This window comes from Synechococcus sp. MW101C3 (assembly GCF_002252635.1).
Lineage (GTDB): Bacteria > Cyanobacteriota > Cyanobacteriia > PCC-6307 > Cyanobiaceae > MW101C3.
On the sequence record NZ_NQKX01000006.1, the window covers coordinates 1 to 110,051 of the forward strand.

Consider the following 110,051-nt stretch of genomic DNA (forward strand, 5'->3'; position numbering starts at 1 on the left):
TGATGATGAATCGAGAGAAGCAAAACACTGAAAGCCACCCGAAAGGGTGGCTTTTTTGTTGGTTGCGTGTTGGCTGGAGGATGGATTGCTGGTGGGGGAGATTCAAGACACATGCTGGGCATCATTTGTTCATGGGTTTCGCCTCTTCGCTCCCAGCAAGTGCTGCTGCAACAGGACTCTGTGAGGCGTGATCCAGCTGCCCATGCCAAGAACTGCGCTGTGCAGCCGCTGGTGTGTGCTTAAAGTATGCAGGCTGGCCGTGTTGATACTGTGCCGATCAGGCTTCCGCTGGCAGCAAAGAGGCTCGCTCTGACTGGTTGGAGGGCCTATCGCCTCTGGGATCATTGCGACTGTATTGACCTCAGTGCGGCCTTTGCGTATCACACACTTCAATCCATATTCCCAGTGTTGCTGATCGTGCTCTCTACTGCGAGTGGCATTCTCGGCAGAGAGGATGGGCTTACTGAACAGATTATCAGTTGGTCTGCCCAGTTTTTCCCCGAGGCTTCTTTGCCACTGATTCGCACCACTCTGCTCAAGTTGCAATCTGCCAGGGCCAGTGCTGGTTGGTTTGGGTTGGGGATGTTGTTGCTCACCTCCAGCAACGCCTATCTCACACTGCAGCGTGGGGCTGATCGTCTCTGGGGCGATGACTCGGCCATCCCTTCCGTTGCCTCTCCCATTCAGCAACAGCAGCCCTGGTTCGCTGTGCGCCGCTTTGTATTGCAACGCCTCAAGGCGTTTGGGTTCGTGGGTTCAGTCGGTCTCCTGTTGGTGATTGATCAGCTCACCACTAACCTCCGATCAATGGGCACGCAGACGTGGCGTTCCATGTTTGATTCACACTTTTCCTGGTTGATCCAGGTCTTCCTTCCTGACCCGACCGTGTTGAATCTGGTGGGGTCGCTGCTCATCTCCGTGTTGGTGGCACTTCTTCTTTTGCGCGTGTTGCCTTCAGGGGTGACGCCTTGGCGTCCCCTGCTGCCTGCTGCGTTGTTGATCGGGGTGGTGCAGTTGGTGTTGAACCTAGCGGTGGGCCGCAGTCTCGTTTCCCTAGGGACCCGCTTTCAGGCCTATGGCGTGATCAGTGGTGTGCTCGTGCTGACTCTTTGGGTCTGGTTGCAGGGTCTGATTTTTTATTACGGCATCGCATGGAGCGTCGTTCTGGGCCGGCGGCGCAGTGGGGGCGATCCACACCTCGATTCGGCCGATCGTCTTGCGCCATTCGCGCGAGGATAATGGGAGCTAGGAGTAAACGCGTGGCCCGACCAGGTCTCTCCCTCCGACCACTCCCCGCCAGCCTTTTGCTGCTTGCTGCCGGTGTGGGCTCCATCGTTCTGATTGGCCTTCTCAGCCTTGCCTTGGTGCCTGTGCTGCTGGGGGCTGGCCTCCTGCTTTGCTTTCTGGTGGGCGTTGTGCTTTTCAGTTGGGCTGGTATTGAGGGGCTTGCGGCTCTGGAGAGGTGGATCGAAAGCGACCCTCGCTTTCAACGCTGATGGAGCGGCGGATTCCCTGGGTCTGGATTCTGTTGGGTGCTCTGCTGCTGCTGGCACCGGGACCTGCTGGACGGCTCATCCTTGATCTGTTGGGTGGACTCACCCTCATCATTGTGCTGCTGCCATTTTTGCTGGCCGGCGGTGGATGGGTGGCGTGGAGAATCATTAGCAGCCGCGTGCGCACTTGTCCCACCTGCGGACTCACCACCCTGTCGGCGGTGAACTGCCCGGCCTGTGGATCCCGACTTGATCTAGATGGACCACAGGCTCGTGGCGTCGATCAGCAAACACAGGCACCAATGGACGCCGGATTACGGCGAAATCCGCTTTCTGCCTCGTTGTTCAACCGCTCTCTTTTCATTCAGGTCGATGACGACCCTGGGAGGGACCAAGCGAGCCGCACGACTGGTTCAGAACGCGAGGCAACCGATGTGACCATTGACGTTGCTGCCAGGCCGATCAGTGACAACGAACCGCCGGAATGATCCAGCACCGATGACACTGTTTGTGTTGATCGTATCCAGAAGAGAATGAGGAGACCCCCGGGTGAGTACGGTCTCCCATCGCTAACGGCCGACACCACATGAGGGTTAGTGAGTCAGCGGGACCCCTGGCCGTAAACATACAGACTCTGCTTCGGGCATCTACACTTGATACCGTTCGCGCCGCCAAAGCATCCAACACTGTCGACATCGCCGATGTCCCCACTGATTGTCTCCGTGAACACCATTGAAGCTTGAACCCTGTTGTCAGCGGTTTTTTCAACCGCCGGCATCACTGTTCACCGACGCTCAAGCGGCTGAACTGGTGACTCGCCTCTATGCGGCTGCTGAAAGATCAACCGAGCTGCGGGAGATTGGCCCAACGGAACCGAGCAGAGGCGCGGCCAGCAGGAACGGACCGGTCCTCTCTTCTCCTACGTCCCCAACCAAGGACCGAATCCCCAAGCGCCACGCCATGCGGCAGGCACAGGAGTTGGACCACTAGGTGCTCGACCGGCTGACTCCAAGCTTTTTCAGGCTGTACCCCGAGGGTGCCTGGCCCCCAATCCCTCCTGAGCAGTTGCTGATGGCCCTGTTGCTGCAGGGGATCTACGGCAATCGCACGGAGCGGATGCTCACAGATGCGCACAGGAATCGCCCGATTGGCCGATCGACCTCCCCACATGGCGCCGACAAACGCCGCCGGTGGTGGTGCAAGCGCTACAGCAATCGGTTGAGCGGCAATTTCAGCGGGCTCCTATCCGCTGGCTGCGTTGGTATGGTCCAGCTCCTGCAACCGCCGTTCGCGAAGGAACAGGAACAAAGGAGCACCGCAGGCGAAGGCCAGCGTCACACAGCAGAGGAGGCAGATCGCGATGCCCTTCACCTGCAGCCTACGGGCTTCTACCACCATCCAGATGGTTATGGCTGTAGCGCCAATGAAAAGATCACGCGAAAGAGACTGCGCCGCTGGATTGGCATTCGCCAGGCGGAGGAACAGACCCAGATCAAAGGCGCTGTTGCTGAGCTGGATGAACTCCAGATTGGCCAGCCAAGGCAGGACGGCTCCCGCCACCGCCAACGCCAGATAGATCCACTGAAGTCGATGCGAACTGGCGGGCGCCCCTGTGATCGGAAGGAAAGTGGGCCGTTCTGACCGTTCCGGGATTGTCATGGCTGCGTCTCGATGAATGGGGCGGCAGTGGCTTGATCACTTGCGTTGACCTCAAGCTGCAAGACCTCTTGCTCCACCTGCTGCAGTACGGCTTCGCAACGGTGGCCGTAGGCCAGTGCCCGCTGATAGAGCTCCGCCATTCTTTCCACCTCAAGATCCTCCGACTGGAGCTGGGCCAGGGCCAGCTCCAGTGCCGTGAGGGCTTGGCTGTATGTGAGTTCGCCGATCTCCGCAGCCCAGTCGGGCGGAACGCCGGCAAGGGGGCCTGCTGCGCGGGCTTTGGGCTGTGGCTTGCTTTTGCGTAGGGTCATGAAGGGGGCAAGCTGACGAAAGACTCCACCATGGCTTCGCCGATGGGGCTGGTGTCGGTGACCTGAACGTCCGCTAGCCCATCAGTCCATTCCAGCTGAAGGTGCTGGCCGATGCCCACCTGTCTGAGTGAACGCACCAGCTGACCGTTCTCGCCACGGGCCAGACAGAAGCCCCGACGCAGCAGGCGTTGAGGCGAAAGGGCTTCGCGCAGATTCTCCAATTGCTGAAGCCGCTGGCGACGGTCCTGCAGGACCCGGGCGGGATGGCAGCGGTCGCGCTGGGCCGCTAGGGCGAGCAGGTTCTGGCGGTGGCTCTGCAGGCGCCAGCGCAATTCGCCGCCCAGCTGGGACCTGAGCGAGCGCAGGCGCTGGAGGGCACTGGCGCGGTCCGGCAACAGGGCCACCAGCGCAGCGGTGGGTGTGGCGGCCCGATAGTCCGCCACCAGGTCAGCGATGGTGGTGTCGCTTTCATGGCCGAGCCCGGTGATGACGGGGAGCGGGCACGTTGCCAGAGCCTGGGCCAGTCGTTCACCATCGAAGACGGAGAGATCTTCACGGCTCCCCCCACCACGGGCCAGCACCAGCGCCTCAAGGCCGAGGGCGCCGGCGTGCCGGCCCGCAGCGGCAATGGCACGACAGATCTCGTCCTCCACGCCCCCCTGCACAGGGATCGGCAGGATCACGATCCGGGTGGCCGGCCATCGTTCCCGCGCGGTGCGAAGCATGTCCGCGAGCGCTGCGCTCGGCACGCTGGTGAGTAAGGCAATCGCCTCGGGGAGAGCGGGGAGGGGACGTTTGCGGGCGGCACTGAAGATCCCGGACGGTTCCAGCAGGTCGCGGACCCGCTCAAAACGACGCAGCACACTGCTGAGGCTTGGCCGAACGTCGAGAACCTGTACACAGAGAGTGGCCCGCGCCGGCCAGAAATTCAGCTTCCCCACCACCGTGACGCCGTCCCCATCGCCGGGGCGAAAGCTGAGACGCGGCAACTGGGAAGCCCACACCACACCGGCAATGGAGGCCTCTTCGTCCATCAGCGTGAGCCAGAGGTGACCCTTCTTGAGCTGAGGCCGGGACACCGTGGCTTCGATCAGGAAGCGTGGCGCGAAGCCCCGCTCGATCAAAGTGCCGATCGCCACGTTGAGTTCGGCGACGCTGAAGCGGGGGAGAACACCGGTGGCGGAGTCAGCGTTCAAGACGGCCGTAGCAGAAACCCCAGTAGAGACTCACGGCGGCGGCCACCAGGAAAATGGATCGGCCGCTGGGGTGATCAAAACGGACCAATCCCGCGGCGCACACCACGAGGGCTGTGCTCAACAGGCGAGATCCATCGCGTCGGTTCTTGACGTAGAACGGAGCCAAGCGAGCAACGTCGGCACGGAAGGCCCAGTCTTGCCGATCAGCAGTCGTCGTGGTGGACCAGTGGACAGGCCCACTGTGAAACGTCAAAGGAATAGGCCCCACCACTCCTGAAGAAGCGGCGAGGCCAATGGGACGCTGCAGGCAGGAAATCAGCCCAGGCCGATCTGGGAGAGAATTCCCTGGCCGGTCAGCACTTCGGTGGTCAGGCCGATCACGAAGCCCAGCATGGCCAGGCGGCCATTCCAGGTTTCCGCGAAGTTGACGAAGCCGAAGCGGGGGGAGGTGGAGTCAGCCATGACGCAAGCTCAATGACAGATCAAATCGTAACGAAAGATGGGGATGGCTTGACAGTTGCTGGTCTGTCGTTGGGAGGTTCGGGAATCCGTTCTGGTGATGCTTGCTCCACCGTGTTTCCGAGGGTTCTACCAACTGCCAACGACCAACCGGCAAACAGCCAGCAGTTATTGAGCCAGCAGACAGCCACAGACAACTGCGGCAGAGGCCGCCGACCAGCACTTCGCGAGCCAACCCGCCGCAGTTCAGCCCTCCGCAACCCAGCGCTCGGCAATCCACCCCTTTGCGATCGTTCACTCCGCACGCTTCAGCGATCAACGCTCCACCCGTCAACGCCCCACCGATCAACATCCCATCGTTTACCCCGCCATCGATAACCACCCCTTCAAACAGCACGCCGGCGGCCAACACTTCGGTGAACATCTCACCAACGACCACCGCGCCATTGGCCATCCCGCCGCTGATGTCCGCGCCATCAGTCGCTGCGCGACCGACCATCCGGCCACGGCCCAGCTGGTGGCTCGACTGCCGCGGGAGCCGCAGCTCGTGCTCGTCACCGATCTCGACGGCACGCTGCTGGAGGGCAGTCCGGCGGCCAAAGGCGCCTTCTACGCCTGGCTGGAGCAGCGCCGCGACCGGGTGCTGCACGTCTTCAGCACCGGCAGGGATCTGGCCTCCGTGGGTCGCTTGCTGCTCCAGGAGACCATCCAGCGGCCACCAGCTCCCCATCTGGTGATCAGTGACGTGGGCGCCACCGTGGCTTGTGGCACCAGCCTGGCGCTACTGCCGGGTCTGGTGGATCCGATCGATCGCCGCTGGCAGGGCTGCGCGGAACGGCTGGCCCCTCTGCTGCGGAACCAGCCCGGGCTCAGCCCCCAGCCGGTGAGCGCCCACCGCCGCCTCGCCTACGACGTGGATCTTGGCAAGCTCGACCCGGGCCTGCCGTCCCGCCTGAGCGACTTGGGGGTGGATTGCCTCATCTCCGCCGACCGCTACCTGGATGTGCTGCCGGCGGGAGTCAACAAGGGCTCGACACTGCAGGCACTGGTGGAGTGGCTGGAGCTGGATCCGAACACAGTGATCACCGCCGGCGACAGCCTCAACGATCTGGCCATGTTCGAGACCGGCCTCAAGGGCGTGATGGTGGGCAATGCAGAACCCGCCCTGCGCCAGGAGCTGCCCCGGCTGCAGCGCACCTATGCGGCGCGCGCTCCTGGCTGTGAGGGTATAGCGGAGGGGTTGAGGCATTTCGGCTTTGCCCACCTGTTCGACTGACACTTCGGGCCAGCCCTTCGACGTCGGCTCGTCGCTGCCACATCTTCGCCGCCGTCATGTTGCGGTCATTTCCGGGCAGCGGGCTTGGCGCGGCTCGTGGGCAGGGCCTGGCGGGGATCCTCCGGCCAGGGATGGCGCGGATAGCGGCCCCGAAGCTCGGCGCGCACCTGCCGGTAGCTGCTGCCCCAGAAGCCGTCGAGGTCCTGGGTGATCTGGACCGGGCGGCCCGCGGGGGAGAGCAGGTGCAGGGTTACGTTCAGGCGCCCCTGGAGCAGCGCCGGCGTGCGGCTGCAACCGAACATCTCCTGCAGCCGCACGGCCAGCACGGGGGGAGAGTGGCCGTAGTCGATCGGTACCAGCCGTCCGGATGGCACCAGCAGCTTGGCAGGCAGGAGCTGGTCCAGGTCGCGGCGGCAATCCCAGGGGATCCCCGACCAGAGCGCTTCCTGTAGATCGAGCGCCTGCAACTCCTGCAGGGAACGCCGGCCGGCGAGTTGATCGCCGAGCCAGGCGCCGAAATCACCCCCCAGGGCCGCCTCGCTCCGGTCGGGCCAGGGTGGCCCCAGCTCCCGATGGGCCAGGCAGAGGCGTTGCTGCAACTGCCGGCTCCCGGCGCTCCAGGGCAGGGCGATGAGGCCGTGCTCCCGCAGGCCCGCCATCAGGGCGTCCTGCACCTGATCGAGCGGGGCGTCCTGCCAGGGCCGCCGGCTCAGCACCAGGGTCCCCAGTCGGTGCTCCCGCACGGCCACCACCCGTTGCTCCTGGCCATCCCAGCGAACCGTTGCCACGCTGCTGCCTTCAAGCTGGGCCAACTGCTCCAGGCTGGCCCTCGCCAGGGGGAGGGCCAGCAGAATCCGCGCCTCGCTGCCTCCGGCGTCGGCCCGGGCGATGGCCAGGACCTCGGCGCCCGCCAACGGATCGCCGGGATGGAGCCGGGCGCCGCGACCGTTACGCATCAGAAAGCGGCCCCCGGCTTCCTGACGGGCCAGGGCCACCTGCTCCGGGTAGGCCAAGCCGATCAGCACGGCCGCCTGCTGGGCTTCAGAGCCACCCGTGCTGGCTCTGAAGCCGCTGGTCGCCAACGGTTGGGCCACGCGCCACCCGCCCGCCTGCCGCTGCAGCTGTGCCAGCTGTTGGAGCAGGAGCTGACGGCGAGGGTCAGCGCCTCCTTGCCTCAACCAGTCGAGCCGCCGCAGCAGATCCGAGCCGGCTTCCTGTAGCCCGAGCGGATCGCGGGCCTCCAGCAGCACCGCCAGCTCGCAGGCCAACGGCAGCAGGTTGCGCTGCTTGGCGATCAGCAGCATGTGGGCGAGCCGGGGATGCAGGCCTAGCTGGGCCATGGCACGGCCATGGGCCGTGATGCGGCCGTGGACGTCCGTGGCTCCGAGCTGGCCCAGCAGGTCGATCGCCGCCAGCAATGGCTGCTGTGGGGGGGGATCCAGCCAGGGCAACGACCCCCCGGCTCCAGCGCCCCACTGCGCCAGTTGCAGGGCCACCGGCAGGGGATCCCGCTCCAGCAGCTCCGGCAGATCGAACGGAGGACGCCGCTGCTGCTCTGCCGGCGACCAGAGCCGCAGACAGCGGCCCGGGCCCAGTCGTCCGGCCCTGCCCTGACGCTGGGTGGCTGAGGCCTGGCTCGCCGGCTGCGTGACCAGCCCATCCATGCCGGTGCCGTGATCGAAGCGGCTGCGACGGCTGAGGCCGCTGTCGATCACCAGACGCACACCCGCGATCGTGAGCGAGCTCTCGGCGATGGCGCTGGCGAGCACTACCTTGCCCGCCTCGCTGCGTGCCTCCCGCATGGCCGCCGACTGCGCTCCCAGCGGCAAGCCACCGTGCAGGGGGGCAAGTTCCAGCTCCGCCCCCCAGCCAGTGGCCTGGATCGCCCGTTGGCATTGGAGGATTTCCCGCTGTCCGGGCAGAAACACCAGCACGGTTTCGCCTGTGCCGCGGGCTTCCAGCCAATGCTGCTCAAGCCCGCGCACCACCTGCTGCTCCAGGGTCTCCTGCGGCCTCGGGGGCTGGTACGCCAGTTGCACCGGGAAGCTTTTCCCTTCACTGCGGATCACTGCGGCCTCCGGCAGCTGGCGGGCCAGCGGGGTGAGATCCAGCGTGGCCGACATCACCAGCAGGCGCAGCTCCGGCGCCAGCAGTGGCCGGGATTCCAGTAGTAACGCCAGGGCGAGATCCGTGTCCGCTCGGCGCTCGTGAAACTCGTCGAAGATCACACACGACACGCCCGTGAGTGCGGGATCTCCTTGCAGCCGCCGCAGGAACAGCCCATCGGTCAGCACTTCAAGCCGGGTGGCTGCCGAACAGCGCTGCTCAAGCCGCACCCGATAGCCCACCGTGCCGCCCACCGCTTCATCGAGGCTGGCGGCGAGCCGCTGTGCGGCGGCCTTGGCCGCCAGACGCCGGGGCTCCAGCATCAGAACGGTGTGGGGTTCAGCCTGGGGCAGTTGCTCCTGCAGGCGGCGCAGTAGCGCCAGCGGGACACGTGTGGTCTTGCCTGCTCCGGGGGGGGCGTGCAGCAGCACTGTGGATCCGGCCGGCTCAAGCCGCTCCAGGATGTCCGGCAGAACCGCCTCAATCGGCAGGGGGGCCTTGGACGGGCCAGAGGCCGGAGGGAAGCTACGCCCGAGCGGTTGCATGCCGGATCTCAGCGGCAGTCCGACGATGGTCCCCGGCAACGCAGGCGGGGGTCAGCCGGAGGTCGCTGCGGGATCAGCCGAGCAGCTTCAGGATCAAAGCCAGCAGGGCGGTGCTGAGCAGCCCGAGGGATGCCAGCAGTCTCACCAGGGGTCCGATGGACAGGGCCAGCGAGGACATAAAGAAAAACGGAAGAAACCGATGCGTCCGTTTTAGCGCCCCTCTGGACCACAGGTGGTGGTCTTAGCCACGTTTCTTTGCCTGTTGATCAGGGGTAGCGCCGCTGCCACGCCGATCGTCAGCAGCTTGCGCACGGCACCGCCGGCCGCCTTTCAACGCACGTGACGGGCGCCATCCACCGGGTGATACGCCTCGCCGGTGGTTTCTTCGTAGACGACTGCCGGCAAGCCGGTTTCAAACATCGTCTGCAGGGCTTCCTTCAGGTAGGGGTTCCAGCCCCCGGTGGTGACCTTGCCGTGCCGCACGGTCCAGTCCCAGGTGCCCTGCAGGTCGCGGGGGATCCTGCCCTCCCGATCGCGGCGTGCCACGAGATCCTGGGATTCCACCAGGCCCACCAGGATTGGATCCTTGCCGTAGGAGGGCGTGAGGCTCAGCTCCAGGCGGATCGGATCTTCCTTTGTGAGCTGGAGGCGAAACCGGGGAGGAAGTTTGAGGCTGCGCAGAACGGCCGCCACGATTCGAGTTCTCTGATCCAACTGTCGGCCTCCGCCGTGATTCGGTTCTACGTTCTGGTTGTACCAGCCCATGGGACCGCAGCAGGCTGATCCGGTGCGCATGTGCGCAAGCCAAGGCTCCGCTCAGAGCGGGTAGCAGTTCATGGCGCCTTGGCTGGGCTAAGGGGTTTCCGGAGGAAGAACCGTTTCCTCCGCACCATCACTGAAGCGCACTGTCAACAGATCCTCCTGGGTAAGGCTGCCGTCGGCGTCGAGTAACTCCGGGTGGATGGTGAGACGGCCGGTGCGGTCAGTGCTCTCCGGCTGAGCACTGACCGGGGCGAAGGGGCTGGGAAACGGGAGATCGGCGGGTCGGGAGACCGCTGTGAATCCCTTGGCCATCACCCGGAACGCCTGCCACAGCAGGCCAAGCAGGCAGGCGCCGTAGAGGAGGGGAAATAGGCGGGCGAGAAAGGGGTCCATCGGTGATGGGCAAGCTGCCGTGGCCGTGGAAGGCCATGGCCCATCATCGCCTGCTTGAAGACCCGGGTGCCATGCTCCAGGCCCAGAGGGTGCTGCAGGCGGCGCCAAAGGCGAGAAACACCAGCAGAACGCTGCTTGTGTCCATATTCATTCATAAAAGTTCTTCAACCCTAGGGGCGGAGCGTCTTGCGTGCAGAGATCCTTTGAGCCTGCGCTTTGCCGCACTTCGTCACACCTTCACTGCCGCAGGCGTTCCTCAACGCCAGGCAACACCGTTACGGTCGGAATCACGTCCCGTTCCTGTTCTGATCGCCATGTCCATGAGGCGTTTGTCTCTCCGCCAGCTGCCTTATCTGCTCCCCCTTGCCGTTCTGCTGGCCTCCCCGGTGCTCACCCGGCCCGCTCCTGCGCCGGCCCAGGCTCAGCCAGGCGGTGCGCCTGGGCTCTCCCGGCAGTCGTTCGTCGCGGACGCTGTCCGCAGCGCCGGGCCGGCGGTGGTGACGATCGACACGGAGCGAACGGTGGTGAGCGGTGGCGGCTCAGGGCTGCCGCGCGGCCTGATGGCTGATCCCTTTTTCCGCCAGTTCTTCAACCTGCCCCAGGCTCAGCAGCCGTCCCAGCGCACCGAGCGGGGTCAGGGCAGCGGTGTGATCTTCCAGGCCGATGGCCTGCTTCTGACCAACGCTCACGTGGTGGAGAACAGCGACCGGGTGTATGTGGGCCTCAAGGATGGGCGCCGGGTGGAAGGGAAAGTGGTGGGGCTTGACCGGCTCACCGATCTCGCCTTGGTGCGTTTGCTGAGCCCAGGGCCGTGGCCGGTGGCCAGGCTCGGGAACTCTGATGCGCTGCAGGTGGGCGACTGGGCGATTGCAGTGGGCAATCCCTTCGGTCTCGATAACACCGTGACCATGGGGATCATCAGTAACCTCAACCGCAACGTGAGCAAGCTGGGCATCACCGACAAGCGGCTGGATCTGATCCAGACCGATGCCGCCATCAATCCCGGCAATTCCGGCGGGCCCTTGCTCAATGCCGATGGTGAAGTGGTGGGGATCAACACCCTGGTGCGCTCCGGCCCCGGCGCCGGCCTTGGTTTTGCGATTCCGATCAACCGCGCCCGCAGCATCGCGAATCAGCTGCTGGCCACCGGCCGAGTGGACCACCCGATGATCGGCGTCGGCCTCGACAACGTGCCCGGCACAAATCCAGGCAGCGCCCCGCGCGGTGCCCTCGTGCGCTCGGTGCTGCCGGGCAGCCCTGCCGCATCAGCGGGTCTGCGGCCCGGCGATGTGATCGTGGCGGTCGAGGGGCGTCCGCTGCCCGGCCCCGCCCAGATGATCGCCGCCGTGGAAAGCAATGGTGTGGGCCGGCCGATGGCGTTGCGCATCATCCGGAACGGCGCTGACATCGACCTTCAGGTCACCCCGACCGCCATGGTGGGCCAGGGCCAGCGGCGCTGATCGATCTCCGGTGCCCAGCGATCCGGGCCACTGAGCAGCTCGCAGAAACGGACGGTGATCAGCAGGGCGACAAAAACGAGCACTGCTGCAGACCCTGGCGAGAGGAATCACGAAGCGAAAGGTCAGAGAAAAGCCATTGGGTCGTCAGACCCAATGGCTTGCTCGTTGGCGTTCAGGCTTGAGTCAAACGGGCTTGGGTCCGTCCTCCTTGGGACAATCGGCCGTGCGCCAATCGGCATTGCGATTGGATCTTGTGAACCATGCAGCCGCTGGTTGAGCGCTGCCGGCCGGAGGGGCTGGCAGCGCTGGGGCGACAGTTCAGAGGCCACCGTCAGAGCACATCCGGGCCAGCCACGGAAAACTCCTGATTCACTTTGAGAGCCGTGGGCTGGCTCTGCCCCGGAGGGTCGCTGAGGCGGCTCGGCGGACTGCCGAGCTGCTGGCGCATCATCCACTCGGTAGCGGCCCGCTGGGTTTGCCAGGCCTGGAGCAGCTGTTTGGCCAGACCGCGCAGCGACTGGGCGTCTCCGGTGGAGTCGATGACGCGGGTCATGCGCTCCAACTCAAATTGCTGGCCAAGGGTGAGGGCGAGCGGTTCGGACATTCCTGGCATCGCGGCGGATCAATGAGCCGCCCCAATGCTACGAAGTGTTTCGAGGTCGCTCGTATCGATCGCCACAGAGTTAGGGGGATCGTGTCAGGGTCCCACCATGGCGGGTCTCGCGCCCAGGGATCAGTGGTGCATCCGCAATTGCTCTACACACTCGGTGATGCAGGCACCATCATCCAGTGAGCAAGTGGTGATGCATTCGAAGTAAGACTCGACAGAGTCTCCTGCGGCATCTCGCCCGAGGGCAGCATCCATGGCGATCATGCCGCCGTCAAGGGCGTCGGCGCCAAAGGAGGAGGAGGAGGTCAGACGGGGATCGCTCATTGGTCCTGCGGCGTGGGATACGGTCAGGATATGCAGATCAATAGGAGGGGTCCAGGAAAATGAGTTTTCCTGCCTAAGCCTTCATGAAGTTTTCTGTGGTATTCGCTGCATAGAGCGGGCTCTCAGGCGCTTCTCCTGCCTCAGGTCCAGGTGATGCATCCGGCCGTAAGCGGGTGTGGAGTGGCGGGAAGCGGGCCTGGCCATGGTTGGCGCCCCGCGCAAAAGGCCTGGACACCACTGACCCCGCACAGCTGAAGCCCGGCTCCGACAGCGGGTGATCAGGCGTTGAGGGGCCGGTGGGATGCACCGATTGGTCCGGTTGCTTTCGGTTGGTACCCCTGCTTCCTGGTGGTCAACCGTCTGGGGTTGGCGCTGTGGCTTGCCCTGGCTGCGGGCGGCCGCGCTCAGTCCTGGCGGGTCTTGCGCGAGGCCGCTTTGGCCTGCTGCTTTTCCTTGTTGGCGGCCGTTCTGGCGCGACGGGCCTGGACCTCCTGCTCCAGCCGATCGGCTTCGGCCTCTTCGCGCTTTTTCTCCAGGTAGTAGGCGTAATCCCCCCGGTAGAGCACCAGCTCGCCATCGCGCAGCTCCACGATGCGGTTGGCCACCTGGGCGATGAAATAGCGGTCGTGGGAGACGATCAGCGCCGCCCCGTCGTACTCCTGCAGTGCCTGCTCGAGCATCTGCTTGGCGGGGATGTCGAGGTGGTTGGTGGGCTCGTCAAGGATCAGCAGGTTGCAGGGAGTGAGCAGCATCAACGCCAGAGCCAGCCGCGCCTTTTCGCCGCCGCTGAGCTGCCCCACCTGTTTGAACACCGCATCGTTGCTGAAGCAGAAGCTGCCCAGCAGGGAGCGCACCTGGGTCTGGGTCCAGTCGGGCACCGCCTCGAACAGGGTGTCGATCACGGTTTTCTCCAGATCGAGTGCCTCGGCCTGGTTCTGCTCGAAGTAACCCGGCACCACGTTGTGATCGCCAAGGCGGGCGATGCCCTCGTCGACCGGCTCCAGACCCATCACCAGGCGCAGCAGCGTCGATTTTCCGGCGCCGTTGGGGCCGACAAAGGCGATCCGATCGCCCCGCTCCACTTCGAGCCCTGCGCCGAGAAACAGGATCCGGTCGCCGTAGCTGTGGCTTATGTCTTCGATCAGCGCCACCTGCCGGCCGGAGCGGGGCGCCGGCGGGAACTGGAAGCTGGGGCCGGACACCCCTTCCAGCGGAGCTTCGATCCGCTCCACCTTCTCCAGCAGCTTTTCGCGGCTCTTGGCCTGGGTGCTGCGGGTGGCGCTGGCGCGGAAGCGGTCGATGTAGGCCTGCTGGCCCGCCAGTTCCTTCTGCTGCCGTTCGAAGGCGGCCTGGGTGGCTTCCCTCTCCAGTGCCTTCTGCTCAAGGTGCTGGCTGTAGTTGCCCAGGTAGGTGCGGGAGATGCCGCGCTCGGTTTCCACGATCTGGTTGCAGATCCTGTCGAGGAAGGTGCGGTCGTGACTGACCACAACGATCGGCACGGGCTGGGCCACTAGGTAACCCTCCAGCCACTGGATCGTTTCCACATCCAGGTGGTTGGTGGGTTCGTCGAGCAGCAGCAGATCGGGATCCTGCAGCAGGACCTTGCCGAGCGCGATCCGCATCTGCCAGCCGCCGGAGTAGTCGCCCACCGGCAGGTCGGCGGATTCGGGGGTGAAGCCGATCGTGGGCAGGAGCTTGTCGATGCGGGCGTCGAGTTCGTAGCCGTGCAGGGCTTCGAAGCGGCTGTGCAGCCGCCCCAGTTCGTGGATCAGATCGTCGAGATGATCGGGGTCGGTGCTGGCCTGCTCGCTCGCCATTTCATGCTCCACCCGGTGCTGCCGGATCAGCACCTCGGCGGCCTCCCCGAACGCCTGGAAGAGCTCCTCCCGCACGGTACGGCTGGGATCCACATCGAATTCCTGCTTGAGGTACACGATGCGGGGATTCCCCTGGCGCACCACCTGGCCGCTGCTGGGTTCCTCAAGCCCGGCGATCAGCCGCAGCTGGGTGGATTTGCCGGCACCGTTCACCCCCACCAGACCGATACGGTCGCCTGGCTTCACTTCCCAGGTGACGTCGCGCAGCACTTCGCCGGTGGGGTAAAGCTTTGAGACGCGTTCCAGACGAAGCACAGCGTGGGGGGTATTGGGAGTTGTGTCCCATCATCACGCCTGTGCCCGCCTGGAACCGTATCGGCACACTGGAGGGAGGAGAAAGGCGCCGCGATGATGACCCACCGGCTGGAGCCATGGTGAAACGACTGGAGCAAGTGGCGGCGCTGGTGGTGGCCGCCGGTCTGGCACTGGTGAGCTACTGGCTGTTCTTCAGCTGGTCGCAGGGTGGCCGCTCCGATCGCCTGGCTCCGCGCAGCCTGACGCCCATGCCGGAAGGAACGGGAACCGAGCTGGCGCGCCCCCAAGGAACAGCCGCGCCGTTAGCAGGGGGCAACCTGCCGCTGCCAGCGGACCGCACACACCCCTGAGCTGGCGCACCTCCCTCTTCATCAGACGTGCGCCAAGGGGCTTGCGCAGAGCCACGCCGGCCGGGTTACGTAGAGCTCGCTGGCCTGGCCTGAGCAGATAGCTGCGCACCTCGATCAGAGCCCGCCGCGCGCCTTGACCAGCCACTGCCGCGTGCCTTCATCGTGGCTGGCCAGATGCTCCTTCACCTGCTCAGCGGTGACGGGCAGATTCCATTGCGCGCCCAGTTCCACGATCCGCTGCAAGGTGCCCTTCGGGTCTTGCAGCGCCTGGCGGAACAGCAACTGGGTGAGCTCGTGGTCTTGCTGGATGCGGGCGTACAGCTCGGCAACGGGGGTTGGAGCAGCGCTGGAATCTGTCATGGAAACGGATGGGAGCCGTTGATCTGGTTCGACGTTATGGGTGGCTGGTGAGTGGGGCGAGAGATTGTGTGGTGTTGATGGACTTCGGCACCAGGCTGCGGCGGAAGGGGCGTGCCTCCCGCGGTGCCCGCAGCAGCTGGGAGAACAGCACCGCCAGCGCCTTCCACTCCGGCGGAGCCTGACGCTGCGGCCAGCTGCCCGGGGTGCAGTACAGAAACTGAATGAGCGCGTTGTGGCTGTCCCAGCTGAGCGCCTCCCAGGCCAGTGCCACGTTCCGTTCGCGTTTGGCCAGGCAGCTGGCCGGCAGGGGCGCCGGCAGGCCAGGCAGCTGCAGGGTGGCCTCGCTGAACGGCGGCAGGTCGGCGGTGAGGCGGCCTTCCAACCCCCGCTCGCTGATGGCTTCGAGCTGGAGCGTGCAGGTGATCCCCTCCGCCCGCAGCTGGACCGGCAGGTGGAGCGCCAGCCAGGGGGTGGGATCGAGACAGGGGGGATCGATGCAGCAGCGCAACGCCACCAGCAGGGCAAAGGTGTTGAGGCCGCCCCAGAACAGCCCCACCCAGTGGGTGGTGGGAGCCAGCGGGCCCGCCTGCAGCTGCAGCAGCACGGCGCCGAGGTTGGCGAGGTTGACCACCAGCAGCACGAGCAGCGGCAACATCAACGACCAGGCGCCTCCGCCGTGCTGGCGCAGGCGGTGCTTGGGCGTGATCGTGAAGCCTCCGCCCGGCATCACCAGGCTGCGCAGCACGGTGATCGCCAGTGGCACCGCCAACAGCCAGCTCATCAGCTCCGGCAGCAGGGCATGGCGGGAGCCGCGGGTGAGCCAGCCCACCAGGGCCAGTTGGCTGCAGAGCACGGGCAGGGCGTAAACGAGAAACTGCTCGAGCGTCATGCGGATCGGCAGGATGCCGAGCAGCCCCACACACAACGGCATCAGCAGCAGGATCAGCCGGGGCAGGTTGTTGAACCAGTGCAGCAGCCCCTCGCTGTAGGAGAAGCGCTGCTGGGCCGAGAGCCCCCGCAGCCGCAGCGGATTGGCGTTCAGGCGCAGGGTCTGCAGGGTGCCGGTGCACCAGCGCAAGCGCTGCTGGACGAAATCGGCCATCGTTTCCGCCGCCAGACCAGCGCTGAGCTTCTCCGGCAGGTACACGAGGCGATGGCCGCGGGCGGTGAGCTCCAGGCCGGCCACGAAATCCTCGGAGAGCGCCCCCGGGTTGAACCCACCGATGGCCGCCAGCGCCGAACGCCGCACCACGAAGGAGGTGCCGGCACAGACGACGGCGGCATTGCCATCCCGCACCGGCTGGATCCAGCGGTAGAAGCTCTCCTCATCGGGCAGCAGCCAGCGCTCCATCGCCAGGTTGCGCATCAACGGATCGGCGTTGATGAAGGTCTGGGGGGTTTGCACCAGCGCCACATCCGCCTCCAGAAAGAAGCCGAGCGTGCGCTCGAGAAAGTGGGTCTGCGGGATGAAGTCGGCATCGAACACCGCCACCAGTTCCGCATGGCTGTGGCTGAGACCGAAATTCAGATTGCCCGCCTTGGCGCCGCGGCGATCGAGGCGGCTGAGGTAAGTGCAACCGAGGCGGTTGGCGAGCTCTTCCACCTCAGCGCGGCCGCTGTCGTCGAGCACGAACACGCGCTTGTGGGGATAACGCATCGCCGTCACGCCCACCAGACAGCGCCGCAACACCGCCAGCGGCTCGCCGCAGGTGGGAATCAGCACATCCACCGGCGGCTGCCAGGTTCCGGTGCGGAAACAGGCTTCGAGTCGATCGGCCTGCCGCTCCCGTGGCGGAATCGCGCGCCAGCTGAGCAGGATCTGCATCATGCCGGTGCCCAGCAGGAAGGCTTCGCAGCCCAGCAGCACCAGGGAGAGGGTGAGCGCCAGCGCTGATGAGGTGTTGAGGCTGAAGCCCACCCGCCACACCAGGTAACGCAGCACCAGAAACAGCAGCAGCGCCACCGCCAATCGGCGCGCCGCCAGCGGACGCAGGGCTTCAGGCCGGTGGGTGAGCCAGCGGGCCGCCGCCAGCACCAACAGCACCGGCAGCAGGGCGGGGGCCAGCGAGGCCGAAGGAATCAGAGGGAAGGCGTCCAAGGTGGGGTCGGCGTTCCCTGAATACCGTCCCAACACCTTGCCGGATGCATTCCTGCGCCGTGGAAATCGCCGGCCGGGCCTGTGACAGGGTGCGTCTGAGCGTTGCTTGGCCAGCGGGACAGGGGCGCTCGCCTCTGGCGCGTTGGTGTTCTGGGTTGCGCTCAGGCGAGTGGCGCTCAGCCGGGTTCAGGCTGGCACAAGGGGTGGGTAGGCCACGCCGCGCAGCCGCTCGCTTCAGGCCGCGCAGGGCGAGTCGAGCTCCTCCTGTTCGGATGCGGAGGCATCTTCCATGGTGCGGGCGTCGAGGCAGAGCACCTTGCGCAGTTGGGCGTAGTTGGAGGCCTGGGATTTGTGGCCCTCCTGGGCTGCGGCGAACTCCGCGCGCTGAAGAACGTGGTGCAGATGGGTGAGCAGATACGTGCTGATCACGGCGGACACGAGCACGTCACTTTTCTCGGCGCCACGGCCCGATCGATCGCTGCGGCCGGCGGCGCGGGCTGCAGTGCTGGCGGCAGCCTGGGCTGGCAGTTTGCTGGCGGCGCGCCTGGCGGGCTTCGAGGCTGCCACCTGGCTTGCCTTGGTGTCGCCGGGGGTGGTGGGTCCGTCCGTGGCCCGGGTCACAGCTTTCGTCATGGCTTTGGTCATGGCTTGGGGGCGGCGCATGCGCAGAGCTCCACAAGCATACGGCTGGATACTATCCCTGTGCACCTCTGTACACTCGTGTGTAGAGCAAGCGCACCCTGGGGCCGTGGCCACCCGTCAGACCTCCGCCAGCGGCCGCCCCAAGTCACCTCGCATTCAGGTGGTGCTGCCTGAAGAACTCTGTGAACGGCTCGCCGCGGTGGCGGAGGCGGAGTCGCGCACGGTCAGCAACATGGCCAAGGTGCTCATCCAGCAGGGCCTGGATCGTCTCGATCAGCCGCCGCCCGAGCTGCCGCCGGAACGGCCGCGCGATGCCCGCAGTCAGCGCCAGTTGCGCACCGATCAGTTCCGCCAAGCCCTGGAGCGGCAGCAACGCAATGGACCAGGTCGTCTGCGGGGGGCGCCGCGGCGCCTACGGCTCTACCGGCCGGCGAGCTGAACGGCTTTCTGGTCCGCCGGTTGACCGCGGCTTGGGCTGGCCGGTGCCTGCGGCGGCGGCAGTGGCGGGCGCTCAGGTGGTGGGAGTTGCGCGTACGCCCAGCACTGCGCTGCGGGAGGCCCCGGTGACGGAAGGCAGGGAACCGGGATGGCGGTGGTGGTGCCACCAGGCCAGCAGCGCGAAACCCAGCGCTTCCCGCTGGGCCGGCTCCACCCCCAGCTCCGACAGGGGCCTCACCATCACGCCGCGGCAGCGCTGGCGGAGCTCACGCACCAGCGTGCCGTTGTGGGCGCCGCCGCCGGCCAGTACCAGCTCCACTGGCCGGGTGCCCCGCTCCAGGTCCTGAGCGACAACCGCCGCACTGAAGGCGGTGAGGGTGGCAAGTGCATCTGCCTGCTGGGTGGCAAGTCCTGAGTTCCCGGGTTCGGCTGCCAGGGCGAGTTCCTGCAGGCGGCGGCGCAGATCCTCCTGGCCGAACAGTTCGCGGCCGGTGGACTTCGGCGGTGGCAAGTGGAAATAGTCGTCCTGCAGCCAACGGGCGATCAAGGCGTTCTGCACCTTGCCGCGGGCAGCCCAGGCGCCATCGCGGTCGTAGCCGAGGCGGCCATCACTGAACTGCGCCACCGCAAGGTCGATCAGAGTGTTGGCCGGGCCGCAGTCCCAGCCCGTCACCGGGGCCTGCCGCTCCGGGCCACTGGCCGGCGGCAGCAAGGTGAGATTGGCGATGCCACCGAGGTTGAGCACCGCCCGCCAGCCGCCGATGCGTGGCAGCAACGCGGCATCGGCGGCTGGCACCAGTGGCGCGCCATGCCCGCCGAGTGCCAGGTCATGGGCGCGCAGATCAAACACCACCGGCGTGTGCAACAGCTGGGCCAGCAGGGGGCCCTGCAGGAGTTGCCAGCTGGCACCGCGACCTTCGGGTGTGGGCGGGCGATGCCAGAGGGTCTGGCCATGGCAGCCCACCAGCTCCGCCTCGCCGGCAGGATCGCAGCTGCGGGCGGCGCGCGCCTGTTCGACGGTGACCGCCTCCGCCAGATCCAATAGCGCGGCGGCGGTGTGTGGCTCCCCCTGACCCACCGCCACCAACTGGGAGCGCAGCGGCTCGAGGTAGGGGGTCGAGGTGCTGTGCAAGACACGCCAACGGGGATGGTCGCGAGGACCTTCAAAGCTGGCCAGCACGGCGTCGATGCCATCGGCGCTTGTGCCGCTCATCAGGCCCAGAACCTTCATCGGCTCAATGGGAGGGAAGGGCCTCGAGCGCCTCGCTGCTGCCCATCACCACCAGCAGTTCGTCCTCGTTGAGCACGTGGGAGGCCGGCGGGTTCACGGTGAGGTGGTTCTGGGGACCGGCCGCCAGCACGCTGACGTCGTGGTTCTTGCGCAGGTTCAGATCGCGCAACGAGCGACCCACGAACGCCGACGGCACCTTGATCTCCTCGATGCTGTTGCGGTCGTCGAGACGCAGCCGCTCCAGCAAGTTGGGCCGCACCAACTCCATGCCGAGCCGGGTGCCCTGCATCTTCGAAGGGAACACCACCCGATCGGCGCCGACCCGCCGGAGCATCTTTTCGTGCAGATCGCTGGTGGCCCGCGCGATCACCTGGCGCACGCGGCTGCCGGGAGCATCCTTGACGATCAAGGTGGCGGTGATGCTCGCCTCGATCGGCTCACTGATCGCCACCACCACCGTGCCCACATCAAGGGCGCCAGCTGCGCGCAGCGCTTCCTCATCGGTGCAGTCCACGACCCGCGCCTCGATGGCCGGGTCCACCTGGCGCATTTCATCGATCGCCCGCTGGGAGTTGTCGATGGCCAGCACCTCCGCATCGAAGCGGAGCAACTCCTTGCAGACGGCACTGCCGAAGCGGCCCACGCCGATCACGGCGAAGCTTCTCGATACCGTGTCGCTGCCACCTTGCCACTGCCACCACTGGGTCATGAGCGGTGCAATGGCAGGGGATACAGGGAAAGGCGCATGACGATCAGAGGGAGAGCTCTTCGCGGGGATAGCCCACACGATTGTGGGTCCTGTTGGGGTAGAGGGAGGAGAGCAGCAGCAGAATCCCCACCCGGCCCACAAGCATGCCCACCATCAGCACCAACTGCCCCCAGCGGTTGAACTGGGCGGTGACGCCCACATCGAGCCTCACGGCGTCGAAGGCCAAGCACCGGGGCCATGGCCACCACGCACAGCACGAAGCAGGGCGAATGTGGTGGTTGTGGTGCCGACACCGATGATCGACAGCTGCATGACCGTGATCACCGAGGTGACGGTGAACAACCCTTCCCACCAGCACACGTCGTCGTTGGAGCAGAACGGGCTGGCCATCACCACGGCGCCCACGGTCACCACCAGCATCCCTGTCACCAGGGTGAACTGCGGAACGATGAGACGGTGCTGCCAGCCCGATCGTGTGATCACGTGTTGGGCTGGGGGGTCATGCGCAGGTAGGGCTTGACCTCAGTGACGCCTTTGGGGAACTTGGCCCGGGCGTCTTCGGTGGAGATCGAGGGAACCACGACGCAGTCGTCGCCCTGCTGCCAGTTCACCGGTGTGGCCACCTGGTGGTGATCGGTGAGCTGCAGGGAATCGATCACCCGGAGGATTTCATGGAAGTTCCGGCCCGTGCTGGCGGGATAGGTGATCTGCAGACGCAGTTTCTTGCTGGGATCGATGATGAACACCGAACGCACGGTGAGGTTGTTCAGCGCCTTCGGGTGGATCATCCCGTACAGATCGCTCACTGATTTGTCCGCATCCGCCAGGATCGGATAATCAACGATCGTGCACTGGGTTTCATTGATGTCGCCGATCCAGCCTTTGTGGCTCTCGGCGGAATCAACGCTCAGGGCAATCGTCTTGACATTGCGCTTCTCCCACTCCGGGCGCAGGCGGGCCACTTCACCCAGCTCCGTGGTGCACACGGGGGTGTAGTCAGCCGGGTGGGAAAACAGCACGACCCAGCTGTCGCCGGCGAAGTCGTAGAGGTTGATCGGACCCAGCTGGGAGTCCTGGGTGAAATCGGGGACGGTGTCACCGAGTTGAAGAGGCATGGCAGGGGGGATGAGACATGGTTGATCGTGCCATAGCCCTGCGGTCAGCTGACCCGGGTGATCATCCAGTTACGCAGTCCCTCCAGGCCGAAGTTTGCGGTCGCTGACACAAACAGCATGGTGGGGTGCAAGGTGCGGGCCAGCTCCAGCGCCTGCGCGTCGCAGCGGTCGATCTGGTTGCCCACCATCTGACGCGGCGCGGTGCTGCCGAGGGTGTCGAGCAGGGCGTTCACCGCTTCGAGCTGCTGCGGCCAGGCCGGGTCCGAAAGATCGACCACCACCAGCAGCTGATCAGCGTCGAGGGTTTCCTCCAGCGTCGAGCGGAACGCCTCCACCAGGGGCGGCGGGAGGGCGCGGATGAAGCCGACCGTGTCAGTGATCAACAGCCGCACCAGCCCCCCTTGCCCATCCGGCAGGTCAAGCCGCCGCGTGGTGGGATCGAGGGTGGCGAACAGCTTGTTCTCGGCCAGCACCTCCTCCCCCGCCACCGGGCGGGTGAGGGCATTGAGCAGGGAGCTCTTGCCGGCATTGGTGTAGCCCACCAGGGCCAGCCGCCTGACGCCCTGGCGTCCCTCGCGCAGGCGCGCCCGGTGCTCCCCCAGCCGCTGAACCTCCCGCTGCAGGCGGTCGAGGCGTCGGGCAATGGCCCGCCGGTCTTTTTCCAGCTGGGTTTCCCCCGGGCCCCGGGTGCCGATGCCACCCCCCTGACGCGAGAGGCTCTGGCCGCGGCCGCTGAGCCGCGGCAGCCGGTAGCGCAGCTGGGCCAGTTCCACCTGCAGACGCCCGGCGCCGCTGGCGGCCCGCTGGGCAAAGATGTCGAGAATCAGTTCGGTGCGGTCGCTGATCGGCAGGTCCAGCAGCCGCTCCAGGTTGCGGGCCTGCACCGGCGTCAGGTCCCGATCGGTCACCACCAGGGTGGCTCCCAGTCGGCGGGCCTCCAGGGCCGCCTCGCGCAGTTTCCCTTCCCCCCACAGCGTCTGGGGCGCCGCTTGCTGGCGCTTCTGCTGGATCAAGCCCACCGGCAGCGCGCCGGCGCTGCGCACCAGCCCTTCGAGCTCGGCGATGTCGCGCTGGCTGGCGGCACCGTCCTCACCGATCAGGGCCAGCAACAGCACCCGCTCGGGCCCAGCCTGGGGCGCCGGCCCCGGGGCGTCGTTGGCGGCCTCCGCGGGCAATGGCGAGTCAGCGGCCTCGCAGAGCTCGGCCAGGTCGGCCTCTCGGTACAGGGCCCAGGGGCGCCCCTCCTCCTGGCTGATGGTGTAGGACGCTGCCGCCCAGCGCCCCCCCGCGGCGGCCTTGTCGGGGTAGCGCAGCCACACCAGCGGCTCCAGATCGAGCCCCACCAGCGCTTCGCTGGCCAGCGGCTCCAGGCCGGGCTTGCGGCCCACGCAGGTGATCAGGCGCAGGTCGCTCCCCTGGCGCCGCTCGCTGCCGGGCAGTCGCTCGATCAGCCGGCCCGATTGCTCCAGTGGCCCCACCCACAGCAGGCGGGTGAGGCCGCGGCCGTCCACCACCAGGCTCAGCGGCAGCTCCAGCTCACGGGCCTCGGCGGCCAGCCGTTGCAGGCAGAGCAGTTCCGCGCCTCCCCCTTCCGGGTGCCGGCGGTGAGACAGCCGCTCCAGGCGGCGTTTCTGGGCGGGGCGCAGACCGCTGACACGCCCCATCAGCACAGCTTGTTTCAACGGCGCGGGTGCATCGGGTCAGGGGCGTTGGATCCGCAGGCAACGCACACCGGTGGCAGCCGCCCCTTCAGCATCCTCGGGGCTGTCCCCCACATGCCACACCTCAGCGGCCTCAAGGCCGAGGGCCGTCAGCGCCAGCCGGAAGGGCAGGGGATCGGGTTTGGCGGCCCCGGCCGCGCTGGACACGATCACCGCCTGAAGATGTTCCGCCAGGCCCAGCCCGCTGAGCAGCCCGTTCAGACGCCCGTCGAAATTGCTCACCACCGCCAGCCGGAGGCCCACGGCCGCCCAGTGTTCAAGCGCGGGAGCCACCCCGGGGAGCACCCGCCACAAAGCAGGATCAGCAAAGCGGAGATACAGCTCCTCCTGCAGGGCGCCAGGGGCGGGCGCGCCGCTGCCAGCGCCCTGCAGGGCAGCATCGATGCGTGCGCCCCACCACTGTCGCTCGGCCCGTTCCAGTTCCTGCTGTTGCAGACCCGGAAAGGCCAGGGGCGGGGCCTGGCGCAGCACGGCCGGAAAGACCTGGTCGATCGCGGCAGCGCTCAGCGTGATTCCATGCCCGGCGGCGGCGGCGGCATAGGTGGTGCCCACCGATTCCCGCAGGCCGATCAGGGTGCCCATCGCATCGAGCAGCAGCCCCTTCGGGGCCGGCCAGGCGTCCGTGGCAGCGGCGGCGATCAGGGTCGGGGCGGCGGCGTGCGGGCGGGTTCGCCGGCGCCGAACAGGGGGCGGCCCAGGTCGGAAAGCCAGCCGGCGGCCACGCGCAGCTGATGGGGGAGCCCCGGCAGACGGCCCAGGTAGGTGAGCTGGCGGAGGCGGTAGGCGGCGGATCCGGCCAGGGTGAGGCCCAGCCCGGTGAGGCTGGCCTCGCCGATGCCAAGGCTGATCATCTCGCCGAGATCGTTCCAACGGAATGGGCTGGTGGGTTCGCCGGCCAGGCTGCGAATCAGGTTGTCGGCCAGCACGTCGGCCTGCTGGAAGGCCACCTGGGCCGTGCCGGCCAGGGGCTCACCATCGGCATCGGCCGCATGGGCCACATCGCCGAGGGCAAACAGGTGGGGATGGTGCACCAACGACAGATCGGGGTGGCAAAGCAGACGGCCGCGGCGGTCGGTGGCCGCGGTGGGCGTGATCGCCGGCGCCGCCGCTGTCACCCCGGCGGTCCAGACCACGCCATCGACGCTGAGATGCTCCGTGTTGGCGGCGCCCCCGCCCGCCGGTTCGTGTCGCAGCGTGACCCCGCCCGCCTCCACGGCTTCCACCCGGGTGTGGGTGCGCAGGCGCACATCGCGGCGCAGCAGGGCGGCGCGGGCCTGCTCCCGGTTGAAGGCTCGCGCCTCAGGCAACAGCTCGGCGCCCTGCTCCACCAGTTCCAGCACGGCGTGGCCGTGCAGCAGGTCGGCAAGCTTGCAGGCCAGCTCCACTCCGCTGGCCCCGGCCCCCACGATCGCCAGACGCTGCAGGGGGCGCTGCTGCGCCTGGAGTTGTTGTACCAGCGCCTGAAGGCGCTCCACATCCGCCAGGCAGCGGAACTGCAGGGCGTGGTCGTGCACGCCGGGGATGCCGAAATCATTGCTGCGGCTACCGGTGGCCACCACCAGCCGGGAGTAGGGAAGGCAGCGGCCCTGCGCGGTGGTGACGGTGCCGCTGGCGGCGTCGATGCTCACCACCCGGTCGCGCAGCCAGGCGATGCCGCGGCTGGCCAGCAGGCTGGCGTAGGGCGGCGCCACCTCCCAGGCACGCAGCTCATCGGAGAGCAGCTCGTAGAGGAGCGGCAGAAAAACGAACCGCTCGTTCGGCTCCACCAGCACCACAGGCGGAGGGTCACGCCGGGCAGCCAGGGCGAGCGCCGTGTAGAGGCCACCGAAGCCGCCCCCGACGATCACCACCGGATGGGGGGGCTCCCACGAGGACGTGGTGCCCGCACCGGCTTCGGCTGGATTGGGGAAGGGGGTGCGGTCCCCGCTGGTCTCCGCCATGGGTACGGCGTCTCGGTTGTGGCGTTGGCTACCCGAACCCTAACCAGAGCGTTTCATCACAGGAGATGATGGCGTTCATGGCCGCCACCATCTCCCCCACCCTTCCCACCGACCGCCAGGGCCTGCCACTCGACGCCGAGGCCGCAGGGGCGGTACTGGAAAGCCTCACTCCCCCGCATCAGCTGCGCTGGGGAACGGACACCTTCGGGGATCGCTTCGCCGTGATCACCAGCTTTGGCATTCAGTCTGCGGTGCTGTTGCACATGGCCGCCGCCCACGATCCCGCTCTGCCGGTGATCTGGGTCGACACGGGCTATCTCCCCCCCGAGACCTACCGCTATGCAGAGCAGCTCACGGATCTGCTGTCGCTCAATCTGCACGTGGCCCAAGCCGAGCTCAGCCCGGCCCGTATGGAGGCGCTGCATGGCCGGCTGTGGGCCACAGGCGATGCCGATGATCTGGATCTGTACCACCGCCTCCGCAAGGTGGAACCACTCGATCGCGCGTTCGACACGATCGGCGTGGCCTGCTGGGCCAGCGGGGTGCGTGGCGTACAGACTGACCACCGCGCCTCAATGCTGCCGCTCCAACCGGTGCGGGGCCGCTGGTCGCTTCGACCGCTGCTGAACTGGACCAACCGGGACGTCTACTACTACCTGCAGAACAACGGCCTCCCCCAGCACCCGCTCTTCGAACAGGGGTACTCCACTGTGGGCGACTGGCACTCCAGCGGCCCCGACGACGGTAGTGGCCGCGCCACCCGCTTCGGTGGCCTGCATCAGGAATGCGGCATCCATCTCTCCGGTGTGATGGGCGAGGGCATCTAGGTGGTGGGGCTCGCCGGCGGCACTCCGGGCCGCGCGGCGAGCCTGGTGCTGCTGATCGGCAACACTCACTGGCACTGGGGGCGGCGCGAACCGGCCTCGGAGCCTGATGAACTGGCAGGCCTCCGCTGCTGGAGCACGCGGCCGCCCCAGCGCCTGGAGCCAGCAGACCGCGACCTGCTGGTGGCCTGGGCCGCCGTGGGCCCCTTGCCGCCGGAGCTGGCCTTGCCGCTGCGGCACAGGTGCACGCTTGATGCCGTGCCCCTGCTGGGCATGCCGGCCTGGCTTGGCATCGATCGGGCTCTGGCGGGCTGGGGAGCCTGGCAGCGTCAGCAGGCGCGTCTGGCGCCTCAAGGGCGCCTGGGGGGTGAGGGCCAAAGCGATGGCCGTGATGGCGCGGTGCTGGTGGCCGATGCCGGCACGGCGCTGAGCCTCACCCGGGTGGCCGGAAGCGGCGCCTTTGCGGGCGGACGGCTGCTGGCTGGCGCCGGTCTGCAGCTGGCGGCGCTGGCCGGGGCTACGGCTCTGTTGCCGCAACAGGGTCTCCCGGATCCGGCCACGCCCCTCGACCTCTGGCCCAGCGTCACTGGAGCTGCCATGGCCAGCGGTTGCCTGTGGGGGCTGGCCCATGCGATCGCCGGGGCCTGCCGGCAACACGATCCGGAGCCGCCGCCGGGCCTGTGGCTCACCGGCGGCGATGGCCCCCGGCTGGCCCCGCTGCTGCAGGAGCTGGGTCAGCCGTTCGAGCTCGTGCCCGACCTGGCGCTGGAGGCGCTGGACGCGCTGAGCGCTGCCCGGCTCAGGCGGCTGGGGCGCTCAGGCCCAGATCGATGAGCACCTGCTCCGCCATTTCCTCGGCTTTCACCTTGCGGTAGATCTTCTCGAGGGTGCCATCGGGGGCCACCACGAAGCTGTGGCGCATCATCCCCATGTATTCCTTGCCCATGAACTTCTTCAGTCCATAGCTCTCGTAGGCGGTGGCCACCGGACAGGGTTCCGCATCCGTGAGCAGGGTGAAGGGGAGCTCGTATTTGCTGATGAACTTGCCGTGGCTGGCGGCCCCGTCCTTGCTGATGCCCAGCACCTTGATGCCATGGGCTTCGAACTGGCTCCACAGATCGCGGAAGCCGCAGGCTTCCTTGGTGCAGCCCGGGGTGTCATCCTTCGGATAGAAGTAGATCACCACGCGCTGGCCCTTCAGAGCGGAGAGCTGCACCGGATGGCCTTCCTGATCCGGCAGGGTGAACTCAGGCGCGGGATCACCGATCTCAAGGGTCATGAAGCTGTCCAAAGCTGGGCTGTCTGGAGCCTAGGGGCGGCTAGGGTCCGCCCACTTCCTGGCCGCTCATGGCCCCCGTCGTGCGCCTCGGTCTGATCGGATTCCTGGCGGTGCTCGGCCTGGCCGGCCTCACCCAGATGCGCCTGCACCCCCCCCTGGCCAGCCGTACCGATGCGGACACGGCGGGTCTGCTGGCGCGGCTGGAGACCCAGGAAGCCCTGCTCGGGCAGCGCCAACAGGTGTCGCTCTTGCTGAACCGTTTCGTGGGCGCGGAGATCACCCGCTACTTCTGGGGCGGCTTCACCCCTTACCTCGATGTGCTCGGCATCGAGATTCCCGCCACCATGACGGCCGATGTGGTCTTCAACCAGGACCGGGTTCAGCTGGTGCTCACCCCGACCGGTGGCGATGAGATCTACCTTGCCCGGGTGGAGGCCGTCGAGAATGCCCCCCGCGGTGCCGTCTGCCGTGGATCCCGGCCGGCGCCTGATCCCGAGGCCTTCCCCAGCCAGGACAACCGGCTCCTGTGTCCCGCCGGCTGGGTGGCCCTACCGGCCGTTCGCCCCGCCACCGCAGGGGCGGTGCGGTCTTGAACCCCTGGTGAGCGGCCTGCCGGTCATGCCCCACGCTGATGAGGTTCCGCTGCAGAGGCGCCGCATCCCTAGCACCTGACGCGCTTGGGTCTTCATGTTCGACCGATGACGAGTTGTTGGCAGATGCAACCGGGCTGATTAGGTTCGGATTGTTGTTCCAGAACTGATCCGTGCTGAAGCGTCTTGCCGCTGGCCTCCTGATGGGGTCGGCTCTCGTGGCCTCCACCCTGCCGGCCTCCGCCGCTGTTGATAACGACCTCCCCGTGCGCTGGAACACCGGCGGTGCCGTTTGGTCCACCCCCATGGGCGCTTTCGGCACCTTCCTAGAAACCGGCGAAATCACCGACCGTGGCTTGGCTGGTGGCCTCAATCTTTCCGGCTGGACGGCCGCCGAAGTGCGCGACGGTCTCTCCAAGTCGTACAGCGTCGACCTGGTCGGCGTCACCCGTTTCCTCTATTCCGATGAGGGCGTGAAGTTCCTCAAGAATCAGAGCCGCAGCTATTTCCCTTACTGGACGATGAGCACCTACGCCGTGCAGGGTCTGCGCAGCGCGATCATCGCCGATGCCAAGGACGGCCAGATTTCCTCGGCCGGAATCATGGCGGCGCTGCCGGTGGATTACCGCCTGGCTGATACCTGCGGCACCTACGACGGCAAGCAGAACATCTGCGCCGAAGGCAAGTGCAAGGAAGGTTCCGCCCAGTGCACCTCCCTGCTGTCCTGGTACGTCTTCCTGCCGGCCTGCATCCAGGCCAACCAGATGGGCGATCCCGTGGCCAAGGTTCAAAACTTCCAGGCTCCTGTGGTTGCCCCTGCCGCCGCCGACCCCATGCCCATCCGCGGCCTCTGGTGAACCCTCGCGGTTCAGCCTTACCGCCCCGGGATTCCCGGGGCTTTTTTCATGGCCACCAGCAGGGTGTGCTGCAAGGCCTGTGCCAGCTCTGCCCCTTCCAGATCGGCGCTGAGCTGCTCCAGCCGCCCGGTGGAGCTGCTGCCGAGGGCGGCGCTCAGCTGGCGCCCATAGCTCGCCCCCTCGCCGAACCAGCGCTGACGCAAACCGGCGGAGAGCGTCACGCTGAGCGGTTCGCGCCACTGCTCCGCTGCCACGCGCCAGCCCCGCGCCTCAAGGCCCTGTTGCAGGGCGTCCGCGCCGGGGCCGTTGGCCAGTTCGCCGCTCTCCCAGGCAGCCGCCTGCTGCAGGAGGGTGGCCAGCTCCCGGGGCATGGATCGCTGCCGTTGCCGCACCAGCTCAGTGAGGGCTCCTGCTGGACCGATCAGCGGCAGGCTCTGCAGCAACCGGATCTGGGCCTGGGGCGCCGCCAGCTCGTCGATGCGATCCAGCCAGGCCGCCAGGCCTGACGGCCCCAGCTCCTGAAAAGGAGAGCGGCCCACGATCCACTCGAAGCGCTCCCCCGGCTCCAGAGTCGCGATCAGCGCCTCGGGCTGATCACTGGGAACGCACAGCAGCCGCGGGCGTCGCAGCTGATCCAGCACCTGCAGCTGGGCCTCCAGCCGGCCCCGTTCCGCCTCTGCCGCCACCGTGATCACCACGCCTCCTTCCGGCGTGGCGTCGAGCGGATCCAGGCTCCACAGCAGCGAGCGCGCATTCAACACCAGGCAGCGGTCCTGCCGCTGCCACCGCACCCCCTGCCAGAAGCGCTGCCGCAGCCGCTCGAGGCGCTGGCCCTCACTGCCGATCTGGCGCCGTAGCCAACGTTGCAGAGCCGGATCCTCCGGGCCAGTGGTGAGCAGGATCCCCTGCTCGAGATCGGCTTCGGCCGCGGCCGCCAGCTGGGCAGCCCGACGCCGCTGCAGGCCCGCTCCGAGCCCTCCCTCCCAGCCCAGGGCACCCGGCTTCCAGAACACCTCCCCCTGCAGGGCACCGGGCAGATATTGCTGGGCCACCCAGTGCTCCGCGTAGGCGTGGGGGTAGCGGTAGCCCACCCCGTCGCCGAAGGCCTTGCCATCGCGGTTGGCATCCCGCAGGTGGGAGGGCACCTCCTGGCGGCTGGTGGCACGCACGCTCTTGAGCGCATCGAAGAACCCCAGCACGCTGTTGCTCTTTTCGGTGGAGGCCAGGTAGAGCGCCGCCTGGGCCAGGGGGTAGAGCCCTTCGGGCAGGCCCACCCGCTCGTAGGCGGCGGCGCAGGCCTCCACCACCACCACGGCCTGCGGGTCCGCCAGCCCCACGTCCTCACCGGCGGCGATCAGCATGCGGCGGAAGATGAAGCGGGGGTTTTCGCCTGCCTCCACCATGCGGGCCAGCCAGAACAGGGCGGCATCGGGATCGGAGCCCCGCAGTGACTTGATGAAGGCACTGATCGTGTCGAAGTGGGCATCGCCCTGCTTGTCGTAGAGCACGGCCCGCTGCTGAATCGACTCTTCGGCGATCGCCAGATCGATGCGGATCACCCCATCGGCGCCGGGGTCTGTGGTTTCCACCGCCAGTTCCAGGGCATTGAGCAGGCTGCGGGCATCGCCGCCGGCCACATCCAGCAGGTGGGCGCTGGCGTCGGCATCGATCTGGATCGGCCGCCCGCCATAGCCGTGCTCCACATCCGCCAGCGCCCTCTCCAGTAAGCGGCGCAGATCCCCAGGTTCGAGCGGTTGCAGGCGGAACAGGCGGGAGCGGCTCACCAGTGCCTTGTTCACCTCGAAGAACGGGTTTTCCGTGGTGGCGCCGATCAGGGTGATCGTGCCGTTCTCGACCCAGGGCAACAGGGCGTCCTGCTGGGCAGCGTTGAAGCGGTGCACCTCATCGATGAACAGGAAGCTGCGCAGACCGTGCCGACCCAGCCGTTCACGCGCGGCCTCCACCTCGGCCCGCAGCTCCTTCACCCCCGCCAGCACCGCGTTCAGGCTGGCGAAGTGGGAGCGGGTGGTCCCGGCGATGATGCGGGCGAGTGTGGTCTTCCCCACACCAGGTGGCCCGTGCAGGATCAGGTTGCCCACCCGGTCGGCGGCGATGGCGCGGCGCAGCAGGCGCCCCGGGCCGAGGATCGCCTCCTGGCCGACGAAGTCATCAAGCCCGCGCGGCCGCATGCGGTCGGCCAGCGGGGCGATCTGCTGGCGCTGGCGCGCAGCTTCGAAGTCGAACAGATCGGTCACACCCTTCTGGTTCGCCGCAATCCTCGGCATGCTGACCCGGTGGGTGACAATCCTGCGACCCACCCCGGCGCAGTGCATTGACGCGTGGGTCCTTCAGAATCCCCCCAACCAGAGCCTGCTGCGTGATTCTTCCTCTCCGCTCCATGTCAGTTGGAACGGGTGTGTCTCTGGCGGCCGCCCTGCTGGCACTCTCGGGTTGTGGAAGCGGCCCGCCAGCGCCGCAGCAGCGCCAGGTGCAGGTGTCCACCCAGCCGGTGGCGCTGGGTCGCTTCAGCAACGATGTCGACACGATCAGCACCCTGGAGGCGATTGAGGAAGTGCAGCTGGCCGCCCAGACCGCCGGCCGCATCGAGCGCCTGTTCGTGCGTCAGGGCGATGTGGTGCGCCAGGGCCAGCTTCTGCTCGTGCTCGACCAGGCCCAGGTGCGCGCCGATGTGGCCAGCCTGATCGCGCAGCGCGACAAGGACCGGCTCAATTACGAGCGCTTTGAGTTCCTGGTGCGCCAGGGTGCCGCCAGCGCACTGCAGCGTGATCAGCTGCGCGCCGAATACATCCAGTCGCGCGAGGCGGTGGTGGCCCGACAGGCCGACCTCGCCTTCAACAACCTCACCGCGCCGATCGGGGGGGTGATCAGTGACCTGCAGGTGAAGCAGGGCGATGTGATCGCCGCCGGCGCGCCCTTCACCAAGGTGGTGCGCAACGACCGGCTGATGGCCCGCATCGATGTGCCGGGCGCCTTCAGCGACCGGGTGCGGCCCGGCCTGCCGGTGGTGCTGCAGGAGCCGCTGGGCGATCGGGTGCTGGCCAGGGGCGTGGTGGGATCGGTGGACCCGGCCGTCACCCCCGGCACCCAGGCGTTGCTGCTGAAGGCGGAGTTCCCCAATCCCAATGGTGCGTTGCGCACCGGTCTGCGGCTGCGCACCCGCGTACAGCTGGCGGCCGGCGATGTGCCCTCCGTGCCGTTCGTGGCGGTCACCCAATCGTCGGGTCAGAGCTTTGTGTTCGCGGTGGGAACCCTGCAGGATCTGGAGCGCAACCCCGGCAGGGCCGACCTGGAGGCGCTGCGCAAGTTGCCACCGGGCACCAGCTTCGCCTTGCAGGTGCCGGTGCAGCTCGGTGAGCTGCAGAACAACCGCTATCCGGTGCTCAAGGGCGTGGATCTCAACGATCGGGTGATCACAACCAACCTGCTCACCCTGCGTCACGGCACACCCGTGACGGTGAAGTAGGGAGCCGCCGATGTCTGCTTCCGACAATTTCATCACGCGGCCGGTTCTGACCACCGTCTGCAGCCTTCTGATCGTGATCGGCGGATTAATTGCGATTCCGCTGCTGCCGATCGAGAACCTCCCTGATATTGCTCCGCCCACCGTCACGGTTAATTCCAGTTACAACGGCGCCGATGCGGTGTCGGTGGAGGAGGGGGTCACCAATGTGCTGGAGCAGCAGATCAACGGGGTGGAGAACATGGAGTTCATCACCTCCTCCAGCTCCGCTTCGGGGGCCAGTTCCATCACCGTGTCGTTTGCCAGTGGCACCGACGGTGACATCAACCAGGTGAATGTGCAGAACCGGGTGTCTCAAGCCCAGCCCCAGTTGCCCGAAGAAGTGAGGCAGTCGGGGGTCTTGGTGAACAAAGCCTCCAACTCCATTCTGCTCGTTTATAACTTCGGCAGCGAGGATGCCGCCAATGCCTACAGCACGGAATTCATCAGTGGTCTGCTTGACCAGAACCTGATCGATGAGCTCAAACGGGTGCGTGGGGTGGGCAACATTGCCTACGCCGGTAACCGCAAGCTCGCCTTCCGTCTCTGGCTCGACCCCGACCGGCTGGCGGCCAACAAGCTGAGCTCGGCCGATGTGGTGAACGCGTTGCGCAGCCAGAGCCGTCTGGTGCCGGCCGGCCAGGTGGGCGGCGAGCCTTCACCGGAGGGCCAGCTGTTCACCTTCACCGTGCAACTGCAGGGCCGCCTGCGCAGCACCCAGGAATTCAGCAACCTGATTCTGCGCACCACCGATCAGGGCGGCCTGGTGCGTCTGCGAGATGTGGGCCGGGTGGAGCTGGGGGCGGAAAGCTACGACGCCAATGCCACTGACCTCAGGGCGACACCTTCTGTGGGCCTGCTGGTTTATCAGCTGGGCGGCAGCAATGCTCTGGAGGTGTCAGAGGCGGTGGAGAACGTGATCGAGAACTTCCGGCTCACGATTCCGCCGGGAATGAAGATCGAGAAGATCTACGACACCACCGATTTCATTAACGCGTCCATCAGAGGCGTCACCAACTCGCTGCGGGATGCGGTGGTGCTTGTGGTGCTGATCCTGTTCCTGTTTCTCCAGAACTGGAAAGCCACGCTCGTGCCCGGCATTGCCATTCCGGTGGCGCTGGTGGGTACCTTCCTGTTTGTGAAGGTGGCGGGCTTCTCGCTCAATCAGCTCACCCTGTTCGGCCTGGTGCTGGCCACAGGCCTGGTGGTGGATGACGCGATCACCGTGATCGAAGACACCTCCACCAAAAAGGGGCAGGGCATGACTGCCCTGGAGGCCGCCAAGAGCACGATGAACGAGCTGTTCGGCGCCGTGATTGCCACGTCGCTCGTGCTGTTTGCGGTGTTCCTCCCGGTGCTCTTCTTCCCGGGGGCCACCGGCACGATCTACCAGCAATTCGCCGCCACGATCATCTTTTCGGTGGCGATCTCCACCTTCAATGCGCTCACCTTTTCCCCCATGCTCTCGGCCCTGCTGCTGGCCAGGGAGGGGGATCCGCCAGGCCGCCGCGCTTACACGATCGCCGGCGGATCCATCGGCTTCATCTACGGCCTGCTGGTGAGTGGCCGCGGCGCTCTGCTGGTGATCGGTGTGGTAGTCGCGGGCCTGCTGCTGGGCTATCTGCTGAGTCTGATCACCCGGCTGCCACTCCGTCTGCCCATCACGATCGGCGCTGCCGTGGTGGGGCTGCTGATGGCCCGGGTGGAAGCGCCGATCACGGTGCTGGTGTTCACCGCGATCGGCGTGCTGGTGGGTTTCTTCCTCGGCCCGATCTTCAAGGGCTTCAACCGGGTCTACGCCTCCGGAGAAGCGTGGTACCAGCGGGCCCTGGGCTGGGTGCTCAGCCGCCGCGCTCTGATCATGGGAGTGCTGGTGGGGGGCGTGGTGCTTACGGGAGTGGCCTTCACCTCAATCCCCTCCGGCTTCGTGCCGATCGAAGACCAGGGCTATGCGATCGGTTTTGTGCAGGCCCCCGATGGCAGCTCCTCTCAGACCACCAGCAAGATCAATGATCAGGTGGCGGAGATCCTTCGCACCGAAAAAGACATCAGTACCGCCTTGCTCATCAGTGGCTTCAGCCTGGATGGCAATGCCCCCAACAAGGGCCTGTTCTTCTTCGGTACAAAGAACTGGGACGTACGTCCCAACCCCGATCAGGCCATGGAGGCGATCGTGGAGAGGCTGAACCGCAAGCTTTCGGTGATCAGTGGCGCTCGGATTTTCGTGGTGGAGCCCCCCGCGATCCCCGGCTACGGCACCTCCGGTGGTTTCGAGTTCCAGATGCTCGACCAGAGCGCCGGCGCCCTCACCCTGCCCGATTTCTTCGCCAGAGCCCAACAGCTGATCGCCAAGGCCACCGCCACCGGTGATTTTGGCCGGGTGTTCACCCAGTTCAGCCCTGAATCTCCGCAGCTGGAGGTGAGTGTCAACCGCGATCAGCTGGCGGCTCTCCAGGTGGATTACGGCCAGGCGATGCAGGCCTTCAGCTTCTATTTCGGTGGTGCCTACATCAACGACACCTTCCAGGAGGGCAAGATCCGGCGTGTCTATGTGCAGTCGGATGAGGCTTTCCGGGCCACGCCGCAGCAGCTCACCTCGCTGTTCGTCAACAATCTCAAGGGTGAACCCGTTCCGTTGGCAGAGGTGTTCACGGTGGAACCTGCCACCGGCCCTTCGGTGATCCCTCACTTCAACCTGTTCCGCTCGATCAAGGTGGAAGGCAGCCCGGCGCCGGGGCGCAGCTCCGGCCAGGCGATCACGGGCATTCAGGACCTGTTCAAGCAGATGGAGGTCAACGGGCTCGGCTTCGACTGGACCGGCCTCTCGCGCGAGGAGATCAAGGCCGGAGCGCTGGCTGTGGTGATCTTCGCTCTCGGCATCCTGGTGGTGTACCTGGTGTTGGCCGCCCAATATGAGAGCTACACCGATCCGATCATCATCCTGATGACCGTGCCCACCGCCATGCTCGGCGCTCTGGCGTTTCTGGCGGCCCGCGGCGAGGTGCTCAACATCTATGCCCAGGTAGGCCTGGTGATGCTGATCGGCCTGGCGGCCAAGAACGGCATCCTGATCGTGGATCTGGCCAACCAGCGCATGGCTGAGGGGGCCACGGCGATGGCGGCGGCGCGGGACGCGGCGGAATCCCGCCTGCGGCCGATCCTGATGACGGCCATCTCGTCTCTGTTTGGCTTTCTCCCCCTGGTGCTGGCCAATGGTGCCGGCGCCCGCAGCCAGGCCTCACTCGGCACCGTGGTGTTCGGTGGCCTCACGGTGGCCACGGTGTTGTCTCTGTTCGTGGTGCCTGTGTTTTACGTGGTGCTGAAGGGATTCGGCTCCGCTGAGGCTTCCAAGCCTGACCAGTTGCCCTCCGCTGCTCCCTGATGGCCTGTCCTCCCGAGCCCCTGCAAGGCCGCCGCATCGTTCTCGCCGGACTTGTGGGGGCCGTGCTCGGTCTTTCCGTCAGCCTCTTTCTTCAGGCCATCGTTGCCCATACACCGGTCACGGTGAGCTCCAGTGCTTTGGTGTGGTTCCGCATCCTGTTGGCCTCCTTCGGCAGCCTGGGTGGCATGGCGATTGAAACCGTGCGACAGCTGCAGGTCACTAACCCGGATCCCGCCTACCACAGGAAGGTTTACCGAACGGGCCGAAGCCGCGAACGGATCTGATCCTTCCGATCGGCACAGTGGGCATCGGTGCCACAAGGTTTACGCGGGTCTGTGATAGGCAATCGCTTTCGCTATCGCATTCCCACGCAACCCATCAACACGCAACGGAGTGGCGATGGGTGTAGACACCACAGCCGTTGTGCGCCAGCCTGGGGCGAACGCATGACCAGGCAGTTGCGGCCACCCACCACCGTTCTGGCGGCATCCTCTCTTCTCTCGCTGGTTGCTCTCATTGGCTGTGCTCCGGCCAAGCTTCCCGAGCAGCCCCCGGCGGCCGTCAGGCTGGTGAATCCACGCACTTCCGTCTTCACCGACTCTGCCGATTACCAGAGCACGCTGGAGGCTATCCGCGAGGTCAAGCTCGCTCCAGAGATCGATGGCCGCATCGTGGCGATGCCGATGCAGGAGGGCCAGGCGGTGCGAAAGGGAGAGTTGCTCTTCCGGCTCGACCAGGTGCAGCAGGAGGCCACCACCAATTCGGATCGGGCGGAAGCCCGGAAGGACCTGGTGAACGCCGAGCGTTATATTTTTCTCAACGAGCAGGGTGCCGTAACCACCAAGGAACGTGATTTTTATGTCACCCAGGCTCTGGTGAGCCGTGATCGGCTGCTGTCCTCGAAAGCCACCCTGGGTTACAAGAACGTCACGGCTCCGATCACCGGTCAGGTGGGCAGCATCAACGCCAAGCTTGGTGATGTCGTTCGTGCCGGCGGTGTCGTCACCAGCGTGGTCGACAACTCCCGCCTGTGGGTGCGCCTCGATGTGCCGGGCACCGATGCCGCCCGCGTGAAGGTGGGGATGCCCGTGGTGCTGAGCGCGCCCGATCGCCCCGAGCTCACGGCCCGCGGCGCCGTGAGTTTTGTGGCCCCGTCCCTCGACAAGGAGCGCCAGACCCTGCTGGTGAAGGCCACCTTCGCCAACGACGACGGCGTCCTGCGCAACAGCCAGCGGGTGAACGCCAGGTTGATCTTCTCGCAGGGCAACGCGTTGTCGATTCCCGAGCAGGCGGTGCTGCTCCAGGCCGGCAAGACCTTTGTGTTCCTGGCTGTGAGCCCCGAGGAGGCACGGCAGCGGCTGGGCCGGCCGATTGAGCCACCGCCACCCGCCGGTGCCCTGGTGGCGGTGCAGGTGCCCGTCACCCTGGGCACGCTGCAAGGCGGGATGTTCCCGGTGGCTTCGGGCCTGCAGAGCACCGATTCGGTGATCCTGGGCAACCTGGCCCAGTTGCGCAGTGGCCTGGCTGTGCGCGCCGCTGCTGCAGCGGCGCCTGCTTCCGCCTCCCCGGCGGCCCGTCAATGAGCCTTTCGGACACCTTCATCCGCCGCCCCGTGCTCAGCACGGTGTGCAGTGTGCTCATCCTGCTGGCAGGCGTGATCGCCCTGCCCCTGCTGCCGATCGAGAACCTGCCGGACATCGCTCCGCCCACGATTCAGGTGAACGCCAACCTCCCCGGGGCCGATGCGCTCACGGTGGAAAGCGCCGTGACCGGGCCGCTTGAGGAGCAGATCAACGGGGCGCCGGGGATGGATTACATCACCTCCACCAGCACCGGGGAGGGCAGCAGCCAGATCAACGTCTACTTCAAGCCAGGCACGAACGCGGACATCGATCAGGTGAACGTGCTGAACCGCGTTCAGACCGCCACCCCGCAATTACCGCCCCAGGTGAATGCTCAAGGGGTCACGGTTCAGCAGACCTCCGGCAGCTACCTCCTCGTTTACAACCTCACGTCCACAGCAGGCCAGTTCGACGGCACCTTCTTGAACGGGCTCCTGCAACTGAATCTTGTGTATCCGCTCACGCGCGCGGATGGTGTCGGCCAGGTGAACATCTTCGGGGCCAGTGATCCAGCCTTCCGCCTCTGGGTGGATCCACTACGACTGGCCCGTTTCAACCTTTCCATCACCGATGTGGTGAATGCGCTGAAATCTCAGAACGTGGTGGTGATCGCTGGCAGCGTGGGCGGCCCGCCCTCACTGCCTACAAACCGCTCCACCTTCCCGATTCTGGTGAACGGCAATCTGGAGACAGTTGGTGACTTCGAAAAACTCATTCTCTCCAAGGGCCCCGACGGTGGATTGATTCGTCTGGGGGATGTGGGCCGCGCAGAATACGCCTTTCAGAACTTCAATCAGGCCGCCATCAACGCCATCAGCGGCTACCCATCGGTGGGCTTCGGGGTGATCCAGTTGCCTGGCAGCAATGCGATTACTACAGCGGATGCGGTGGATGAGGTGCTCACCCAGTTCCGCAACTCCCTGCCGCCAGGTGTGGTGCTGGAGAAGGTGTTTGACCAGACCGACTTCATCAATGCCTCGATCGAAGGGGCCCTCGATGCCCTGCGCGATGCGGTGGTACTGGTGCTGCTGATCATCTTCCTGTTTCTGCAGGATTGGAAGGCCACGGCCGTGCCGGCCCTCGCCCTGCCCATCGCCCTGCTGGGGGCGATGGTGTTCGTGAAGGCGTTCGGCTTTTCGATCAACGAACTCACGCTCCTGGGCATCATCCTGGCCACCGGCCTGGTGGTGGATGACGCGATCGTGGTGGTGGAGGCCGTGTCGGCGCGCATCGAAGCCGGTGACCCACCGTTTGTGGCGGCCTCCAATGCCATGAAGGAACTCACTGGCGCCATCCTGGCCACCGCCCTGGTGCTGCTGGCCGTGTTCGTGCCTGTGGCCTTCTTCCCGGGCGCCACCGGCGTGATTTACCGGCAGTTCGCGCTCACGATCGTCTTCTCGATCATCGTGTCCACCTTCAATGCGATCACCGGCAAGCCTCTGCAATCGGCGTTGCTGCTCGGTGGCGGCAAAACCGAACCCAGGGGCTGGCGTTGGACGGCGATCGGCGGGGCCTTCGGGGCGTTGTACGGCACCCTGGCCGGCGGCTGGCTGCTGGCTGTGGTGCTGGGCCTGGTGGGGGCCGTGGTGGGCACCTTCCTGATGCCCATCTTCACGGCCTTCAACAAGGTGTTCGATCAGGTGGCCCGTGGCTATGCCGCCCTGCTTCAACAGGTGATCCGGCTTAGGCGGCTGGTGCTGGCGGCGTTGCTGGGCGGGGTGCTGCTCACCGGCGCCGCCTTCGTGCTGATTCCCACCGGTTTCGTTCCCACCGAAGACCAGGGCTATGGCCTTGGCATCATCCAGTTGCCGGCCCAGTCGTCGATCGAGGCCACCATGGCGGTGGCGGATGAGGCCCGCAGGATCATCGCCAAGGAGCCTGATGTGGTGTCCGGAGAACTGGTGGGTGGGGCCGGATTCAACGGCGGCTCGTTGAACCAGGGCATCTTCTTCTTCGGCTTCAAGCCGATCGAGGAACGCACCAGCCCGGAGCAATCGGCGAATGCCATCATCGGGCGGATGAACCAGGCCTTCGCCAAGATTCCCGGGGCGATTGTGCTCGCTCAGGCGCCCGCGGCCGTGCCTGGCTTCGGCGCCCAGGGGGGGCTCTCCTTCCAGTTCAACGACCTCAGCAATGGCGGCTACAGCCCCACCGAACTGGCCGGCCTCGCCAAGCAACTGATCGCCAAGGCCAGGGGCACCGGCACCTTCGGCAACCTCTACACCCAGTTCGTCAGTGATGCGCCGGTGTGGCGCCTCGACGTGGACCGCGACCGCATGGCCTCGCTCGACATCGACTTCAGTGCCGCCATGGAGGCCCTGGGTACCCTCACGGGCGGCAGCTTCGTGAACCAGACCTACGAGCAGCAGCAATACCGGCAGGTGTATGTCCAGGCCGATGCGAGCCACCGCACCATGATCCAGGACCTCAACAATCTCTATGTGAGCAACCGCTCCGGTGGGCTGGTGCCTCTTTCCAACGTGGTGAAGGCCCGCCTCGACAGCGCCCCGCCGATCATCAGCCACTTCGATCTCTATCGCACCGTGCTGATTCAGGGGGTGGAGGCCGCCGGCAAGAGCAGTGGCCAGGCGATCGACACGATCGCGGCGGTGTTCCGCCGGCTCAATTTCGCCAACATCGGCTCAGCCTGGTCGGCGTTGACCCGATCGGAGGTGCAGGCCGGCGCCCTGGCCATCCTGGTGTTCGCGCTGGGGATCGTGGTGGTGTACCTGGTGCTCTCCGCTCAGTACGGCAGCTACATCGATCCGCTGATCATCCTGATGACGGTGCCCCTGGCCATGCTCGGGGCGCTGATGTTCCTGGTGTTGCGCGGCCAGGTGAACAACGTGTACGCCCAGGTGGGCCTGGTGACATTGATCGGCCTGGCGGCCAAGAACGGCATCCTGATCGTGGATCTGGCCAACCAGCGCATGGAGCAGGGCATGAGCTCCGCCGAAGCGGCCATGGCGGCCGCCTGCTCTCGCCTGCGCCCGATCCTGATGACGGCCATGGCGGCATTGGCCGGTTTCTTCCCCCTGCTGGTGGCCAGCGGTGCCGGCGCCCTCAGCCAGCAGTCGCTGGGGGCCGTGATCTTCGGTGGCTTGCTGGTGGCCACGGTGCTCAGCCTGTTTGTGGTGCCCTCCTTCTATGTGCTGATGAAGCAGCTGGAAGCCTCCTGGTTCCCCGCCAGCCAGGCCACCGAACCGGTGCTCCCGTCAGGCCCGGCCGCCTGAGATGCCCCTGCCCCGCCCTGCCGGCTACCGTCCGCGCCGCCAGTTGCGGGTGGATCGCCGCCGCATCGCCCTGGCCGGATGTCTTTATGCCCTCGCCGTGCTGGTGCTGCTGGTGTTGGCCCACCACGCCTCGCGCACCCCTGGTGAACTTCTGCCGACCATCCACCCCCGCTTCTGGGCTCTGGTGATCGGCATGGCGGGCTTCTGCGGCGCCTGGGGAGAAACGCTGCGGCAGATCAGCCTCACCCGCCGCGGCCAGCCTGGCGCGCCGCTGGACGAACGCGGAGACGACTTCTGAGGGCCGGCCGCGAGCCCCACAACCGGCCCGCCCCGCACACGGACGGTCCGCACGTGCTGGGTGTGGCGCTGCTGAGGGGCGTGCTGCCGGTCCGCCGCTCCGGCCTCGCCGACGACCTGCTCGCCGGGCTCACCCTGGCGGCTCTGGCCATTCCCGAGGTGATGGGCTACACCCGCATCTCGCACACCCCTGTGGTGACCGGGCTTTACACCCTGCTGATCCCGGTGCTGGCCTTTGCCGTGTTCGGCGCCTCCCGCCAGCTGGTGGTGGCGGCCGATTCCGCCACCGCCGCGATCCTGGCGGCCACGCTCAGCGCGGTGGCGGCGCCAGGTTCCAGCGCCTATGTGCAGCTCACCTCGGCGGTAGCCCTGCTGGTGGGGGCCATGCTTGTGCTCGCCACCTGGCTGCGGCTGGGCTTTCTTGCAGACTTCCTCTCCCGCAGTGCTCTGATCGGCCTGCTCACTGGGATCGGCCTGCAGGTGGCCGCCGGCGAGCTCAGCGGCCTGCTGGGTCTGGAGAAGCAAGGGGACGGATCGTTCGCGCAGATCCTCTCGGTGCTGCAGCGGCTGGGGCAGGCCAGCGGCGTGTCCCTGCTGCTGGCGGTGCTGGTGCTGGTGGTGATCGCTGGCTGCAAGCGCTGGTCGCCGCGGCTGCCCGGGGCTCTGATCGCGGTGGTGGCCACGATCGTGGCCAGTGCCGCGCTCGATTTCCAGCACCACGGCCTGGAGGTGGTGGGCGCGGTTCCCCATGGTCTGCCGCAGCTGGCCTGGCCCACGCTGCAGGCCGCCCAGCTCAATCAGGCCCTCACCACCGCCGCTTCCTGCTTTGTGGTGATTCTTGCCCAGAGTGCTGCCACGGCCCGGGCCTATGCCCAGCGGCATCACGAACGTGTGGATCAGAATGGCGATCTGATCGGCCTGGCCATCGCCAACCTGGGCGCGGCGCTCTCCGGGACGTTCGTGGTCAACGGCAGCCCCACCAAGACGGAAATGCTGGATGCCGCCGGCGGCCGCAGCCAGGTGGCGCACCTCACCATGGCCACGGTGGTGCTGGCGGTGCTGGCTTTTTTCACCGATCCGCTCGGCTTTCTCCCGGCTGTGGTGTTGTCGACGATCGTGTTTGTGATCGGCCTGAAGTTGATCGATCTTCGCGGCCTGCGTGAGCTCTACCGGTTGCAGCGCAGCGAGTTCGTGATTGCCATCCTCACCGCCCTCTGTGTGGCGCTGCTGGGGGTGATGCAGGGGATTCTGCTGGCAGTGGGCCTGTCGTTGATCGATCAGGTGCGGCACACCTACAGGCCCCGAACGCGCCTGTGGGCCCATGACGCCGACCGGGGCTGGCACACAGTGCCGGTGGCGGCGGGGGTGTTTGCGGCGCCGGGCATCGTGGCCTATCGCTTCGAGGCCAATCTGTTTTATGCCAACGCCAGCGCCTTCATGGAGGAGGTGCTGAACCTGATCACACTGAATGGCCCGGACCTCAAGGGGCTGGTGATCGATGCCTCCGGCATCGATGCGGTGGATTATTCAGCCGCCAAGACATTGATGGATCTCCAGGCCGAGTTCCAGCGCCGTCAGTTGTTTCCGGTGTTCGTGGTGAGCGCTGACGAGCTGTTGGCCAAACTGTCGCGCTATGGCTTCACCCCCCACGGCAAGCCCTATCGCACCGTCAAGAAGGCGATCCGGGCGCTGTCGGCGCAGCTTGCCCAGCAGGATGCCACCAGCTCGGCGGCGACCAGACCGACGACGGCAGCGCTTGACCCCGCGGACGATGCTGCCGCCCCGGCGGATTGAGTTGGGGACGATGCCAAGCCGGAAGAAGGCCCAGTCCCAGTTTTAGGTCCAGGCACTGAACCAGATACAGGCGTAATCCCTGCCCTAGGCACAGAACTAGGTCCAGGTCCAGTTCCCGGCCAAGGCCCAGAACCAGGTCAAGACCCATGCCCGCGCCGGATCGAACCGCCGATCAGGTGATCACCGTGGGCCGATCCATGCCGGTGCGGCTGCGGATCTCGGCCAGGCCATCGGCGGCGTTGATCAGATCGGCGAGGGCCGCCTGGGGATCCTGGGCCAGGTTGCCGCCGGAGGGCACGAAGCTCTCGAGGTAAAGCCGCAGAGTGGCGCCCTGGGTGCCGGTGCCGGAGAGGCGGAAGACCACCCGGCTGCCGTCGTCGAGCAGCAGGCGCAGACCCTGCCCCCGCGTTGTCGATTGATCCACCGGATCGTCGTAGCTGAAGTCGTCGGCGGTGGCGATCGAGCGACCGGCAAAGCCGGTGCCCTTCAAGGAGGGCAGCAGGGCATGAAGGCGGTCGTAGAGGCCGTGGGCGCGGTCGCTGGCGATGGCTTCGTAATCGTGGCGGGAGTAGTAGTGGCGGCCGAAGCGGGCCCAGTGACTGGCCATCACCTCGGCCACTGAGCAGCGGCGCCGGGCCAGGATCTGCAGCCAGAACAGCACCGCCCACAGCCCGTCTTTTTCGCGGATGTGGTTGCTGCCGGTGCCGAAGCTTTCCTCGCCGCAGAGGGTGATCCGGCCGGCATCCAGCAGGTTGCCGAAGAACTTCCAGCCCGTGGGCGTTTCGTAGCAGGGGAGCCCCAGCTCGGCAGCCACCACATCCACCGCAGCGCTCGTGGGCATCGAGCGGGCCACGCCCGCCAGGCCGCCGGCATATCCCGGTGCCAACGTCGCGTTGGCGGTGAGCACCGCCAGGCTGTCGCTGGGGTTCACGAAACAGCGGCGGCCCAGGATCATGTTGCGATCGCCATCGCCATCGCAGGCGGCGCCGAAGCTGTAGGCATCGCCCTTCAGCAGCAGATCCGCCAGCTCATGGGCATAGGTGAGGTTGGGGTCGGGGTGCCCGCCGCCGAAATCCTCGATGGGGATGCCGTTGCGCACCGTGCCTGCGGGTGCCCCCAGCAGCCCTTCGAACAAGCGGCGGGCGTAGGGGCCGGTGACGGCGTGCATGGCATCGAAGGCCACCGGGAAGTCACCCGCCAGCAGGTCGGCGATCGCGTCGAAGTCGAACAGGCTCTCCAGCAGCGTCAGATAGTCGTCCACGCCGTCGATCACCTCCACCTGCAACCCGCCGATGTGGTGGGTGCCGGGCGCCTCCAATGGCAAGGGGCTGCCCTCCACGATCCGGTAGCCGTCGAGGGTCTGGGTGACGGCGTAGATGGCGTCGGTGATCGATTCCGGCGCCGGACCACCGTTCGCCCCGTTCACCTTCACACCGAAGTCGCCGTCGGGACCGCCGGAGTTGTGGCTGGCCGAGAGGATGATGCCGCCGATCGCCGCGTGCCTGCGGATCAGGTGGGAGGCGGCGGGGGTCGAGAGGATGCCGTCGGTGGTGGTGATCAGCCGGGCCAGGCCGTGGGCGGCGCCCATGCGGCAGATCACATCGATGGCCTGGCGGTTGCCGTAACGGCCATCGCCCCCGAGGATCAAGGTGCCGCCCTCCACACCAGGAAGCACCCGGAACACAGCTTCCACGAAGCTTTCCAGGTAGTGGGCCTGCTGGAACTGGCTGGTGCTTTTACGCAGCCCGGAGGTGCCCGGTTTCTGGTCGGTGAACGGGCTGGCCAGCGTCACGCGGCAGGAGGCAACAGAGCCTGCGGAAGCGCTGCTCGTCATCGGGCCAACTGTGTGGGGGTCCAACGTAACCCTGCCTCCTGTGAGGCAGATCCGGGCGACCTCGGTAGCGTGCGCAAGGACACCCCCCTTCGCTTTTCAGGCCCGTGACCCTGTTCACTCCCGTCCTGCGTCGTCCGCGGGGCCGATACGCCCTGGTGACGTCCCTGCTGGCCGCCGTCGCCCTGGTGGGAGCGCCTTCCCTCCCGGCCCGTGGCGGTGTTCCTGCGGCTGCTCCATCGCCTGCCCTCGCCCAGGCGATCAACCGCACCCGGGAGGCCGCCCAAGCGGTGCTCGATCAATCGGGCACGGAGCATTGCCTGCGCGGCAAGCTCACCAACGCACTCCTGGGGCTCTCCGCCAGCTGCGCCGGTGCCGCCTCGCCGCTCTGTGAGCTGGCTGATCGCGTGGTGGTCACCACCGGCTGGTCGGTGACATTCATGGAAACGACAGCGCGCCAGCTGCTGGCGCTGGCAGCCCCGCCTGCAGGCCCTCACACCCAACCCTGACCGCCGATGGACATCGAACGCACCGGCGGCAAGCCCCTGACCGCGGAGCAGCAGGCCCTGCTGGATCTCTTCCGCGCCAAGGTGGACGAGGTGATCAAGTACCGCGGTCTCTCCGAATCCGACGTGAAGCGTCTGGTCAAGGAGGTGCGGGCCCATCCTGATTGCGGTCCTGAAATCCTCGCCACCGTGTTCGCCGAGCTGAGCGAACGGATGCCCGGTTCCCGCCTCAGCTACGACTGGGACTGACCCGCGTCAGGAGCCACCGGCGCCGGCGGGCCGCCCGCTGCCGGCTCCAGGCCCACCTGCGGCGGGCGGACGGCGGGGGCCATCGTCCTGCTTCCTGGTGCTGGCGGCGCTGGGTTGCTGGCAGCGCTTGAGCAGTTGTTCACCCGCCCGATCGAGGTCGTCGCGGCGCTGGAAGCTGTTGGTGGCGGCCGGCTCGGCCTGCTGCACGATGCTCCACACCGTGTCCTTGCAGAAAGAGGGCAGCAGGGGGTTGTCCATAAGCGGATCCGCGAGGCTGCGGGCGCGGCTGCAGGGTTCGGCACCGTTCTCGCGGGAGCAGGCGAAGGTGGCCAACTGAATCGTGCGCAACTCCGCCGTGGTGGGAAACGCCGGCGGCTTGGGCCTGGCCGCGGCGACGGGGCTGGCCCCCGTCAGGGCTCCAGCCGCCAGCCAACCACCCAGCAGCCAGCCGGCGCCCACAGGTCGAGTCCATGCCGGGAGCCTTCGGGAGATGGCGGAGCGCCAGATGGGGAGGCGGTGCCGGGACATGGGGCGCGGAGGGGTAGCCCGCTCATCATGACCGCAGCGGCCGTGATGCTGGGGTAACGCCGTGGTCACACGCGCAGTTGCACCGGCAGGAAGCCGTCGCGGAGCGGTGCCTGGCGCCGCACCCAGAGCGCCTTCACCAGGGGGCCGGCCAGGGGCGCCAGTGGCGCGAGCAGAAAGCGCAGCTCCGGCCGCCGCCGCAACAGATCGCCCTGGGCCGCCTCGGCCTGCTGGGCCCGCTGCGCCAGCTGGATCTCCGCCTGCCGCTCCTGCTGAATCCGGGGCAGCACCGCATCGATGGCCTGCGTGCCGGCGCCCTGCTGCAGCGGCGGCACCAGCCAGTTGGCCGCCACGATCGCGTCGCGGAGCGCCATGTTGATGCCCTGCGCCCGCACCGGGCTCATCGGGTGGGCGGCATCTCCGAGCAGCAGCAGGCCGGGCTCCTGCCAGCGCGGGCAGCAGCCCACCTGCACCGACAGCGCCTCCGGACCCCGGATCGCAGCAGCATGGCCCCGAACGTGGGCGGCCAGCCAGTCGGGCGCCAGGGCGGCGAAGGCCTCTGCCCACTCCAGCGACGTGCGCGTGATCCGCTCGCCAGGGCCCACCAGCCAGCCCAGCTGCAGCTCGCCGCCTTCTGCGGCGGGAAAGACGCTGCAGCCGCCGCCGGGGCCGAGCAGCACCATGAAGCGGTTGTCGGCGCTGCAGCGCGGCTGGGCGGGCAGCCGGAACCAGAGCACGTCGATCGGGCTGGGAGCGCTGACGATCGGCAGGCCGGCCGCGCGCCGCAGGCCCGAGCTGCGGCCATCGCAGGCGATCACCAGATCGGCGGCCAGCACCCGATCGCCGGAGAGCCGCACCCCATCGACGCGCCCCTGTCGGCGCACGAGGCCCTGCACGGTTTCCCCCGGCCTCCAGCTGAAGCTCTCGTTCCGGCAGGCCCGCTGCACCAGCGCCTCCAGCAGGGCAGGCTGGGGCACGAGCGTGCACGGTCTTGTGCTGCCCAGTGGCTCAGCGGCGTCGAACAGCTCGCGCCCGTTGATCCAGAACGACCACCCCGCCAGCGCCCGTTGGGGCAGACCGGCCAGTAGGGGCTCCAGACCCATCTGGGCGAGCGCCTCCAGCCCGCAGGGCATCAGCCCTTGGCCGCGGAACTGGCGATCGAAGCGGCGGGTCGCCTCCACCAGCGTGACCCTCAGGCCCCGCTCCGCCAGCAGCAGGCCAAGGGAGGCACCGGCAGGGCCGGCGCCCACGATCACAACATCGCTGCGGGAAGGGGCGGCAGCGGCGGAGGAGGCGACGGGCAAGGGGTGGAGCGGCCGGGTGGCGGTCGGTGGGGCGCAGGGCTGCCCAGACCCATGGTGGGACCCACGTGGATGAATTGCGTGGGTGGGGTGCACGGCATTGGTGCGCACCCTGTTCGTATAGAGAGACGCTGGATCCGCTTTCCGTGATGCAGATGGTGGGCCTTTCTGCCGTCACAGCCGCTTATCTCCACGACCTTTCGGAGCGCCTGGCCTGGAAGCTTTCCGGTTGAGAACGGCGCGATCAGCCCGGCGCTACTCGTTGTGTCAGTGGCCTGTTGCCATTGGCATTAGAACTTTCCCGCCGCCATCAGCATTGACAGGCGTCTGTTGCAGTGCGCGCTAACTACTCGTTCACAACCCGCCAACAGCTTGAAGACTCCAGCGTCGGCATGGCTGTAGCGCTGCTACGGATCCGGCGCTGGGATGGCTTCATGCCGCGTCAACTGCGCTGCTCACCGATGCCGCAGCGTTGCCTGCTTTGTTGAAGTTTGCGCTGCAGTCGTGGCGTCAGCCCCAGCTCGGCCCCTTGCCACAGTTGATCCATTTCGCGGTTGAAGTGGGCGGCCAGCTGCGGTGAGCGGATGATCATCAGGGTTTCGTCATTGCCATGGGCCGCTGATGGACTCCAGTTGAAAGAGCCGGTGATCACGCTGCGGTCATCGATCACTGCCACCTTGTGGTGCAGCTTGTCGCCCCGGGCCAGCCGCGGCGTGCCTACCCCAGCGAGGGGATGGGCCAGGGGCGCGTTGCCCGCTTCCCGTTTGCAGCGGTGATCGGCCATGGCCAGGCCCAGCAGGTCGAGCACCTCCGAGAAGGAGCGGGTGGCGAAGCCTGGATCTGCCAGCACCCGGATCCGTACCCCCTGCTGGTGCAGTTGGGCGATGCGATTGGCCAGATTCTGGGCAGAGAACACGAACAGATTGAGATCGAGGCGCTGCTGCGCCTGGCCCAGTTCCGTCTCGATCAGGGCGAGGCCGTTGCGGGGATCGCGACGCCGGTGTGGTGCGAACAGCACTTCCACCTTGGTGGGGCCCACCATCACCTGCTGGAGGTCCCCGTTGTCCTTGCCGATGCCGAAGCGGCTGTTCGGCAAGCCGCCAGGGCCATCGCCCCAGAGACGGGAAAACTCGTGGTTGAACACAGTCGCCAGGGGGCGGCTGTCGATCCGCAGCAGGTGGTTGGCATTGCCCCGGGTGCGCCCATCATTGAGGTCGCCGTGAATGCAGGAGGGGGTGAAATTCGCCGAGCCGGTCACCACCCAGCGGCCATCCACCACGAGAAACTTGTGGTGCATCAGACCGCTGCCGGCGCTGCCATCGGCGGTGTCATCGAGCAGGGGCACACCGCCGCGCCGCAGCAGCGCCACCGCATCCCCCTGTTGCCGTTCCTCCAGGCTGAGCACCCCGTCACGGTTGCTGTCCGCCAGTGCCTTCAACTGGTGGTGCCGGCTGCGCTGGCGGCTGTCGAGATCCACCGGGTGCTCTTCGCTCCACGGCCGGCTGTAGGTGTTCTCCAGCACCACCTTCACACTGACCCCGGCATGCTGTTTGGCCACCAGCGCCCGCGACACCTCCGGCAGGCTGAGCTCCTGCACCGCCACGAGGATCTCCCGTTGGGCGCGAGCGATCGTATCGAGCAGCATCTGCTCGAGGTTGTCGCCATTGCGCTTCAGGCCACTGACCGGGCTGCGGTAGTGACGGTCAACCCTGTGGTTGAACGCCACCTCCATGCCCGGCGGCAAAGACAGATCGGAGGGAGGCTGCCCGGTGATGCGCGCGGCGCCGCTGCAACCGGCCAGGCTGAGCATCAACCCGCCCAGGGCGAGCACGGTGACTCCGGACCTCCGCCGCGTCCTTGCGACGTTCGGCAACTCCCCAGCAGCGGGTGGTCGCCGGCACGGCGAAGGGATGCGAAGGAGCACGTGCGCTGGCACTGGCTTGGGCACGGGCGGACGGCGTGAACTCAGCTGAGCGTTCCCAGCCTGCCGCCATTCGGTACGGACAAAAGCGCTCTGCTGCAACCGCCGGCCGAAGGCCTCGGGAATGCAAGAGAGCGCTGGATAGAGACAATGAGAGCAACAAACCCTCGGCACAGCTCATGATCAGCGCCGTGCAGACAGAAGCAATGCGATCAGGAGATGGCGGACAGTGGTCTGGGTTTGGCCGCTTGCACGTGGCAGTTGGAAGCTGACAGCCTGTAATCACAGGCTCGAGATGCAACTCCTCCGGTGTTCAAGAGCAACACGTGAGGAAGTGGATCGCCTGGTCAAGGGGGGATGAGATCCTCGTCAGGCTGTGATTACCGCCAGCAGATGATCAACTGAAGCAGGATTCTGGGATCCTGATGAGTTCATGGTCGACTTCAGCGCCTCAACACAGGGCGCAACGGGCAAGCTCAGTGGTGGCCAGGCATCTCGGCAGTGCGCAGCATGGCCACAAACCACACGCAGCTGGCGGCCACTGCTACGCCCACACCGGTGCTCACCCCGAAACGCACCATCAGCACGGGCACCACGAGGGGCAGTACCACCGCTCCCACCAGCGGGGTGAAGGCCACGAAAGCCTTCAGAGCCGCGCGTGAGTCAGAGTGAGCCGCAGTAGCGGCCGAATCCTCGCTGGGCGGTGGGGTCAGAACCATTCGGCCACGGCCTGGCTGGCCGGGTTGCTGTTGTCTTCGGGGGTGAAGCGCTCAAACTGCAGGGTGATGTTGCGCTTTTGCTCGCCATCGGCGGCAACCGCCTGGATGGGATAGAGCTGCTGGCCGTCGCGGAACGGAACCTGCACCCGGAAGGTGCCTTCGGCGGAGAGCGGCACCACCTCAGAGCCGATCGTGAGCTGGGCGGAAGGATCTGTGGCGCCGTAGACAATCAACTCAGCATCAGCCACGAGCCAGAAGGAGCGCTGGCGGGGAGCCACTCCACCCACGCCGGATTCATTACGGCCACTGGCCCAGGCACCGACGCCGGAGTCGCTGAGCGCGCGCCGCTGATGATCCGCCCCTGAATCCTCCACTTCGTGGAAGGCTTCAGAGCCGCGACCGAAGTGTTTCCAGCGCACGGTGGCCGTTTGATAGAGCCGTTCGTGCAGGCCGTTGTCGGCATAGTCGGCAGGAGCGGGCAGGCTGCCCGGTGCAGGTGCCACATCAAGGGAAAAGGGCACGAACTGATCAAGGATCTGCTCGCTCGGATGAAGGGCGGGAACGCGTGCCACCGAGGAGAAGGCCAGGGAGATCCAGCCGCCGCCGATCTTGCGATAGCCCAGCTCAAGCCTGTAGTCGCGGTCGCTCAGGGGCACCGGCAGGTACCACTCCGAGGCATGGCTGTCGACGGGAACTTCCTGCAGCGTGTGGGGATGGGCGGCGCCCTCGCTCAGACCGGTGACGTCGGCGACCCGCAGGCAGAGCTGGCTGGCACCCACATTGAGGGCCTGGCGCCGATCAGCTTCGGCGATTTCCCAGAACACGTAGGCCCATTGGGGATCGCGCGGCAGGAACACCACCCGGGTCTGGGCGGTGGGACGGGGGGCCGGCTCGAAGCTGGCTTCCAGATCCGCCAGGGTGGCGGGTGAGGCGGGTTCACCGCTGGCCCCACCGGAGGCAGCGGCTTCACTGAAGCCAGTGCTCGCGGCCTGGGCCGACGGCTGGCGGGTGGTGATTTCCGTGACCAGCTCGTCTTTGGATTTACGGCTGTACAGGCTCACACCCAGATCACTGGCGATCTGGCGGAGTTGCCTGAGCGTCATACGAGCGAGGGCATTGAGGGCCTGGGTCACCTGATCTCCAGCTTTTGTTTGGGATCAGTCTGGGGGTAGATCCCCGGTTTTGACGTGGTTCCCCTCCGCTGCGTCAGCAAGCTCTGACGGCCCCTGTGTCCTCCCGGCGGCGTTGGACACAAAAAAACGGCGGGGGACCGCCGTTTGCTGCTCTGGGAGCCAGGAGACGGGGCACAGGGCCCCGCCGGTTTGTCAGCGTCCGACGCTGCGATAAGGAACCTTGGAGAGGTAATCCATGCCGGCGTTGCCGGAGGACGCAGCCCCCACACGCAGGGCGGGCAGCGTGCGCACCCAGGGGAGGTAATCCTCGGGATAGCCACCACGGCGCTGACGCGCGCGCTCGGGCAGGGAGCGCTTGGTGCCGGTGTAGATGATCTGGGGGAAGCCCAGGATGCCCCGGTGGTAGGCGTCGTAACGGGGGGTGGTGATGTTGAAGGGGGTTTCACCCACCTCGCGGGAGCCGACCACCCGGTTGCGATGGTATGGAACCGTGTCGTAGCCGAAGTTCTCGAGGTATTCATCGCTGTCGAGAATCTTGTCGACAGCACCGGCCACGCCCTTGGTCATGATGACGGCGGACCAGGCGATTTCCTCAGCTTTGCCATACACCTGGCGGCCCAGCAGCTTCTCCACAAGGTGGCGGGCCACCCGGTAGTTGTTATTGAGGTTGTAGAAGCTGCGCGTGAAGGTGTCAGACAGGCAGAGTGCGCGGATGAAATCACGCACGGTGATCTGACCGTCGCGCAGTTGCGACTCGAGAATCGTGTCGCGGTCAACCTTGAACGCGTGGAAGAAAATCTGGCGGTAAGCCGACTCGATCACGAAGTTCTGGTCTTCACGGTCGATCGCCTTGTCGAGCGCGACAGCCTTCGGGTCCTCGTCGGAACCCACGCGGAAGGCCTTCACCCGGGAGTTCTGGGTGGTGGGCGCGTACTTCAGAAGCGGAATTGCCACACGAGCATCGTCATCCGTCGCTGTGGATCGTAGAAGTGAGGCCCCGCGGACCCCGTCAGCGAAGGGGCAGGGCTCACAGTCCGTAACGTTTGCGACATCGGCGGCTCACCAGCCGAAAGCGGACAGCCTCTCGTTGCCATCGCCGGTTACGGCCCCCACCGACGCTGCTTCCCCCCCGGCGGCCTCGCTGCCTGGGGCGTTGTCGTCGCGGCAGCGGGTTTCCATGCAGAAGGATGCGGTGTTCGAAAGCCCCTCCACCGTGCTGGTGCGCAGGCGCAGATCCGGGTTGGGGAACCAGAAGCGCTCCAGGGAGCTCATCGTTTCGTAGGCGGTGGTGAGCAGCAGGCCGTCGCGCTCATCCATGCAGAACCGCCCGGCCACCGGTGCTGTTTCGGCGTAGCCGCGGTCGCGCAGCAGCAGGCCCTCGCGCCCGTGGGCATCGGTGGGGATCAGGCCGAACACCGACTCCCCCTGGTGCTCCTCTCCGGCCTTATCCCAATCCATCGAACCGCTCCAGCGCACCTGGCAGCCCCCCACCAGCGCGCCGGGATCCTGGCCATGCAGCTCGGCGATCGCCACCAGGCGGGGATCGTCGGCGCTCACGTCCACCACCTGGATCAGCGAGCCGCCCCCCTCGGCGCGTCGATGCAACAGGTGGTGGCTGGTGCGCTGGGAACGCCAGCGGCCGCAACTCAGCCGGAAAAAGCTGATGGCATCGGCGATCGGAACGGTCACGGCGGGTGGACGGCTACAGCGATGATCGCAATCCGTCCACCTCGACTGTTGCCGGTGGCCATCACGGGAGTTCTGGCCGCCCTCGCCGCCGCTTTCTGCTGGACAGCCTCCAGCAGCCTCTGGCGGCAGCTGCCCACCTCGCTGAGCGCTGCCCAGCTCAACCTGGTGAAGAACCTGCTGGCGGTGGCGACGCTGCTGCCGCTCGTGCTGCTGAGTCCCTGGCGCGTCGCGCCCCTGCCGCTGGCGTTGCTGGTGCTGAGCGGTGTGGTGGGGATTGCCCTGGGCGACAGCCTGTATCTGGCGGCCCTGCGCCGGCTCGGCACCCGCCGCACCCTCACCCTCGATGCCGGCGGCCCGGCTGTGGCAATGCTTGGCGGGGTGGTGTTCCTGGCAGAGGTGCCCACGTTGGTGCAGTGGCTGGGGGTGGGGCTGATCTGTCTGTCGGTCCTGCTGGTGGCGCGACAGGCCCCTGCCACCCCACTGGTGCCGCAGCGGGATCGGCTTGGCCTGGCCCTGGCGCTGGCGGCGCTGCTGTGCGGCAGCACGGGCGCCCTGCTGGCCCGCGCCGCGCTGCGGGCCTCGGCCCTGACTCCCCTGGAATCGGCCACCCTGCGTCTGGCGGCCGCAGCCGTGGTGATGCTGCCGCTGCTGTGGCGGTTGCCGCTCCCTGGCCAGCGGCCCCGGCTGGGCTGGCGGCGCTGGCCGCTGGTGCTGCTGGCCACGCTGCTGGGCACCAGCGCGGGCATCGTGCTGCAGCAGACCGCCCTGCAGCACCTGCCGGGCGGTCTGGCCGTGGCGCTGCTGGCCACGGCGCCTGTGATGGCGCTGCCATTGGCGGGGCTGGAAGGCGACACGCCTGGCTGGCGGGGCCTGGTGGCCGCCGTGCTGGCTTTGGCCGGGGTCAGCCTGGTGACGGGGGCGCTGGGGAACCTGGCTGCGGCGATGACGCGGTGACGCGGGCGCGGGCCAGACCATCGACCCAGGTGATCAGGTCGTCGAGCTGCAGCGAAAGCGGCGCGCGGCCCAGGGCCCCGGCGAGGGCGTCGAGCTGGCAGGCGGCGCGATCGAGTTCCGTCAGGAAAGCCTGACGAAAGCCGGGATCACCTGCCACTACTGGATGGTTGTTGACCCAGCGCTCCCGCTCCGGCTGGCTGGGCAGGGCGCCGTCGCGGCGGCCTGCGATCTCCTGAAGGCTGCGCAGGCTGTGGGCCAGCAGCCGCAGGTGGTGGCGTTCGAGCGCGGGGAGCAGGTTGGCTTCGAGCAGGGCCAGGTCGTCGTGGCTGAGTGGGCCTGCCTCAGCCATCACCGGGGGTGTCGCTGGAGCTGGTGGGGGCGGCCGGGGGGCGTGGGGTGAGCCGGAAGCCGCAGGAGTGGCCGCCCTCCAACCGCCAGTGGACGCGCTCCACGGTGCAATCGGGGAAGGTGTGGCGGATCTGCTGGAGCTCCTGGTCGCAGATCAGCGGGAACTGGTCGGCGATGCGGGAGACGGAGCAGTGGAATTCGCTCATGCACCAGGAAAGCCCGTCGCCGTCGCGGCGGCATTCGGTCATGTAGCCCTCGCGGCGACGCAGCTCCACCAGCCGCTGCACCCGCTCGGTGAGGCTGCCTTCGCCGATCAGGCGTCGATCGGCGCTGGCCTTGGCGACCGCCTGCTGCTTCAGCAAAGTCTGGATGGCATCGCGGGGCATGCTCGCCGCCATCGACTGCAGCAGGCCGATGGCGAAGTTCTCGCCACTGTCGGGAAAGCTATCGTGGCCCTGGCGGGTGAGGCGCCAGTGATTGCTGGGACGGCCTGGACCTTCGGGCGTGGGGCTGGCTTCAAGCACGCCTTCTTCTTCGAGGCTGCGCAGATGGCGACGCATCGCCTGAACCGACACCGAGAGTGCTTCTGCGAGCTGGGCCGCTGTGGCCTCACCGAGACGCATCAGCAGCGTGAGCACCGCCTCGCGGGTGGGGGCCTGGGTGGTGGAAGGCATGGAAAAGCAGGCCGGTCTGGCGAGACGCAACCTTCCTCACACCTTGCCACGCTCCGCTGGCGACTGGGGGAGAGTGACCGGTGATGTGCGCGGATCACCGGCCGGCGGTCTCGCTGTCCTAGGCTCAGGTGATTAACGAAACTTCCTGGTTTCGTAATTCGCGTAGCTCTTTCCCGCCACTAGATCGCCTCTGGTTGATCGCTTCCGGCGAGCGGGTCTCTTCTTCTTCTCGAAGGGGGCCGGCCACGCGAAACCCTTGCCGCGATCCCCGCTTCAGGCCAGCCACCAGCCTTTCGCCCGCTTTCCCGCCGAGCCCATGCCCGAATCCGTTTCCGCCCCCTCCGCCCCCACCAGCGAAAGCCTGGAGGTGATCCGGAAGTTTGCCGAAACCTACGCCCAGCGCACCGGCACCTACTTCTGCAGCGATCCCGGCGTCACCGCCGTGGTCCTGGAAGGCCTCGCCCGCCACAAAGACCAGCTGGGCGGCGCCCTCTGCCCCTGCCGCCACTACGAAGACAAGCAGGCGGAAGTGTCCCAGGCGTTCTGGAACTGCCCTTGCGTGCCGATGCGGGAACGCAAGGAGTGCCACTGCATGCTCTTCCTCACCGAAGACAATCCCTTCCGCGGCGACCAGCAGACGATCAGCACCGAAGAGATTCTTTCCCATACAGCCGGCTGAGGAGGCCTCCGTCATGTCCACAGCGCCCACCGTTGGTGATCTGGTCAGCCAGCCGTACAAGTACGGCTTCGTCACCGACATCGAAACCGAGAAGATCGCCAAGGGCCTCAGCGAGGACGTGGTGCGGCTGATCTCGGCCAAGAAGAACGAGCCCGCCTTCCTGCTGGATTTCCGCCTGCGGGCCTACCGGCAGTGGCTGCGCATGACTGAGCCCGATTGGGCAGCCCTTGGCCATGCCCCGATCGATTATCAGGAGCTGATCTACTACGCGGCGCCCAAGCAGCAGGAAAAGAAGGCCAGTCTTGATGAGGTGGATCCCAAGCTGCTGGAAACCTTCGACAAGCTCGGCATTCCGCTGAGCGAGCAGAAGCGGCTCAGCAATGTGGCTGTGGATGCGGTGTTCGACAGCGTGTCGATCGCCACCACCTACCGGGAGAAGCTGGCCGAGCACGGCGTGATCTTCTGCTCGATCAGTGAGGCGGTGAAAGACCATCCCGAACTGATCGCCCGTTATCTCGGCACGGTGGTTCCCAGCAACGACAACTTCTTCGCTGCTCTCAATTCGGCGGTGTTCAGCGACGGCTCCTTCGTGTTCATCCCGAAGGGGGTGGAGTGCCCGATGGAGCTCTCCACCTATTTCCGGATCAACTCCGGTGACACCGGCCAGTTCGAGCGCACCCTGATCGTGGCGGAGGAAGGCGCATCGGTCAGCTATCTGGAGGGCTGCACCGCCCCGATGTTCGACACCAACCAACTGCACGCCGCCGTTGTGGAGCTGGTGGCCCTCGATGATGCCTCGATCAAGTATTCCACCGTTCAGAACTGGTATGCCGGCGATGAGCACGGCAAGGGTGGCATCTACAACTTCGTTACCAAGCGGGGACAGTGCCGCGGCGATCGCAGCCACATCAGCTGGACCCAGGTGGAAACCGGCTCAGCGATCACCTGGAAGTATCCCAGCTGTGTTCTGCAGGGGGCTGATTCGGTGGGCGAGTTCTACTCCGTAGCCCTCACCAACAACCGCCAGCAGGCCGACACCGGCACCAAGATGATCCATCTGGGTCCGCGCAGCCGCTCCACGATCGTGAGCAAGGGCATCAGCGCCGGTCAGTCGTCGAACAGCTACCGGGGGCTGGTGCAGATCGGCCCCAAGGCCGTGGGCGCCAAGAACTACAGCCAGTGCGATTCGATGCTGATCGGCGACCAGGCCGCCGCCAACACCTACCCCTACATCCGCTCCCAGCAGCCGGATGCCGCGATCGAGCATGAGGCGAGCACCTGTCGCATCTCTGCCGATCAGCTGTTCTATCTGCAGAGCCGCGGCATCGGTTTCGAAGCGGCGGTGTCGATGATGGTGAGTGGCTTCTGCCGCGATGTGTTCAACCAGCTGCCGATGGAGTTCGCCGCCGAAGCCGACAAACTGCTGGCCCTGAAGCTCGAAGGCTCCGTGGGCTGATCGCCGCCACTCAGCTCCGCCGCCTCTCTGGCGGCCCCGCTCCCTCTCCCCACCCCGTTCTCCCCTGCCCCCCTGCCCGTGATTCGCCCCGACGCTGATCTTCTGCTTGAAATCGTGGATCTCCATGCGCGCGTGGAGGACCAGCCGATCCTCAAGGGTGTGAACCTCACCGTGCGTGCCGGCGAGATCCATGCGGTGATGGGCCGGAACGGCAGCGGCAAGAGCACGCTGTCCAAGGTGCTGGCCGGCCACCCTGCCTACACCGTCACCGGTGGCAGCGTGCGGTACCGGGGTGCTGATCTTCTTGATCTGGAGCCGGAGCAGCGCTCCCGCATCGGTCTGTTCCTCGGTTTTCAATACCCCGTAGAGATCCCCGGGGTCAGCAATCTCGAGTTCCTGCGGGTGTCCACCAACGCCCGTCGCAGTGAGCTGGGCAAAGAAGAACTGGACACCTTCGCCTTTGAAGATGTGGTGCGCGAGCGGCTGGAGGTGGTGAAGATGGACCCCGCCTTCCTGGAGCGCAGTGTGAACGAAGGCTTCTCCGGTGGCGAGAAGAAGCGCAATGAAATCCTGCAGATGGCGCTGCTGGAGCCGTCGGTGGCGATCCTCGATGAAACCGATTCCGGCCTCGACATCGACGCCCTGCGCATCGTTGCCGCCGGCGTCAATCAGCTCTCCACCCCGGAGAACGCCACGCTGCTGATCACCCACTACCAGCGCCTGCTGGATGTGATCATCCCCGACTACGTGCATGTGATGGCGGCCGGGCGGATCCTGCGTACCGGCGGTAAGGAACTGGCGTTCGAACTGGAAGAGCGCGGTTACGACTGGGTCGACGCCGAACTGGCATCCGAGCAGCGCAGCGTTGCCGAGGTGGCCGGATGATGGCGTCCCTTTCCGACACTGACGCCGCCGCCCTCGCCCAGGGCGTGGCCACCGCCCCCTGGACCCAGCGCTTCCTCGACGCGCTCGATGCGCCGGCCGGCGAGCTGGAAACCGTGCAGTGGCGCGGCCGCGAAGCCCTGGCCCGTCAGCCGCTGCCCTCCCGCCGCGACGAAGATTGGCGCTTCACCGACCTGGCTCCCCTCCTGGCGGTGTTCGACGGCACCGCCCCCACAGCCGGCAGCTTCGGCGGCACTGACAGCCCTGCCGCTGCCAGCGCCCTGCCCCCCCCGGCGCCGGACACGGTGCGGCTGCTGCTGGATGGCCGCAGTGATCCCCTGGCCGGCCAGAGCCTGCCTGCCGGCCTGTCGCTGCTGGGCGAAGGCGAATGGCCGCTGGCCCTGGGCCACACCCTGGCGGCCACCGGCTGCCAGGCCCACTGGCCGGTGGAACTGAACCAGGCCACCGCCAGCCGCTGCCTGGCGTTGCGCGTCAGCGGCACGGTGGCTTCCACGTTGGAGCTGGTGAGTGTGGCGGGCGCGAATCGTCCCGATGCAGCTGAACCCGGCACTCACCCCATCGGGCAGCGCCTCACCCCGGTGCGGGTGCTGCTGCTGCTCGAGGAGAAGGCGAGCCTGAATGTGCTCCAGGTGCAGCTGGGCGATGGCCCATGCCTGAGCAGCCTGGTGTGTGAGGCCCGGCTGGGACGTGGCTCCACTTTGCGCCACGGTCTGCTGGCGTTCGGTACGGGCGAGGCCTGTTTCCTGGGCCATCTGGCGGTGGAGCAGGAGATCGAAAGCCATCTGGAATCGGTGTGGGCAAGCCGCGGCTGGGCGCTGGCGCGCTTCGAGCCGCGGGTGAGCCAGGCCGAGGGCGGTGCCTTCACCAGCCTCAAGGCCCTGCAGCTGGCTGAAGAGCACCAGCGCGTGGACACCCACAGCCGGGTGGTGTTCGAAGGGCCCGACGGGCAGTTGGAGCAACTCCACAAGGCGATCGCCGACGGCCACGGCCGCAGCGTGTTCAACGGTGCGGTGAAGGTGCCGCGCCTGGCCCAGCGCACCAATGCCGCCCAGTTGAGCCGCAACCTGCTGCTCTCCAACCAGGCCCGCATCGACACCAAGCCCGAGCTCGAGATCGTTGCCGACGACGTGCGCTGCGCCCATGGCGCCACGGTGAGCCGTCTGCAGCAGAACGAACTCTTCTATCTGCAGAGCCGGGGCATCAGTGCCGCCGTGGCCGCGGGGCTGCTCAAGCGGGGCTTCTGCCAGGAGGTGCTACGCGATCTGCCGCCGGCGGCGGCAGGGTGGGAGCCCCTCAAGCGTCTGCTCGCGGAGGCCTGACCCCGATGCCCGTCACCGTTCCCTCGCTGACCACAGCCACCACGGAGCCCAACGGTGCTCCGGGCACCGAGCCGAATGGTGCTTCAGGCGCGATGGCCTCTGGGGTTGCCGCTGCGGCGGCTGGGACCGCCCCGGGCGAGAACCTGGCGGCGCTCACCCGGCCCGATTTTCCGCTGCTCGCCCAGCAGGCCTGCCTGGGGCAACCGCTGATTTATCTCGATCACGCTGCCACCAGCCAGAAGCCGCGGCAGGTGCTGGAGGCGCTGCAGGGCTACTACTCCCACGACAATGCCAACGTGCACCGCGGCGCCCACCAGCTGAGCGCCCGGGCCACCGATGCGTTTGAAGGCGCTCGCGACAAGACCGCCCGCTTCATCGCTGCGGCCACCCCCAGGGAGATCGTGTTCACCCGCAATGCCAGCGAGGCGATCAATCTGGTGGCCCGCAGCTGGGGGGATGCATTCCTGCGGCCCGGCGACGAAATCCTGCTCACGGTGATGGAGCACCACAGCAATCTGGTGCCCTGGCAGCTGCTGGCAGCCCGCACCGGCGCCGTGCTGCGCCACGCCGGCCTCACCGACACCGGCGAGCTCGACATGGAGGATTTCAGCCGTCTGCTCAATGAACGCACGCGGCTGGTGAGCGTGGTGCAGATCAGCAACACGCTCGGTTGCCTCAATCCGATCGCGGCGATCGCCCAGCTCACGCACCAGGCCGGTGCTCTGCTGCTGGTGGATGCCTGCCAGAGCCTGCCGCACCTGCCGGTGAACGTGGCCGCGCTGGGCGCTGATTTCCTGGTGGGCTCTTCGCACAAGCTCTGCGGCCCCACCGGCATGGGCTTCCTCTGGGCCCGCGAGGCGCTGCTGGAGGCGATGCCGCCATTTCTGGGCGGCGGCGAGATGATCCAGGATGTGGGCCTTGACGTCAGCACCTGGGCGGAGCTGCCCCATAAGTTTGAAGCCGGCACCCCGGCGATCGGTGAAGCGGTGGGGATGGGCGCCGCGCTCGATTACCTCAATGCCATTGGTCTGGAGCGTATCCACGCCTGGGAGCAGGGGCTCACCCGCCACCTCTTCCAGCGGCTGCAGGCGATCGAAGGGCTCACGGTCCTCGGCCCCACGCCGGAGCAGCAACCCGATCGCGGCGCCCTGGCCGCCTTCACGGTGGAGGGCCTGCATGCCAACGACCTCTCGGCCCTGCTGGATGCCGGTGGCATCTGCATCCGCAGCGGCCACCACTGCACCCAGCCGTTGCATCGCCACTACGGCCTGTCGGCCACGGCGCGCGCCAGCCTGGCCTTCACCACCACCTTCGAAGAAATCGACCGCTTCGCCGACGAACTGCAGAGCAGCGTGGAGTTTCTGAAGGAGCACGGCTGACCACCGGCCGCCGGTCAGCAGGGGGTGAGCAGGGCCAGGGCTTCGGCGCGGTGGCTTCCACGCCAGAGCCACTGCCATCGCCAGCCGCACGCTTCTGCCGTGTGCTGGATCGCGGTCGCGTCGGCCGGGTGATCAAAGCGGCTGAGGTGATCCATCACCCGCTGCCGTTCTTCGGCTGCGAGCGCCTGCCAGCCGTCCGAGATGCGCTGCACGTAACGGGCCACATAGGCCTCGCGGCTTTCGCCCGGTTCACGGAACACATCGGCCCAGAGGAGGAGGCCGGTGGGTGCGAGCCGTGCGCGGCAGGCCGCCAGAAACCGGGCCTTCTCCGGCGTGGTGAGGTGATGCACCGCGAAGGAGGTGTGGATCAGATCCACCGGTGCGGCGGCGCTGGCGCCGGGGTCGTCGCCGGCCGGCTCCAGCGCCCAGGAGAGCAGATCCTGCTCACGCCAGGCGCAGGGATAGGGCACCCCCTGCAGCTGGGCGGCGGCCAGGGGCAGCACTGGAGCGGCAAGATCAATCCCGAGGTACGACCCCAGCGGCAGCCGCCGCAGCAGCGGCGCCAGCAGGGCCAGATCGCCACAGCCCAGATCCACCATCCGGGGCAACGGCGACCCTGATGGGCGCTGGGCCAGCCAGCCTTCGATCGCCGCTGTGGTGGCTGCCGAGAGCGCCTTGTGCTCCATCAGGTCGTGGTCGACCACGCGGCGGTAGGTGCTCCACTGGCGCTCGAAAAGGTCCATGGCTCAGGACTGGGCTGCCGGTGAGGCCTCCCGCAGCTTGTGGAGGGAGCGTAGGTGGCTGGTGTGGAACGCCGTGCGGATGGCTCGAAGGATCTGGTGACTGGAAGGATCTGGTGGCTTGAAAGATCTGAGGACGTGAACGTTGCTGGTTCGGCGCAGATCATCAGGGCCGCTTTCCATTGAGGCTCATCAGGGCGTGGACACGTGTGTTCTGGCCTCCAACACCCGTGGCAGATTCACTTCAATCCAGTTGGCCAAGGTGGCGACATGCTCGGCCACTTCTTCTCCCAAGGGCGTGAGGCTGTACTCCACGAATGGAGGCACCACCGGATAGGACACGCGCAGAACAAAGCCATCGTCTGCGAGAGCTTGGAGGCTCTGGGCCAGCATTTTCTCGCTGACGCCACCGATTTTGCGTCTGAGCTCACTGAACCGATGCGTGCCCTGGCGCAGGGATAGCAGGCAGAGCACTCCCCACCGGCTGCATACGTGCTTGAGGATGTCGCGCGAGGGGCAGGGTTGGGCGAAGAGATCGCCCTTGTCGAGGCGCTGGCTCAGCGTGTCGGGCTGGGCAGGGAAGACGCTCATGCACTTACCTTTTGGTTGGTACTTGCGATTCGTTAGTGTCTCACATTACGGTGACCTTGCCGACCAAAAGGAACGAGCTGACTTCATGATTGTTGTGACGGGCGCCTCGGGGCAACTTGGGCAGTTGGTTGTGCGTGAGCTGTTGCAATCGGTTCCGGCCAGTGCGTTGGTGGCCGCGGTTCGTAACCCTCAGAGCGTTGCTGGCTTCGCCAGCCTTGGTGTACAGGTTCGGCAGATGGATTACGCCCAACCCTCCACTCTGGACGCCGCATTTTCCGGTGCCGACAAAGTGTTGTTGATCTCCGGCAGTGAGGTTGGAAGCCGCGTGCCGCAGCATGCCAACGTGATCCATGCCTGCAAAGCTGTGGGTGTAAAGCTGCTGGCGTATACCAGCCTTCTGCACGCTGATGTGAGCCCGCTTCCGCTGGCGGCAGAACATCACCAGACGGAAATCCTCCTGCAAGACTCTGGAGTTCCCCACGTTGTCTTGCGGCATGGCTGGTACACCGAGAACTATCTCGCGAGCATTCCGGCCGCCCTTGGCTACGGTGTCGTGATGGGCTGCGCGGGTGAAGGCCGAATTGCTTCGGCAACGCGCGCTGATTACGCAGCTGCCGATGCTGCTGTGTTGCTGGCCGATGATCAGGCTGGCAAGGTGTATGAATTGGCAGGTGATGAGGCTTACACGTTGACGGAGTTTGCGGACGAGCTCAGCCGGCAGGCTCACAAGCCGGTCTGCTATCAGAACATGTCTCAGGCTGACTACAGCCAAGCGCTGGAAGGTGCCGGCTTCCCGCCGCCCTTTGCCATGATGCTGGCGGAGTCAGACACTGGCGCTGCTCAGGGTGGATTGTATGACGACAGCAGAACCTTGAGCAGACTGATCGGCCGTCCGACGACTCCACTCAGCACATCGATTCAAGCAACACTTCTCGCCTGACCAGCGACTCAAGTGTAGACATCAGGCCTCTGCTCCTGGCGGCTAGCCTTCGGTTGTTCAGTGATTAACGAACAGTGCCGTCAGTGGAGGCATGGGCTTTACGCTGCGCTCTTGACCCGTGCAGCCGTGATCTCTGTGTGCTGCTTCACGCTTGCATGGCATTCAGGCACGCGCCGTCGACCCCGACGGGAGTGAATCGCGTAGCTAGCATCCAGAGACTGTGTCAACCCTCTTTCCCGTGCCCGCACTGGAACCCGTTTCTGAAGACGAGGCCCGTTCAATCATCCTGGAGTGGGGACGTCTGCACGATCTGCAGGTGGGGTTGTCTGCGTTCCTCCCTGTCATTGCCACGGATGGCTTCTACATGCGTTTTGGTGATAAGCAATGGGTTGGTTACGCGGATTTTGAAGCCCACCAGATCGCGAAGAGAAGATTCTTCGATGAGATTCACGATTACACCTCCATCCATGTGGCGGTTCAGGAGCCTTTCACCATGGCCAGGACGGTGATGCTGTGGACCTATCGCCATCGCCCTGAGAACAGTCCAGCCAGCCAGCTCCTGAAGGCCCGCATTGAGCACACCTGGGAGTTTCGCCGTTGCCCCACGTCTGGACGTGCCTTCATGCAAGGGCATGTTGTTGATCGTTTCGAATACATCGATGGATTCAGGCCCGTCTCCGCTGAACAAGCGGCTCAGGGCGAAGACCCGCATCTTGATCCCCGTTGGACAACCCGCTGATGGGCTGCCACGCACGAGCTGGCGATGTGAGTGGTGTGGACTTGCCGGCTGATGGCTCTGGCCGGCGCTGCTTCAGGCTTCTTTTGAGCCACTCGTTTCGCCATTACCTTCAATTCGGTGAACCCTGGGTGTCATTGGTGAGGTCATTTCAGGGGCTTTTCGGACGACGTCAGGCGGAAGGCTTGAGGCCATTGTTTGGATCTCGCTTCGGGGCAGACGAGGAGCCATGGTTCAAGTCATTTCTGGATTCAGGCTTGGAGTTTTTTGGCGTTGTCTCGGTGCGATGCCTGACTGCCGGCTCTAGGTGGTGACCTGCCGATGACCCGCTTCATCCACATCACATCTGCGAAGTTCTCCATTCTTCCAGGAGAAGCTGATCAGATCATCAACGAAGGCACCTATGGGAAGGCCCTGGCGGAGTATCTCACTGACAGACTGCGGGAACTTGGATACCTTGCTCCATTCTTCTGTTGTGAAGACTGGGGGTGGTGGGTGGAGTTGGCCGGCTACCCCTTCACCTTTGGCGTGTGTATTTATGGGCGTGCCTGTGCTGATGGCAGCCTGGAGCTCTACCTCGGCGATGGGGCTACTCCCACAAGACGGTGGAGTTGGCGTCGCTTTCGCTTCGTTAACACCGGTGCCGATGAAGCTGCCGGAACATTGCACAACGACCTGGTGGCTATCCTCTGCGCCGATCCCGATGTGCACGTGCATGCCACCGATCTGGATTCACCATTTTCCGACGAGGTTCTGATGCCACCTTGTTGACGGATCCGTGTGGCTTCTCGCTTCCACCGGTTCTTGTCTTTTTGGCATTCCGCAATGACCCTGAGCCTGGCCATCTCTGTTCCAGGTCCTGAGCCTCAGCAATGCTGTCGTGATCGCCATGCTTCAGCATGGAGACTGCCATGGATGAGGGGTTGCCGAAGGGTTCGCGCAGATGGCGATCGCGTTGATTGGGTACCACTTCCCTGACAGCAGAGAGGAGGATATTGGCTTGCTTGTTGCAGGCTGGTTGCTCGCTGTCTTTCTTGCAAGCGTTGGGGCCAGCCTCTATAACAAGACTGTTGATAAGTCCTAGATGGGAATGCAGGCACACGTCTCGGTCGGCGACATTGACGATGATGAAGAGGAGCGTCCTTTGTCGTCCAGGCCGGAGCGCTTGCCGCCGGCTGGCTTCACGAGGGGCGTCCGTGTGGGTATGCCCTTGCTCCCAGCTTCAGGCCCAGACCTTCACCTGCAGGTTTCTCCATGGAAATCGGCCTTCTTGTGTTTCCTCAGGTTGAAGAGCTCGATGTGATCGGCCCATGGGAGATGTTCTCGCTCTGGAAGCAGCATGACGGTGGCCCCAGCAGTTGCCTCACCGTGGCGGAGCGGCTGGAGCCGGTGGTCTGCGCCAATGGCCTGTCGATCAATCCGCATGTGTCCTTCGAGGCGTGCCCAGCACTCGATGTCTTGCTGGTACCGGGCGGCCAGGGAACCCGCGTAGAAGTGTTCAACACTTGCCTGCTGGAGTTCGTGGCGGAGCAGGCCCGCTCTTGTCAGGCGGTGTTGTCCGTATGCACCGGTGCTTTTCTGCTGCAGGCGGCGGGGCTGCTCGCCGGCAAGCGAGCCACCACTCACTGGGCCTCGCTGGATCGTTTGCGTGCCTTTGGCGATGTGGAGGTGGTGGAGGAGCGATTCACCCGGGATGGAATGATCTGGTGTTCTGCGGGTGTTTCTGCTGGTATTGATCTCACGCTGCGCTTCATTGCTGAGGTGGCGGGTGAGGAGGTGGCCGGCAAGGTGCAGTTCGATGCCGAGTACTTCCCATCGGGTGTTGTTTATGGCCATGCCCACAGTGATGATCAAGCTCCGGATTATCTCCGGAAAACTGACTGACTGGCTGCTTCTCGTCAAACCAGCTCTGTTCCCTGGAACCATTCCCGTCGTGCGAGGTGCAGGTGGCCATGCCATTCCTATTGAGCTTCATCCTTCGCAGATGGGAGGTTCGTAACATCTTGAGTAGCCTCCTTGCGGTTGGCCACGGGGTCGCCCCCGGTTGGCTGCGGCTCGGTCAAAGGTTGGTCACCTGTTGGCTGGAGGATGGCCACGGGGAGGCCAGGGGGTATCGCCCCTGGGCACACTCAGGACGTCCTGACACAGGATTGGCTCCTGGTTTTGACCTCAGATGAGGTTTCTGGCTTTGGTCTCCTGATGCGCTTTCATGAGCTCCCTTCAGGGTGATCGCCAGAGCTGGCTCACCTCCTGCGGCCTCTTGTCTGGATCGCTACAGCACCCCAGGCCCGCGCCTCAGGTCCGGCTTCTACGTGAGCCCGGTGAGGGCTGGGATTAGGGTCTAGGCCGGCAGACTTCTTTCCTCTCTTGACCAGCAGCGGCTGATGCAGAGCACCATCTTCACGGCGGTTCTGCTGCCGCTTGCGTTGGCGATCGTGATGCTGGGCATGGGGCTCAGTCTGGTAGCTGAGGATTTTCAGCGCATCACACGTGATCCCAAGGCTGTGGCCATCGGTACGTTGTGCCAGCTCCTGGTGTTGCCGCTGATCGGCGTTCTTGTGGCCCTGGTGGTGCCCATGCAGCCGACGATTGCGGTGGGTCTGATTGTGTTGACGCTCTGTCCTGGTGGCCCCTCCTCCAACCTGCTCACCTATCTGGCGCGGGGTGATGTGGCGTTGTCGGTCACTCTCACGGCCGTGAGCAGCATCCTCACTGTGTTCACGATTCCGCTGTTCACCAACCTGGCACTGCAGCATTTTCTCAACGCGCAGGCGGCGATTTCCCTGCCAATTGGATCCACCATGCTGCAGATCTTCCTGATCACCCTCTTGCCTACAGCGATCGGCATGATCATTCGCCGGCGCTTCCCCAGAACGGCGCGACGTCTCGAGCCGCACATGAGCCGCCTGGCGGCGGGGCTGCTGGCGCTCATCATTGTGCTGTTGCTCGCGCGGGAGGGCACCAGGCTGCCGGGCTTCCTGGCGCAGGTGGGCCTCGCTGTGCTGATGCTCAACCTGCTGGCGATGCTGGCGGGTTTCTTCACTGGCCGTCTGTTTCGTCTGCCCCCAGCTCAGCGGATCTGCCTGGCGATCGAGGTGGGCCTCCAGAACGGCACGCTGGCGATCGCCATCACCGCCGGCCTGCTCAACAGCCCGGAGATGGCGATACCAGCCGCCGTCTACAGCCTGTTGATGTATGTCACCGGTTTCGGCGCCATTGTCTATGGCCGTCGCAGCAGCGCAGCACGCGCTGCCCGCTGAATGAATGGCTTGCTGCAGGAAGGTTTCGTGCACGAATGGCATGCTGAAACAATGGTCCGCTCAGTGACTATCCCGCGAGGGGGATGGACTTGGAAAGGCTCCCCGCTCCTTCCCGCCACCAGATGCTCTTGCCTCTACGCCTTCATCAGTGCTGTATCCGCAACGCATGAGCAGGTCATCCGCTCTGCATCAACTGAATACCTCCCAGCTGACCACGCGATGAACATCGGCGGCACCTGTAGTTCCCCTGGCCGGGCGGATTGACGAGCCTGGCCGCTTAGCTGTGCAGTGCCACTTGGAACACCACGAGCACATCAACGGAAGTAGATGCCCTGACGCCCTGCCAGGCAATCAATTGTTGATGGAAGACAGGATCCTGGCTGTGGCCGACGTGGTCGAGACGATGTGTTTCCACCGGTCCTACCGTGCAGGCTTGGGCCCCACTGCCGCTGTCGAGGAGATCACCCACCACCGCGGTGTTCTCTACGACCCGGAGGTGACGGATGCCTCCCTGGTGTTGTTCAATGACAAGGGATACCGCTGCCCGAGCTGAAGGCTGCGTTCCAACGCCGACAACCGCCAGAACAGGACGCCTTCTTTCCGCCGCCTGACCCTGGTGGCTTCGGCTAACGCAGCGAATGCAGCCCGATTGGGTTGCCCTCCGTGTCGATGACCACAGAGATGAAGCCGAAGTTGCCGATCGCCATCTTCGGCCGGCACACCGTGCCGCCAGCGGGCACCACGCGGCTTTCCTCCACCGCGCAATCGTCGCAATTGAAATACACCATCGTGCCGCCTTTCCCCGGTTCGCACCCCGCCATCTTCATCAGTGCCCCACCGGCGCCCACCTGCCCGTCATCCATCGGGAAGCACCAGTAGGCCATCTCTGGGTTGGAGAAGTCCTGGAATTCCACCTGGAACACGGCCGTATAGAACGCTTTGGCACGCTCGATGTCGTGGACGTTCAGCTCAAACCAGGTGACCGGATTCGACGCCATGGCCTGGAGGGATGGGTTTCGCCGATTTTAGGTTGGTTTTCTGATCATTTCCTGCCGTGGTGTTCTGGCTCACGTCCCCGCCCGGCGCCGCTGGGCAGCAGGGCGAAACAATGGGGCCGATGCCTGCACCCCCCGCACCTCCATGAACATCGACGGCAGGCCCTGGCGCACCATCTGGCTGGAGGATGGCGGCCGCTCGGTCGGTGTGATCGACCAGACCCTGCTGCCGCACCGCTTCGTGACCCGCTCGCTCACCAGCGTCGAGGAGGCGGCCGAGGCGATCGTCACCATGGTGGTGCGGGGGGCTCCCCTGATCGGCGTCACCGGGGCCTACGGGCTGATGCTGGCCCTGCAGGCCGACCCCTCCGATGCCTCCCTGGCCGCGGCCTTCGAGCGCCTCGATGCCACCCGCCCCACCGCCATCAACCTGCGCTGGGCCCTGGAACGGGTGCGGGCCCAGGTGTTGCCTCTGGCGGCGGAGCAGCGCGCCGAGGCGGCCAAGGCCGAGGCGGCCGCCATCGCCGAGGAGGACGTGGCCATGTGCGAGGCGATCGGCGACCACGGCCTGCGCCTGTTCCAGGAGATCGCCGCCAGCCGCCCCGAGGAGCGCCGCGGCCAGCCCCTGAACGTGCTCACCCACTGCAATGCCGGCTGGCTGGCCACGGTCGACTGGGGCACGGCCCTGGCGCCGATCTACAAGGCGCACCGCTCCGGCCTGCCGATCCACGTGTGGGTTGACGAGACCCGCCCCCGCAACCAGGGGGCCAGCCTGACGGCCTTCGAGCTGGGCCGGGAGGGGGTGCCCCACACCGTGATCGTCGACAACGCCGGCGGGCATCTGATGCAGCACGGCCAGGTGGATGCGGTGATCGTCGGCACCGACCGCACCACCCGCTGCGGCGATGTCTGCAACAAGATCGGCACCTACCTCAAGGCCCTGGCCGCCCACGACAACGGCGTGCCCTTCTACGTGGCCCTGCCCGCCTCCACCATCGACTGGTCGATCGCCGACGGGGTGGCCGAGATCCCGATCGAGGCCCGCTCCCCCCTGGAGGTGACCCGCATCGCCGGCAAGCCCGCCGCAGGGGAGCCCACCAGCGTGCAGCTGGTGCCCGATGGCAGCGACGGCTTCAACCCCGCCTTTGATGTCACCCCCGCCCGGCTGGTGACGGCCCTGATCACCGAGCGGGGCGTGGCGCCGGCCAGCGAGGCGGGCCTCCAGGCCCTCTATGCCGCCTCGGTGGCGGTGGCCGCGGGTTGAGCAGCTGCCCGTCGCTCGATTCAGAGCGAGGGCCGCAGCAGGCTGATGGGTTCACCGGCGCCGTCCGGTCGGACCGTCAGGGTGGAGTAGGTCCAGGTGCCGGCGCTCTGGCGGGCCTCCACGTACAGGGTGCCGTTGCCCCTGGACCCCTGCAGGGGAATGGCCAGGTTGGCCTGGCCCGTGCCACCGGAAAGATTGACGCTGCCGGACACCAGCAAGCCCCCATTGATCGGGGCGCCCAGCCGACTGATCACCACCGGATCCTTCTGGGCCTTGGCCAGGGCCTGCTGGTAGGGCGTGGTCGATTTGATCAGCCCGAACACGAGGCCGACGATCAGAGCGATGAAGCCGGCAAGCCCGGCCACCCCCGTGAGGCAGCCGGCCGGCACCAGCCATTTCCAGTTGCGGGCCCACCAGTTGGGGGCTGGCTTGCTGTCCATGGGGCCACTCTGGTCCTTGACCCCTCAGAGCCCTTCGAAGCGGACGTTGAGGTTCAGCTGGTTGGGGCCGAGGGCGGTGGCCTGAAGCACCAGGGCGGCCGCCTTGCCCTCGGCGGTGCCATCCACTTTGGTGCCCGCCGGCGGATCCAGCACCAGGTTGAAGCCCCACGGGCCCACCACGGTGTTGATCTTGCGCTCGCTGTAGCCCTGCTTGGCCAGGGAGGCCTTCACCTTGGCGAGCAGCTCGTCCGGCTTGCCGGGCAGCTGGGTGTTGAGGCTGGTCTGGCCGATGGCGTTCGCGGCGAACAGGCTGGCGGCCGGCTTGGGCAGCGGCAGTGACAGGCCCTTGAGCAGGGATCCGGCCGGGGTGGCCAGGGCGGCTCCGCCGACCAGGGCGCCGGCTCCCACCAGCAGGGAGGTGGAGAAGGCCAGCAGACGGGGACGCCAGTCCATGGCTTGTTCTTCGCGGCAGCAGTGCAACCGTACCCCGATTCAGCCGGGCTGGCTGCGGCGAGAATGCAGTCCCCCGCCACTGCCGCTCCGCCGCCATGGCCCAGGCCCAGCCCGCCGCTCCGGCCCTGACCGCCGCCGCCCCGCCCCCCAACTGGGTGGCTTCGCGCCATCCCCTCGGCTGGCTGATCGACCGGCTGCTGGCGGTCGAGCCCCTGCGCCGGCTGCTGTTCCTCCAGGCCCGCCAGCTGATCATCCGCACCGCCGAGCGCCGCGGCATCGCCTGGCGGGCGCGGTGCGAGGAGCTCGTGCGGCAGGCCGAGCCGCTGCTGGCCAGCAGCTCGGATGCGGCCACCCAGGTGCCGCCTTACTACCGGGCCCGGTTTCACGCCTACCAGGAGGGCAACCTCTGCTGGCAGGCGGCCGGTGAGGCGGAGCAGGCCACCGATGCGATGGCCCTGCGGGTGTGGCCGGGGGAGACCCTGGAGCCCCAGGACGCCCAGCGGCGGCTGCGGGACGCGATCTTTGCGGCGATCGAGCCCAGCCTCATCGGCCCGGTGCGCAGCGCTCTCGACATCGGGTGCTCGGTGGGCGTCGGCACCCTGGCCCTCAAGGACTGGCTGGAGCGACGTGAGGGCACAGGCGTCGCCGTCGACGGCCTCGACCTCTCCCCCCAGATGCTGGCGGTGGCCAGGGTCCGCGACCCCGGCGGCCGCATCCGCCGCTGGCACCACGCCGCCGCCGAAGCCACCGGCCTGCCGGCGGCCAGCGTCGACCTGATCACCCTCCAGTTCGTCTGCCACGAGCTGCCCGCAGGCGCCACCCGGGCGGTGCTGCAGGAGGCGGCGCGCCTCCTGCGTCCCGGCGGGGTGGTGGCCCTGGTGGATCAGGATCCCGATTCGGCCGTGATCCGCCGCCTGCCGGCGCCGATCGCCACCCTGCTCAAGAGCACCGAGCCCTACCTGGCCGACTACTTCGGCCTCGATCTGCCCAGGACCCTGGAGCAGGCTGGCTTCCGCGACGTGCGCCGGGAGGCCTGCGACCCCCGCCACCGGGTGCTGGTGGCCGTGCGCTGAGGCCTCCCCGAGTGCGGCGGGCGCCCATGGCGCTCAGCCCCAGCCGCTGAGTGCGATCTTGCCGATCGTGCTCCCGGAGGCCAGCTGGGCATGGGCAAGCTCCAGGTTGGTGGCGTTGATGGGGCTGAGGGTGCGGCCCAGGGTGGGGCGCAGCTCGCCGGCCTCGAACAGCGCGGCGAGGTGATCCAGGATCTCCCCCTGCCGCCCCATGTCGGCGGTCTGGAACTGGGAGCGGCTGAACATGAACTCCCAGGCGAAGGTCACGCTCTTGGCCTTGAGCAGGTTGAGGTCGAGGGGGTGGCGGTTGCCCACGATCGCCACGATCGACCCCAGCGGGGCGATGAGCTCGGCCATCACCTCCCAGTAGGCGTCGGTGTCGCTGAAGTTGGCGATCCGATCCACCGCCTCGAAGCCCAGGGCGGCCAGCTGGGGAGCCAGGGGCCGGTGGTGGTCGACGACGTGGTGGGCCCCCAGCTCCTGCACCCAGGCGGTGCTCTCGGGGCGCGAGGCGCTGGCGATCACCACCACCCCGGCCCGGCGGGCCAGCTGGATGGCAATCGAGCCCACCCCGCCGGCGCCGCCGAGGATCAGCAGGCTGGCGCCCTTGGCGCTCCCGCCACCGCCGTCATCCGGATCCAGCCCGAGGCGCTCGAACAGGGACTCCCAGGCCGTCAGCCCCGTCAGCGGCACGCTGGCCGCCTCGGCCCAGGAGAGCCGGGTCGGTTTGCGGCCCACCAGGCGCTCGTCCACCAGCACGGCTTCGGCGCTGCAGCCGGCCCTACCCGCATCGCCGGCGAACATCACCGGATCCCCCACCCGGAAGCGGCGCACCCGCTCCCCCACCGCGCTCACCACCCCGGCACCATCCCAGCCCAGCTGCTTCGGAGCCGCGCCGGGGCCCACGGCTGCACGCAACTTGGTGTCGATCGGGTTCACCGCCACCGCCTCGATCCGCACCAGCAGGTCGTGGGGGCCGGGCACGGGCTCCGGCAGCTCCGTGTCCACCAGGGCAGGGGTGGCGAGAATCGCTCTCATGGCGGCGGGGTCAGTAGCGGCAGTAGCCCACCTCCCCCTTCAGGGGCGGTTTGCAGGGGAAGCGCAGCGGCACGAAGATCCGGTTGCCGTTGGCGTCGTTGGTGAGCGAGATGTTGTCCTGCACGTAGAGCTCCCGGCGCCAGAGGCCCCCCAGCCGGTCGCGCAGCAGGTCGCTGCCGCTGGGGTCCTTGCCCTTGCCGGACATCTCCCGGTAGGTCATCGACAGGCCGTCCTTCCAGCGGATCTTCAGGCCGCCGGGGATCTGCTCATCCACGCAGGCCAGGGGCTTGCCGTTGTACTCGCAGTCCTTCCAGCCGTCGCGGGGAATCTGGGGCGGGTTCGGCTGCTGGGCCGGGCCGGGCGCCGCCAGGGCCAGCATCACCAGTGGCACCACCGGCAGCAACGCCGCTGCCGCCCACCCCCTGCCTTTCTGCTGCGGGGTGAGCGGGGGCCTGCGGCGGCAGTGGGACGACACGGGCAGGCCCTGCAGGGTGGCTCCCCGTAGTCTCCCCCAAGCTCCTTCCCGTCCCATGGCCGTGCTCAACCGCTGGTCCGACGCCGATGCGCAGGCGGCTGTGGCCCACTACGGCGCCCGGGGCGTGAGCGAGGCGCTGGCCCTGCGCACCTACTCCGCCCGCCTGCTGGGCGCCGACCCGGAACTGGTGCTGCACGGCGGCGGCAACACCTCGCTGAAAACGAGCGTCACCGACCTGCTCGGCGACACCATCTCCGTGTTGTGCGTCAAGGGCAGCGGCTGGGATCTGGCCACGATCGAGCCGCCGGGCCACCCGGCCGTGCAGCTGGAGCCGCTGCTGCGGCTGCGCGCGCTGCCGTCCCTCAGCGACGAGGACATGGTGGCGGCCCAGCGGCGCCACCTGATCGATCCGGCGGCGCCCAACCCCTCGGTGGAGGCCCTGCTGCATGCCTTCCTCCCCCATGCCTTCATCGATCACACCCATGCGGTGGCGCTGCTGGCGCTGGCCGATCAGCCCGACGCCGAGGCGGTGTGCCGTCGGGTCTATGGCGAGCGGGTGGCGATCGTTCCCTACGTGATGCCCGGCTTCGCGCTGGCCAAGGCGGCCGCCGAGGCCTATGAGGCGGCCGCGGCGTCCGCCGCCGCCCGCGGCCAGGAGCTGGAGGGGATGGTGCTGCTCCAGCACGGGCTGTTTTCCTTCGGGGCCACGGCCAAGCAGAGCTACGAGCGGATGATTGCGCTGGTGGAGGAGGCCGAGCGCGCCCTCAGCCACAGCGAGCGCCTGTTTCAGCCATGCGGACTGCCGAGCCGCCCGGCACCTGCGGCGGCGTTGCTGCCGCTGGTGCGTGGGGCCCTGAGCCGGGCCGCCGAGCGTCAGGGCTGTGCGCGCCGCTGGCTGCTGGATCTGCGGCAGACCGCCAACTCCCTGGCGGTGGCCAACGACCAGCGCCTTGGCGACTGGGCCGGGCGGGGGGTCGCCACCCCCGACCATGTGATCCGCACCAAGGCCCAACCGTTGGTGCTGCCGCCGGCGCCGCCGGCAGAGGGTCCCGAGGCCGGGCCGGCCCTGCAGTCCTGGGCGGTGCAACTGGAAGCTGTGATGCAGGCCTATGTGGACGACTATCAGGCCTACGTGCACCGCCAGAACAGCCGCGTGGGCGGCCACAAGACGCCGCTGGATCCCCTGCCGCGCGTGATCGCCATCCCCGGCCTGGGCCTGGTGGGAGTGGGCGCCAGTGCGGCGGCGGCCGCCGTCACCGCCGACATCGCCGAGGCCTGGGCCCAGACGCTGCTGGCCGCCGAGGCGCTGGGCCGCTTTCAGCCCGTTGGTGAGGACGACACCTTCGACATGGAGTACTGGAGCCTGGAGCAGGCCAAGCTCGGCAAGGGTAAGGAGCTGCCCCTGGCCCGGCACGTGGTGTTGGTCACCGGTGGAGCGGGTGGCATCGGCGCGGCGATCGCCCGGGCTTTCGCTGTCGTCGGTGCCGAGGTGGCCGTGCTCGATCGTGACGCCGAGGGGGCTGCCGCCGTGGCCGCCAGCTGCGGCAAGCGGGCGCTGGCGCTCAATGCCGATGTCACCGCACCGGCGCAGGTGCGCGCGGCCATCGATCAGCTGGTGACCCGCTTCGGTGGCCTCGATCTGGTGGTGTCCAATGCCGGCGCCGCCTGGACCGGCCCGATCGCCACCCTTGAAGACGCCGATCTGCGTGCCAGCTTCGAGCTCAACCTTTTCGCCCACCAGCACGTGGCCCAGGCCGCTGTCGCCGTGTTCCGCGCCCAGGACGGCGCAGGCCTCACCTCAGCTGCTCCCGATCCCTCCCCGCTGGGCGGCCAGCTGCTGTTCAACGTCTCCAAGCAGGCCCTCAATCCCGGCCCGAACTTCGGTGCCTACGGCATCGCGAAAGCGGCCCTGCTGGCGCTGATGCGCCAATACGCGCTCGAGGGGGGTACGGAGTGCATCCGTGCCAATGCCATCAATGCTGATCGCATCCGCTCCGGCCTGCTCGACGACGCCATGATCCGCGCGCGCTCCGTCGCCCGCGGCGTCAGCGAGGCCGCCTACATGGGCGGCAACCTGCTGGGCCAGGAAGTGACCGCCGCCGATGTGGCCGAGGCCTTCGTGGCCCTGGCCCGCCTGGATCGCACCACCGGCGCCGTGCTCACCGTCGACGGCGGCAACGTGGCGGCGATGGTGCGGTGAGGGATCAAGCCCACCAACCAACTGCCGGCCCATGCGCTTGCAAGCAGCCATTCCCTCTCAAGCGGGCTCTGCCACTTCCTTGATCGCCGCCGCGATCGCGGCACGCTGCTCGGCGTCGTAGCCCCAGCGCTCCAGGAAAGCCACGTCGTTACCACGGCCTGCCGTGGCCTCCAGCAGCGTTTCAAGCCGCTCCTTCACAGCCCTGGGGTCCAGCAGGCGCAGCAACTCCACACACCGCTGGTGCACCCGCTCGGAACTGGCCTGCATGGCCCCATCGTCCTGGCGCTGATGGTGCAAGGCCATCGCCTTGCTCATCGCCAGGTTGCGGGCGGTGAGATCCACCACACCGGCGCCGGCCTGGCGTAACTGCCACACCAGGCCATCGGGCAGGCGGTCCATCAGGGGGGAATCGCCGGCCAGCGCCACCACGAAGAACCCCCGGGCGCCATCGCGGCTCTGCACCAGCTCCCCCACCCGATCCGCCAGCACTTCGTCGCTCAGCTCGCCGTTCTCCCACAAGCCCAGCCACTGGGCCGTGATCTCCATGGCCTGCGGAAAGCTGGGAACAGCAGCGGGGCTTCCGGCTCCCGCACCGAGTGAAGCCGGGGTGGAGGCAGACATCGACGGCCCTTGGGATGACACTGTTGAAGGTATGCATTCTCCGCTCCTACCGGCGAGCCACCCGCCCGACTTCCGCTCCGGGTTCGTGGCCCTGGTGGGCCGGCCCAACGTCGGCAAATCGACGCTGCTCAACCAGCTGGTGGGGGAGAAGGTGGCGATCACCTCCCCCGTGGCCCAGACCACCCGCAACCGTCTAAGGGCGATCCTCACCACTCCCGCCGCCCAGCTGGTGCTGCTGGACACTCCCGGCATCCACAAGCCCCATCACCTGCTGGGGGAACGGCTGGTGCGCAGCGCCCGCTCCGCCATCGGCGACGTGGACGTGGTGCTGCTGTTGGTGGACGGCAGCCAGCCGGCCGGCCGCGGTGACGGCTTCATCGTGGAGCTGCTGCGCCAGAGCCGCAGGCCTGTGCTGGTGGCCCTGAACAAATGGGACCTGGTGGATCCGGCGGAAGCCACCGCCCTGCAACACAGCTATGACGCCCTGCTGAACGACCGAGGAACCACCGGCTTCCGCGGCGACGAGCCCAGCGGCGCCCCTGCTGACGCCACCAGCGGCGCAGGCGCCCGTGAAGCCCTCGCCCCCTTCGCCGAGCTCTTCCCATGCAGCGCCACCAGTGGCGAGGGCTGCGAGGCGCTGGTGGCGGCCCTCACGGCACGGCTGCCGCTGGGCCCGGCGCTCTACCCGGCCGACACCATCAGCGACCAGCCGGAGCAGTTGCTGCTCGCCGAACTGATCCGCGAGCAGGTGTTGACCCTCACCCGCGAGGAGGTGCCCCACTCGGTGGCGGTCCAGGTGGAGCGGATCGTGGAAGACGGCAAGCGAACGGCCGTGCTCGCCACGGTGGTGGTGGAGCGCTCCAGCCAGAAAGGCATCCTGATCGGCAAGGGCGGAACCATGCTGCGGGACATCGGCAGCGGCGCCCGCGTCCAGATGCAGAAGGTGTTCGACGGGCCCGTGTACCTCGAGCTGTTCGTGAAGGTGGTGCCGAACTGGCGCCGCAACCCGGCGCGGCTGGCGGAGCTGGGCTACCGGGAGGAGTGAAGGCTGGCCGCGCGAGCCGCCCGGCGGCGCGCTGGCCCCTGCCGTTGCCGCTGGGCCCTGAGCCGTGCTTCAGGATGGGCGCACCGCCCGCCCACTGCCGCCATGACCGGCCCGAGCCCAGCGTTCCCACCGGCGGATCTGCCCGCCTTCCTGCAGCTCTGCGCCGGCCGCTGGATGGGTCTGCGCAGCACGCTGGCCGGCAGCGCCAGCAGCAACCCAGACGACGGCGCCGCTCCCTTGAGCGAGCGGGGGGAGGTGGAGGTGACCCTGCTGGAGGCAGGTGCCGCAGGCGATCTGGGCGGCCTGCAGGTGAATGCCCCGGAGGGCATCCGCAGCACGCTCGGCTTTGACGGTGACGGCGGCCTGCGGGGCGTCGACGGAACGATCGGTCGCTGGCAACTCTGGCCTGACGGAAGCCTGGAACTGGAACTTCAGCGCCGTGAGGGCCTGGTGCGGGAACGGATCTGGTTCACCAAGCCCAACCTGCGCCTGCGCAGCAGCGTGGAGCACCGCGCCGATGGCAGTGCCGCGGTGGCCAGTTTCTGCAGCGAGATTCGCCGCGTGAGCGCCTCCTGAGCACCGTGAGCGGCCTGCGGATCGATGTCGTGACGCTGGTGCCGGAGGCCTTCGAGCCCCTGCGCGGGCTCGGGGTGATCGGCCGCTCGTTCGCCGCCGGTCGGGCCAGCCTGCACACCCACAACCCCCGCGATTTCGCCACCGACCGCTACCGCAAGGTGGACGATGTGCCCTACGGCGGTGGTGCGGGCATGGTGCTCAAACCCGAGCCGGTCTTCGCCGCCTTCGAGGCGATCCCGCAACTGGAGCGCCGTACGGTGTTGCTGATGAGCCCGCAGGGCCAGCCTCTGCGGCAGGCCCACCTGCGCCACTGGGCCACCAGCTGCGACCAGCTGGTGCTGCTCTGCGGCCACTACGAGGGCTTCGACGAACGCATCCGCAGCCTGGCCGATGCGGAGGTGTCGATCGGCGACTTCGTGCTCACTGGCGGGGAGCTGCCGGCGATGACCGTGATCAATGGGGTGGTGCGGCTGCTGCCCGGCACGGTGGGCACCGCCGCCTCGCTCGACGACGAAAGCCACAGCGCCCTGCTGCTGGAGCATCCCCAGTACACCCGCCCGGCCAGCTTTCGCGGCATGGAGGTGCCCCAGGTGCTGCGCAACGGCCACCACGCGGTGATCGCCAGCTGGCGCCACGCGCAGCAACTGCAGCGCACCCGCGAGCGCCGCCCCGATCTCTACCAGCGCTGGCTGGAGCAGGGAGGCGGCGCGGACGACGCGTCCGCGCCGGGAGAATGCCCATGATGGCTCCGCTTCGCCTCACGGCTTCGGCATGCAGCTGCGCATCGGCAACGGCTACGACATCCACCGGCTGGTAAGCGGACGGCCCCTGATCCTCGGGGGCATCCGGCTCGACCATCCGCTCGGCCTCGATGGCCACAGCGACGCCGACGTGCTGGTGCACGCGCTGATGGATGCCCTGCTGGGCGCCCTCAGCCTCGGCGACATCGGCCGCCATTTCCCGCCGGAGGACGCGCGCTGGAAAGGCGCCGACAGCCTGCTGCTGCTTGAGCGGGTGATGGAGCTGGTGCGCGAGCAGGGCTGGCAGGTGGTGAACGTGGATGCGGTGGTGGTGGCGGAGCAGCCCAAGCTCAAGCCCCACATCGAGGCCATGCGTGCCGCCATCGCCGCACGGCTGGCGGTGGAGCCGGAACAGGTGGGGGTGAAAGCCACCACCAACGAAGGTCTGGGGCCTACCGGCCGTCAGGAGGGCATCGCCTGCCATGCCGTCGCCCTGCTGCAGAAACCATGAAGGGTTGGTGGCTGGCGCTCTGCCTGGGGCTGGCCCTGCTGGTGGCGCCTGGGCTACAACCGGGCATGGCTCTTGCCGCGCCGGGCGCTGCCGGCTCAGGCCTGGAAGCTGGCGCAGACGTGGCAGCCAGGGCCGACGTGGGCGCCGGAGCTGGAGCCATCGAGCTCTTGCGGTTGCGGGTGCCGGCAGAGCAGCGCAACTGCTGGTTGCAGGCTGAAGCGGTGGGGTGGGGGCCCTGGTTGGAGCGGCAGCAGGGTTTCGCGGGCCGGGAGCTGTTCTGGAACGCCCGCGACACGGAAGGCGTGCTGCTGATCCGCTGGCGGCGGGCGTCCGACTGGCATGGCCTTGCAGAAACCAGCCTGGCGGAGCCCCAGCAACGCTTCGAGGCGGAGGCACGCCGCTGTCTGGCTCTGCCCACCACCGCAGACAACCCCTTTGCGCTGCTGGGCAGCGCCGAACTGCTGCCGCAACCATGAACACCTTCGGCACCGGGCCGATCCCTCCTCACAACGACCCCGAGATCGCGTCTCAGCACAACCCGGGGCCCGGCCTGATTGCTGGGGTGGCCGAGCTCGATCTGGAGCGTCCGCTGCGGCTGGGGATGACGGAAGCGATCTGGGGCCAGGACAAGAGCGCTACACAGATCGCCGCCATCCTGCTGCGGCTGGCCCAGACCGCCCAGACCGTTCTGGTGACGCGCGTGAGTGACGAGAAGGCTGCCGCTGTTGCCGTTCTCTGCCGAGAGGCGCTGCCGCCGCTACCGGCAGAGCGGGCTCTGGCCTATCACCCGATCGCCCGCTGCCTGACGCTCGGCCTGCAGGAGGGCAGCAGCGAGCCGCCGGTGGCTGCCACGCCGTCGGTGGCGGTGGTGTGCGCCGGCAGCAGCGATCTGGCCGTGGCCCAGGAGGCGGGCCTGGCCCTGCGCTGCCACGGCATTGCCCACGACCTGGTGGTGGACGTGGGCGTGGCGGGACTGCAGCGCCTGCTCGGCAAGCTGGAGCGGCTGCGGCGTGCCCGCGTGTTGATCGTGTGCGCCGGCATGGAAGGGGCCCTGCCCACCGTGGTGGCCGGGCTGTTGCCCCAGCCGGTGATCGCCGTGCCGGTGTCGGTGGGCTACGGCGTGAGTGCCGGCGGCATGGCGGCGCTGCACGGCATGCTCGCCAGCTGCGCGCCAGGGCTTGCCGTGGTGAACATCGACAACGGCTACGGCGCCGCCATGGCCGCTCTGCGCATCCTCAACGCAAATGAACAGGGCGATCACTGAGCGGGTTGCCAGTTCAAGCAGTTGAAGCGGCTGTGGCCGAAAGCCTCTTCAACTGATGGGATCGAGCGGCTGCAGCCGTTGCTTGGCCTTTGCAGGGGTTGAACGGCTATGGCTGTGTGGCGCGTGCAGCCGTGGCTGAGGCTCAGAGGTGCTGCAGCTGTGGGTAGGCGGTAAGCAGTTCCTCGGTGCTGAGCACTTCGCCCTCGCCTTCGGGCTGCCAGATCACTTCGAGGGCCAGCAGATCAGTGGAGCTCACAGCTCCCAGCACGCCAAGCGCGTTGCGGAGGTCGTCGGCAGTGCTGGCGGATTTGATCGGGATGCGGCCGCGGCTGGCCACCAGCAGGGTGATGGCGATGAAATCGCTGGTGGCATCGGCGTTGCCCACCGGCGCGGCGGCATCCTGGAAGCGCTTGCCGCCCACATTGGAGGTGACCTCGCGGCGCAGCTTGCTGCGCTCTGTCATCGAGAGGCGGTTGAAGGTGGTTTCGGCGCTGGGAAAGGGCACCTGACCCACTTCCACGTTGGCGTACACCCAGAGATCGGGGTTGCGCAGCAACGAGAGGGTGGTTTCCTGCAGCACCCGCTGCAGGCCGGCGCTGCTGCCGGTGTCCGCCTGTGCTGCCAGGCGGCGCAGATCGCTCTGCAGATCGCGGGCCGTGGCGAGCAGGCCCATCTGCAGCTGCGCCACTGCCACGGGGCCGTCCGCGCGGGGAGCGACCATCGCCCCGCCGCCATTGCCGCCGGTCAGCGCGCCGCCACCTCCACCGCGCAGGGTGTTGGCGATCACGCCCACGATCGCCATCAGGACCAGGAAGCCGAACAAGCCGCCGCCGCCGAAGCCGAAGATCGGGATCAGGAAGGGGAAGCCGATGCCGCCGCCGAAGCCGCCACCGCCGCCCCGGTAGCCGCCACCCCCGAAGCTCCCGCCACCACCGCCGCTGAAGTTACGCGGCATGGAGGGGGCGGAACGGAAACTGCCGCCGCCGATGCGGCCACCGCTGGCGGCCTGGCTCGGCTGCGGCGCAGCGAACATCACCAGGGTGCTGAGCAGGAACGGCAGCACCAGCCAGGCCGACAGGCGCAGGCGCCCCGCGCTGGCACGGCCGGTGGCTTGGGGAGAGGACACGTCAGTTGCCGCTGCGAATGGCTCGAATCTAGGAACCACCCCCCACGATGGTGACGACTTCCAGAACGTCGCCATCGTTGAGGGGCTGCTCCGGCCAATGCCGCCGGGCCAGCACCGTGCCGTTGAACTCGACCACCACCAGGCGGGGCTCGTAGCCGAAGTGCTTCAGCGCCTCCTGCAGGCTGAGACCTGCCTGGCACTGGCGGGCCTCACCGTTGAGTTTCAGAGAGAGGGTCACGGCAGCGGAAGGGCGAAGAGGTGGTGGAGGCGACGGAGTTCAGGGCAGGGGTGGTGAGGGAAGTGGTGCTGAGTGAAGTGGTGGCAGGGCGGCCAGCAGCTCGCGGCTGGCCGCCGCCGGATCGGCGGCCTCCATGATCGCGCGCACCACCGCCACCCCCCGGGCGCCGGCCGCCAGCACCGGCGCGAGCGTGGCGGCCTCGATGCCGCCGATGGCGAAGAAGGGCAGCGGGCTCTCCGCCGCGGCCTCACTGAGATAGGCGAACCCCACCGGCGCGCGGCCGGGCTTGGTGGGCGTGGCATGCACGGGCCCCACCCCCACGTAGTCACAGCCATCGGTCACGGCCTGGCGCAGCTGCTCGATGCAGTGGGTGCTGCGGCCGATCAAGCGCTCCGGCCCGAGCAGGCGACGGGCGATCGCCGGCGGCAGATCCCCCTGGCCCAGGTGCACGCCATCGGCGTCCACCGCCAGGGCCAGATCCACCCGGTCGTTCACCAGGAACAGGGCACCATGGCGGGCGCAGAGCCGGCGCAGGGCGGTGGCTTCGGCGAAGCGCTGGCTGTCGTCGGCCTGCTTGGCCCGGTACTGCACCAGACGGACCCCCGCCTCCAGGGCCGCCGCCACCGTGGTTTCGAGAGCTTCAAGGGTCTGGCAGGGGCTGGTGATCAGATACAGCCGGCAGGAGGCCAGCTGCTGGCGCCGGTGGCCCAGGCCCGCCGTGGCCTGCAGCACGGCCACTTCCAGGTCGTAGGCGAGATAGCGCAGCGCTGAGGCCTCCGCCGCCAGCTCCGGATCGCTGCTGCGGCCGAATTCCTCGAGCACCCGCAGGGCTTCCTGCACCCGGGCGGCATTGGCCCCCAGCACTGCCGCGGAGCCAAGCCGCTGCTGCTGGGCCGGATGGGCCAGGCCCGCCGCCGGATCGGTGGCGCTGTGGCGCGCCTGCTTATAAATGTCCTGATGGCGCCGGCCGAGACGCTGGCGCATGTCCTTGCTGCGGGCCACCAGGTCGTCGCGGCCGAGGCCGAAGCGGCACCAGTCTTCGATCACCCGCAGCCCCTCCCGGGCCCGGTCGAGGTTGGCGTCCAGCAGGCGCAGCACGGCCGGCTCCGCCAGCTGTGGACCGGAGGCAGAGAAAGGAATGTCCATCGGAGCAGGGGAAGGGTTGAGGCAGGCAACGGTGAGGCCGCGTGGCGGCGGGCCAGTGAAGCAATGAGACGGCGTGGAGGTGAGCCAGCCAGGTGGCAGGCGGGCGGACCGCGCCGGGATGGCGCGGCGGGAATGTGGGGACGGGACGGAATGGGCTCGTTAGGGTGGAGGACCATTCCCAGAGCCCATGAATTCCGGCGGCGGCGACAGCCCGATGTGGGTGCTGGTTTCAGGGATTCTGCTGCTGGGCGGCATCGCGGCCTTCATCAGCTGGGGCCTCACGAACGCCTATCCCGCCGCCTGAGCTGGCCACCGCCGCTTCAAGCATGCGCTCGGGCATCAAGGCGCGGGCCTGCTCGGCATCCCGGCCGATCTGGGCCTTTAGGTCCTCCAGGCTCTCGAACCGCTGCTGGCAACGCAGCAAGGCCAGCGGCTGCACCTCCAGCACGCGCCCCTCCAGCTCGATCTGGCGATCCAGCAGGTGTACCTCCACCGCCGAGGGCGCCAGTGGGTCCACCGTGGGCTGCGGCCCCAGATTCATCACCGCCGCCATAGGGCCGCCACCCTGGGTCCAGGCCAGGGCGGCATACACCCCCTCCAGCGGCAGGAACTTGCGCCCGTCCACCGCCAGGTTGGCCGTGGGCCAGCCGAGCGTGCGGCCCAGCCGGCGCCCACGCCCCACAGTGCCGCTGAACCGGTAGGGACGCTCCAGCAGCCGCCCGGCCTCATCGATCCGGCCAGCGGCCAGGGCCCTGCGGATGCGGCTGCTGCTCACCCGCTCGCTGCCATCCCACAGCATCGGCAGCACCGACACCTTCAGGCCGTGCTGGGCGCCGATCGCGACGAGGGCAGCCGCATCACCGCAGCGGTTCACGCCGAAGCGGAAATTCTCTCCCACTGCCACCTCACGGCACTGCAGCGCCCCCACCAGAACCCGTTCGACGAACTCCTGCGGTGTGAAGCAGGCGAGCTCGCGGGTGAAGGACACCATCACCAGCTGGCGGATGCCGAAGGGTTGAAGCAGCGAGAGCTGCTCGCTGGGCAGATCGAGGCGCAGGCGGGGCTCGCCATGCAGCAGCTCGCGGGGATGGGGCCAGAAGCTCACCACCGTGGGCACCAGGCCAGCGGTGGGGGCGGCAGCGATCGAGGCAATGACCCGTTGGTGACCCTGGTGCAGGCCGTCGAAGCTCCCAAGGGCGACGGCGGTGGGGGTCAGGGCATCCTGGGGAGATCGCAGCGGTATCAACTGTCCAGACGGTTCCCGCGGGGGTCCATCCTTCCACGCGGCGCCGGGCGCTGTGGCCCGGCGGTCAGGGCCTCGCAGCACGGGTGGCCGGCCATGCCAAGTTTGTTGCCATTCGCCCTTCCCCACGCAAGCGCCGCCGATGGCCGATCGCCTCGATCTCCAGCTGGTTTCCGCGGCGGTGCGTCGCATGGCCTGGATCCGTTTCTGGACCCAGGTGGTGCTGTCCGTGGTGGTGGTGGGGGTGCTGATCTTCAACAACATCGGCACCCGGCTGATGGCCAACACCCAGCGGGCCCTGGGGCTGGGCCCCGGGCTGTCGCTCACGACGCTGTCGTTTTTCGTGCTGCTCTGGAGCCTCTGGCAGGGCTGGCTGATGGTGCGCTGTGGCCGCGCCCTGGCCAGCCCGGTGCGGCCCAGCCGCGGCGAAACCGGCCGGCTGATCAAGCGCAGCGTGCTGGGCGATCTGCTTGGCCTCACCCTGGCGGCGGTGGGCTACCAGGCCCTGGCCGGCAGCCTGTTCGTGCAGGCCTCCATGCAGGTGCCCGGCTTCTTCGGCGCCCAGATCACGACCCCCGGCGGGGCCGGCGGCAACGTGATGGGTCTGCCGATCACCTCGATCGAGATGCTCTCGGTGCTGAGCAACACCCAGGTGCTGTTCGCCCATCTGGTGGGCCTGCTGCTCAGCCTGTGGCTGCTGCAGCGGGTCTACAGGCCGCTGCCGTCAGAGCGGCCCGGCTGAAAGGGACCCCCGCACCAGCAGGGGATCGAGTGCCGCCAGCTGCGACAGCGCCCCGCGCCAGAACAGTTCCGGCTGCAGCGGCGTGAGTGCCGCACCACCGCTGTGCACCTGCTCCACATCCGTGGGCCAGTCGCGCGGGCCGGCGGTGGCCGCCTCCAGATCGTTGACCACCTCACCAGCGAGCCAGTAATAGGTGCGGCCGCGGGGATCGGTGCGGCAATCGAACTGATCCACGTAGCGGCGCACCGCCGGGCGGCACCAGCGCACCGGGCCGATCGCAGCGGCGGGCTGGGCCGGCACGTTCAGGTTCAGCAGCAGGCCTTCGGGCCAGCCACCGGCGAGCATCTGCTCGGCCACCTCCAGCGCCAGCCCGGCCGCCGGGCCGAACTCGCGCCAGTCGAAGCAGGCGCTGCTCACCGCCAGCGCCTTGAGGCCCTCCAGGGTTCCCTCCATCGCCGCCGACACCGTGCCGGAATAGAAGACATCGCTGCCCAGGTTGGGGCCGTGGTTGATGCCGGAGAGCACCAGATCGGGCGGTTCCGCCAACAGGCGGCCCAGGGCCAGCTTCACGCAATCGGAAGGGGTGCCGCTGCAGGCCCAGGCCACCACCCCTTCGGCGAACAGGGCATCGGCCCGTTCCGCCCGCAGCGGGGTCTGCAGCGTGAGGCCGTGGCCGGTGGCGGAGCGTTCCTGGTCGGGGCAGACCACCGTGACCCGATGCCCCCGGGCGGCGGCGGCATTCGCCAGGGTACGGATGCCCTCGGCGAACACCCCGTCGTCGTTGCTGATCAGGATGCGGAGGGGATGCATCGGCGCGAGCACAGCGGCGGCAGAGGTGGAGGGATCCAGCCTGGCGGCAACCTAGGCGGCCCGGATCCGTACAGTCGAGCCGCTACGCCACCCCTCCGTGAGCGCCACGATCACCCTCCAGCAGCTCACCGATCAACTCGATGCCCTTGAGGCAGAAGCGGCCGCCGAGGTGCGGGCAGCTCCCGCCGCCGCCGACCTGGAGCAGTTGCGGGTGGCGCTGCTGGGCAAGAAGGGGCGGCTTTCGGCGGTGCTGGGTGCCATGGGCAAGCTCTCGGCCGAGGAGCGGCCGCTGGTGGGACAACGGGCCAACCGGCTCAAGGAGCAACTGCAGGCCCTGCTGGGCGAGCGGCTGGAGGCGCTGCGCGAGGCCGCCATGGCCGAGAAGTTGCGCGGCGAGAGCCTCGATGTGACCGCACCGAGCCGCTACGTGCCCGCCGGCCACCGCCATCCACTGATCACCACCACCGAGGAGATCGTCGACATCTTCGCCGGTCTCGGCTACCGGGTGGAGGAAGGCCCGGAGGTGGAGACCGACCACTACAACTTCACCGCGCTCAACATCCCGCCCCACCACCCGGCGCGGGACATGCAGGACACCTTTTATCTGACGGCCAGCACCCTGCTGCGCACCCACACCTCACCGGTGCAGATCCGCCATCTGGAGCAGAACCCACCGCCGGTGCGGATCGTGGCGCCGGGGCGCGTGTACCGACGGGATGCAGTGGATGCCACCCATTCGCCGGTGTTTCACCAGGTGGAGGTGCTGGCGATCGACGAAGGGCTGGATTTCAGCCACCTGCGCGGCACGGTCACCACCTTTCTGCAGGCCTTCTTCGGCGACCTGCCGGTGCGGTTCCGCGCCAGCTACTTCCCCTTCACCGAACCCTCCGCCGAGGTGGACGTGCAGTGGCGCGGCCGCTGGCTGGAGGTGATGGGCTGCGGGATGGTTGATCCGGCGGTGCTGGAGGGGCTGGGACTGGACCCCGAGCGCTGGAGTGGCTTCGCCGCCGGACTGGGGGTGGAGCGCTTCTGCATGGTGCGCCACGGCATCGATGACATCCGCCGCCTCTACACCAGCGATCTGCGCTTCCTCGAACAGTTCTGACCCTGCGGAGCGCCCGCCAGGATCCCCACACCAGCACCACCACTGAGAGCCGGACCCCCCTCATAAACTCTCGAAACCCCTGCGCGCGATCGGTGCCCTGCGTCGGACTGATCGTCAACGACGGCAAGGCTGTGGCCGTCCGCACCGCCGATGCGATTGAGGCGCGCTTCATCGCCGCCGGCAACAGCGTGGTGCGGGTGAGCAGTTCCGGCGGCATGGTGGGCTTCGCCAACCCCGACACGCACCTGCGCAGCCTCGGCTACGCCGCCTGCGTGCCGTCCAGTTTTCATGGGGCAATGGAACTGGCGGTGGTGCTCGGCGGGGATGGCACCGTGCTCTCCGCCGCCCGCCAGACGGCCCCGATCGGGGTGCCGATCCTGACGATCAACACCGGCCACATGGGCTTCCTGGCCGAGGCCTACCTCAACGAGCTCGATGCCGCCATCGACCAGCTGCTGCAGGGCAACTGGACGGTGGAGGAGCGCACCATGCTGGTGGTGAGTGTGATGCGGGGGGAGCATCGCCGCTGGGAGGTGCTCTGCCTCAACGAAATGGCCCTGCACCGGGAGCCGCTCACCAGCATGTGCCACTTCGAGATCGCCATCGGCCGCCACGTGCCGGTAGACATCTCCGCCGACGGGGTGATTCTCTCGACCCCCACGGGCTCCACCGCCTATGCCCTCTCCGCCGGCGGTCCGGTGATCACCCCCGACTGCCCGGTGCTGCAGCTCACCCCGATCGCGCCCCATTCATTGGCGTCCCGCGCCCTGGTCTTCAGCGACCGGGAGCCAGTGACCGTGTTCCCCGCAACGCCCGAGCGGCTGATGATGGTGGTGGACGGCAGTGCCGGCTGCTACGTGTGGCCGGAAGACCGGGTGCTGATCCGCCGCAGTGAACATACGGCCCGCTTCGTGCGGCTGCACGACCACGAGTTCTTCCAGGTGCTGCGCAACAAGCTGGGCTGGGGCCTGCCCCATGTGGCCAAACCCGACAGCCATGAGCACGGCGGCGGCGGCCCGCGCCCGGAGACCGGGGATGAGCGGGCGTGAGCCAGCCGTTGATCCTGCTGATCGGCCCGGAGGCCGAAGCGATGGCGCCGCGGCTGGAAGCCTCCGGTTACCGCACCGCCCTGGCGGGCTCCCTGCCCGAGCCCGCCGCCGCGGTGCTGCTGTCGGGGGAGATCGGCGCTCTCAGCATTCCTGCCCTGCGGCTCACGATGGAGCAGGTGCCCCTGCTGCTCGACATCGTCGAGGACAGCGTGGAGGGCCGCTCCGAGTGCCTCAGCGCCGGTGCCAATGATTTCTGGCTGTCGTCGGCCGGTGCCAGCGATCTGCTGACGCGGCTGCGGCTGATCCTGCAGCGGCGCGTGCAACCCCTGCCGATCAAGGCCGTGCTGGAGGTAGCCGATCTGCGGCTCGACCCCACCCTCAAACGCGTCCAGCGCGGCAACCGCGTGCTCACCCTCACGGGCCGTGAATACCGGCTGCTGGTGCTGCTGGTGCGCCAGGCGGGCGAGGTGCTGAGCCGCGAGCAGATCCTGCGGGAAGCCTGGGACGACCAGACCGAAGCTGCCAGCAACGTGGTGGAGGTGTATGTGCGCTACCTGCGCCAGAAGCTGGAGGAGGGTGGTGAGCGCCGCTTGATCCATACGGTGCGGGGGCGGGGCTACTGCCTCTGCGATCGTCAGCTTCCCAGCGGCAAGCCGGCGCCATGACACCCACCCCCCTGCGCACCAGCGGTCAGAGGCCCGCAGCCTTGCCGGCCCTCAGTGGTCCCGTACGAGTAGTCGGGCGGGGGGACTTGCTCCGGGTGATGGGGCTGGGCGTGCTGGCGGCGGTGGTCGGGCCGGTTGGGGCCATAGGGGCCGCTGCGGCCGGCGCGGCCTCCACTGCGCAGGGGCCCCCGCAGTTTCTGCCGCTGGAAGCGGAATGGTGTCTGGAGCATCCCGCCAGGCCTGCTGGCTGCATTCAGCTGGAGGTGCCGCGCAGCGTGCGCCAGATGGCCCTGGGGTTGATGGAGCGGCCCCCGCTCGGCCCGTTGCGGGGCATGTGGTTTCGCTTTGATCCGCCCACACCTGTGAGCTTCTGGATGCACCGTGTTCCCCAGCCACTCGACCTGATCTACCTGCGCCAGGGGCGGGTGATCGCCATCGATCCAGCCGTGCCGCCCTGTCCACGCCTGCCATGCCCCAGCTACGGGCCGGCGGAACCCGCCGATGGGGTGGTGGAGCTCCAGGCTCACGAAGCCCAGCGGCTCGGGATCGTGGTGGGCAGCCCGGCACCCCTGCGCTGGCTCCCCGGCAGGGGAGCTGGCCGCTGATCGGTGCGTGGCCAACCACAGACGGAAAACAGGAAGCACTGATCTCTGAGCACCGATTCTCTGAGCACGGAGCGCTTCGTCGCTGAACGCTGAACGCTGAGCGCTGAACAGTGCGTACCGAGCGCTAAGCACAGAGCGGCTACATCAGGGAAAGCTGGGGCAAGCAGCTCAGCGGATGCGCAGGATTGGATTGGCGGAAGTGGGCCCGTTGCCGCTGACAGCCCTGCCGACCGCCCTTGCCTGGAGCCGCCGCCTGCAGGCCGTACCGCCGCGCTCAGGCCCCGGCCACTGAGCGGCGCCCTTTCAGCACCAGCACCGGGTTGAGCGGCGCGAGGCGGGTGCCGTCGGCCAGGGGCGCACCGCGCCAGGCCTGGTGCTGGCTCACGCCCACCTCCAGCTGGCCCCGCTCCAGCACTGGCCGCAGCTCCGCCAGCGCCTCCACGGTGGCCAGCGGAATCACCACCACACCGCCGGGACGCAGGCGTTGCAGCACGGCCGCCAGCAGTGCGGCGCGGCCGTGGCCGCCACCGCCGATCAACACGCGGTCGGGGTCGGGCAGGGGGGACGGGTGCTCGCCAGGGGCGCAGGCTGCCAGCGCCTCCAGCTCCAGCACCCCGGCGGGCCGCACCCCCAGCCGCTCGGCATTGGCCTGGATCAGCGCCGCGGAGCCGCCGCGCCGCTCCACCGTCCACAGCTGCAACTGGGGCCGCAGGCGCAGGGCCTCCAGGCCGATCGAGCCCACCCCGGCGCCCAGATCCCAGAGCACGCCCTTGGCCGGCAGCTCCAGGTCAGCCAGCAGCTGGATCCGTACCTCCCGCTTGGTCATCAGACCGGGCCGATCGGGATGCTGCAGCCAGAGGCCGTCGTCGAGGCCGAACAGGGGCAGGCCGGCCGGTTCGGGAGCGGCCGGGGGCTCGGCGATCAGCAGCACCAGGTGCAGCGGATCGAGATCACTGGGCAGGGGTGCGGTGGGAGCCAGCCGCATCAGCCGCTCCTGCGGATGTCCCAGCCGCTCGGCCAGCCACAGGCTGTAGGCGGCCTCCAGGCCACTGGCCCGCAGGAGGTGGCGCACCTCCTCGGCACCGCCACGCGAGGGGTCGGTGAGCACCGCCAGCGCCGCCGGTCGCTGCTGCAGCCGCTGGGCCAGGGGTTCCGTCTCGCGACCATGCAGGCTCACCCAGCCGGCGTCCTGCCAGGGGCGGCCCAGGCGCGCGAAGGCCAGCTGCAGGCTGGTGGGCGCCGGATGGAAGCGCAGGCGCTCCGGCGGAATGTGCTGCAGCAGCAACCGGCCGATGCCGAACCAGAGCGGATCGCCGCTGGCCAGCAGTACCACCGACTCGCCAGCGGCAAGGGCCTGCTGCAGGGCCGCGAGCAGCGGCTCGGGCTTGTCGCTGGCCAGCAGACGTGGGGGCTTCCAGGCGAGGGCGGGGCGGGTGGTGGCCTCGATGGCCTCACTGGGCTCGACGGCCTCGACAGTTTCAGTGGCCGCAGCCGCCTGCGCTGCCCAGGCGGCCAGCTGGGCCTCAAGGCCGGAATGCTGCCGGGACGGTGCCGCCAGCAGGGACGCCCCCCGCACCAGCTCCAGCGCCGCCGCGGACAGGGAGGCGAGGCCGCCCGCGTCGGTGCCGATCACCTGCAAGGGCGGGCCTTGCTGCCGCCGGCCGGCCTGCGGGTCGCTGCTCATGCCGGCAGGGCGGCGAGGGAATCCGGCCATGATGACCGCCCCCCCGTTCCGCCATGGCCGAGCCGCCCGATGCCGCGATCCGCAGCCGTCGCCAGCGGATCCACGAACTGGTGCTGGCCCTGCTGGCGCAGCAGGGGGATCTGGAGCTGCTCGACGGCGATGGAGCCGCCCTCAGCGGCAACCCGGGCGAAGCCGGCCAGTGGCTGGAGCGCAACCGGCGGGTGGTGGCCCGCTACCAGGCCCTGGTGCGCTCGGCCGTTACCCTCGACGCCCTGATCGACCAGGACAGCAACGGCCAGCTCTGACAAGCTGGCCCCACCTTGTGCAGCACCATGGCGCGCTTCGGCTTCTCCGCTCTCCAGACGCTGCTGGGACGCGGGGGCGGCAAGGAGGGGTGGCAGGCGCCGCCGGCCAGCTGGCAGCGGCCCTTCGGCCTGGGCTGGGACTCGCCCTATACGGTGCGCTACGCCAGCAACCTGGACGACGGCCCCTGGCACGGCATGCCGCTGGGCGGCTTCGGCGCAGGCTGCATCGGCCGCAGCTCCGCCGGCCATGTGAATCTCTGGCACCTCGATGGCGGTGAGCACTGGTTCGGCACCCTGCCCGACTGCCAGTTCGCCCTGTTCGAAAGCGACGGCACCACACCGTTGGCCATGGCGCTGGCCACGGCGCCGGAGCAGGACGACTCCCGGCCGGGCTCCGGCGAGAACCCCTTGCCTGCCTGGCAGTGGTACCCGGCCAGCAGCGCCGAGCAGCAGACCGGCACCTACGCCGCCCGCTACCCGCTCAGCTGGTTCCAGCACAGCGGCGTGTTCCGTGCCGGTGTCTGCTGCGAAGCCTTCAGCCCGATCCTGCCGGGCGACTACGCGCGCAGCAGCTACCCGGTGGCCGTGTTCCGCTGGCAGCTCAGCAATCCCACCGAAGCGCCGCTGGACCTCTCGCTGCTGGTGAGCTGGCGCAACACCACCGGCTGGTTCACCAACACCGATCCCAGCGCTGCCGTCACCTTCCGTGATGACGGCAGCCCCGAGCACAGCTACGTGCCGGCGATCGGCCATGGCGCCGGCCAGCGCAACCGCCAGATCAACCAGCCCGGCCTGAAGGGGGTGCTGCTGGAGGGGCCGATCAGCACGCCGATCGCCGAAGGGGAAGGCCAGTGGTGCGTGGCGGTGCCCGACGACCTGCCCGGCGTGGAAGTGCTGCGCTGCAGCCGCTGGGATCCCACCGGCAGCGGCGCCGAGATCTGGGCCCCGTTCGCCCGCGACGGCTCCATTCCCGCCAGTGACAACGACCGCCGCAGCAGCGCCGGCGAGCAGGCCAGTGCCGCCATCGCCCTGCGGCTGCGGCTGGAGCCCGGGGCCACGATCGAGCTGCCGGTGGTGATCAGCTGGGACCTGCCGGTGACCGCCTTCGCCAGCGGCCAGCAGGCGCTGCGCCGCTACACCGATGTGTTCGGTGGGAGTGGCACCAATGCCACGGCGATCGCCGCCGAGGCCCTGCGCGACTGGCCCCAGTGGCGCGAGGCGATCGAGGCTTGGCAGCAGCCGGTGCTGGAGCGCAGCGACCTGCCCGAGCCGATCCGCATGGCGCTGTTCAACGAGCTCTACGACCTCGCCAGCGGCGGCAGCCTCTGGACCGCCGCCACAACCGCCGACCCGGTGGGCCGCTTCGGGGTGCTCGAGTGCCTGGATTACGCCTGGTACGAAAGCCTCGACGTGCGCCTCTACGGCTCCCTCGCCCTGCTGCAGCTGTGGCCCGAGCTCGACAAGGCGGTGCTGCGCAGCTTCGCGAGGGCCATCCCCGCCGCCGACGCCACGCCACGACCGATCGGTTGGTACTTCACCCAGGGCAAGGGGCGGGTGGAGGCGGCCCGCAAGCTGGCGGGGGCCACGCCCCACGATCTGGGCGCTCCGAACGAGCGGCCCTTTGATGCCACCAACTACACCGCCTACCAGGACTGCAACCTCTGGAAGGACCTGGCCAGTGATTTCGTGCTGCAGGTGTGGCGCACCTTCCAGCTGGCGCCCACCGGCAGTGACCTGCGCTTCCTGGCCGACTGCTGGCCCGCCGCGGTGCAGGCCCTGCAGTACCTCAAGACCTTCGACATCAACGACGACGGCCTGCCCGACAACGGCGGCGCCCCGGACCAGACCTTCGACGACTGGGCCCTGAAGGGGGTGAGCACCTATTGCGGCGCCCTCTGGATCGCGGCCCTGGAGGCGGCCCTGGCGATGGGGCAGCGGCTGCAGCTGGATCTGGGGCTCGACACCAGCGCGGAGCAGCGGCAGTTCAGCGACTGGCTGGAGCAGTCGCGGGCGAACTTCGACCGGCTGCTCTGGAACGGCGAGTACTACCGCATCGATGCCGGCAGCGGCACGCCGGTGGTGATGGCCGATCAGCTCTGCGGCGACTTCTACGCCCGCCTGCTGAACCTGCCGCCGGTGGTGAGCGACGCCAACGCGCTGTCCTCGCTCACGGCGATCCGCGAGGCCTGCTTCGAGCGCTTCGAGGGCGGCAAGCTCGGGGTGGCCAATGGCCTGCGCCGCGACGGCACGCCGCTCGACCCCAACGGCACCCACCCATTGGAAGTGTGGACCGGCATCAACTTCGGCCTGGCCGCCTACTACCGGCTCATGGGCCAGACCGGCACCGCTCTGGCGATCACCGGCGCCGTGGTGCAGCAGGTGTACGACGGGGGCCTGCAGTTCCGCACCCCCGAGGCCCTCACCGCCGCAGGCACCTTCCGCGCCTGCCACTATCTACGGGCGATGGCGATCTGGGCTCTGTGGGCCACACACACCCAGTGGCAACCGATTCCGGGCAGTGCCCGTCAGCCATGAGCAGCGGCTTGCCGTCCAGGGCGCTCACCCTCGCGCTCTCCCTGCTGCTGGCCCTGGGCGCACTGGCTGGCCTGATCGGCCTGGCGCCACCAGCCTTCGCCCAGATTCACAGCCACCCCGACGAAAACGGCACGCCGGTGGTGCGCAGCCTCGAGAGCCTGCGGGATCTCGACGACCAGAGCTGGCAGCTGGTGGGCTACCGGCAGGGGCCACCCGGCGGCCCGCTGCGCCTGCGCATCGTGGGCTATCCGGGCAAGTTGCGCCTCGATCACCCCACCCCGCTGGCGGTGCGCTCCGGGGTGTTCCAGTGGGAGCTCGCCGATCTCACCCTCGCCAATCCCCAGCTCACAGCCGATGCCCGGGCGGCCGCGGCCGAATTCGATCTGGCGCCGCTGCTGGCCGACCTTGACCGCGACCGGCCGCTGCGTCTGCGGCTGCGCGGCGGGTTCACCGATCTGCTGGTTCCTCCCTACGTGGTGGCTGAATGGCGGCAGCTGCCGGACGCGCCCCTTTGAGCGCTGCGCCGGCTGACTCCGGCCACCGCCCCTGGCTGGCCTGGATGGACCGGGCGCTGCAACTGGCCGCCCTCGGCCGGGGCCGCACCAGCCCGAACCCGATGGTGGGCGCCGTGGTGCTCAGCGCCGACGGCACCCTGGTGGGGGAGGGCTTCCATGCCGCCGCCGGGCAGCCGCATGCGGAGGTGGGGGCGCTGGCCCAGGCCGGGGCACGAGCCCGGGGGGGCACCCTGCTGGTGACCCTGGAGCCGTGCTGCCACCACGGCCGCACGCCACCGTGCAGCGAGGCCGTGATCGCCGCCGGCATCCGCCGGGTGGTGGTGGCGATGGAGGATCCCGATTCGCGCGTGGCGGGCGGTGGCCTCGCCCGGCTGCGGCAGGCGGGGGTGGAGGTGATCGGCGGGGTGCGTCAGGCGCAGGCCCTGGAACTCAATCGCGCCTTCGTGCACAGGGTGCTCAACGGCAGGCCGCTGGGCCTGCTCAAGTGGGGCATGAGCCTCGACGGGCGCACCGCCCTGCCCAGCGGGCAGAGCCAGTGGATCACCGGCCCCGCCGCCCGCGACTGGGTGCACCGTCTGCGGGCCCGCTGCGATGCCGTGATCGTGGGCGGCGGCACCGTGCGGGCCGACAACCCGTTGCTCACCAGCCGCGGCCGGCGCCAGCCCGAACCGCTGCGGGTGGTGCTCAGCCGCCAGCTGGAGCTGCCCGGCCTGCCAATGCAGCTCTGGAACCAGGCGCAGGCCCGCACCCTGGTGGCCCACGGTCCGGAGGCGCCGCCGCAGCGCCGTGACGCACTGGCGGCGCTCGGCGTGGAAACGCTGGAGCTGAGCGCCTGCGAACCACGGCCGCTGCTGGAGGCCCTGGCCGGACATGGCTGCAACCAGGTGCTGTGGGAATGCGGGCCCGACCTGGCGGCGGCCGCCCTGCGCCAGGGTTGTGTGCAACGGCTGGCGGCCGTGATCGCGCCGCGGCTGCTTGGTGGGGCGGCCGCCCGCACGCCGCTGGGTGATCTGGAGCTGGCGGATCTGGCCGAGGCCCGGCTGTGGACGGGCCAACAGCTGAGCCGCTGCGGGCCTGATCTGCTCTGGGAGCTGGTGGCGCCGGAGCCTGATCCGTAGAGCGCCGGAGCCAGATCCGTAGGGTGTCGGGCAGCCACCACGGCCGCCATGCCGGTGCCTGCCCTGCTGCCCCCCCGCTTCCCGATACCGATCGCCGGCCTGCTGCTGGCGGTGGCGGTGTGGGTGGCCTTGCAGCTGATCGGCACAAGCCTGCGGCGGGATTCCCTGGCCCGGGCCCTGCTGATGCGCAGCCGGCTCAGCCTCTGCCTGACGATCCTGCTGTCCAGCGTGGGCTGGTGGGTGGCCACGCTGATCGGCACCGAGCTGCTGCCGCTGCCCCGCGGCGGGCTGGAGGTGCGCGACGGGCTGATCGTGATCGGCCTGGTCTGGACGGTGCTGCGCTGCAAGGGGGAGCTGCTGCGCCGGGTGGACACCTACTCCAAGCAGGTGTTCCCGAACCTGCCCGAGCGCGACCGCCTGTTCCTGTTCGACCTGGCCGACAAGCTGATCGCGATTCTGGTGGCGGTGATCGTCACCCTGGAGCTGCTGCGGCTGCTCGGCACCCCCACGGCGTTGCTCGCCACCGCCGGCGGCTTCGGGGCGGCGGCCCTCGGCTTCGGCGCCAAGACGATCGTGGAGAACGCCCTCAGCGGCATCAGCCTTTACATCAACCGCCCCTTCGTGGTGGGGGATGTCATCCGCATCCCCTCCGAAGAGCTGACCGGCACCGTGGTTCAGATCGGCTGGTTCTACACCCAGCTGCGCGATCCCGAGCGGCAACCGGTGTTCATTCCCAATGGCCTGTTCACCACCCAGCCGGTGATCAACATCGCCCGCATCGATAACCGCAGGATCTGGATCGATTTCGGCGTGCGCTACGAGGATCGCCCTGTGCTGGAGGCGATCATCAACGCCCTGCAGCACCAGCTGGCCGCCGATCCCGCCATCGATCACGACAAGACCCTGGCGGTGCACTTCGTGGGCTACGGCGAGTCCAGCCTGCAGTTGCGGCTGCTCTGCCACGCCAGCGATGGCGACATGGCCACTGCCTGGGACCTGCAGCAACGGCTGCTGCTGCAGATCGGCCGGGTGGTGGAGGAGCACGGTGCCCAGATGCCAGCTCCGCTCCACTCCCTGCTCAAGACTTGAGCCGCTGCCCCCTCACCATGCCGCTCACCTTCGAGGAACTCCAACAGCAGCTGCGGCCCGCCTGGGGGGCACTGGATGTGGGCGCCAGCGATGGCCTCGATCCCGAGGGCTGCGATCTGCTGGTGGTGCCGTCGTTGAGCCTGGATCAGAACCAGATCGACCTGGTGGCCGGCGTTCACCACTACGAGGAGCGGCAGCTGTTCTCGCTGATCAGCCTGCGGCATCCGGCTGTGCAGGCCGTATACCTCACCAGCAAGCTGCTGCCCGATCTGGTGGTGGATGCGGTGCTGGAGCTGCTGCCGGGGGTGCCCGCCTCCCACGCCCGGCGCCGGTTGCAGCTGTTCGACACCGACGACGCCTCGCCGCGGCCCCTCACCCAGAAACTGCTGGAGCGGCCCGCCCTGCTGCAGCGCATCCGCGAGCGGCTGCGGCCAGGCCGCAGCTTCATGACCTGCTTCAACGTGACGCCACTGGAGAAGGAACTCTCGGTGCGGTTGCAGGTACCGCTGCTGGGCACCGATCCCGGCCTGGGGCGCTGGGGCAGCAAGGCGGGCAGCCGCGAGCTGTTCTGCCGCTGCGGGGTGCCCCATCCGGCCGGCAGCGCGCTGGTGCACGATCTCGACGCCCTCAGCGAAGCCACCGCTGCCCTGTGGGAGGCCCATCCGGATCTGGAGCGGGTGGTGGTGAAGCTGAACGAAGGCTTCAGTGGCGAAGGCAACGCCCCGCTGGAACTGGGGCCGCTGCAGCTGGCGGAACGCAGTGGCGGCGAACGGCGCCGGCTGCTGCGTCAGGTGCTGGAGGTGCTGCCGATGCCGCCGCCCCAGTGGCAGCAGTTGCTGGTGGAGCAGGGGGCCCTGGTGGAGGCCTGGCTGCAGGGGGGAGAGGCGCTCAGCTCACCCAGCGTGCAGGGCACGATCCACCCGGGCGGGCAGGTGGAGATGCTCTCCACCCACGAGCAGATCCTCGGCGGTCCGAACGGGCAGACCTATCAGGGCTGCCGCTTCCCCGCCGAGGCCGCCTACCGGGAGGCGCTGCTGCGCCATGGACGGGCGGTGGGGGAAGCGCTGGCGCAGGAGGGCGCGCTGGAGCGCTTCGCGGTGGATTTCATCGCCCGCCGCTTCGCGGAGCAGTGGGATGTGCAGGCGATCGAGGTGAACCTGCGCAAAGGGGGCACCACCCATCCGTTCATGGCCCTGCGCTACGCCACCAATGGCCGGATCGATCCGGTCAGTGGCGTGTTCCATTCGCCCACGGGCCAGGAGCTCTGCTACGTGGCCACCGACAACCTTTGCGATGCCCGCCTGCGCGGTCTGTTGCCGATCGACCTGATCGACATCGTGGCCGTGGCGGGGCTGCACTTCGATCCCGCGGAGCTGCGCGGCAGCCTGTTCCACCTGCTGGGTTGCCTGTCCCAGTACGGCAAGCTCGGCATGACTTGCATCGGCCATGACGCCGCCGAAGCCAGTCGCCTCTACCAGGCCACAGCCGAGCGGTTGATGCAGGGCGCGCAGGCGCTGCGGCGGGAGCCACACCCCGGCACACGCTGAGGTGGCCACATCAGCGGCAGCCTGGCCCGGCGCGACAACCCTCTGCGAAAGGCCCGAAAATGGAGGGCCCCTGTGCCCTTTCCATGGAAGCCCGCTGGAACGACTGCGTGATCGCCTCCAGTGACGACATCGTCAAGCTCGAAGGCAATGCCTACTTCCCGCCGCAGGCCCTGCGGCCGGAATGCTTCCGCCCCTCCACGCACCGCAGCGTCTGTGGCTGGAAGGGGGAAGCCCACTACTACGACGTGGTGGTGGGAGACCAGGTGAACGTCAATGCCGCCTGGTTCTACCCGTCGCCCAAGCCAGCCGCGGAGGAGATCGCCGGACGGGTGGCCTTCTGGAAAGGCGTCAGCGTGGCCTGAACGCTCAAGCCAACGCGGCCAGCTGCGACAGCGGCAGCCCGTGGGGTCCGTAGGCCCGCTGCAGGTGGTGGACCAGCCCTGGCTCCGGCGTCCAGCGCAGTTCCGTGATCAGCGGTTCACCCGGCAGGCGCGGGTTGGTGGTTTCCAGCTGCAGGTTCGCCTCCAGCTGCCAAAGCTCCCGGCTGCCGCCGGCGGGCTGGCGACGCACCCGATGGGGCGCTGCCGGCGCCGCCTCCTGGAGGCCGGGGCGGGCTTCCACCACCAGCACCACGGCTTCGAGGCGCTCGGCGCCGTGCCGCACCACCACCCGCCGGCGCCGCTCGCCGTGCACGAGGCAGAGCTCGGTGAGACAGCTCCAGGGACCAACCTTGTCGGGGCCGAGGCTCCAGTGCCCCTGCGGGGAGATCTCCATCTCGGCGGGAGGCTCCTGAAACCGCATCGTGGCCACCCGGCCGGTGTGGCGGTAGGTGAGGGCGGCCTCCACGTTGCCGTCCACCTCCCGCACCTCCAGTCCGGTGGGAAAGCGCTCAGCTTCGATCCCAGCCCCATCCAGCCGGATGAAGGTGCCCTCCCACAGCCCGGCGCTGGCATCGAGAAGGATCTGGCGCGGCGATCGGGGCATGGGGCGCTGATGAGGCCGCCCATGCTGGCAAGCGTGGCACTGGCCGCGCGAGCGGAGGCACTGAATGGCCTGCGCCATGGTGCGGCCGGAGCCCGGGCCGGGACAGGGGCCTTGGCAAGGACCGAGCCTTGGCCAAGGCTTGTGGCTGGGTCATCGCCGGTGGCTTCGTTCCGCAGCAGGCCTGCCTACCATCGGGGAATCATCGTGATTCCGAGGCCCGCGCCTGAGCCTTCAATTGCTGCTGACCTGCAGCCCCCTTCTCCGTCCACTCACGGCTTCGGCGGCAGCCGCCCCCCAACGATGATCCCGTCCGTCACCACTTCCACCCAACCTGGCGCCAATTCGCCGGGCCCGGCGTCACGCGCTGCGGCTGCGCAGAGCAGGCCTTCAGTTGCCGCCCAGCCGCAAGCAGGCCAGGCCCTGCCATCCCGCCGCGTGCGCCGCTCCGATTTCATCCTCACCCCCTATTGCCGCAGCGACGACCGCATCGCTAGCTGGCAGCTGGTCAACACCGTGGTGCCCTACCTGTTGCTGTGGGCGCTGGTGATGCGGCTGCTGGCAGCCGGTCACCCTTGGCTGTGCGCCCCGCTGCTGGTGGTGATGGTGCTGTTCTCCGGGCGGTGCTTTTCGCTGATGCACGATTGCGGCCACCGCTCGCTGTTCCGCACCGCCTGGATGAACCGGGGCGCGGGCTTCCTGCTGGGTGTGATCAATGCCATTCCGCAGCATCCCTGGTCGGAAGGGCACGCCTATCACCACCGCCACAACGGCAACTGGGAGCTCTACCGAGGCCCATCGGCGCTGATTTCGGTAGACGAATTCCTCAACCTCTCAGCCGGCCAGCAGCGTTTTTACCAGTTTCTGCGTCACCCGCTGATGCTGTTTCCCGGTGGCTTCTTCTATCTGGTGATCAAGCCCCGCGTGGCCCTGTTGCTTGGCAGTGTGGATGCGCTGCGCCATGCGGCGCGCACCTGGCGCCAGAACCCACGCACGCCCTTCAACAAACTGCTCAGCACCCACACCTCAAAGCACTGGTATTCCTCTTCCCAGTTTGTTGATCTGCTTCTGAACAACATCTGCGTGATCAGCGGCTGGGTGCTGCTCTCCCATTGGCTGGGGGCCGGACGTTTCTGGAGTGTGTATTCGATCGTGATGGCCTGCTCGGCGGCGCTGTTCATCTGCATCTTCTTCGTGCAGCACAACTTTGAAACCTCCTATGCCCATCGCACCGAGGGCTGGAGTGGCTTAACCGGCGCTCTCGATGGCACGAGCCTTTTGTTATTGCCGCCGATCCTGAACTGGTTCACCGCCGACATCGGCTTCCACAACATCCATCACCTCTGCGAAACGATCCCGAACTACCGCCTGCGGGCCTGCCACGAACGCAACGCAGAGCTCCTGAAACACGCCCAGGTTCTGCACATCCGCGACATACCGGATTGCTTCAAGTTCGTCCTGTGGGATCGCAACCGCGATCGCCTGCAGTCGGTGGCGGCCGCCCTCGCGGAAGCGTTGGCCGGCGCCGCCGGGCCACAGGCTCCTGTGGTTGAGGCACGGGCCTGAGGGGGGCACCTCCCTCAGGGTCAGGGCGTCAGCCCGAATGACGGCGTCGGCCTCAACCCCCGGGCCGGGCTTCAGACATTGATTGGTTAAGCAACCCGACGCTCTCAGGCTGACGTCATTGCTTGGGCGCCATTCGCGTTGATTGATCTAGGCACCAGGGTGTGGCTCCTTGATGCCTCTGGACGCCGATAACGGCGCCCGTTTCGGAGGATCTGCTCGGTGCTCAGCGCTCGCCGAGCAGCTCAGCCCAGCTGAGTGGCTGGTGGGCGCGCTCCTTGCTGCGACGCGCTTTCGAGGCCATGGAAGCCAGGCCGGCGAAGTGGCTGGCGCGATCGATGCTGCAGAACAGGGCGCTGGTGGCGGCCGGGGCCGGCAGCACCTGGCGGCGGGCCGATCGGGTGGTACGCGTCGCCGGGCTGGTGGTGGTGGGCAAGGTGGTGATGATGGTCATGGAAACAGTGGGCATGAAAAAACGGGTCAAGGAAAACGGGTCAAGAACGTTGGATGAAGTGAAAAAGCGGGGCATGGAAACGCCCAGGAGCAAGGAGCAAGCACGGCACGGACCCAGAAAGCCCGGGCTTGACGCAGAAACACCGGATCCGGCCACGAGGCGCCGTTGGATCCAGTCACCGAACAAGCCGCCTCACGCGCTGCGTGAGAAAGGGCCATCAAGGGAGGAAGGCCGGAGCCGGATTGACCACGAGCAGAGGAAGACCGGAATCCCGGAAAGCCATGCAGCTCTTGCCTGGCGCTGAAGCGATGCAGCCAGGCGATGAAACAGGTGGGTTGAGCCAGCTTGGAGGAAGCCGCTGAAACAAACCGTTGATTGAATCGGCCCCTCGCGGAGCTTCGGCCGACACTTCACGGTACACCCTCAAGGGAATTCCACGATGCTCCGGATCAGATCGGCTGCTGGTGGGGGGTCCGGGCAGATCAGATCCACTCAGATCAGCTCCGGGTGCCGTGGATCTCCCTTGAACGGGCCGCACACCTGCGAGGTGATCCAGCCACCGTAGAAGCCTCCGGGTTGCGGCGTCACCCGCTCACCATCGAGGAAACAGGCGTCCATCAAGGCCGGATAGAAGCTGAACCAGCCGGCCAGCTCACGGAACGCCGGCGTGGGGTCTGTGTAGGTCCAGCCGGCACGGCGCAGGCGCCGCTCGTCCAGCACCACATCCACGTAGGTGGCCAGCCCCTTCCACTCGCAGAAGCTGCGGCCCGGCACAGCCTCAAGCAGCTCCAGCTGCACGGCCTCCGGTGGTAGGTAGACCGTGGGGGGATGGAAGGTTTCCTTCACCAGCAGGGAGCGGTGGCTGTCGGCGAGCCGCCTGCCCAGGGCCTGCACTTCCACATGGGCTGTGCTCGCCACGAGGGCGGGGGGACGGGGATAGTCAGCGACGCGCTCCATGGTCCTGGCTGTGCTGCCGTCAGTGTGATGGCTCAGAACTTGCCCCGCAGCAGCAGCAGCGCGCCGAGGAAGAGCGGCACGTTGATCACCGCCGCGATCACCAGCACGGCACTGGCCCAGCCTGGCTGGTGAATGGCGGCGGCAGCCAGCAGGAAGCTGCCGTCCACCACCACCAGCGAGCCCATCCAGGCGAGCGGAAACCGAATCGACCCCTGACGCTGCTGGGGCTCGGCGCCCATTGGAGGGGGCGTGAGCGGGGACAAAGGTGGAGATGGGGATGGAGCCAGCGGATCCTTGAGCGAGGGGTTGTTGGAGGAAGCAGGAGCGGCCATGACGTTCCGGGGAAACTCCCAACTTCGAAAAAAACAATGGCAACGGTGGTCAGGTCTGGGAAGCCCGCCCAGCCAGCCAGCGAACGGGCTGGGGGCTCTCAGGCAGCCGGCCCGCCCCAGGCGCCCCCTACCCGATAGCGTCGGACGCGCCAAGGAGCGTTGGCTAACGATGCCGCTTCCAATCCTGCCGGGGCTGCAGCCGGCCCCAGGCCTTCGCCCGCCGTTTCTCCCGCGGCTGCCGCTGATGGCGAACGGCTCCGGTGTGATGGTCAAACTGAAGCAGACCTTCTGGCTGCCGCTGTTGGTGGTGGCGGTGCCCTGGGGCCAGGAGCTGATCGACCAGATCTTCTTCGGCGGCCAGTGGAACCTGCCGATGCAGCCCGGTGGCTCGTTTATGGGCGTGCTCACGGCGCCGTTCAGCCACGGCGGCTTCGGCCACCTGATCGGCAACACCCTCTGGTTCCTGCCGCTGTCCTGGCTGGTGCTGCTGAAGAGCTGGCGCGACTACCTGGCGGTGTGGCTCGGGGTGTACGCCACCGCCATTCCGGTGTGGCTGCTCTGGCCCAATGGCAGCCATGGCCTTTCGGGGGTGGTGTTCGGCTTGCTGGGCTATCTGCTGGTGATCGGTTTTCTGGAGAAGCGCCCGCTGGTGTTGGCCCTGTCGCTGTTCAGCCTGGTGAGCTACGGCGGCCTGCTGCCCAGCCTGATTCCCTTCTTCTCCCCACCGGGAGTGAGCTGGATCGGCCATGCGTCCGGATTCGCAGGCGGCATACTGGCGGCTGGGGCGATCTACCGGGAGCCCGCACCAGGACCGAGGCTTTAGGGCCTGTCCTTCGCAAGGCCCTTTCCCCTTCGACTCTGCGCTTGTTCTGATGTCCTGCCCCCGCTGCGGCAGTTGGAGTGTGCGAAGGGACCGCAGCCTGGCCGGACGCATGGTGTGCGGTAACTGCAGCCTGCCGCTGGGCCCGAACGCCAGTCGCGGCGGTGCTCCCCGTTCCGGTCTGCCACGCCTGGGCGGGCTCTCCCGGCTGCGGTCATGGCGCTGGACGCTGCCGCTCGGCCTGCTGCTGGTGAGTGCCTACCTGGCACAGGTGAGCGCCGATCGCCCCCAGGAGTGGCCACCCGCCACTCAGGTCCGCTGACCGTTCGTTGAACCGCTTAGCCGCCCCAACCCGGCGCAGCCGCGAACTGCGTGGGTGCCCTGCGCCGGCAGCTCTGCTTGAAGGCCTGCCGCTCAGCCAGGGATGAAACTGCGCAGGCGGCGGGCATCGGCGCCTGCCCGCTGCTGCAGCTCGGCGGCGCTGCACTGCGACTCATCCCGTTCGCGCGCGGCGAGCACGTCGCGCTCCTCCACCGCGTAACCCTCCTGAGAGGCCAGGGCGAGGAACGCCTCCAGCTCCAGCGGTTCAGCCAGGCGCGCCTGCAGGGCCGGAGTGCGGCGGGCGTGAGCCAGGAAGGCATCGAGTTGGGCGAGGCTCACGGTGTCCGGGCGGATCGGCTCTGTCCTAACGGATCGCTGCCAAAAGAACTCAGTCGAACGAGGCACTCGGGCCTCCGGCAACCGGCCAACCGGGAACCTTCGGTGCGATGGCGGGCGGTCAACCTGCAGGTGGGCGTCCGGCAGAAGGGCGTCCGGCGAAGGGCCAACTGGCGAGCGGCCAGCGTCAACCCTCAGGGCGATGGCGGACGACCGGCCTTGAGCTGCCTGAGCGCTTCCGCCACCTCCTGCGCCTCGGCGGAATTGGAGCGGTTGATCAGCAAGCCCAGCACCAGGGCCATGTAGGTGGGGCCGATCACGCAGAAGCTGATCGTGAGCATCTGCGCCTGCGGGGTCTGGGGGGCGATGTCCCCGAAGCCCACGGTGGTGAGGCAGACGAAGGCGAAATAGTTGAGCCGCACGAAATCGAGCTGCCAGATGAGCTTCTGCATCTCGGCCGAGGTGATCGGCCCGAGCAGCTGCGTCGAGGCATCCAGCGCCGTGAAGCTGCCGGGCACGATCGTCTCGAGGATCGTCATCAACAGCCCGGCGGTGAGGCCGAGCAGCAGATAGCCGGCCACGGCACCCATCAGCACCCGCCGCTCCACCGTGGGCTCCAGTGCCAGCAGCGCCAGCAGCCGCAGCACGCTCCAGGTGATGAATACCGTGACCATCACCAGCAGCGGCAGCCCGCTGCGCTGCGCGCCGGCGGGGGCAAACGACCACAGCCCTTGCACCATCAGGACCGAGAGGCCCAGCAGGCGGTAAAGGAGATTGCCGAGACAGGGCCGTCCCGCGAGCCGGATCGGTCCGCCCATGGCGACCACGAGCAGCAGCAGGGTGAGCCCGTAGCCGAGGGCGCCGAGCGGGCGCCATTCCATCGGCAGGGCGAAGCTCGCCATCACCAGCACGGTGAGCAGCAGCAGGGCGGGGTAGAAGCGCAGGCGACGTTCCAGGCGCAGCAGCGCGCTGGGGTCATGCCGGAAGGCCGGAGCGAACAAGGGCGCGACCGCAGCGGGCCACCCATTGTGTCGACGGCAGCACCGAAACCAGCAGCAGCAGCCCCGGCCAGCGCTCAGCCGAACAGATCCAGCTGCGCTGCCGCTCTGCCGGTCTCCCTGGTGTCAGTCCCGAGTGGATCCGCCTGCCAGGCCTCCGGCTCCCAGCCGCGCAGCAGCGGCTCCAGGGCCCGCAGCCCCGCGCCATCGCTGGGCGCCAGCCACGCTTCCTCCAGGCCGTCGGGAAGGATCACCGGCATGCGGTCGTGGATCGGCGCCATCAGCGCATTGGGCGCGGTGGTGAGCACGCAGCAGCTCTCCACCTCGCTGCCGTCAGGGCCGATCCAGCGGTCCCATACTCCCGCCAGCCAGAACAGCTGCTGATCGCGGCGGTGGATCCGCCAGGGCCGGCGCCGTCCCTTCGGGCCGCTCCATTCGTAGAAAGCGTCGGCGGGCAACAGGCAGCGGCGGTGGCGCCAGGCGCCACGGAAGGAGGCTTTCTCCGCCACCGTTTCGGCGCGGGCGTTGATCGGCCGCGGTGCCCCGAGCGGGTCCTTGGCCCATTCCGGCAGCAGGCCCCAGAGCAGCAGGGCGGCGCCGATCACGCCGTGCTCCTGGCGCAGGGCCAGCACCGGCTCGCCCGGGCGCACCTCGGGCCGGGCGGCGTGATGGGCCGCCAGATCCGCCGGCAGGCGACCGCCGAGCCGCGGCAGCAGGCGGTCGAGATCGCTGGTGAGGGAGTAGCGGCCACACATGGCGTTACACGTTCAGGCGGTTCAGGTCACGTTCGGTTGTCACCCCCCGGAGCAGGGGCCGCTGCCTCAGGAGGGCCGCTTAGCTTGGCTCCACTGCATCTTCAGGCGATGGCCCTCCGTCAGGACGAGAACAAGCCGAACCGCCGTTTCAGCATCATCAATCTGGTGCTGATCGGCTTCGGCGTGTTGCTGCTGTTCAGCAACTTCCTGCCGAACCCGGCCACCCAGGTGCCGCGCGTGCCCTATTCCCTGTTCATCGACCAGGTCAATGACGGCAATGTCAAACGTGCCTTCATCACCCAGGATCAGATCCGCTACGAGCTGAGCAACGCCCCTGAGGGATCGCCGTCGGTGCTGGCCACCACGCCGATCTTCGACATGGACCTGCCCCAGCGCCTGGAGCAGAAAGGGGTGGAATTCGCCGCTGCGCCACCGAAGCGCCCCAGCTTCTTCACCACCCTGTTGAGCTGGGTGGTGCCGCCATTGATCTTCATCGTGGTGCTGCAGTTCTTCGCCCGCCGTTCGATGGGCGGTGGCGGTGCCCAGGGCGCGCTCAGCTTCACAAAATCCAAGGCCCGCGTTTACGTGCCTGATGAGGAATCCCGCGTCACCTTCGCTGACGTGGCCGGCGTGGATGAAGCCAAGGCCGAGCTCTCCGAGATCGTCGACTTCCTCAAGACCCCTGAGCGCTATGTGGAGATCGGCGCCCGCATCCCCAAAGGCGTGCTGCTGGTGGGCCCTCCGGGCACCGGCAAAACCCTCCTGGCCAAGGCAGTGGCGGGTGAATCCGGCGTGCCGTTCTTCATCATCTCCGGCTCGGAATTCGTGGAGCTGTTCGTGGGTGCCGGTGCCGCCCGCGTGCGTGATCTGTTCGAGCAGGCCAAACAGAAGGCACCCTGCATCATCTTCATCGACGAACTCGATGCCATCGGCAAGAGCCGGGGCGGCTCGATGGGCGTGGTGGGCGGCAACGACGAACGGGAGCAGACCCTCAACCAGTTGCTCACCGAAATGGATGGCTTCACCTCCAAGGACAAGCCGGTGATCGTGGTGGGAGCCACCAACCAGCCGGAAACCCTCGATGCCGCCCTGCTGCGTCCTGGCCGTTTCGACCGCCAGGTGCTGGTCGACCGCCCCGACCTCTCCGGCCGCAAGACGATCCTGGAGATCTACGCCGACAAGGTGAAACTCGCCCCTGGCGTCGATCTCGACAAGATCGCCCAGGCCACCAGCGGCTTCGCCGGTGCCGACCTGGCCAACCTGGTGAATGAAGCGGCCCTGCTGGCGGCACGGGTCAAGCGCACCTCGGTGGAACAGGGCGACCTCAACGAAGCGATCGAACGGGTGGTGGCGGGCCTCGAGAAGCGCAGCCGCGTCCTGCAGGACGACGAGAAGCGGGTGGTGGCCTACCACGAAGTGGGCCACGCGATCGTGGGGCACCTGATGCCCGGCGGCGCCAAGGTGGCCAAGATCTCGATCGTGCCGCGCGGCATGTCGGCACTCGGCTACACCCTGCAGCTGCCGCAGGAAGAGCGCTTCCTCAATTCCAAGGAAGACCTCGAAGGCCAGATCGCCACCCTGCTGGGCGGCCGTTCCGCCGAAGAGGTGGTGTTCGGTGAAATCACCACCGGCGCCGCCAACGACCTGCAGCGCGCTACCGATATCGCCGAGCAGATGGTGGGCACCTACGGCATGAGCGACACGCTCGGCCCCCTGGCCTACGACAAGCAGGGCGGCAACCGCTTCCTCGGCAACGGCAGCAACCCCCGCCGGGTGGTGAGCGATTCCACGGCGGTGGCGATCGACCGCGAGGTGCGCAGCCTGGTGGACCGGGCCCATGAACGGGCGCTGGCGATCCTCAAGGGGAACCGCGGCCTGCTGGAGGACATCGCCGCCAAGATCCTCGAGAAAGAGGTGATCGAAGGCGACGAGCTCAAGCAGCTGCTCTCCTCCAGCGTGATGCCTGAGGACGCCGCCTTCGCCGAGCCGGTGCCGGTTCCCGCCTGAGCCCGGCCAGTAGCCGCACCAGCACCGGCGCGCCCACCACCAGCGGGATCTCCCCCCTTGACGTCAGGGGGGTTGATCTCGCATAAGTGTTGTTTGCCGTGGGCCGATGGCGTTCTCCTTCGCCGCCCTGAACCCGCTCCAAGGCCACGACCTGCTCTCCTCAGCCGATCTCAACGGGGACCAGACGCTGGAGCTGCTGCGGCTGGCGGCGGCGCTCAAGCGCGGTGAGCAACGCATCGATCTCGGCGGCAAAGTGCTGGGGCTGATCTTCCAGAAGGCCTCCACCCGCACGCGGGTGAGTTTTTCAGTGGCGATGGCCCGCCTCGGCGGCCAGACCCTCGACCTCAACCCGGCCGTCACCCAGGTGGGGCGCGGCGAACCGATCGCCGACACCGCCCGCGTGCTGAGCCGCTACGTGGACGTCCTGGCCATCCGCACCTTTGCCCAGAGCGAGCTGGAGGAGTACGCGCACTGGGCCTCGATTCCGGTGATCAATGCCCTCACCGATCTGGAGCACCCCTGCCAGGCCCTCGCCGACTACCTGACCCTGCAGGAGGCCTTCTGCGGCAGTGGCTCCAGCAGCCGTGCGGCGGCGGATGGCCTTGCCGGCCTCACATTGGCCTACGTGGGCGATGGCAACAATGTGGCTCACTCGCTGTTGCTCTGCGGCGCCTTACTGGGGGTGAATGTGAGGATCGGCTGCCCGCCGGGCTTCGAGCCGTCGGCGCAGGTGCTCGACCACGCCCGCCAGCTGGCGGGCAGCCGCAGCAGCATTGAGGTGAGCCACGATCCGGTGGCGGTGGTACGCGGCGCCCATGGCCTCTACACCGATGTGTGGGCCTCGATGGGGCAGGAGCAGGAGCAGCGCCAGCGCGAGCAGGCCTTCGCCGGCTTCTGCCTTGATGAAAACCTGCTGGCGGAAGCCGATCCGCGCGCGATCGTGCTCCACTGCCTGCCGGCCCACCGGGGCGAGGAGATCAGCGCCGGTGTGATCGAAGGCAGCGCCAGCCGCGTCTTCGACCAGGCGGAGAACCGCCTACATGTGCAGCAGGCGCTGCTGGCGGCCCTGCTGGGGGGTGTGGCGGGCTGAACCCAGGCCGGCGAACCGCACCGAAACCAGGCCAGGGACTGGACAAGTGCACCGATCGATGGCACAAATGTACTGACCGGCAACTGTGACCTTGCCCATGGTGCCCCGCTCTGCCCCGTCCCGTTCTGGCCCATCGCGATCTGCACCATCGCGCTCCAACCCCTCGCACGCCCCGTTCGGCGCCCCGCTGCCGCTGGCGCCTGCCGGCTCCGGCGGCGAGAACGGCCCCCAGGGCGAGCTCACCAGCGCCCAGCAGGAGCTGTTCGACTGGCTTGCCGGCTACATCGGTGAACACCGCCACAGCCCCTCGATCCGCCAGATGATGGAGGCCATGGGGCTGCGCTCCCCGGCGCCGATCCAGAGCCGCCTGCGCCACCTGCAGCAGAAAGGCTGGATCACCTGGCAGGAGGGTCAGGCCCGCACCCTGCAGCTGCTGGGCGGCCAGCGGCCGGGCATTCCGGTGCTTGGCACGGTGGCGGCGGGCGGGCTGGTGGAACCCTTCCACGACAACGAGGAGCGGCTCGATCTGCAGCCCGTGCTCGACACCCGCGGCCTGTTCGCCCTCACCGTGAACGGCGACAGCATGGTGGACGCCCACATCGACCACGGCGATGTGGTGCTGATGGAGCCGGTGGCCGACCCGGCCCGGCTGAAGCCGGGCACGATCGTGGCGGCGCTGGTGCCAGGCAGCGGCACCACCCTCAAGCACTTCCAGCGGGTCGGGCGCCAGGTGCGGCTGGAGGCCGCCAACCCGGCCTACGAACCGATCGTGCTGGACGCCGATCAGGTCACGGTGCAGGGCCGGCTGGTGGCCGTCTGGCGCCAGGTGTGAGGCCGCTGCCGGGGGCCAGTCAGCCTGCGGTGTAAGCTTTTCGAGGCAAAACGGCGGGGCTTTCGAGCATCGGCGTGAGCCCAATGGGGCCATAGCTCAGCTGGTAGAGCACCTGCATGGCATGCAGGGGGTCAGCGGTTCGAATCCGCTTGGCTCCATTCACTTTCTGGATCACCGCCAGACACCCTTGTTGCAGAAATGGGCGCACATCTGCTCCCCATCTCAGCACCATTTTTTTGTGCGCAGAATCCACGGGTGGGTGACCAGATCGTCCTCCTTTCGAGCGGTCGAAAGCCAACGATCGGAACCCATTGCAGCCGGGGGCTGACGACACCCACCAATTCGGACAGCAGCCAACAGGGGTGAGACCACCAGGGCGGGGCGCCACTACTCCTGCCAAGACCGCACACCGATCGCTGGTAGCTCCCCAATCAGCCTGCAGCGCCTGATGTGTCAGCGCCTCGTCGATGCCGTGCCGCTCCAGACCCTTGCAGAGGGAACCGGGCAGTGCTGCCGAGAAGCCTGCCGGCTCACGCCTGAGCAGCTCGTCCATGCGGTTGTGGTTGCGTAAGGCGGCGCTGGACCTGGGCTGGACCCGGGTTGGACGAGGGCCTGAGATCGGCGGCAGCCGCTCAGCGGTCTGTATTGAGGTGCTCTCCATTGACGAAGGTGTGGTGACGAAGGTGTGGGGGAGCGCAGGTGCCTCATCAGCCTGGAGGGTTCCCCTGGCAGTGGCTCGCCCAGCTGGGGTTTGAGCAAGCTGGTGGGTAAACACGAGGGACAGGTGCGTCCATCCCCCCATCCCCTCCTCCATCACCTCGCCCAGGGCTCGGCCATGCATCTGGACCGTCAGGGACCCATGCCGCTGTTGCAGGAGATCAGCGCGTGATCAACGTCTCCATGCTGCTGGTGGGCGTGCTGCTGCTGGTGGGCATCGGCTCCAGCAAATTCTCCGCCCGCCTCGGTGTGCCGGTGCTGGTGCTGTTTCTCGGCGTGGGCATGCTGGCGGGTTCGGAGGGCCTCGGGCGCATCCCCTTCGAGGACTACGCCTTGGCCAGCAACGCCGGCAGCGCGGCGCTGGCTTTGATCCTGTTCGACGGCGGCCTGCGCACGTCCCTGAGCGCGGTGCGATCCGTCTGGCGCCCGGCGTTGGCGCTCTCCACCGTGGGGGTGCTGATCACCTCGCTGCTCACGGGCCTGACAGCCGCCTGGGTGCTGCAACTGCCATTGCTGCAGGGGCTGCTGCTGGGAAGCATCGTCGGCTCCACGGATGCGGCGGCGGTGTTTTCGGTGCTGCGCACCAGCGGGCTGAAGTTGCCAGAGCGCCTCACCGACACCCTTGAAGTGGAAAGCGGGTCGAACGACCCAATGGCCATCTTCCTCACCGTTGGGCTGATCAGCCTGATCACCGGCAGCAGCGATTCCTTCCAGGGTCTGGTGGGGTTGTTTTTCAGTCAGTTCGGCGTGGGCAGCCTGGTGGGCATCGCCGTGGGCCGGCTGGCGGCCTGGGCGGTGAACCGGATCCATCTCCATTACCCGGGCCTCTATCCGCTGCTGGCACTGGCCTTTGGGCTGGTTGCCTTCGGGTTGGCGGCGGTGCTGGGGGGCAGCGGCTTTCTGGCGGTGTACGTCGCCGGCATCGTGCTCGGCAACAGTTCGATCGTGTTCCGGCGCGGCATCTTCTCCTTTCACGATGCGCTGGCCTGGCTGGGCCAGATCGTGCTGTTCGTGATGCTCGGCCTGCTCAGCTTTCCCAGTCGGCTGCTGGCCGTTGCCGGCGAGGGGCTGCTGATCGCCCTGGTGCTGATCC

General features: G+C 67.7%; 116 protein-coding genes and 1 tRNA gene (1 of these 117 running past the window's edge). 61 read left to right on the forward strand and 56 right to left on the reverse strand.

Going from position 1 to position 110,051, the window contains the following annotated elements:
• Window positions 1-246 precede the first annotated feature (246 nt).
• Together CJZ80_RS08270 and CJZ80_RS15105 are read left to right on the forward strand one after the other, a co-directional pair.
• On the forward strand, window positions 247-1,239 hold the full coding sequence (locus CJZ80_RS08270; RefSeq protein WP_094512395.1) for a YihY/virulence factor BrkB family protein: 993 nt from the start codon (window positions 247-249) through the stop codon (window positions 1,237-1,239).
• A 256-nt stretch (window positions 1,240-1,495) separates the two neighbouring features.
• Complete coding sequence (locus tag CJZ80_RS15105; protein WP_144036990.1) at window positions 1,496-1,981, forward strand: zinc ribbon domain-containing protein; 486 nt, start codon at window positions 1,496-1,498, stop codon at window positions 1,979-1,981.
• A 754-nt stretch (window positions 1,982-2,735) separates the two neighbouring features.
• Here the strand turns inward: CJZ80_RS15105 and CJZ80_RS08280 are convergent.
• From CJZ80_RS08280 to CJZ80_RS15110, 6 genes are all read right to left on the reverse strand, one after another.
• Complete coding sequence (locus CJZ80_RS08280; RefSeq protein ID WP_094512399.1) at window positions 2,736-3,152, reverse strand: DUF2834 domain-containing protein; 417 nt, start codon at window positions 3,150-3,152, stop codon at window positions 2,736-2,738.
• Window positions 3,149-3,463: an exodeoxyribonuclease VII small subunit gene (xseB, locus tag CJZ80_RS08285; RefSeq protein WP_094512403.1), complete on the reverse strand. Its 315-nt coding sequence runs from the start codon at window positions 3,461-3,463 to the stop codon at window positions 3,149-3,151. The genes CJZ80_RS08280 and xseB overlap by 4 nt, the downstream gene beginning before the upstream one ends.
• On the reverse strand, window positions 3,460-4,659 hold the full coding sequence (xseA, locus tag CJZ80_RS08290; RefSeq protein ID WP_094512405.1) for an exodeoxyribonuclease VII large subunit: 1,200 nt from the start codon (window positions 4,657-4,659) through the stop codon (window positions 3,460-3,462). The genes xseB and xseA overlap by 4 nt, the downstream gene beginning before the upstream one ends.
• Window positions 4,649-4,780, reverse strand: a complete 132-nt coding sequence (locus CJZ80_RS15795; RefSeq protein ID WP_255140774.1) for a hypothetical protein — start codon at window positions 4,778-4,780, stop codon at window positions 4,649-4,651. The genes xseA and CJZ80_RS15795 overlap by 11 nt, the downstream gene beginning before the upstream one ends.
• 194 nt (window positions 4,781-4,974) lie before the next feature.
• Window positions 4,975-5,121, reverse strand: a complete 147-nt coding sequence (locus tag CJZ80_RS08295) for a chlorophyll a/b-binding protein (protein ID WP_094512408.1) — start codon at window positions 5,119-5,121, stop codon at window positions 4,975-4,977.
• Window positions 5,114-5,617, reverse strand: coding sequence for a hypothetical protein (locus CJZ80_RS15110; protein ID WP_144036991.1), 504 nt, complete (start codon window positions 5,615-5,617; stop codon window positions 5,114-5,116). The genes CJZ80_RS08295 and CJZ80_RS15110 overlap by 8 nt, the downstream gene beginning before the upstream one ends.
• A gap of 18 nt (window positions 5,618-5,635) precedes the next feature.
• On the opposite strand from CJZ80_RS15110, the gene CJZ80_RS08300 reads away from it, so the two are divergent.
• Window positions 5,636-6,394: an HAD family hydrolase gene (locus CJZ80_RS08300; protein ID WP_233132922.1), complete on the forward strand. Its 759-nt coding sequence runs from the start codon at window positions 5,636-5,638 to the stop codon at window positions 6,392-6,394.
• A gap of 65 nt (window positions 6,395-6,459) precedes the next feature.
• Here the strand turns inward: CJZ80_RS08300 and hrpB are convergent, their stop codons facing one another.
• The 3 genes from hrpB to CJZ80_RS08315 all read right to left on the reverse strand — a co-directional run bounded on the left by hrpB (window position 6,460) and on the right by CJZ80_RS08315 (window position 10,200).
• On the reverse strand, window positions 6,460-9,045 hold the full coding sequence (gene hrpB, locus CJZ80_RS08305) for an ATP-dependent helicase HrpB (RefSeq protein ID WP_094512415.1): 2,586 nt from the start codon (window positions 9,043-9,045) through the stop codon (window positions 6,460-6,462).
• A 330-nt stretch (window positions 9,046-9,375) separates the two neighbouring features.
• Window positions 9,376-9,759, reverse strand: coding sequence for a hypothetical protein (locus tag CJZ80_RS08310; protein WP_094512782.1), 384 nt, complete (start codon window positions 9,757-9,759; stop codon window positions 9,376-9,378).
• Between the two features lie 138 nt (window positions 9,760-9,897).
• Entirely contained in the window at window positions 9,898-10,200 is a 303-nt protein-coding gene (locus CJZ80_RS08315; RefSeq protein ID WP_094512419.1) for a DUF2973 domain-containing protein, read from the reverse strand.
• Between the two features lie 320 nt (window positions 10,201-10,520).
• On the opposite strand from CJZ80_RS08315, the gene CJZ80_RS08320 reads away from it, so the two are divergent.
• Window positions 10,521-11,660, forward strand: a complete 1,140-nt coding sequence (locus CJZ80_RS08320; protein WP_233132923.1) for a trypsin-like peptidase domain-containing protein — start codon at window positions 10,521-10,523, stop codon at window positions 11,658-11,660.
• 331 nt (window positions 11,661-11,991) lie between these two features.
• Here CJZ80_RS08320 and CJZ80_RS08325 read toward each other — a convergent pair whose 3' ends face one another.
• The 3 genes from CJZ80_RS08325 to CJZ80_RS08335 form a co-directional block, all read right to left on the reverse strand.
• Entirely contained in the window at window positions 11,992-12,264 is a 273-nt protein-coding gene (locus tag CJZ80_RS08325; RefSeq protein ID WP_094512427.1) for a hypothetical protein, read from the reverse strand.
• 129 nt (window positions 12,265-12,393) lie between these two features.
• Window positions 12,394-12,594, reverse strand: a complete 201-nt coding sequence (locus CJZ80_RS08330) for a hypothetical protein (RefSeq protein WP_094512430.1) — start codon at window positions 12,592-12,594, stop codon at window positions 12,394-12,396.
• Window positions 12,595-12,998: 404 nt separating this feature from the next.
• On the reverse strand, window positions 12,999-14,726 hold the full coding sequence (locus tag CJZ80_RS08335; protein ID WP_094512435.1) for an ATP-binding cassette domain-containing protein: 1,728 nt from the start codon (window positions 14,724-14,726) through the stop codon (window positions 12,999-13,001).
• A 116-nt stretch (window positions 14,727-14,842) separates the two neighbouring features.
• On the opposite strand from CJZ80_RS08335, the gene CJZ80_RS08340 reads away from it, so the two are divergent.
• Window positions 14,843-15,076: a hypothetical protein gene (locus CJZ80_RS08340; RefSeq protein ID WP_094512438.1), complete on the forward strand. Its 234-nt coding sequence runs from the start codon at window positions 14,843-14,845 to the stop codon at window positions 15,074-15,076.
• Between the two features lie 114 nt (window positions 15,077-15,190).
• On the opposite strand, the gene CJZ80_RS08345 is transcribed toward CJZ80_RS08340, so the two are convergent.
• The 3 genes from CJZ80_RS08345 to CJZ80_RS08355 all read right to left on the reverse strand — a co-directional run bounded on the left by CJZ80_RS08345 (window position 15,191) and on the right by CJZ80_RS08355 (window position 18,062).
• Window positions 15,191-15,436, reverse strand: coding sequence for a hypothetical protein (locus CJZ80_RS08345; protein WP_094512441.1), 246 nt, complete (start codon window positions 15,434-15,436; stop codon window positions 15,191-15,193).
• A 34-nt stretch (window positions 15,437-15,470) separates the two neighbouring features.
• Entirely contained in the window at window positions 15,471-17,534 is a 2,064-nt protein-coding gene (locus CJZ80_RS08350) for a glycosyltransferase (RefSeq protein ID WP_233132924.1), read from the reverse strand.
• Between the two features lie 234 nt (window positions 17,535-17,768).
• The gene (locus tag CJZ80_RS08355; RefSeq protein WP_261346545.1) at window positions 17,769-18,062 is read right to left on the reverse strand and encodes a hypothetical protein; all 294 of its coding nucleotides are present in this window, start codon (window positions 18,060-18,062) and stop codon (window positions 17,769-17,771) included.
• Between the two features lie 220 nt (window positions 18,063-18,282).
• On the opposite strand from CJZ80_RS08355, the gene CJZ80_RS08360 reads away from it, so the two are divergent.
• Window positions 18,283-18,615 (forward strand): hypothetical protein, encoded by a 333-nt coding sequence (locus tag CJZ80_RS08360; RefSeq protein WP_094512444.1) that lies wholly within the window; start codon window positions 18,283-18,285, stop codon window positions 18,613-18,615.
• Window positions 18,616-18,687: 72 nt separating this feature from the next.
• Here CJZ80_RS08360 and CJZ80_RS08365 read toward each other — a convergent pair whose 3' ends face one another.
• The 8 genes from CJZ80_RS08365 to CJZ80_RS08400 are packed head-to-tail and all read right to left on the reverse strand — an operon-like array spanning window position 18,688 to window position 25,330.
• Window positions 18,688-19,845 (reverse strand): anhydro-N-acetylmuramic acid kinase, encoded by a 1,158-nt coding sequence (locus CJZ80_RS08365; protein ID WP_094512447.1) that lies wholly within the window; start codon window positions 19,843-19,845, stop codon window positions 18,688-18,690.
• A 4-nt stretch (window positions 19,846-19,849) separates the two neighbouring features.
• The gene (locus tag CJZ80_RS08370; protein ID WP_094512450.1) at window positions 19,850-20,554 is read right to left on the reverse strand and encodes a TrkA family potassium uptake protein; all 705 of its coding nucleotides are present in this window, start codon (window positions 20,552-20,554) and stop codon (window positions 19,850-19,852) included.
• A gap of 43 nt (window positions 20,555-20,597) precedes the next feature.
• A complete protein-coding gene (locus tag CJZ80_RS08375) occupies window positions 20,598-20,780 on the reverse strand; it encodes a hypothetical protein (protein ID WP_094512454.1) in 183 nt (60 codons plus the stop codon).
• Entirely contained in the window at window positions 20,762-21,037 is a 276-nt protein-coding gene (locus tag CJZ80_RS08380; protein ID WP_094512457.1) for a hypothetical protein, read from the reverse strand. The genes CJZ80_RS08375 and CJZ80_RS08380 overlap by 19 nt, the downstream gene beginning before the upstream one ends.
• Window positions 21,034-21,669, reverse strand: coding sequence for a peroxiredoxin (locus CJZ80_RS08385; RefSeq protein WP_094512461.1), 636 nt, complete (start codon window positions 21,667-21,669; stop codon window positions 21,034-21,036). Before CJZ80_RS08385 ends, CJZ80_RS08380 begins: the two co-directional genes overlap by 4 nt.
• A gap of 44 nt (window positions 21,670-21,713) precedes the next feature.
• The gene (gene hflX, locus CJZ80_RS08390) at window positions 21,714-23,333 is read right to left on the reverse strand and encodes a GTPase HflX (protein ID WP_233132925.1); all 1,620 of its coding nucleotides are present in this window, start codon (window positions 23,331-23,333) and stop codon (window positions 21,714-21,716) included.
• A 36-nt stretch (window positions 23,334-23,369) separates the two neighbouring features.
• Window positions 23,370-24,032: an HAD-IA family hydrolase gene (locus tag CJZ80_RS08395; RefSeq protein WP_261346547.1), complete on the reverse strand. Its 663-nt coding sequence runs from the start codon at window positions 24,030-24,032 to the stop codon at window positions 23,370-23,372.
• Window positions 24,029-25,330: an NAD(P)/FAD-dependent oxidoreductase gene (locus CJZ80_RS08400; RefSeq protein ID WP_094512472.1), complete on the reverse strand. Its 1,302-nt coding sequence runs from the start codon at window positions 25,328-25,330 to the stop codon at window positions 24,029-24,031. The genes CJZ80_RS08395 and CJZ80_RS08400 overlap by 4 nt, the downstream gene beginning before the upstream one ends.
• A 77-nt stretch (window positions 25,331-25,407) precedes the next feature.
• Between CJZ80_RS08400 and CJZ80_RS08405 the strand changes: the two genes are divergently transcribed.
• Together CJZ80_RS08405 and CJZ80_RS08410 are read left to right on the forward strand one after the other, a co-directional pair.
• Entirely contained in the window at window positions 25,408-26,157 is a 750-nt protein-coding gene (locus tag CJZ80_RS08405) for a phosphoadenylyl-sulfate reductase (protein WP_233132926.1), read from the forward strand.
• Entirely contained in the window at window positions 26,158-26,988 is an 831-nt protein-coding gene (locus CJZ80_RS08410) for a type III pantothenate kinase (protein WP_233132927.1), read from the forward strand.
• Here the strand turns inward: CJZ80_RS08410 and bcp are convergent.
• Window positions 26,954-27,433 (reverse strand): thioredoxin-dependent thiol peroxidase, encoded by a 480-nt coding sequence (bcp, locus tag CJZ80_RS08415; protein WP_094512786.1) that lies wholly within the window; start codon window positions 27,431-27,433, stop codon window positions 26,954-26,956. The two genes, CJZ80_RS08410 and bcp, sit on opposite strands and share 35 nt — an antisense overlap.
• A gap of 68 nt (window positions 27,434-27,501) precedes the next feature.
• On the opposite strand from bcp, the gene CJZ80_RS08420 reads away from it, so the two are divergent.
• Window positions 27,502-28,026 (forward strand): hypothetical protein, encoded by a 525-nt coding sequence (locus CJZ80_RS08420; RefSeq protein WP_094512480.1) that lies wholly within the window; start codon window positions 27,502-27,504, stop codon window positions 28,024-28,026.
• Between the two features lie 170 nt (window positions 28,027-28,196).
• The gene (locus CJZ80_RS08425; RefSeq protein ID WP_233132928.1) at window positions 28,197-28,880 is read left to right on the forward strand and encodes an alpha/beta hydrolase; all 684 of its coding nucleotides are present in this window, start codon (window positions 28,197-28,199) and stop codon (window positions 28,878-28,880) included.
• A gap of 17 nt (window positions 28,881-28,897) precedes the next feature.
• On the opposite strand, the gene CJZ80_RS08430 is transcribed toward CJZ80_RS08425, so the two are convergent.
• Window positions 28,898-31,165 carry an AAA family ATPase gene (locus CJZ80_RS08430; protein WP_094512485.1) on the reverse strand — a complete coding sequence of 756 codons (2,268 nt, stop codon included), beginning with the start codon at window positions 31,163-31,165 and terminating at the stop codon, window positions 28,898-28,900.
• A gap of 92 nt (window positions 31,166-31,257) precedes the next feature.
• Here CJZ80_RS08430 and CJZ80_RS08435 point away from each other — a divergent pair, with 92 nt between their 5' ends.
• The 7 genes from CJZ80_RS08435 (at window position 31,258) to CJZ80_RS08465 (ending at window position 42,728) form a co-directional block, all read left to right on the forward strand.
• On the forward strand, window positions 31,258-32,364 hold the full coding sequence (locus tag CJZ80_RS08435) for an efflux RND transporter periplasmic adaptor subunit (protein ID WP_233132929.1): 1,107 nt from the start codon (window positions 31,258-31,260) through the stop codon (window positions 32,362-32,364).
• 10 nt (window positions 32,365-32,374) lie between these two features.
• Window positions 32,375-35,782, forward strand: a complete 3,408-nt coding sequence (locus CJZ80_RS08440; protein ID WP_094512492.1) for an efflux RND transporter permease subunit — start codon at window positions 32,375-32,377, stop codon at window positions 35,780-35,782.
• Window positions 35,782-36,066 (forward strand): hypothetical protein, encoded by a 285-nt coding sequence (locus tag CJZ80_RS08445; protein WP_094512495.1) that lies wholly within the window; start codon window positions 35,782-35,784, stop codon window positions 36,064-36,066. The genes CJZ80_RS08440 and CJZ80_RS08445 overlap by 1 nt, the downstream gene beginning before the upstream one ends.
• A 285-nt stretch (window positions 36,067-36,351) precedes the next feature.
• The gene (locus tag CJZ80_RS08450; protein ID WP_158217459.1) at window positions 36,352-37,365 is read left to right on the forward strand and encodes an efflux RND transporter periplasmic adaptor subunit; all 1,014 of its coding nucleotides are present in this window, start codon (window positions 36,352-36,354) and stop codon (window positions 37,363-37,365) included.
• The gene (locus CJZ80_RS08455) at window positions 37,362-40,637 is read left to right on the forward strand and encodes an efflux RND transporter permease subunit (protein ID WP_094512504.1); all 3,276 of its coding nucleotides are present in this window, start codon (window positions 37,362-37,364) and stop codon (window positions 40,635-40,637) included. The genes CJZ80_RS08450 and CJZ80_RS08455 overlap by 4 nt, the downstream gene beginning before the upstream one ends.
• A gap of 1 nt (window position 40,638) precedes the next feature.
• Complete coding sequence (locus CJZ80_RS08460) at window positions 40,639-40,935, forward strand: hypothetical protein (RefSeq protein ID WP_094512510.1); 297 nt, start codon at window positions 40,639-40,641, stop codon at window positions 40,933-40,935.
• Between the two features lie 53 nt (window positions 40,936-40,988).
• On the forward strand, window positions 40,989-42,728 hold the full coding sequence (locus tag CJZ80_RS08465; RefSeq protein ID WP_233132930.1) for a SulP family inorganic anion transporter: 1,740 nt from the start codon (window positions 40,989-40,991) through the stop codon (window positions 42,726-42,728).
• A 172-nt stretch (window positions 42,729-42,900) separates the two neighbouring features.
• On the opposite strand, the gene CJZ80_RS08470 is transcribed toward CJZ80_RS08465, so the two are convergent.
• Complete coding sequence (locus CJZ80_RS08470; protein WP_094512513.1) at window positions 42,901-44,562, reverse strand: alpha-D-glucose phosphate-specific phosphoglucomutase; 1,662 nt, start codon at window positions 44,560-44,562, stop codon at window positions 42,901-42,903.
• Between the two features lie 104 nt (window positions 44,563-44,666).
• On the opposite strand from CJZ80_RS08470, the gene CJZ80_RS08475 reads away from it, so the two are divergent.
• Together CJZ80_RS08475 and CJZ80_RS08480 are read left to right on the forward strand one after the other, a co-directional pair.
• Window positions 44,667-45,068 (forward strand): hypothetical protein, encoded by a 402-nt coding sequence (locus CJZ80_RS08475; RefSeq protein WP_094512516.1) that lies wholly within the window; start codon window positions 44,667-44,669, stop codon window positions 45,066-45,068.
• A gap of 6 nt (window positions 45,069-45,074) precedes the next feature.
• On the forward strand, window positions 45,075-45,314 hold the full coding sequence (locus tag CJZ80_RS08480; protein WP_094512518.1) for a hypothetical protein: 240 nt from the start codon (window positions 45,075-45,077) through the stop codon (window positions 45,312-45,314).
• A 6-nt stretch (window positions 45,315-45,320) separates the two neighbouring features.
• On the opposite strand, the gene CJZ80_RS08485 is transcribed toward CJZ80_RS08480, so the two are convergent.
• The 7 genes from CJZ80_RS08485 to CJZ80_RS08515 form a co-directional block, all read right to left on the reverse strand.
• Window positions 45,321-45,773 carry a hypothetical protein gene (locus tag CJZ80_RS08485; protein WP_094512521.1) on the reverse strand — a complete coding sequence of 151 codons (453 nt, stop codon included), beginning with the start codon at window positions 45,771-45,773 and terminating at the stop codon, window positions 45,321-45,323.
• Between the two features lie 134 nt (window positions 45,774-45,907).
• Window positions 45,908-47,143 carry an FAD-dependent oxidoreductase gene (locus tag CJZ80_RS08490; protein WP_094512523.1) on the reverse strand — a complete coding sequence of 412 codons (1,236 nt, stop codon included), beginning with the start codon at window positions 47,141-47,143 and terminating at the stop codon, window positions 45,908-45,910.
• Between the two features lie 439 nt (window positions 47,144-47,582).
• The gene (locus CJZ80_RS08495; protein WP_369803018.1) at window positions 47,583-48,962 is read right to left on the reverse strand and encodes a phosphatidylserine/phosphatidylglycerophosphate/cardiolipin synthase family protein; all 1,380 of its coding nucleotides are present in this window, start codon (window positions 48,960-48,962) and stop codon (window positions 47,583-47,585) included.
• 575 nt (window positions 48,963-49,537) lie between these two features.
• Entirely contained in the window at window positions 49,538-49,699 is a 162-nt protein-coding gene (locus CJZ80_RS08500) for a hypothetical protein (protein ID WP_198948281.1), read from the reverse strand.
• 71 nt (window positions 49,700-49,770) lie between these two features.
• Window positions 49,771-50,883: a DUF4912 domain-containing protein gene (locus CJZ80_RS08505; RefSeq protein ID WP_094512531.1), complete on the reverse strand. Its 1,113-nt coding sequence runs from the start codon at window positions 50,881-50,883 to the stop codon at window positions 49,771-49,773.
• A gap of 222 nt (window positions 50,884-51,105) precedes the next feature.
• Window positions 51,106-51,867, reverse strand: a complete 762-nt coding sequence (locus CJZ80_RS08510) for a phycobilisome rod-core linker polypeptide (RefSeq protein ID WP_094512535.1) — start codon at window positions 51,865-51,867, stop codon at window positions 51,106-51,108.
• Between the two features lie 105 nt (window positions 51,868-51,972).
• Window positions 51,973-52,602: a phycobiliprotein lyase gene (locus tag CJZ80_RS08515; protein ID WP_094512540.1), complete on the reverse strand. Its 630-nt coding sequence runs from the start codon at window positions 52,600-52,602 to the stop codon at window positions 51,973-51,975.
• A gap of 21 nt (window positions 52,603-52,623) precedes the next feature.
• On the opposite strand from CJZ80_RS08515, the gene CJZ80_RS08520 reads away from it, so the two are divergent.
• Window positions 52,624-53,556, forward strand: coding sequence for a DMT family transporter (locus tag CJZ80_RS08520; protein ID WP_094512544.1), 933 nt, complete (start codon window positions 52,624-52,626; stop codon window positions 53,554-53,556).
• Here CJZ80_RS08520 and CJZ80_RS08525 read toward each other — a convergent pair.
• The gene (locus tag CJZ80_RS08525) at window positions 53,504-53,905 is read right to left on the reverse strand and encodes a hypothetical protein (RefSeq protein WP_094512548.1); all 402 of its coding nucleotides are present in this window, start codon (window positions 53,903-53,905) and stop codon (window positions 53,504-53,506) included. The two genes, CJZ80_RS08520 and CJZ80_RS08525, sit on opposite strands and share 53 nt — an antisense overlap.
• A complete protein-coding gene (gene sufR, locus CJZ80_RS08530; protein WP_094512552.1) occupies window positions 53,898-54,578 on the reverse strand; it encodes an iron-sulfur cluster biosynthesis transcriptional regulator SufR in 681 nt (226 codons plus the stop codon). The genes CJZ80_RS08525 and sufR overlap by 8 nt, the downstream gene beginning before the upstream one ends.
• Before the next feature lie 316 nt (window positions 54,579-54,894).
• On the opposite strand from sufR, the gene CJZ80_RS08535 reads away from it, so the two are divergent.
• From CJZ80_RS08535 to CJZ80_RS08555, 5 genes are all read left to right on the forward strand, one after another.
• Entirely contained in the window at window positions 54,895-55,257 is a 363-nt protein-coding gene (locus CJZ80_RS08535; RefSeq protein ID WP_094512789.1) for a ferredoxin-thioredoxin reductase catalytic domain-containing protein, read from the forward strand.
• Between the two features lie 13 nt (window positions 55,258-55,270).
• Window positions 55,271-56,713, forward strand: coding sequence for a Fe-S cluster assembly protein SufB (sufB, locus tag CJZ80_RS08540; RefSeq protein WP_094512558.1), 1,443 nt, complete (start codon window positions 55,271-55,273; stop codon window positions 56,711-56,713).
• A 78-nt stretch (window positions 56,714-56,791) separates the two neighbouring features.
• Complete coding sequence (gene sufC, locus CJZ80_RS08545) at window positions 56,792-57,598, forward strand: Fe-S cluster assembly ATPase SufC (protein ID WP_094512561.1); 807 nt, start codon at window positions 56,792-56,794, stop codon at window positions 57,596-57,598.
• Window positions 57,595-58,935 (forward strand): SufD family Fe-S cluster assembly protein, encoded by a 1,341-nt coding sequence (locus tag CJZ80_RS08550; protein ID WP_094512563.1) that lies wholly within the window; start codon window positions 57,595-57,597, stop codon window positions 58,933-58,935. The genes sufC and CJZ80_RS08550 overlap by 4 nt, the downstream gene beginning before the upstream one ends.
• Window positions 58,936-59,027: 92 nt before the next feature.
• Entirely contained in the window at window positions 59,028-60,314 is a 1,287-nt protein-coding gene (locus tag CJZ80_RS08555; protein WP_094512790.1) for a SufS family cysteine desulfurase, read from the forward strand.
• Window positions 60,315-60,328: 14 nt separating this feature from the next.
• Here CJZ80_RS08555 and CJZ80_RS08560 read toward each other — a convergent pair whose 3' ends face one another.
• Both CJZ80_RS08560 and CJZ80_RS08565 read right to left on the reverse strand, forming a co-directional pair.
• Window positions 60,329-61,057 (reverse strand): class I SAM-dependent methyltransferase, encoded by a 729-nt coding sequence (locus CJZ80_RS08560; RefSeq protein WP_094512567.1) that lies wholly within the window; start codon window positions 61,055-61,057, stop codon window positions 60,329-60,331.
• A 189-nt stretch (window positions 61,058-61,246) separates the two neighbouring features.
• On the reverse strand, window positions 61,247-61,645 hold the full coding sequence (locus CJZ80_RS08565) for a helix-turn-helix domain-containing protein (protein ID WP_094512572.1): 399 nt from the start codon (window positions 61,643-61,645) through the stop codon (window positions 61,247-61,249).
• On the opposite strand from CJZ80_RS08565, the gene CJZ80_RS08570 reads away from it, so the two are divergent.
• The 7 genes from CJZ80_RS08570 to CJZ80_RS15935 all read left to right on the forward strand — a co-directional run bounded on the left by CJZ80_RS08570 (window position 61,644) and on the right by CJZ80_RS15935 (window position 67,134).
• Window positions 61,644-62,585, forward strand: coding sequence for an SDR family oxidoreductase (locus CJZ80_RS08570; RefSeq protein ID WP_304442211.1), 942 nt, complete (start codon window positions 61,644-61,646; stop codon window positions 62,583-62,585). The genes CJZ80_RS08565 and CJZ80_RS08570 overlap by 2 nt on opposite strands.
• 238 nt (window positions 62,586-62,823) lie before the next feature.
• A complete protein-coding gene (locus tag CJZ80_RS08575; protein WP_094512576.1) occupies window positions 62,824-63,324 on the forward strand; it encodes a hypothetical protein in 501 nt (166 codons plus the stop codon).
• A gap of 318 nt (window positions 63,325-63,642) precedes the next feature.
• Window positions 63,643-64,092, forward strand: a complete 450-nt coding sequence (locus CJZ80_RS08580) for a hypothetical protein (RefSeq protein WP_094512579.1) — start codon at window positions 63,643-63,645, stop codon at window positions 64,090-64,092.
• A 172-nt stretch (window positions 64,093-64,264) separates the two neighbouring features.
• Window positions 64,265-64,405, forward strand: a complete 141-nt coding sequence (locus tag CJZ80_RS15930) for a DUF2164 family protein (protein ID WP_094512582.1) — start codon at window positions 64,265-64,267, stop codon at window positions 64,403-64,405.
• A 170-nt stretch (window positions 64,406-64,575) separates the two neighbouring features.
• A complete protein-coding gene (locus CJZ80_RS08590) occupies window positions 64,576-65,205 on the forward strand; it encodes a DJ-1/PfpI family protein (RefSeq protein ID WP_094512584.1) in 630 nt (209 codons plus the stop codon).
• Window positions 65,206-65,705: 500 nt separating this feature from the next.
• Window positions 65,706-66,581 (forward strand): bile acid:sodium symporter family protein, encoded by an 876-nt coding sequence (locus CJZ80_RS08595; protein WP_094512587.1) that lies wholly within the window; start codon window positions 65,706-65,708, stop codon window positions 66,579-66,581.
• A gap of 283 nt (window positions 66,582-66,864) precedes the next feature.
• Entirely contained in the window at window positions 66,865-67,134 is a 270-nt protein-coding gene (locus CJZ80_RS15935) for an HD-GYP domain-containing protein (RefSeq protein WP_369803012.1), read from the forward strand.
• Between the two features lie 73 nt (window positions 67,135-67,207).
• Here CJZ80_RS15935 and CJZ80_RS08605 read toward each other — a convergent pair whose 3' ends face one another.
• Complete coding sequence (locus CJZ80_RS08605) at window positions 67,208-67,579, reverse strand: VOC family protein (RefSeq protein ID WP_094512593.1); 372 nt, start codon at window positions 67,577-67,579, stop codon at window positions 67,208-67,210.
• A 142-nt stretch (window positions 67,580-67,721) separates the two neighbouring features.
• On the opposite strand from CJZ80_RS08605, the gene mtnA reads away from it, so the two are divergent.
• Window positions 67,722-68,840: an S-methyl-5-thioribose-1-phosphate isomerase gene (mtnA, locus tag CJZ80_RS08610; protein ID WP_094512596.1), complete on the forward strand. Its 1,119-nt coding sequence runs from the start codon at window positions 67,722-67,724 to the stop codon at window positions 68,838-68,840.
• Between the two features lie 20 nt (window positions 68,841-68,860).
• Here mtnA and CJZ80_RS08615 read toward each other — a convergent pair whose 3' ends face one another.
• Window positions 68,861-69,280, reverse strand: coding sequence for a cytochrome c oxidase assembly factor Coa1 family protein (locus CJZ80_RS08615; protein WP_094512598.1), 420 nt, complete (start codon window positions 69,278-69,280; stop codon window positions 68,861-68,863).
• A gap of 24 nt (window positions 69,281-69,304) precedes the next feature.
• Window positions 69,305-69,733, reverse strand: coding sequence for a hypothetical protein (locus tag CJZ80_RS08620; protein ID WP_094512601.1), 429 nt, complete (start codon window positions 69,731-69,733; stop codon window positions 69,305-69,307).
• Between the two features lie 95 nt (window positions 69,734-69,828).
• Here CJZ80_RS08620 and CJZ80_RS08625 point away from each other — a divergent pair, with 95 nt between their 5' ends.
• Window positions 69,829-70,806, forward strand: coding sequence for a class I SAM-dependent methyltransferase (locus tag CJZ80_RS08625; protein WP_094512604.1), 978 nt, complete (start codon window positions 69,829-69,831; stop codon window positions 70,804-70,806).
• Between the two features lie 33 nt (window positions 70,807-70,839).
• Here CJZ80_RS08625 and CJZ80_RS08630 read toward each other — a convergent pair whose 3' ends face one another.
• A complete protein-coding gene (locus tag CJZ80_RS08630) occupies window positions 70,840-71,841 on the reverse strand; it encodes a zinc-binding alcohol dehydrogenase family protein (RefSeq protein ID WP_094512607.1) in 1,002 nt (333 codons plus the stop codon).
• A gap of 10 nt (window positions 71,842-71,851) precedes the next feature.
• Window positions 71,852-72,316 carry a hypothetical protein gene (locus CJZ80_RS08635; RefSeq protein WP_233132931.1) on the reverse strand — a complete coding sequence of 155 codons (465 nt, stop codon included), beginning with the start codon at window positions 72,314-72,316 and terminating at the stop codon, window positions 71,852-71,854.
• Window positions 72,317-72,371: 55 nt separating this feature from the next.
• Between CJZ80_RS08635 and CJZ80_RS08640 the strand changes: the two genes are divergently transcribed.
• Entirely contained in the window at window positions 72,372-74,516 is a 2,145-nt protein-coding gene (locus CJZ80_RS08640; protein WP_094512610.1) for a bifunctional aldolase/short-chain dehydrogenase, read from the forward strand.
• A gap of 57 nt (window positions 74,517-74,573) precedes the next feature.
• Here CJZ80_RS08640 and CJZ80_RS08645 read toward each other — a convergent pair whose 3' ends face one another.
• Window positions 74,574-75,137: a hypothetical protein gene (locus tag CJZ80_RS08645; RefSeq protein ID WP_094512611.1), complete on the reverse strand. Its 564-nt coding sequence runs from the start codon at window positions 75,135-75,137 to the stop codon at window positions 74,574-74,576.
• A 31-nt stretch (window positions 75,138-75,168) separates the two neighbouring features.
• On the opposite strand from CJZ80_RS08645, the gene era reads away from it, so the two are divergent.
• The 6 genes from era (at window position 75,169) to larB (ending at window position 79,273) form a co-directional block, all read left to right on the forward strand.
• Entirely contained in the window at window positions 75,169-76,182 is a 1,014-nt protein-coding gene (era, locus tag CJZ80_RS08650) for a GTPase Era (protein WP_094512612.1), read from the forward strand.
• Window positions 76,183-76,284: 102 nt separating this feature from the next.
• Window positions 76,285-76,758: a phycobiliprotein lyase gene (locus CJZ80_RS08655; protein ID WP_094512613.1), complete on the forward strand. Its 474-nt coding sequence runs from the start codon at window positions 76,285-76,287 to the stop codon at window positions 76,756-76,758.
• A 14-nt stretch (window positions 76,759-76,772) separates the two neighbouring features.
• Window positions 76,773-77,501: a tRNA (guanosine(37)-N1)-methyltransferase TrmD gene (gene trmD / locus CJZ80_RS08660; protein WP_094512793.1), complete on the forward strand. Its 729-nt coding sequence runs from the start codon at window positions 76,773-76,775 to the stop codon at window positions 77,499-77,501.
• Between the two features lie 28 nt (window positions 77,502-77,529).
• The gene (ispF, locus tag CJZ80_RS08665; protein WP_094512614.1) at window positions 77,530-78,009 is read left to right on the forward strand and encodes a 2-C-methyl-D-erythritol 2,4-cyclodiphosphate synthase; all 480 of its coding nucleotides are present in this window, start codon (window positions 77,530-77,532) and stop codon (window positions 78,007-78,009) included.
• On the forward strand, window positions 78,006-78,485 hold the full coding sequence (locus CJZ80_RS08670; RefSeq protein ID WP_233132932.1) for a TIGR03792 family protein: 480 nt from the start codon (window positions 78,006-78,008) through the stop codon (window positions 78,483-78,485). Before ispF ends, CJZ80_RS08670 begins: the two co-directional genes overlap by 4 nt.
• On the forward strand, window positions 78,482-79,273 hold the full coding sequence (larB, locus tag CJZ80_RS08675; RefSeq protein WP_094512615.1) for a nickel pincer cofactor biosynthesis protein LarB: 792 nt from the start codon (window positions 78,482-78,484) through the stop codon (window positions 79,271-79,273). The genes CJZ80_RS08670 and larB overlap by 4 nt, the downstream gene beginning before the upstream one ends.
• 142 nt (window positions 79,274-79,415) lie before the next feature.
• Here larB and CJZ80_RS08680 read toward each other — a convergent pair whose 3' ends face one another.
• The 4 genes from CJZ80_RS08680 to ribF all read right to left on the reverse strand — a co-directional run bounded on the left by CJZ80_RS08680 (window position 79,416) and on the right by ribF (window position 83,029).
• Window positions 79,416-80,399: a DUF1517 domain-containing protein gene (locus CJZ80_RS08680; protein ID WP_369803013.1), complete on the reverse strand. Its 984-nt coding sequence runs from the start codon at window positions 80,397-80,399 to the stop codon at window positions 79,416-79,418.
• Between the two features lie 28 nt (window positions 80,400-80,427).
• Entirely contained in the window at window positions 80,428-80,637 is a 210-nt protein-coding gene (gene thiS / locus CJZ80_RS08685; protein ID WP_094512617.1) for a sulfur carrier protein ThiS, read from the reverse strand.
• Window positions 80,638-80,676: 39 nt separating this feature from the next.
• A complete protein-coding gene (locus CJZ80_RS08690) occupies window positions 80,677-81,783 on the reverse strand; it encodes a thiamine phosphate synthase (protein ID WP_094512618.1) in 1,107 nt (368 codons plus the stop codon).
• A gap of 229 nt (window positions 81,784-82,012) precedes the next feature.
• Window positions 82,013-83,029, reverse strand: a complete 1,017-nt coding sequence (ribF, locus tag CJZ80_RS08695) for a riboflavin biosynthesis protein RibF (RefSeq protein WP_094512619.1) — start codon at window positions 83,027-83,029, stop codon at window positions 82,013-82,015.
• Between the two features lie 139 nt (window positions 83,030-83,168).
• On the opposite strand from ribF, the gene CJZ80_RS08700 reads away from it, so the two are divergent.
• Complete coding sequence (locus CJZ80_RS08700; protein WP_094512620.1) at window positions 83,169-83,768, forward strand: DUF3611 family protein; 600 nt, start codon at window positions 83,169-83,171, stop codon at window positions 83,766-83,768.
• On the opposite strand, the gene surE is transcribed toward CJZ80_RS08700, so the two are convergent.
• Window positions 83,751-84,578, reverse strand: coding sequence for a 5'/3'-nucleotidase SurE (gene surE / locus CJZ80_RS08705; RefSeq protein WP_094512621.1), 828 nt, complete (start codon window positions 84,576-84,578; stop codon window positions 83,751-83,753). The two genes, CJZ80_RS08700 and surE, sit on opposite strands and share 18 nt — an antisense overlap.
• Window positions 84,579-84,675: 97 nt before the next feature.
• Between surE and pheS the strand changes: the two genes are divergently transcribed.
• The 4 genes from pheS (at window position 84,676) to CJZ80_RS08725 (ending at window position 88,002) form a co-directional block, all read left to right on the forward strand.
• Entirely contained in the window at window positions 84,676-85,683 is a 1,008-nt protein-coding gene (gene pheS / locus CJZ80_RS08710; RefSeq protein ID WP_094512622.1) for a phenylalanine--tRNA ligase subunit alpha, read from the forward strand.
• A gap of 92 nt (window positions 85,684-85,775) precedes the next feature.
• On the forward strand, window positions 85,776-86,732 hold the full coding sequence (locus CJZ80_RS08715; protein WP_094512623.1) for an NAD(+) kinase: 957 nt from the start codon (window positions 85,776-85,778) through the stop codon (window positions 86,730-86,732).
• Complete coding sequence (locus CJZ80_RS08720; RefSeq protein ID WP_094512624.1) at window positions 86,729-87,397, forward strand: response regulator transcription factor; 669 nt, start codon at window positions 86,729-86,731, stop codon at window positions 87,395-87,397. Before CJZ80_RS08715 ends, CJZ80_RS08720 begins: the two co-directional genes overlap by 4 nt.
• The gene (locus CJZ80_RS08725) at window positions 87,394-88,002 is read left to right on the forward strand and encodes a DUF192 domain-containing protein (protein WP_369803014.1); all 609 of its coding nucleotides are present in this window, start codon (window positions 87,394-87,396) and stop codon (window positions 88,000-88,002) included. Before CJZ80_RS08720 ends, CJZ80_RS08725 begins: the two co-directional genes overlap by 4 nt.
• Before the next feature lie 274 nt (window positions 88,003-88,276).
• Here CJZ80_RS08725 and cbiE read toward each other — a convergent pair whose 3' ends face one another.
• Complete coding sequence (gene cbiE, locus CJZ80_RS08730) at window positions 88,277-89,686, reverse strand: precorrin-6y C5,15-methyltransferase (decarboxylating) subunit CbiE (RefSeq protein WP_094512625.1); 1,410 nt, start codon at window positions 89,684-89,686, stop codon at window positions 88,277-88,279.
• A gap of 53 nt (window positions 89,687-89,739) precedes the next feature.
• Here cbiE and CJZ80_RS08735 point away from each other — a divergent pair, with 53 nt between their 5' ends.
• The 7 genes from CJZ80_RS08735 (at window position 89,740) to CJZ80_RS08765 (ending at window position 97,157) form a co-directional block, all read left to right on the forward strand.
• Window positions 89,740-89,991: a hypothetical protein gene (locus CJZ80_RS08735; RefSeq protein ID WP_094512626.1), complete on the forward strand. Its 252-nt coding sequence runs from the start codon at window positions 89,740-89,742 to the stop codon at window positions 89,989-89,991.
• 27 nt (window positions 89,992-90,018) lie between these two features.
• Window positions 90,019-92,526, forward strand: coding sequence for a GH116 family glycosyl hydrolase (locus CJZ80_RS08740; protein WP_094512627.1), 2,508 nt, complete (start codon window positions 90,019-90,021; stop codon window positions 92,524-92,526).
• The gene (locus tag CJZ80_RS08745) at window positions 92,523-93,041 is read left to right on the forward strand and encodes a DUF3122 domain-containing protein (RefSeq protein ID WP_094512628.1); all 519 of its coding nucleotides are present in this window, start codon (window positions 92,523-92,525) and stop codon (window positions 93,039-93,041) included. The genes CJZ80_RS08740 and CJZ80_RS08745 overlap by 4 nt, the downstream gene beginning before the upstream one ends.
• A gap of 44 nt (window positions 93,042-93,085) precedes the next feature.
• Window positions 93,086-94,159: a bifunctional diaminohydroxyphosphoribosylaminopyrimidine deaminase/5-amino-6-(5-phosphoribosylamino)uracil reductase RibD gene (gene ribD, locus CJZ80_RS08750; protein WP_094512796.1), complete on the forward strand. Its 1,074-nt coding sequence runs from the start codon at window positions 93,086-93,088 to the stop codon at window positions 94,157-94,159.
• A 48-nt stretch (window positions 94,160-94,207) separates the two neighbouring features.
• Window positions 94,208-95,248 (forward strand): mechanosensitive ion channel family protein, encoded by a 1,041-nt coding sequence (locus tag CJZ80_RS08755; RefSeq protein WP_094512629.1) that lies wholly within the window; start codon window positions 94,208-94,210, stop codon window positions 95,246-95,248.
• A gap of 17 nt (window positions 95,249-95,265) precedes the next feature.
• A complete protein-coding gene (locus CJZ80_RS08760; protein WP_094512797.1) occupies window positions 95,266-96,795 on the forward strand; it encodes a peptide ligase PGM1-related protein in 1,530 nt (509 codons plus the stop codon).
• Window positions 96,796-96,878: 83 nt separating this feature from the next.
• The gene (locus CJZ80_RS08765) at window positions 96,879-97,157 is read left to right on the forward strand and encodes a DUF427 domain-containing protein (protein ID WP_094512630.1); all 279 of its coding nucleotides are present in this window, start codon (window positions 96,879-96,881) and stop codon (window positions 97,155-97,157) included.
• 4 nt (window positions 97,158-97,161) lie between these two features.
• Here the strand turns inward: CJZ80_RS08765 and CJZ80_RS08770 are convergent, their stop codons facing one another.
• Window positions 97,162-97,779: a DUF3598 family protein gene (locus CJZ80_RS08770; protein ID WP_094512631.1), complete on the reverse strand. Its 618-nt coding sequence runs from the start codon at window positions 97,777-97,779 to the stop codon at window positions 97,162-97,164.
• A gap of 435 nt (window positions 97,780-98,214) precedes the next feature.
• Between CJZ80_RS08770 and CJZ80_RS08775 the strand changes: the two genes are divergently transcribed.
• A complete protein-coding gene (locus CJZ80_RS08775; RefSeq protein WP_233132933.1) occupies window positions 98,215-99,342 on the forward strand; it encodes a fatty acid desaturase in 1,128 nt (375 codons plus the stop codon).
• A 223-nt stretch (window positions 99,343-99,565) separates the two neighbouring features.
• Here the strand turns inward: CJZ80_RS08775 and CJZ80_RS08780 are convergent, their stop codons facing one another.
• The 3 genes from CJZ80_RS08780 to CJZ80_RS08790 all read right to left on the reverse strand — a co-directional run bounded on the left by CJZ80_RS08780 (window position 99,566) and on the right by CJZ80_RS08790 (window position 101,082).
• Window positions 99,566-99,808, reverse strand: a complete 243-nt coding sequence (locus CJZ80_RS08780) for a hypothetical protein (protein ID WP_144036993.1) — start codon at window positions 99,806-99,808, stop codon at window positions 99,566-99,568.
• Between the two features lie 477 nt (window positions 99,809-100,285).
• Window positions 100,286-100,750 carry a DUF427 domain-containing protein gene (locus CJZ80_RS08785; protein ID WP_094512634.1) on the reverse strand — a complete coding sequence of 155 codons (465 nt, stop codon included), beginning with the start codon at window positions 100,748-100,750 and terminating at the stop codon, window positions 100,286-100,288.
• 32 nt (window positions 100,751-100,782) lie between these two features.
• A complete protein-coding gene (locus CJZ80_RS08790) occupies window positions 100,783-101,082 on the reverse strand; it encodes a hypothetical protein (protein ID WP_144036994.1) in 300 nt (99 codons plus the stop codon).
• A gap of 265 nt (window positions 101,083-101,347) precedes the next feature.
• On the opposite strand from CJZ80_RS08790, the gene CJZ80_RS08795 reads away from it, so the two are divergent.
• Together CJZ80_RS08795 and CJZ80_RS08800 are read left to right on the forward strand one after the other, a co-directional pair.
• Window positions 101,348-101,905 (forward strand): rhomboid family intramembrane serine protease, encoded by a 558-nt coding sequence (locus tag CJZ80_RS08795; RefSeq protein WP_094512798.1) that lies wholly within the window; start codon window positions 101,348-101,350, stop codon window positions 101,903-101,905.
• A 49-nt stretch (window positions 101,906-101,954) separates the two neighbouring features.
• Complete coding sequence (locus CJZ80_RS08800; RefSeq protein WP_144036995.1) at window positions 101,955-102,224, forward strand: hypothetical protein; 270 nt, start codon at window positions 101,955-101,957, stop codon at window positions 102,222-102,224.
• Between the two features lie 92 nt (window positions 102,225-102,316).
• Here CJZ80_RS08800 and CJZ80_RS08805 read toward each other — a convergent pair whose 3' ends face one another.
• From CJZ80_RS08805 to CJZ80_RS08815, 3 genes are all read right to left on the reverse strand, one after another.
• Window positions 102,317-102,562 carry a Nif11-like leader peptide family natural product precursor gene (locus CJZ80_RS08805; RefSeq protein ID WP_094512637.1) on the reverse strand — a complete coding sequence of 82 codons (246 nt, stop codon included), beginning with the start codon at window positions 102,560-102,562 and terminating at the stop codon, window positions 102,317-102,319.
• A gap of 191 nt (window positions 102,563-102,753) precedes the next feature.
• Entirely contained in the window at window positions 102,754-103,560 is an 807-nt protein-coding gene (locus CJZ80_RS08810) for a potassium channel family protein (protein WP_233132934.1), read from the reverse strand.
• Between the two features lie 74 nt (window positions 103,561-103,634).
• Window positions 103,635-104,312 carry an SOS response-associated peptidase gene (locus tag CJZ80_RS08815; protein ID WP_094512638.1) on the reverse strand — a complete coding sequence of 226 codons (678 nt, stop codon included), beginning with the start codon at window positions 104,310-104,312 and terminating at the stop codon, window positions 103,635-103,637.
• A gap of 108 nt (window positions 104,313-104,420) precedes the next feature.
• Between CJZ80_RS08815 and ftsH the strand changes: the two genes are divergently transcribed.
• The 5 genes from ftsH to CJZ80_RS08845 form a co-directional block, all read left to right on the forward strand.
• Window positions 104,421-106,319 carry an ATP-dependent zinc metalloprotease FtsH gene (gene ftsH, locus CJZ80_RS08820; protein WP_094512639.1) on the forward strand — a complete coding sequence of 633 codons (1,899 nt, stop codon included), beginning with the start codon at window positions 104,421-104,423 and terminating at the stop codon, window positions 106,317-106,319.
• A 106-nt stretch (window positions 106,320-106,425) separates the two neighbouring features.
• On the forward strand, window positions 106,426-107,409 hold the full coding sequence (gene argF, locus CJZ80_RS08825; RefSeq protein ID WP_094512640.1) for an ornithine carbamoyltransferase: 984 nt from the start codon (window positions 106,426-106,428) through the stop codon (window positions 107,407-107,409).
• A gap of 187 nt (window positions 107,410-107,596) precedes the next feature.
• The gene (lexA, locus tag CJZ80_RS08830) at window positions 107,597-108,241 is read left to right on the forward strand and encodes a transcriptional repressor LexA (RefSeq protein WP_233132958.1); all 645 of its coding nucleotides are present in this window, start codon (window positions 107,597-107,599) and stop codon (window positions 108,239-108,241) included.
• A gap of 85 nt (window positions 108,242-108,326) precedes the next feature.
• Window positions 108,327-108,399: transfer RNA gene (locus tag CJZ80_RS08835), tRNA-Ala, on the forward strand.
• A gap of 727 nt (window positions 108,400-109,126) precedes the next feature.
• Window positions 109,127-110,051: the 5' portion of a potassium/proton antiporter gene (locus tag CJZ80_RS08845; RefSeq protein WP_233132935.1), read on the forward strand. It continues 776 nt past the right edge of the window; only the first 925 of its 1,701 coding nucleotides appear in the window; it begins with the start codon at window positions 109,127-109,129; its stop codon lies off the right edge, out of view.

Bases quoted from the DNA above. Each gene is read 5' to 3' on its own strand.
- CJZ80_RS15110 (WP_144036991.1), bottom strand. From the start codon at position 5,617: ATGGTCGGTCGCGCAGCGACTGATGGCGCGGACATCAGCGGCGGGATG.
- CJZ80_RS08320 (WP_233132923.1), top strand. From the start codon at position 10,521: ATGAGGCGTTTGTCTCTCCGCCAGCTGCCTTATCTGCTCCCCCTTGCC.
- larB (WP_094512615.1), top strand. From the start codon at position 78,482: ATGAACACCTTCGGCACCGGGCCGATCCCTCCTCACAACGACCCCGAG.
- CJZ80_RS08745 (WP_094512628.1), top strand. From the start codon at position 92,523: ATGAGCAGCGGCTTGCCGTCCAGGGCGCTCACCCTCGCGCTCTCCCTG.
- CJZ80_RS08625 (WP_094512604.1), top strand. From the start codon at position 69,829: ATGGCCCAGGCCCAGCCCGCCGCTCCGGCCCTGACCGCCGCCGCCCCG.
- surE (WP_094512621.1), bottom strand. From the start codon at position 84,578: ATGCATCCCCTCCGCATCCTGATCAGCAACGACGACGGGGTGTTCGCC.
- CJZ80_RS08470 (WP_094512513.1), bottom strand. From the start codon at position 44,562: ATGACGAGCAGCGCTTCCGCAGGCTCTGTTGCCTCCTGCCGCGTGACG.
- CJZ80_RS08760 (WP_094512797.1), top strand. From the start codon at position 95,266: ATGCCGCTCACCTTCGAGGAACTCCAACAGCAGCTGCGGCCCGCCTGG.
- CJZ80_RS08340 (WP_094512438.1), top strand. From the start codon at position 14,843: ATGGTGAAACGACTGGAGCAAGTGGCGGCGCTGGTGGTGGCCGCCGGT.
- CJZ80_RS08525 (WP_094512548.1), bottom strand. From the start codon at position 53,905: ATGGCTGAGGCAGGCCCACTCAGCCACGACGACCTGGCCCTGCTCGAA.
- CJZ80_RS08400 (WP_094512472.1), bottom strand. From the start codon at position 25,330: ATGGCGGAGACCAGCGGGGACCGCACCCCCTTCCCCAATCCAGCCGAA.
- ribD (WP_094512796.1), top strand. From the start codon at position 93,086: ATGGACCGGGCGCTGCAACTGGCCGCCCTCGGCCGGGGCCGCACCAGC.
- CJZ80_RS08790 (WP_144036994.1), bottom strand. From the start codon at position 101,082: ATGGCCGCTCCTGCTTCCTCCAACAACCCCTCGCTCAAGGATCCGCTG.
- CJZ80_RS08405 (WP_233132926.1), top strand. From the start codon at position 25,408: ATGGCCGCCACCATCTCCCCCACCCTTCCCACCGACCGCCAGGGCCTG.
- CJZ80_RS08555 (WP_094512790.1), top strand. From the start codon at position 59,028: ATGGCCTCTGGGGTTGCCGCTGCGGCGGCTGGGACCGCCCCGGGCGAG.
- CJZ80_RS08480 (WP_094512518.1), top strand. From the start codon at position 45,075: ATGGACATCGAACGCACCGGCGGCAAGCCCCTGACCGCGGAGCAGCAG.
- CJZ80_RS08765 (WP_094512630.1), top strand. From the start codon at position 96,879: ATGGAAGCCCGCTGGAACGACTGCGTGATCGCCTCCAGTGACGACATC.
- argF (WP_094512640.1), top strand. From the start codon at position 106,426: ATGGCGTTCTCCTTCGCCGCCCTGAACCCGCTCCAAGGCCACGACCTG.
- ftsH (WP_094512639.1), top strand. From the start codon at position 104,421: ATGGCCCTCCGTCAGGACGAGAACAAGCCGAACCGCCGTTTCAGCATC.
- CJZ80_RS08325 (WP_094512427.1), bottom strand. From the start codon at position 12,264: ATGTCCGAACCGCTCGCCCTCACCCTTGGCCAGCAATTTGAGTTGGAG.
- hrpB (WP_094512415.1), bottom strand. From the start codon at position 9,045: ATGCAACCGCTCGGGCGTAGCTTCCCTCCGGCCTCTGGCCCGTCCAAG.
- CJZ80_RS08800 (WP_144036995.1), top strand. From the start codon at position 101,955: ATGTCCTGCCCCCGCTGCGGCAGTTGGAGTGTGCGAAGGGACCGCAGC.
- CJZ80_RS08280 (WP_094512399.1), bottom strand. From the start codon at position 3,152: ATGACAATCCCGGAACGGTCAGAACGGCCCACTTTCCTTCCGATCACA.
- CJZ80_RS08630 (WP_094512607.1), bottom strand. From the start codon at position 71,841: ATGAGAGCGATTCTCGCCACCCCTGCCCTGGTGGACACGGAGCTGCCG.
- CJZ80_RS08550 (WP_094512563.1), top strand. From the start codon at position 57,595: ATGATGGCGTCCCTTTCCGACACTGACGCCGCCGCCCTCGCCCAGGGC.
- sufB (WP_094512558.1), top strand. From the start codon at position 55,271: ATGTCCACAGCGCCCACCGTTGGTGATCTGGTCAGCCAGCCGTACAAG.
- CJZ80_RS08455 (WP_094512504.1), top strand. From the start codon at position 37,362: ATGAGCCTTTCGGACACCTTCATCCGCCGCCCCGTGCTCAGCACGGTG.
- CJZ80_RS08420 (WP_094512480.1), top strand. From the start codon at position 27,502: ATGGCCCCCGTCGTGCGCCTCGGTCTGATCGGATTCCTGGCGGTGCTC.
- CJZ80_RS08345 (WP_094512441.1), bottom strand. From the start codon at position 15,436: ATGACAGATTCCAGCGCTGCTCCAACCCCCGTTGCCGAGCTGTACGCC.
- CJZ80_RS08740 (WP_094512627.1), top strand. From the start codon at position 90,019: ATGGCGCGCTTCGGCTTCTCCGCTCTCCAGACGCTGCTGGGACGCGGG.
- CJZ80_RS08295 (WP_094512408.1), bottom strand. From the start codon at position 5,121: ATGGCTGACTCCACCTCCCCCCGCTTCGGCTTCGTCAACTTCGCGGAA.
- CJZ80_RS08725 (WP_369803014.1), top strand. From the start codon at position 87,394: ATGACACCCACCCCCCTGCGCACCAGCGGTCAGAGGCCCGCAGCCTTG.
- CJZ80_RS08700 (WP_094512620.1), top strand. From the start codon at position 83,169: ATGGCCGATCGCCTCGATCTCCAGCTGGTTTCCGCGGCGGTGCGTCGC.
- CJZ80_RS08565 (WP_094512572.1), bottom strand. From the start codon at position 61,645: ATGAGCGTCTTCCCTGCCCAGCCCGACACGCTGAGCCAGCGCCTCGAC.
- sufR (WP_094512552.1), bottom strand. From the start codon at position 54,578: ATGCCTTCCACCACCCAGGCCCCCACCCGCGAGGCGGTGCTCACGCTG.
- CJZ80_RS08535 (WP_094512789.1), top strand. From the start codon at position 54,895: ATGCCCGAATCCGTTTCCGCCCCCTCCGCCCCCACCAGCGAAAGCCTG.
- hflX (WP_233132925.1), bottom strand. From the start codon at position 23,333: ATGGGGCGTGTCAGCGGTCTGCGCCCCGCCCAGAAACGCCGCCTGGAG.
- CJZ80_RS08815 (WP_094512638.1), bottom strand. From the start codon at position 104,312: ATGTGTGGCCGCTACTCCCTCACCAGCGATCTCGACCGCCTGCTGCCG.
- CJZ80_RS08270 (WP_094512395.1), top strand. From the start codon at position 247: ATGCAGGCTGGCCGTGTTGATACTGTGCCGATCAGGCTTCCGCTGGCA.
- CJZ80_RS08460 (WP_094512510.1), top strand. From the start codon at position 40,639: ATGCCCCTGCCCCGCCCTGCCGGCTACCGTCCGCGCCGCCAGTTGCGG.
- CJZ80_RS08655 (WP_094512613.1), top strand. From the start codon at position 76,285: ATGACCGGCCCGAGCCCAGCGTTCCCACCGGCGGATCTGCCCGCCTTC.
- CJZ80_RS08755 (WP_094512629.1), top strand. From the start codon at position 94,208: ATGCCGGTGCCTGCCCTGCTGCCCCCCCGCTTCCCGATACCGATCGCC.
- CJZ80_RS08505 (WP_094512531.1), bottom strand. From the start codon at position 50,883: ATGACGCTCAGGCAACTCCGCCAGATCGCCAGTGATCTGGGTGTGAGC.
- era (WP_094512612.1), top strand. From the start codon at position 75,169: ATGCATTCTCCGCTCCTACCGGCGAGCCACCCGCCCGACTTCCGCTCC.
- CJZ80_RS08595 (WP_094512587.1), top strand. From the start codon at position 65,706: ATGCAGAGCACCATCTTCACGGCGGTTCTGCTGCCGCTTGCGTTGGCG.
- CJZ80_RS08605 (WP_094512593.1), bottom strand. From the start codon at position 67,579: ATGGCGTCGAATCCGGTCACCTGGTTTGAGCTGAACGTCCACGACATC.
- CJZ80_RS08590 (WP_094512584.1), top strand. From the start codon at position 64,576: ATGGAAATCGGCCTTCTTGTGTTTCCTCAGGTTGAAGAGCTCGATGTG.
- CJZ80_RS08735 (WP_094512626.1), top strand. From the start codon at position 89,740: ATGGCCGAGCCGCCCGATGCCGCGATCCGCAGCCGTCGCCAGCGGATC.
- CJZ80_RS08615 (WP_094512598.1), bottom strand. From the start codon at position 69,280: ATGGACAGCAAGCCAGCCCCCAACTGGTGGGCCCGCAACTGGAAATGG.
- CJZ80_RS08445 (WP_094512495.1), top strand. From the start codon at position 35,782: ATGGCCTGTCCTCCCGAGCCCCTGCAAGGCCGCCGCATCGTTCTCGCC.
- CJZ80_RS08430 (WP_094512485.1), bottom strand. From the start codon at position 31,165: ATGCCGAGGATTGCGGCGAACCAGAAGGGTGTGACCGATCTGTTCGAC.
- CJZ80_RS08640 (WP_094512610.1), top strand. From the start codon at position 72,372: ATGGCCGTGCTCAACCGCTGGTCCGACGCCGATGCGCAGGCGGCTGTG.
- CJZ80_RS15930 (WP_094512582.1), top strand. From the start codon at position 64,265: ATGGCGATCGCGTTGATTGGGTACCACTTCCCTGACAGCAGAGAGGAG.
- CJZ80_RS08370 (WP_094512450.1), bottom strand. From the start codon at position 20,554: ATGACCCAGTGGTGGCAGTGGCAAGGTGGCAGCGACACGGTATCGAGA.
- cbiE (WP_094512625.1), bottom strand. From the start codon at position 89,686: ATGAGCAGCGACCCGCAGGCCGGCCGGCGGCAGCAAGGCCCGCCCTTG.
- CJZ80_RS08385 (WP_094512461.1), bottom strand. From the start codon at position 21,669: ATGCCTCTTCAACTCGGTGACACCGTCCCCGATTTCACCCAGGACTCC.
- CJZ80_RS08690 (WP_094512618.1), bottom strand. From the start codon at position 81,783: ATGGACATTCCTTTCTCTGCCTCCGGTCCACAGCTGGCGGAGCCGGCC.
- mtnA (WP_094512596.1), top strand. From the start codon at position 67,722: ATGAACATCGACGGCAGGCCCTGGCGCACCATCTGGCTGGAGGATGGC.
- CJZ80_RS08560 (WP_094512567.1), bottom strand. From the start codon at position 61,057: ATGGACCTTTTCGAGCGCCAGTGGAGCACCTACCGCCGCGTGGTCGAC.
- xseB (WP_094512403.1), bottom strand. From the start codon at position 3,463: ATGACCCTACGCAAAAGCAAGCCACAGCCCAAAGCCCGCGCAGCAGGC.
- CJZ80_RS08440 (WP_094512492.1), top strand. From the start codon at position 32,375: ATGTCTGCTTCCGACAATTTCATCACGCGGCCGGTTCTGACCACCGTC.
- CJZ80_RS08330 (WP_094512430.1), bottom strand. From the start codon at position 12,594: ATGAGCGATCCCCGTCTGACCTCCTCCTCCTCCTTTGGCGCCGACGCC.
- CJZ80_RS08770 (WP_094512631.1), bottom strand. From the start codon at position 97,779: ATGCCCCGATCGCCGCGCCAGATCCTTCTCGATGCCAGCGCCGGGCTG.
- CJZ80_RS08780 (WP_144036993.1), bottom strand. From the start codon at position 99,808: ATGCCCACTGTTTCCATGACCATCATCACCACCTTGCCCACCACCACC.
- CJZ80_RS08645 (WP_094512611.1), bottom strand. From the start codon at position 75,137: ATGTCTGCCTCCACCCCGGCTTCACTCGGTGCGGGAGCCGGAAGCCCC.
- CJZ80_RS08795 (WP_094512798.1), top strand. From the start codon at position 101,348: ATGGTCAAACTGAAGCAGACCTTCTGGCTGCCGCTGTTGGTGGTGGCG.
- CJZ80_RS08315 (WP_094512419.1), bottom strand. From the start codon at position 10,200: ATGGACCCCTTTCTCGCCCGCCTATTTCCCCTCCTCTACGGCGCCTGC.
- CJZ80_RS08785 (WP_094512634.1), bottom strand. From the start codon at position 100,750: ATGGAGCGCGTCGCTGACTATCCCCGTCCCCCCGCCCTCGTGGCGAGC.
- CJZ80_RS08520 (WP_094512544.1), top strand. From the start codon at position 52,624: ATGATCGCAATCCGTCCACCTCGACTGTTGCCGGTGGCCATCACGGGA.
- CJZ80_RS08580 (WP_094512579.1), top strand. From the start codon at position 63,643: ATGACCCGCTTCATCCACATCACATCTGCGAAGTTCTCCATTCTTCCA.
- CJZ80_RS15105 (WP_144036990.1), top strand. From the start codon at position 1,496: ATGGAGCGGCGGATTCCCTGGGTCTGGATTCTGTTGGGTGCTCTGCTG.
- CJZ80_RS08570 (WP_304442211.1), top strand. From the start codon at position 61,644: ATGCACTTACCTTTTGGTTGGTACTTGCGATTCGTTAGTGTCTCACAT.
- CJZ80_RS08670 (WP_233132932.1), top strand. From the start codon at position 78,006: ATGAAGGGTTGGTGGCTGGCGCTCTGCCTGGGGCTGGCCCTGCTGGTG.
- CJZ80_RS08365 (WP_094512447.1), bottom strand. From the start codon at position 19,845: ATGAAGGTTCTGGGCCTGATGAGCGGCACAAGCGCCGATGGCATCGAC.
- ispF (WP_094512614.1), top strand. From the start codon at position 77,530: ATGCAGCTGCGCATCGGCAACGGCTACGACATCCACCGGCTGGTAAGC.
- CJZ80_RS08620 (WP_094512601.1), bottom strand. From the start codon at position 69,733: ATGGACTGGCGTCCCCGTCTGCTGGCCTTCTCCACCTCCCTGCTGGTG.
- bcp (WP_094512786.1), bottom strand. From the start codon at position 27,433: ATGACCCTTGAGATCGGTGATCCCGCGCCTGAGTTCACCCTGCCGGAT.